This window comes from uncultured Albimonas sp. (assembly GCF_963977235.1).
GTDB lineage: Bacteria > Pseudomonadota > Alphaproteobacteria > Rhodobacterales > Rhodobacteraceae > Albimonas.
Genome location: NZ_CAXBOD010000002.1, coordinates 1 through 115,343 on the forward strand (window position 1 = coordinate 1; position 115,343 = coordinate 115,343).

Annotated in this window: 88 protein-coding genes and 2 riboswitches (1 of these 90 running past the window's edge); of the genes, 47 read left to right on the top strand and 41 right to left on the bottom strand. The window is 72.8% G+C overall.

Translation table 11 applies throughout. The features are described from left to right. Positions 1-57: 57 nt before the first annotated feature. From AAC134_RS02365 to AAC134_RS02375, 3 genes are all read right to left on the bottom strand, one after another. Positions 58-1,083 carry an ABC transporter substrate-binding protein gene (locus AAC134_RS02365; RefSeq protein ID WP_339947444.1) on the bottom strand — a complete coding sequence of 342 codons (1,026 nt, stop codon included), beginning with the start codon at positions 1,081-1,083 and terminating at the stop codon, positions 58-60. Then, complete coding sequence (locus AAC134_RS02370) at positions 1,080-2,072, bottom strand: LacI family DNA-binding transcriptional regulator (protein WP_339947445.1); 993 nt, start codon at positions 2,070-2,072, stop codon at positions 1,080-1,082. Before AAC134_RS02370 ends, AAC134_RS02365 begins: the two co-directional genes overlap by 4 nt. A 403-nt stretch (positions 2,073-2,475) precedes the next feature. Further along, complete coding sequence (locus AAC134_RS02375; protein ID WP_339947446.1) at positions 2,476-4,362, bottom strand: glycosyltransferase; 1,887 nt, start codon at positions 4,360-4,362, stop codon at positions 2,476-2,478. A gap of 317 nt (positions 4,363-4,679) precedes the next feature. Here AAC134_RS02375 and AAC134_RS02380 point away from each other — a divergent pair, with 317 nt between their 5' ends. Both AAC134_RS02380 and AAC134_RS02385 read left to right on the top strand, forming a co-directional pair. Beyond that, positions 4,680-5,780: a hypothetical protein gene (locus tag AAC134_RS02380; RefSeq protein ID WP_339947447.1), complete on the top strand. Its 1,101-nt coding sequence runs from the start codon at positions 4,680-4,682 to the stop codon at positions 5,778-5,780. Positions 5,781-5,860: 80 nt separating this feature from the next. Next, positions 5,861-6,970 carry a hypothetical protein gene (locus AAC134_RS02385; protein ID WP_339947448.1) on the top strand — a complete coding sequence of 370 codons (1,110 nt, stop codon included), beginning with the start codon at positions 5,861-5,863 and terminating at the stop codon, positions 6,968-6,970. A 29-nt stretch (positions 6,971-6,999) separates the two neighbouring features. On the opposite strand, the gene AAC134_RS02390 is transcribed toward AAC134_RS02385, so the two are convergent. The 4 genes from AAC134_RS02390 to AAC134_RS02405 form a co-directional block, all read right to left on the bottom strand. Further along, positions 7,000-7,266, bottom strand: coding sequence for a hypothetical protein (locus AAC134_RS02390; RefSeq protein ID WP_339947449.1), 267 nt, complete (start codon positions 7,264-7,266; stop codon positions 7,000-7,002). 157 nt (positions 7,267-7,423) lie between these two features. Then, positions 7,424-8,410 (bottom strand): NAD-dependent epimerase/dehydratase family protein, encoded by a 987-nt coding sequence (locus AAC134_RS02395; protein WP_339947450.1) that lies wholly within the window; start codon positions 8,408-8,410, stop codon positions 7,424-7,426. 294 nt (positions 8,411-8,704) lie between these two features. Further along, entirely contained in the window at positions 8,705-10,099 is a 1,395-nt protein-coding gene (locus AAC134_RS02400) for a nucleobase:cation symporter-2 family protein (protein ID WP_339947689.1), read from the bottom strand. Between the two features lie 311 nt (positions 10,100-10,410). After that, positions 10,411-10,695 (bottom strand): putative quinol monooxygenase, encoded by a 285-nt coding sequence (locus AAC134_RS02405; RefSeq protein WP_339947451.1) that lies wholly within the window; start codon positions 10,693-10,695, stop codon positions 10,411-10,413. Between the two features lie 308 nt (positions 10,696-11,003). Between AAC134_RS02405 and AAC134_RS02410 the strand changes: the two genes are divergently transcribed. The 10 genes from AAC134_RS02410 (at position 11,004) to AAC134_RS02455 (ending at position 24,581) form a co-directional block, all read left to right on the top strand. Next, positions 11,004-12,737, top strand: coding sequence for an AMP-binding protein (locus AAC134_RS02410; RefSeq protein ID WP_339947452.1), 1,734 nt, complete (start codon positions 11,004-11,006; stop codon positions 12,735-12,737). A 143-nt stretch (positions 12,738-12,880) separates the two neighbouring features. After that, positions 12,881-14,014 (top strand): C4-dicarboxylate TRAP transporter substrate-binding protein, encoded by a 1,134-nt coding sequence (locus AAC134_RS02415; RefSeq protein ID WP_339947453.1) that lies wholly within the window; start codon positions 12,881-12,883, stop codon positions 14,012-14,014. A 25-nt stretch (positions 14,015-14,039) separates the two neighbouring features. Further along, positions 14,040-14,600: a TRAP transporter small permease gene (locus AAC134_RS02420; protein WP_339947454.1), complete on the top strand. Its 561-nt coding sequence runs from the start codon at positions 14,040-14,042 to the stop codon at positions 14,598-14,600. A gap of 6 nt (positions 14,601-14,606) precedes the next feature. Then, positions 14,607-15,914 (top strand): TRAP transporter large permease subunit, encoded by a 1,308-nt coding sequence (locus tag AAC134_RS02425; RefSeq protein WP_339947455.1) that lies wholly within the window; start codon positions 14,607-14,609, stop codon positions 15,912-15,914. A gap of 34 nt (positions 15,915-15,948) precedes the next feature. After that, positions 15,949-17,556 carry an AMP-binding protein gene (locus AAC134_RS02430; RefSeq protein WP_339947456.1) on the top strand — a complete coding sequence of 536 codons (1,608 nt, stop codon included), beginning with the start codon at positions 15,949-15,951 and terminating at the stop codon, positions 17,554-17,556. Positions 17,557-17,606: 50 nt separating this feature from the next. After that, positions 17,607-18,272, top strand: a complete 666-nt coding sequence (locus AAC134_RS02435; RefSeq protein WP_339947457.1) for a TetR family transcriptional regulator C-terminal domain-containing protein — start codon at positions 17,607-17,609, stop codon at positions 18,270-18,272. 55 nt (positions 18,273-18,327) lie between these two features. Next, the gene (locus tag AAC134_RS02440) at positions 18,328-18,549 is read left to right on the top strand and encodes an acetyl-CoA carboxylase biotin carboxyl carrier protein subunit (protein ID WP_339947458.1); all 222 of its coding nucleotides are present in this window, start codon (positions 18,328-18,330) and stop codon (positions 18,547-18,549) included. After that, positions 18,546-20,144 (top strand): carboxyl transferase domain-containing protein, encoded by a 1,599-nt coding sequence (locus AAC134_RS02445; protein WP_339947459.1) that lies wholly within the window; start codon positions 18,546-18,548, stop codon positions 20,142-20,144. The genes AAC134_RS02440 and AAC134_RS02445 overlap by 4 nt, the downstream gene beginning before the upstream one ends. A 28-nt stretch (positions 20,145-20,172) precedes the next feature. Then, a complete protein-coding gene (locus AAC134_RS02450; protein ID WP_339947460.1) occupies positions 20,173-21,276 on the top strand; it encodes a CaiB/BaiF CoA-transferase family protein in 1,104 nt (367 codons plus the stop codon). Positions 21,277-21,293: 17 nt separating this feature from the next. After that, on the top strand, positions 21,294-24,581 hold the full coding sequence (locus AAC134_RS02455) for a carboxyl transferase domain-containing protein (RefSeq protein ID WP_339947461.1): 3,288 nt from the start codon (positions 21,294-21,296) through the stop codon (positions 24,579-24,581). 31 nt (positions 24,582-24,612) lie between these two features. Here the strand turns inward: AAC134_RS02455 and AAC134_RS02460 are convergent, their stop codons facing one another. The 6 genes from AAC134_RS02460 to AAC134_RS02485 form a co-directional block, all read right to left on the bottom strand. Continuing rightward, complete coding sequence (locus tag AAC134_RS02460) at positions 24,613-25,422, bottom strand: IclR family transcriptional regulator (protein ID WP_339947462.1); 810 nt, start codon at positions 25,420-25,422, stop codon at positions 24,613-24,615. 14 nt (positions 25,423-25,436) lie between these two features. Beyond that, on the bottom strand, positions 25,437-26,633 hold the full coding sequence (locus AAC134_RS02465; RefSeq protein WP_339947463.1) for a CoA transferase: 1,197 nt from the start codon (positions 26,631-26,633) through the stop codon (positions 25,437-25,439). A gap of 33 nt (positions 26,634-26,666) precedes the next feature. Then, positions 26,667-27,905, bottom strand: coding sequence for an acyl-CoA dehydrogenase family protein (locus AAC134_RS02470; RefSeq protein ID WP_339947464.1), 1,239 nt, complete (start codon positions 27,903-27,905; stop codon positions 26,667-26,669). Then, positions 27,902-29,056, bottom strand: a complete 1,155-nt coding sequence (locus AAC134_RS02475) for an acyl-CoA dehydrogenase family protein (protein ID WP_339947465.1) — start codon at positions 29,054-29,056, stop codon at positions 27,902-27,904. Before AAC134_RS02475 ends, AAC134_RS02470 begins: the two co-directional genes overlap by 4 nt. A gap of 175 nt (positions 29,057-29,231) precedes the next feature. Next, a complete protein-coding gene (locus tag AAC134_RS02480; RefSeq protein WP_339947466.1) occupies positions 29,232-30,452 on the bottom strand; it encodes an aminopeptidase P family protein in 1,221 nt (406 codons plus the stop codon). A gap of 218 nt (positions 30,453-30,670) precedes the next feature. Continuing rightward, a complete protein-coding gene (locus AAC134_RS02485; protein WP_339947467.1) occupies positions 30,671-31,072 on the bottom strand; it encodes a MarR family transcriptional regulator in 402 nt (133 codons plus the stop codon). A 132-nt stretch (positions 31,073-31,204) separates the two neighbouring features. On the opposite strand from AAC134_RS02485, the gene AAC134_RS02490 reads away from it, so the two are divergent. The 8 genes from AAC134_RS02490 to AAC134_RS02525 all read left to right on the top strand — a co-directional run bounded on the left by AAC134_RS02490 (position 31,205) and on the right by AAC134_RS02525 (position 47,907). Next, positions 31,205-32,374 carry an HPP family protein gene (locus tag AAC134_RS02490; protein WP_339947468.1) on the top strand — a complete coding sequence of 390 codons (1,170 nt, stop codon included), beginning with the start codon at positions 31,205-31,207 and terminating at the stop codon, positions 32,372-32,374. A gap of 243 nt (positions 32,375-32,617) precedes the next feature. Further along, positions 32,618-32,851: a hypothetical protein gene (locus AAC134_RS02495; RefSeq protein ID WP_339947469.1), complete on the top strand. Its 234-nt coding sequence runs from the start codon at positions 32,618-32,620 to the stop codon at positions 32,849-32,851. 28 nt (positions 32,852-32,879) lie between these two features. Then, positions 32,880-33,161: a DUF6522 family protein gene (locus tag AAC134_RS02500; RefSeq protein ID WP_339947470.1), complete on the top strand. Its 282-nt coding sequence runs from the start codon at positions 32,880-32,882 to the stop codon at positions 33,159-33,161. 353 nt (positions 33,162-33,514) lie between these two features. After that, the gene (locus tag AAC134_RS02505; RefSeq protein ID WP_339947471.1) at positions 33,515-43,426 is read left to right on the top strand and encodes an autotransporter outer membrane beta-barrel domain-containing protein; all 9,912 of its coding nucleotides are present in this window, start codon (positions 33,515-33,517) and stop codon (positions 43,424-43,426) included. A gap of 79 nt (positions 43,427-43,505) precedes the next feature. After that, positions 43,506-43,712 (top strand): hypothetical protein, encoded by a 207-nt coding sequence (locus tag AAC134_RS02510; RefSeq protein WP_339947472.1) that lies wholly within the window; start codon positions 43,506-43,508, stop codon positions 43,710-43,712. A 51-nt stretch (positions 43,713-43,763) separates the two neighbouring features. After that, positions 43,764-45,419 carry an acetolactate synthase large subunit gene (locus AAC134_RS02515; RefSeq protein WP_339947473.1) on the top strand — a complete coding sequence of 552 codons (1,656 nt, stop codon included), beginning with the start codon at positions 43,764-43,766 and terminating at the stop codon, positions 45,417-45,419. Between the two features lie 317 nt (positions 45,420-45,736). After that, on the top strand, positions 45,737-46,357 hold the full coding sequence (locus AAC134_RS02520) for a glutathione S-transferase family protein (RefSeq protein ID WP_339947474.1): 621 nt from the start codon (positions 45,737-45,739) through the stop codon (positions 46,355-46,357). A gap of 17 nt (positions 46,358-46,374) precedes the next feature. Beyond that, complete coding sequence (locus tag AAC134_RS02525) at positions 46,375-47,907, top strand: VOC family protein (RefSeq protein WP_339947475.1); 1,533 nt, start codon at positions 46,375-46,377, stop codon at positions 47,905-47,907. A gap of 144 nt (positions 47,908-48,051) precedes the next feature. Here the strand turns inward: AAC134_RS02525 and AAC134_RS02530 are convergent, their stop codons facing one another. Next, positions 48,052-48,423, bottom strand: coding sequence for a YchJ family metal-binding protein (locus AAC134_RS02530; protein ID WP_339947476.1), 372 nt, complete (start codon positions 48,421-48,423; stop codon positions 48,052-48,054). A gap of 263 nt (positions 48,424-48,686) precedes the next feature. On the opposite strand from AAC134_RS02530, the gene AAC134_RS02535 reads away from it, so the two are divergent. From AAC134_RS02535 to AAC134_RS02545, 3 genes are read left to right on the top strand one after another with little or no spacing between them, the layout of a single operon-like run. Continuing rightward, the gene (locus tag AAC134_RS02535; RefSeq protein WP_339947477.1) at positions 48,687-49,634 is read left to right on the top strand and encodes an aminotransferase class IV; all 948 of its coding nucleotides are present in this window, start codon (positions 48,687-48,689) and stop codon (positions 49,632-49,634) included. Continuing rightward, the gene (locus AAC134_RS02540) at positions 49,634-50,353 is read left to right on the top strand and encodes an HAD family hydrolase (RefSeq protein WP_339947478.1); all 720 of its coding nucleotides are present in this window, start codon (positions 49,634-49,636) and stop codon (positions 50,351-50,353) included. Before AAC134_RS02535 ends, AAC134_RS02540 begins: the two co-directional genes overlap by 1 nt. Positions 50,354-50,371: 18 nt before the next feature. Further along, positions 50,372-50,902 carry a hypothetical protein gene (locus AAC134_RS02545; protein WP_339947479.1) on the top strand — a complete coding sequence of 177 codons (531 nt, stop codon included), beginning with the start codon at positions 50,372-50,374 and terminating at the stop codon, positions 50,900-50,902. Positions 50,903-51,407: 505 nt separating this feature from the next. On the opposite strand, the gene AAC134_RS02550 is transcribed toward AAC134_RS02545, so the two are convergent. From AAC134_RS02550 to AAC134_RS02600, 11 genes are all read right to left on the bottom strand, one after another. Next, positions 51,408-52,475, bottom strand: coding sequence for a hypothetical protein (locus tag AAC134_RS02550; RefSeq protein WP_339947480.1), 1,068 nt, complete (start codon positions 52,473-52,475; stop codon positions 51,408-51,410). After that, positions 52,472-53,155, bottom strand: a complete 684-nt coding sequence (locus AAC134_RS02555; protein ID WP_339947481.1) for an adenosylcobinamide amidohydrolase — start codon at positions 53,153-53,155, stop codon at positions 52,472-52,474. Before AAC134_RS02555 ends, AAC134_RS02550 begins: the two co-directional genes overlap by 4 nt. Further along, positions 53,152-53,910: an ABC transporter ATP-binding protein gene (locus AAC134_RS02560; protein ID WP_339947482.1), complete on the bottom strand. Its 759-nt coding sequence runs from the start codon at positions 53,908-53,910 to the stop codon at positions 53,152-53,154. Before AAC134_RS02560 ends, AAC134_RS02555 begins: the two co-directional genes overlap by 4 nt. Next, the gene (locus AAC134_RS02565) at positions 53,907-54,902 is read right to left on the bottom strand and encodes an iron ABC transporter permease (protein ID WP_339947483.1); all 996 of its coding nucleotides are present in this window, start codon (positions 54,900-54,902) and stop codon (positions 53,907-53,909) included. Before AAC134_RS02565 ends, AAC134_RS02560 begins: the two co-directional genes overlap by 4 nt. Continuing rightward, positions 54,899-55,906 (bottom strand): ABC transporter substrate-binding protein, encoded by a 1,008-nt coding sequence (locus tag AAC134_RS02570; RefSeq protein WP_339947484.1) that lies wholly within the window; start codon positions 55,904-55,906, stop codon positions 54,899-54,901. The genes AAC134_RS02565 and AAC134_RS02570 overlap by 4 nt, the downstream gene beginning before the upstream one ends. Beyond that, positions 55,906-57,861 (bottom strand): TonB-dependent receptor, encoded by a 1,956-nt coding sequence (locus AAC134_RS02575; RefSeq protein WP_339947485.1) that lies wholly within the window; start codon positions 57,859-57,861, stop codon positions 55,906-55,908. Before AAC134_RS02575 ends, AAC134_RS02570 begins: the two co-directional genes overlap by 1 nt. A gap of 193 nt (positions 57,862-58,054) precedes the next feature. Beyond that, a riboswitch (cobalamin riboswitch) is annotated at positions 58,055-58,303 on the bottom strand. Positions 58,304-58,358: 55 nt separating this feature from the next. Next, positions 58,359-58,988, bottom strand: coding sequence for an ATP-binding cassette domain-containing protein (locus tag AAC134_RS02580; RefSeq protein ID WP_339947486.1), 630 nt, complete (start codon positions 58,986-58,988; stop codon positions 58,359-58,361). After that, positions 58,982-59,710: an ATP-binding cassette domain-containing protein gene (locus AAC134_RS02585; protein WP_339947487.1), complete on the bottom strand. Its 729-nt coding sequence runs from the start codon at positions 59,708-59,710 to the stop codon at positions 58,982-58,984. Before AAC134_RS02585 ends, AAC134_RS02580 begins: the two co-directional genes overlap by 7 nt. After that, complete coding sequence (locus AAC134_RS02590; RefSeq protein ID WP_339947488.1) at positions 59,707-60,570, bottom strand: ABC transporter permease; 864 nt, start codon at positions 60,568-60,570, stop codon at positions 59,707-59,709. The genes AAC134_RS02585 and AAC134_RS02590 overlap by 4 nt, the downstream gene beginning before the upstream one ends. Next, complete coding sequence (locus AAC134_RS02595; protein WP_339947489.1) at positions 60,567-61,550, bottom strand: ABC transporter permease; 984 nt, start codon at positions 61,548-61,550, stop codon at positions 60,567-60,569. Before AAC134_RS02595 ends, AAC134_RS02590 begins: the two co-directional genes overlap by 4 nt. Then, a complete protein-coding gene (locus AAC134_RS02600; protein WP_339947490.1) occupies positions 61,547-63,112 on the bottom strand; it encodes an ABC transporter substrate-binding protein in 1,566 nt (521 codons plus the stop codon). The genes AAC134_RS02595 and AAC134_RS02600 overlap by 4 nt, the downstream gene beginning before the upstream one ends. 129 nt (positions 63,113-63,241) lie before the next feature. On the opposite strand from AAC134_RS02600, the gene nikR reads away from it, so the two are divergent. Further along, positions 63,242-63,709 carry a nickel-responsive transcriptional regulator NikR gene (gene nikR, locus AAC134_RS02605; protein WP_339947491.1) on the top strand — a complete coding sequence of 156 codons (468 nt, stop codon included), beginning with the start codon at positions 63,242-63,244 and terminating at the stop codon, positions 63,707-63,709. 9 nt (positions 63,710-63,718) lie between these two features. Here the strand turns inward: nikR and AAC134_RS02610 are convergent, their stop codons facing one another. Next, positions 63,719-64,219 carry a pyocin activator PrtN family protein gene (locus AAC134_RS02610; RefSeq protein WP_339947492.1) on the bottom strand — a complete coding sequence of 167 codons (501 nt, stop codon included), beginning with the start codon at positions 64,217-64,219 and terminating at the stop codon, positions 63,719-63,721. Positions 64,220-65,206: 987 nt separating this feature from the next. On the opposite strand from AAC134_RS02610, the gene dusA reads away from it, so the two are divergent. Then, positions 65,207-66,208 carry a tRNA dihydrouridine(20/20a) synthase DusA gene (gene dusA, locus AAC134_RS02615; RefSeq protein ID WP_339947493.1) on the top strand — a complete coding sequence of 334 codons (1,002 nt, stop codon included), beginning with the start codon at positions 65,207-65,209 and terminating at the stop codon, positions 66,206-66,208. Positions 66,209-66,406: 198 nt separating this feature from the next. Here dusA and AAC134_RS02620 read toward each other — a convergent pair whose 3' ends face one another. Genes AAC134_RS02620 through ccmI form a run of 3 tightly spaced genes read right to left on the bottom strand, consistent with a single transcriptional unit; the run spans position 66,407 to position 68,459 of the window. After that, complete coding sequence (locus AAC134_RS02620) at positions 66,407-66,676, bottom strand: DUF1289 domain-containing protein (protein WP_339947494.1); 270 nt, start codon at positions 66,674-66,676, stop codon at positions 66,407-66,409. Beyond that, the gene (gene ruvX / locus AAC134_RS02625) at positions 66,673-67,128 is read right to left on the bottom strand and encodes a Holliday junction resolvase RuvX (RefSeq protein WP_339947690.1); all 456 of its coding nucleotides are present in this window, start codon (positions 67,126-67,128) and stop codon (positions 66,673-66,675) included. The genes AAC134_RS02620 and ruvX overlap by 4 nt, the downstream gene beginning before the upstream one ends. 56 nt (positions 67,129-67,184) lie before the next feature. Next, entirely contained in the window at positions 67,185-68,459 is a 1,275-nt protein-coding gene (gene ccmI / locus AAC134_RS02630; RefSeq protein ID WP_339947495.1) for a c-type cytochrome biogenesis protein CcmI, read from the bottom strand. A gap of 279 nt (positions 68,460-68,738) precedes the next feature. Between ccmI and AAC134_RS02635 the strand changes: the two genes are divergently transcribed. Then, entirely contained in the window at positions 68,739-69,983 is a 1,245-nt protein-coding gene (locus AAC134_RS02635) for a sarcosine oxidase subunit beta family protein (protein ID WP_339947496.1), read from the top strand. 5 nt (positions 69,984-69,988) lie between these two features. Here AAC134_RS02635 and AAC134_RS02640 read toward each other — a convergent pair whose 3' ends face one another. Then, positions 69,989-70,240, bottom strand: a complete 252-nt coding sequence (locus tag AAC134_RS02640) for a hypothetical protein (protein WP_339947497.1) — start codon at positions 70,238-70,240, stop codon at positions 69,989-69,991. Between the two features lie 218 nt (positions 70,241-70,458). Between AAC134_RS02640 and AAC134_RS02645 the strand changes: the two genes are divergently transcribed. From AAC134_RS02645 to AAC134_RS02685, 9 genes are all read left to right on the top strand, one after another. Then, positions 70,459-70,638, top strand: coding sequence for a hypothetical protein (locus AAC134_RS02645; protein ID WP_339947498.1), 180 nt, complete (start codon positions 70,459-70,461; stop codon positions 70,636-70,638). 60 nt (positions 70,639-70,698) lie between these two features. After that, complete coding sequence (locus AAC134_RS02650) at positions 70,699-71,031, top strand: sarcosine oxidase subunit delta (protein WP_339947499.1); 333 nt, start codon at positions 70,699-70,701, stop codon at positions 71,029-71,031. Beyond that, complete coding sequence (locus AAC134_RS02655) at positions 71,031-74,054, top strand: sarcosine oxidase subunit alpha family protein (RefSeq protein WP_339947500.1); 3,024 nt, start codon at positions 71,031-71,033, stop codon at positions 74,052-74,054. Before AAC134_RS02650 ends, AAC134_RS02655 begins: the two co-directional genes overlap by 1 nt. Continuing rightward, the gene (locus AAC134_RS02660) at positions 74,047-74,586 is read left to right on the top strand and encodes a sarcosine oxidase subunit gamma family protein (RefSeq protein ID WP_339947501.1); all 540 of its coding nucleotides are present in this window, start codon (positions 74,047-74,049) and stop codon (positions 74,584-74,586) included. Before AAC134_RS02655 ends, AAC134_RS02660 begins: the two co-directional genes overlap by 8 nt. A 528-nt stretch (positions 74,587-75,114) precedes the next feature. After that, the gene (locus tag AAC134_RS02665; protein WP_339947502.1) at positions 75,115-75,270 is read left to right on the top strand and encodes a hypothetical protein; all 156 of its coding nucleotides are present in this window, start codon (positions 75,115-75,117) and stop codon (positions 75,268-75,270) included. A gap of 886 nt (positions 75,271-76,156) precedes the next feature. Beyond that, positions 76,157-77,641: a SulP family inorganic anion transporter gene (locus tag AAC134_RS02670; protein WP_339947503.1), complete on the top strand. Its 1,485-nt coding sequence runs from the start codon at positions 76,157-76,159 to the stop codon at positions 77,639-77,641. 28 nt (positions 77,642-77,669) lie between these two features. After that, the gene (locus tag AAC134_RS02675; RefSeq protein ID WP_339947504.1) at positions 77,670-78,518 is read left to right on the top strand and encodes a universal stress protein; all 849 of its coding nucleotides are present in this window, start codon (positions 77,670-77,672) and stop codon (positions 78,516-78,518) included. A gap of 52 nt (positions 78,519-78,570) precedes the next feature. Next, entirely contained in the window at positions 78,571-78,729 is a 159-nt protein-coding gene (locus tag AAC134_RS02680; RefSeq protein ID WP_339947505.1) for a hypothetical protein, read from the top strand. A gap of 16 nt (positions 78,730-78,745) precedes the next feature. Then, a complete protein-coding gene (locus AAC134_RS02685; protein ID WP_339947506.1) occupies positions 78,746-79,753 on the top strand; it encodes a glycosyltransferase family 4 protein in 1,008 nt (335 codons plus the stop codon). A 32-nt stretch (positions 79,754-79,785) separates the two neighbouring features. Here AAC134_RS02685 and uvrB read toward each other — a convergent pair whose 3' ends face one another. Then, positions 79,786-81,966, bottom strand: a complete 2,181-nt coding sequence (uvrB, locus tag AAC134_RS02690) for an excinuclease ABC subunit UvrB (RefSeq protein ID WP_339947507.1) — start codon at positions 81,964-81,966, stop codon at positions 79,786-79,788. A 1,661-nt stretch (positions 81,967-83,627) separates the two neighbouring features. Between uvrB and AAC134_RS02695 the strand changes: the two genes are divergently transcribed. Further along, the gene (locus AAC134_RS02695) at positions 83,628-83,939 is read left to right on the top strand and encodes an ETC complex I subunit (protein WP_339947508.1); all 312 of its coding nucleotides are present in this window, start codon (positions 83,628-83,630) and stop codon (positions 83,937-83,939) included. A gap of 96 nt (positions 83,940-84,035) precedes the next feature. Here AAC134_RS02695 and mnmA read toward each other — a convergent pair whose 3' ends face one another. Beyond that, entirely contained in the window at positions 84,036-85,184 is a 1,149-nt protein-coding gene (gene mnmA, locus AAC134_RS02700; protein WP_339947509.1) for a tRNA 2-thiouridine(34) synthase MnmA, read from the bottom strand. A gap of 144 nt (positions 85,185-85,328) precedes the next feature. Here mnmA and AAC134_RS02705 point away from each other — a divergent pair, with 144 nt between their 5' ends. The 4 genes from AAC134_RS02705 to AAC134_RS02720 all read left to right on the top strand — a co-directional run bounded on the left by AAC134_RS02705 (position 85,329) and on the right by AAC134_RS02720 (position 90,775). Further along, a complete protein-coding gene (locus AAC134_RS02705) occupies positions 85,329-85,613 on the top strand; it encodes a DUF1153 domain-containing protein (protein WP_339947510.1) in 285 nt (94 codons plus the stop codon). A gap of 107 nt (positions 85,614-85,720) precedes the next feature. Next, positions 85,721-86,434 (top strand): response regulator transcription factor, encoded by a 714-nt coding sequence (locus AAC134_RS02710; protein ID WP_339947511.1) that lies wholly within the window; start codon positions 85,721-85,723, stop codon positions 86,432-86,434. A gap of 116 nt (positions 86,435-86,550) precedes the next feature. Then, positions 86,551-89,151, top strand: coding sequence for an NAD-dependent DNA ligase LigA (gene ligA, locus AAC134_RS02715; protein WP_339947512.1), 2,601 nt, complete (start codon positions 86,551-86,553; stop codon positions 89,149-89,151). Positions 89,152-89,221: 70 nt separating this feature from the next. Further along, complete coding sequence (locus AAC134_RS02720; protein WP_339947513.1) at positions 89,222-90,775, top strand: CHAD domain-containing protein; 1,554 nt, start codon at positions 89,222-89,224, stop codon at positions 90,773-90,775. Positions 90,776-90,797: 22 nt separating this feature from the next. On the opposite strand, the gene AAC134_RS02725 is transcribed toward AAC134_RS02720, so the two are convergent. Then, a complete protein-coding gene (locus AAC134_RS02725; RefSeq protein WP_339947514.1) occupies positions 90,798-91,262 on the bottom strand; it encodes a PaaI family thioesterase in 465 nt (154 codons plus the stop codon). Between the two features lie 344 nt (positions 91,263-91,606). Between AAC134_RS02725 and AAC134_RS02730 the strand changes: the two genes are divergently transcribed. Next, on the top strand, positions 91,607-93,316 hold the full coding sequence (locus tag AAC134_RS02730; protein ID WP_339947515.1) for an AMP-binding protein: 1,710 nt from the start codon (positions 91,607-91,609) through the stop codon (positions 93,314-93,316). Here the strand turns inward: AAC134_RS02730 and AAC134_RS02735 are convergent. Beyond that, on the bottom strand, positions 93,298-94,392 hold the full coding sequence (locus AAC134_RS02735) for a glycosyltransferase family 4 protein (RefSeq protein ID WP_339947516.1): 1,095 nt from the start codon (positions 94,390-94,392) through the stop codon (positions 93,298-93,300). The two genes, AAC134_RS02730 and AAC134_RS02735, sit on opposite strands and share 19 nt — an antisense overlap. Before the next feature lie 268 nt (positions 94,393-94,660). Between AAC134_RS02735 and AAC134_RS02740 the strand changes: the two genes are divergently transcribed. The 4 genes from AAC134_RS02740 to AAC134_RS02755 all read left to right on the top strand — a co-directional run bounded on the left by AAC134_RS02740 (position 94,661) and on the right by AAC134_RS02755 (position 101,148). After that, complete coding sequence (locus AAC134_RS02740) at positions 94,661-95,746, top strand: twin-arginine translocation signal domain-containing protein (RefSeq protein WP_339947517.1); 1,086 nt, start codon at positions 94,661-94,663, stop codon at positions 95,744-95,746. 516 nt (positions 95,747-96,262) lie between these two features. Continuing rightward, the gene (locus tag AAC134_RS02745) at positions 96,263-97,348 is read left to right on the top strand and encodes a TRAP transporter substrate-binding protein (protein ID WP_339947518.1); all 1,086 of its coding nucleotides are present in this window, start codon (positions 96,263-96,265) and stop codon (positions 97,346-97,348) included. A 112-nt stretch (positions 97,349-97,460) separates the two neighbouring features. Beyond that, positions 97,461-98,471 carry a TRAP transporter small permease subunit gene (locus AAC134_RS02750; RefSeq protein ID WP_339947519.1) on the top strand — a complete coding sequence of 337 codons (1,011 nt, stop codon included), beginning with the start codon at positions 97,461-97,463 and terminating at the stop codon, positions 98,469-98,471. A gap of 25 nt (positions 98,472-98,496) precedes the next feature. Beyond that, positions 98,497-101,148 (top strand): SLC13 family permease, encoded by a 2,652-nt coding sequence (locus tag AAC134_RS02755; protein ID WP_339947520.1) that lies wholly within the window; start codon positions 98,497-98,499, stop codon positions 101,146-101,148. A 328-nt stretch (positions 101,149-101,476) separates the two neighbouring features. Here the strand turns inward: AAC134_RS02755 and mdoH are convergent, their stop codons facing one another. From mdoH to AAC134_RS02790, 7 genes are all read right to left on the bottom strand, one after another. After that, positions 101,477-103,585, bottom strand: coding sequence for a glucans biosynthesis glucosyltransferase MdoH (mdoH, locus tag AAC134_RS02760; protein ID WP_339947521.1), 2,109 nt, complete (start codon positions 103,583-103,585; stop codon positions 101,477-101,479). Positions 103,586-103,698: 113 nt separating this feature from the next. Then, the gene (locus AAC134_RS02765) at positions 103,699-105,297 is read right to left on the bottom strand and encodes a glucan biosynthesis protein (RefSeq protein ID WP_339947522.1); all 1,599 of its coding nucleotides are present in this window, start codon (positions 105,295-105,297) and stop codon (positions 103,699-103,701) included. A gap of 638 nt (positions 105,298-105,935) precedes the next feature. Continuing rightward, positions 105,936-107,951 carry a DNA polymerase Y family protein gene (locus AAC134_RS02770; RefSeq protein WP_339947523.1) on the bottom strand — a complete coding sequence of 672 codons (2,016 nt, stop codon included), beginning with the start codon at positions 107,949-107,951 and terminating at the stop codon, positions 105,936-105,938. A gap of 282 nt (positions 107,952-108,233) precedes the next feature. Beyond that, positions 108,234-109,253, bottom strand: coding sequence for an NADPH:quinone oxidoreductase family protein (locus AAC134_RS02775; protein ID WP_339947524.1), 1,020 nt, complete (start codon positions 109,251-109,253; stop codon positions 108,234-108,236). A gap of 143 nt (positions 109,254-109,396) precedes the next feature. Further along, positions 109,397-110,137, bottom strand: a complete 741-nt coding sequence (locus AAC134_RS02780) for an ABC transporter permease (protein WP_339947691.1) — start codon at positions 110,135-110,137, stop codon at positions 109,397-109,399. 100 nt (positions 110,138-110,237) lie between these two features. Beyond that, positions 110,238-111,005, bottom strand: coding sequence for an ABC transporter ATP-binding protein (locus AAC134_RS02785; protein WP_339947525.1), 768 nt, complete (start codon positions 111,003-111,005; stop codon positions 110,238-110,240). Positions 111,006-111,058: 53 nt separating this feature from the next. Next, the gene (locus AAC134_RS02790) at positions 111,059-112,108 is read right to left on the bottom strand and encodes an ABC transporter substrate-binding protein (protein ID WP_339947526.1); all 1,050 of its coding nucleotides are present in this window, start codon (positions 112,106-112,108) and stop codon (positions 111,059-111,061) included. Between the two features lie 456 nt (positions 112,109-112,564). Between AAC134_RS02790 and AAC134_RS02795 the strand changes: the two genes are divergently transcribed. Then, the gene (locus AAC134_RS02795; protein WP_339947527.1) at positions 112,565-114,433 is read left to right on the top strand and encodes an ATP-binding cassette domain-containing protein; all 1,869 of its coding nucleotides are present in this window, start codon (positions 112,565-112,567) and stop codon (positions 114,431-114,433) included. A gap of 357 nt (positions 114,434-114,790) precedes the next feature. Continuing rightward, positions 114,791-114,906: riboswitch (glycine riboswitch) on the top strand. A gap of 138 nt (positions 114,907-115,044) precedes the next feature. Beyond that, positions 115,045-115,343, top strand: the 5' portion of a protein-coding gene (gcvT, locus tag AAC134_RS02800) for a glycine cleavage system aminomethyltransferase GcvT (RefSeq protein ID WP_339947528.1). 847 nt of this gene lie beyond the right edge of the window; only the first 299 of its 1,146 coding nucleotides appear in the window; it begins with the start codon at positions 115,045-115,047; its stop codon lies off the right edge, out of view.

The following is a 115,343-nucleotide window of genomic DNA, read 5'->3' on the forward strand; positions in this document are numbered from 1 at the left end:
AATGCGCCATCCCCGGGCGGGATCCGGGCGCCGCCAGGGACGCCCGGGGTCAGGCGCCTACTGCGCGACCTTCGCGTTCCACTGCTCGAGCCAGCTTTCGCGGTTGTCGAGCATCACGGCCGGCGAGATCAGGTCGAGCGACTCCACCGTCTCGGCCCCGTAGGTCAGGTTCTCGGCGACCTCGTCGGTCACCTCCACCTCGGCGTTGGCGGGGCTGTCGACGAGCGCGTCGGCGAGCGCCTGCTGGACGGGCGTGGACAGCCAGAAATCCATGAACTGCAGGGCCAGCTCCTCGTTGCCGTTGCCCTTGGTCAGGATCATCACGTTGACGCCGCCGGTCTGGCCCTCCTTCGGGGTGGCCCAGGCCATCGGCAGGCCGTTGTCCTTGAACCGGCCCCAGGCGAAGCGGCCCACGGGGGCGGCCCAGATCTCCTCCTGCTGCATCAGCTGCGCGAGCTGGGAGGAGCGGACGTAGAAGGTCACGATCTCGTCCTTGTGCTCGCCCACCGCCTCGATCGGGGCGCTCAGCGAGGGGTCCTGGTCGCCCATCGCCTTGCCGATCATGTGCAGCGCCGGCGGGCCCTGGTTGGTGGTCACGTCGGGCAGGGCGACGTTGCCGGCGAGCTCGGGCCCCAGCAGGTCGGCCCAGCTCTCGACCGTCACCTTGTCCGAGCGGTAGACGATCGAGGTCGCGTAGAACGTGTAGCCCACCGCCATGTTGTCCCCCAGCGGGTCCTTGGCGATGTCGTAGAGCTTGTCGTAGTTCGCCAGGCTCCCGACCGGGATCGGGGCCAGCAGGTCCTTGCGCGCCAGCGACAGCGCGTCGTGCGCGGACAGCACCGCCATGTCGATCACGGGGGCCGCGGCGTTGGCCTCGATCTTGGACATCCGCTCGACCGAGTTTCCGGTCTCGACCACCAGCTCGCAGCCGCAGATCTTCTCGAACGGGTCGTAGACGATCTCCTTGAACTCGTCCTGGGCGAATGCGTAGACCGAGATGGTCAGCGTCTTGTCCTGCGCCTCTGCGCCGGAGGCGAGCGCCAGCGCCGAGGCGCCGGCGAGGATGGCTGCGGTCGTCTTCATCGGATGTCTCCCTGTCCGAGAACGGTGGTTGGGGGGGCGCCGGGCGCGGGACCGGTGGACTCGCGCTCGACAAGGGTCATGGGCACGGTCGCCTCGGGCGGCGGCGCGCGGTCCGCGATCCGCGCGGCGAGGGCGACGACCGCCCCCTCCGCCACGGCGTCGACGTCCTGGGCCATGGTGGTCAGCGAGGGCGAGACCGCGGCCGAGAAGGCCAGATCGTCGAATCCCGCCACGCTGGCCCGCCCGGGCACCGCGAGGCCCGCGCGCTGCAGCGCGGTCAGCACGGTCAGCGCGTGCAGGTCGGAGGTGGCGAGAAAGGCGGTGACCCCGGCGCGGGCGAGCGCGGAGAAGTCGGGCGCGGGCGCGTCCTCGAGCCAGACCACGCGGCCCTCGGCCCCGGCGGCGACAAGCGCCGCGCTAATCCCGCCGATCCGCTCGCGTTGAACGTTGGAATCGCGGTTGGCCCCGATCAGCGCCAGCCGCCGGTGCCCCAGCGCCAGCATCCGGGAGGCCAGCGCCGCCCCGCCGCCGCGGTGGTCGGCGCACACGGTGTTGCCCGGCGTCGAGGGCGCGTCGATCACCGCCAGCGGCACGTCGAGCTCGAGCACCCGGGTGCCGCGGCGGGGGACCACCACGATGCCGTCCGCGCCCCGGCGCACCAGGCGCTGCAGGGCGGCGGTCTGGGCGTTCACGTCGCCATGGGAATCCGCGATCAGCACGCCGTAGCCGGCCCGCTCGGCCGCCGCGTCCACGGCTCGCGCGAAGCGGGGGAACAGGGGGTTGGACAGGTCGGCCAGCACCAGCCCGATGACGCCGGTGCGCCCGGTGCGCAGGGCGCGGGCGGGGGGCGAGGGCGCATAGCCCATCTCCTGCGCCCGCTCGCGGATGCGCTGGGCAAGCTCGGCCGAGACGCGCCCCTTGCCCGACAGCGCGTTCGAGACGGTGGCCGACGAAACCCCGAACTCCTCGGCGATGGTCTGGAGGTTCATCCCCTGCCCCGTTGCGGCTCCGAGCCTGCGGTTAAACGTTTAACCAGCGTGCCGGTCCCGGCGGCCGTCGTCAAGGCGGGAGTGTGCGATGCAGCGCGTGAATCCGGCGCGAATTCGGGCAGGGCGTGTGGATGCGCCCGGAGATCGGGCAGGGGTGGCGCGACGATGGGCGCCGCGCTCGCCATCGCCCGACCCGGGCCGCGTGTCGCGCGACGCAGACCCATGGGCCACACGCGCTCCGCCGGCCATGCGCCGCGGGCGGGCGGTCGCCACGGGCGCGACGCCTGACGCGGCGCCTCCGGCGCGAGGTGCGAGGTCGCCCCCCTGGCGCGAGGCCTGGAGCGTCGCCATGGGCGCATGGAGGGGCCGGGGAGACGCCGCGCGGCCCTCGCCGCGCGGCGGGTCAGATGCCCAGGCGCTTGCGCCAGGCTTCCTCGGTAATCTGGGGGACCTTGTCGGCCTTGTAGGCCTTGCGCAGCTCGGGGAGCTTGGCGACCAGCTGCTTGAAGGCGGTGTCGAAGCGGCGGCGGTTCTCGAAGAACCGCTTGGGGTCGCGCTTGAGCCGGTAGCCGACGCCGCTCTGCGCGTCGACCACCAGGCAGGTCTCGCGCAGGAACACCTGGTTGGGGCGTGCGCGGGTGTCCATGTCGAAGCGGCCGGTTTTGGCGTAGAAATAGCGCCTGGGGATCCAGCGGTGACCGTTGCAGGTCAGGTGGCGCAGGATCTGGAACGGCTTCGAGGTGTGCTTGGCCGGCGCCACCCCGGTGTTGCCCGCGCGCCGCCACTTCAGCTTGCGCAGGTTCGCCTCCTCGCCCCCGATCTCCTTGATGCGGGCGCGCTTGGCCGACATCTCGGGGTCCTCGTCAAAGAAGGCGGGGCCCTTGCAGACGTCCTCGATCGCCTCGATCACCGCGGCGGCCGAGCCGTAGTGATAGCTCTCGTTCCACTGCCGATAGAGGAAGGTCAGCTGGTCCTTGAACGTCGCCTCGTCCGTCGGCAGCCCGTCGTGGGCCAGCATCTGGATGATGTGATAGCGCGCGTCGAGATAGGCCGTCAGCGGGCTGCGCTTGGAGACGAAGTCGTCCTGGTGCGAGCACACCCCCAACACCGTGCGGATGTCGAAGTCGTTGGCCAGCGAGAACCACACGTCGTCGCCGCGCACGAAGAAGGGGAAGGCCAGACGTTTGACGTGGCTGAGCGGGAAGCAGAAATACCACCACCCCGCATAGCGCCCCTGCACCCCGGTCAGCGGGCGGGCGAGCTCGAGCACGTTCTCGAACTTGCGCAGGTTCAGGCCCTGCAGGATCGGGCGGCACAGCTTGTCGAAGATCGCCGTGTTCTCCCACACCTGCCAGCGCTTGGAGGCGGGGATCATGGTGCCGGCGACGGCGGCGTTCTTCGCGCGCGCCAGGCGCAGCGTCGCCAGCGTGCGGCGCAGGTTCTCGGGGAAGAACTCGGCGTCGTCGTCCATGAACAGGACATGGGTGACGTCCGGGTCCTCGCGATGCTCGAGCAGGCCGCGGGTGAAGCCGCCGGCGCCGCCGAGGTTGCGGTTCTTGATCACCCGCGCGCCGGGGGCGGCGTCGGTGTCGCCGCCGTTGTCGACCACCAGCAGCGACAGCCGGTCGGCGATGTCCTCGTTCTCAGCCATGTATTCGGCCAGCCGCGCGGTCGAGGCCTGCACCGCGTCGTTGCGCTTGAAGGTGGTGATCACCGCGCCGATCTTGACGTGGCGCGCGCGGGGCGCCTGCACCAGCCAGTCGGTGCGGGTCAGGTTCAGCCGGGTGCGGGCGTTGAAGCGCAGGTGGATCACGCCCGCGTCGCGCACCGGGGGCAGGGTCAGGTCCAGCGGCCGGCCGAGCTTCAGCGTCACCACGCTCGAGAGCAGCGTCTCGTCGCTGCGCAGCGGCCGGGCCATCTGCACCTTGACCAGCGCCTCGCCCTCGCCCTCCAGCCGCAGCACCACCGCGTCGTCGGGGCCGATGTCCATCGCCGAGGCGTGGAAGCAGTTGAAATAGCTGTCGAGCTTCAGGCGCCCGCCGGGCCGCGCGAAATACGCCTTGCGCCCCGCGTCGTGCCCCGCGCCGCGCACGCCGTGGCAGAACAGCCGGATGCGGGAGTTCACGGCCGGGTCGGGAAAGACCAGCCGCTGGGCCAGGATCCAGCCGGTTTCCGGGCCAGTCTGGGGGCCAGTCTGGGGGCCAGTCTGGGGGCCGGTCCGGGCGGGGACCTCTTCCGTCGACGTCTCCCGCTCGGGGGAGGGCGTCGCGGCGGTGGGTGTCGCGTCCATGTGCTCGCCTGTCTCGGGCCTGAATGGGCCGTGCGGAAAGGGGGCGTCTGCTCGGGTTCGTCTGGTAGACCGCCCGCCAAGGGCCCGGCAAGCCCCCCCGACCCCCCGGCGCGCCCTCGCGGCCGCGGCATGCCGCCCCGTTCGGCGCCCGCGCCACGCCCCACGCGCGGCGGGCCGCCCCCCCTCTCGCACGCGCAGGCCGCGCCTCACGCGCGCGCCTGACGCGCGGCGGGTTGAGCCTTTCGCGCGCATCGCTTAGCTGTCGGGCGACCGCGCCCCATCGCGCCCCTTCGCGCGCCCGCCATGCGAGGACGACCGTGACCGACAGACTGCTGATCCACCTGGGCGACTGCAAGACCGGGACGACGGCGATCCAGAACGTCCTCAAGCAGGGCGCCTGGTCCTCGGACGCGATCAGCTGGACCTACCCCACCGACCCCGAGCGGCTGCACAACTGCAACCTCGCCTCGTGCCTCTACAAACCCAAGATGAAGAAGTTCCGCGGGCCGCGGTGGAAGAAGGTGAACCGCAGGCTGACCCGCTCGGACGCCGATCTGGGCATCCTCTCGGGCGAGTGGTTCGAGTTCGTGGACCCCGCCCTGCTCGACCGCATCCTGCGCCGCTGGGTCCCCGACTTCGCCGAGGACGCGCGGCTGATCGCCTATGTCCGCCCCCACGCCGAGCGGGTGCTGTCGAGCTTCCAGGAGCGGACCAAGCTCGGCCAGTACAACGGCACGCTGGCCGAGTTCCACGAGCGGGTCCTCGATCACGGCCGCTTCGTCTACGCCGCGCGCCTGCGCAAGTGGCGCGAGGTGTTCGGCGATCGCTATGAGGTCCGCCCGATGGTCCGCGACCGGCTCAAGGACGGCGACGTGGTGCGCGATTTCCTCGATTTCGCCACGCAGGGCCGCCCGTTCGAGCTCGACGAGACCGCCGCCGCGGGCAAGAGCGCGAACGAGAGCCTGTCGGTCCAGGACCTCGCCTGGCTGCGGGCGCTGCACCGCGCCCGCACGCTGCCCCCGCAGGTCGGCCGCCGCGCCGCCCGCGCCCTGCAGGCGGGCGGGCCGAAGGGCGACAAGCTGCGCATGGACTCGGCCCTGCTCGAGACGGTGCGCAAGGCGTATCTGAAGGACGCGAAGGCGCTCGACGCCGAGTTCTTCGGGGGCGAGGCGACCGGACCGATGGTCGCCGCCTTCGACCGCGCCGCCGAGAGCGCGGTCGACGCGCCCCCGGACCTGACGCCCGAAAGCTGGTACGGCGAGGACGAGCTGCGCCGGGTCGAGGCCCTCGCCGAGGCCTTCGAGGCCGGCGCCGAGGAGCTGCGCCGCGTCAAGAAACAGCTTCGCAAGGCCAGCGGCGGCGTCGACACCGGCGAGGAGGACGGTCTGGGCTCCGAGGCGGACGAGACCGAGGACTGATCGGCCGCGCGGCACGCGGGCCGGGACTGAGCGGCCGCGCAGAACGCGGCGCAGGCGACGCCGACATTCGGGGGAAGAACTTGGACCTCGTCATCTTCATGGGCCACCACAAGGTGGGCTCGAGCTCGCTGCAGAGCTGGCTGTCGACCAACTGGCTGGCGCTGGCGCGGGCGGGCATCCTGTACCCGGCCGTCGAGATGCAGGGGCTGGCGACCAACCTCGCCACCGCGCTCCGCGGCGAGGCCGATCCCGGCGCCACCAACCCGATCAACGTGCGCGAGGCGCATAACGCGCTGGCCTTCAAGATGATGGCCGAGAGCGCCGAGAAGCGCGAGGTGCCGCCCTGGCACCAGAAGCTGCCGCCCTCGGGCCAGATGATCCGGGCGATTCGCCAGCAGGCGGTGATGATGCAGCCCAAGGCCGTGGTGCTGTGCTCGGAGGTCTTCGCGAACTTCGGGCCGATGCCGCCGCGGCTCCTCAAGCGCCTCAAGACCCTGTTCCCCAAGGCCAGCGTTCGCATCGTGTGCACCCTGCGCCGGCCCGACAGCTACGTCACCTCCTGGCACGGGCAGCGGCTGAAGTTCGGCCACCACCTGCGCGCCCTGCGCGAGGACGGGCTGGAGGAGCACTTCGGCTCGATCCACTTCAACTACCGCCGGATGCTGGCCCGCTGGGTCGAGGTCTTCCCCAAGGCCGAGTTCGTGTTCCGCGACTATTCGGAGGTGCTGGCCTCGGGCGGGTCGGTCCCCGACTTCATGACCGCCTCGGGGCTGGAGTGGCCCGAGACGCTGGTCGAGGTCGAGAACTCCAACCCCTCGCTGCCGCTGGCGGCGATGGAGATCGCGCGGCGCGGCAACCTCGAGCTGCCCGGCGGCGCGGCCAAGGCCCTGCGCGAGCATCTGATCGCCTCGGGCAAGCGGCTGGACTACGCGCCCAACGCCGAGGTGGAGATGTTCGGCGAGGCCAACCGCGCCCTGTTGCTGGAGCGGTTCGCCCCGATCGACGCCTGGCTGGCCCAGGTGGTGGGCCGCGAGCGCTTCTTCGCCGACCTCGACGAGGCCGGGCAGGCGCGGCCGGTCCCCGAGATGGAGGCCGCGCGCGCCGGTCTCGCGCTGGTGCGCGCCGACGGGTCCTTCGGCGAGCTGCGCCGCGACGCCCGCGGCTTCGTCAAGAAGCTGTCGTTCGAATAGGGGGCGGGAAGGGGCGCGAGGCCGGGCGCTCAGCCGTGGCTGAAGTGCCGGCGCACGGCGGCGACCAGCAGCAGGTTCGCCAGCGGCGCGGTCATCGCCACCCAGCGCGCCTCGGCCGGGGGAACGTCGTCGAGCAGCAGCGTCCAGGGCAGGCCCAGCGGCATCAGGAACACGCCCGCGAGGGGATCGCGCTCCTGCCCGAACAGGCCGAAAGTCCCGATCGCCAGCAGCGCCAGCGCCCCGATATAGAGCGCCACATAGGCCCAGACGGCGACCTGGTAGAATCTCAGACCCATCGGGGTCTCCCTGCTGCGCGGCGCCGATCGGTCGAGCCGGCGCTGTGGACATAAGGGGCGCGGGCCCCTGCGTCCATGGGCGGCGGACAATCAACCATGAGTTGCGACCCCGTGCAAGCCGCCGGGGACAACGCGGATCGGGCGTGGCGGCGGGGGCTCAATTCGCTTCCCCTGCAAGGAAATCCGCGATCACCGCGTCGAAATCCGGGTCGGCGGCGAGGGGCGGCGACAGCGCCGCCCGGGACACGAAGCGCCGCGGCCAGCCCGCCACCACGGCCCGGATCGCGGGGTCGGGCGCGTAGGCGATCCGGCCCGCGGTCTCGGGCCCCGCGACCCGGGCCAGCGCCTCGGCGATCCCGGCGGGCGTCACGGTCAGCCCCGGCTGGTTCAGCGCGCGCGAGGCGCCAAGGGCGCTCGCGGGGAGGTCGTGCAGTCGCAGGAGGTTGGCCGCCACCCGCCCGACCGAGGCCACGGGAAAGGCGTCCTCGGGGGCGAAGGGCGAGACGACGTCGCGCCCGCGCAGCGGCTCGCGCGCCAGCGCGGCGACGCGGTCCGAGACGGCGGCGCTCGGCGCGCCGGGGCGGGTCAGCACGATGGGCAGGCGCAGGGCGCGCCCGTCGACGAAGCCGTGGCGGGAATAGTCGTTGATCAGCAGCTCGACCATCGACTTGGCGGTGCCGTAGGAGGTCGCGGGGGTCTGCGCCTGGTCCTCGCCGACCTCCTCTGGCAGCGCGCCGCCGAAGGCCGCGATCGAGGAGGCGTAGATCAGCCGCGGCGGCGCCCCGCCGGCCTCGACATGGGCGCGCGCGGCCTCGAGCAGGCGCAGGGGGAGTTGGAGGTTCACCTCCCAGCCGCGGGCGAGTTCGCGCTCGGCCTCCACGGTCAGGGTGGCGGCGAGGTGGAAGATCGCCTGGGGAAACGGCGTCAGCGCCGCCGCGAGGGCGTCCGGGTCGGAGAGGTCGGCGCCCGCCGTCTCCACCGCGAAGGGCGCCTCGGGGGCGGGCGGCGCCGAGAGGTCGACCAGCCGCAGGGCGGAGATGGCGCGCGGCGCGCCGTCCGGCCCGGCCAGCGCTCCCGCGGCGCACAGCGCCCGGGTCAGCGCGCGGCCGATAAAGCCGCCGGCGCCGGTGATCAGGATGCGCATCTCCGGGGTTGTCCTCCCTGCCGGCCGGTCGATTTTCGGAGCAGGCTACCCGGCCCGCGCCTCCCCCGTCCAGCCCTGCGCGCCCGGTCGGGGACGGAGGCGCCGCGACGGCTGTCACGCGCGTGGCGGCCTCCGGCTCGCGGCGCGGGCGCGACGGGGACGCCGGTCGCGAGGTCTCCCGACGGGCGACGGGAGGGCCGGGCGTCCCCGGCCGCAATGCGCCGCGGGCGCGCCAACGGCAAAGGGCGCCGCAGGTGTCGCGGCGCCCCCTTCCGTTCGCGCGAGGCGCCCGCCTCAGTCGCGCGCGTGACCGGCCATGCCGCCCGAGAGCTCCTCGGTCTGGTCCTCGGTCAGCGGCGACGGCAGCACCAGGTTCAGCACGATCGCCAGCCCCGCCGCGGGCAGCAGGCCCGAGGTCAGCAGGATCCGCGGCGTCTCGGGCAGGTGCTGGAGCGCCGCCGGCTCCAGCTGCAGGCCCAGCCCCACCGAGAGCGACACGCCGAAGATCACCATCGCCCGCCGGTCCCAGTCGACGTCGGCCAGCATCGACACGCCCGAGGCGCAGACCATCCCGAACATCACGATCACGCCGCCGCCCAGCACCTCGATCGGCACGGTCGAGATCACCGCCCCCACTTTCGGCACAAGCCCGCACAGGATCAGGAACAGCGCCCCGATGGTCACCACGTGGCGGCTCATCACCCCGGTGATCGCGATCAGCCCGACGTTCTGGCTGAACGAGGTGTTGGGCAGCGCCCCGAACACGCCCGCCAGCGCCGAGCCGAAGCCGTCGGCATAGGTGGCGCCGGTGATCTCGCGCGTGTCCGCCTCGCGCCCCGCGCCGCCCTTGCAGATGCCCGAGACGTCGCCCACCGTCTCGATCGCCGAGATCACCCCCATCAGGCAGAAGCCCAGCACCGCCGAGACGGTGAAGTCGAGGCCGAAGTGGAACGGCTCGGGGATCATGACCCAGCCGGCGGCGCCGACGTTGGCGAAGCTGACCATGCCCATCGCCAGCGCCGCCAGGTAGCCCACGATCAGTCCGATCAGCACGGCGCCCAGCGACAGCAGCCCGTGGGTGAAGAACTTCAGCCCCAGCGTGACGACGACCACCACCAGCGCCACGAACCAGTTCTGCAAGGAGCCATACTCCGGCGTGCCGATCGCCGGCACGCCGCCGGCCGCGTACTGGATGCCGACCTTGACCAGCGCCAGCCCGATCATCAGCACCACCAGCCCGGTCACCAGCGGCGGCAGCGCGAAGCGCAGCTTGCCGATGAAGGTGGCGAGCACCGCGTGGAACAGGCCGCCCGCCAGAACGCCCCCCGTCACCACCGCCATCGCGTCCACGCCCTTGCCCGCGACCAGCGGGATCATCACCGGCAGGAAGGCGAACGAGGTGCCCTGCACGATCGGCAGCCGCGCCCCCACCGGCCCGATGCCGATGGTCTGCAACAGCGTCGCGACCCCCGCGAACAGCATCGACATCTGGATCATGTAGACCAGCTCGCCGACGCCCGGCGTGCCGAAGCCGAAGCCCGCCGCGCCGGCCACGATGATCGCCGGCGTGACGTTCGAGACGAACATCGACAGCACGTGCTGCACGCCCAGCGGAACCGCCCTGGCCAGCGGCGGAAAGTAGTCCGGATCCTTCAGCTGGGCCTCTGTGCCCAATCCCGCCATCGCCATGTCGCGCCCCTCCGGCCCCTCATGCTGCATCTGCTAACATTCCGGAGCGGCGCCGCGACGGCTGTCAAGCGAGAAGCGCAGAGGGGCGGCCCGTCAGTCACGGACCGCCCCTCGGGTGAGCGTTGCTTGGGCAGGGCGCCGCGCGGACGGGCAGGGCGCAGGCCGCCGCGCGCGTCGCGGGCTCGATCCGGGACCTCGCGCGGGGCCAGGCGGATGGCGTCAGGCGGCCGCTCGGGCGCGCGTCTCCGCTGCGACGCTGGAGGCCCCGGCTCAAGGCCGGGGCGCGCGCCCCCACCCGGCGCCTGCGGGCCTCAGGCTTCCTGCAGGCGCAGGATCGAGGGCGGGCCGTCCATGAAGGCGCCCATCTTGCGGCCCAGCGTCTTGAAGTGATCCGAGCCGCGGTGCGCCTCGACGGCGGCGGCGTCGCGATACTGCTCGACGAAATAGTAGGTGTCGGCCTCGTCGCCCTTGCACAGCTGGTAGAGCGAGCAGCCCTCCTCGTTGGCGTTGACGGCGGCTTCGAGCTCCTTGGCGGCGGCCTCGAAATCGGCCCCCTGGCCGGACTTCACCTTGATGGTCGCGACGATGACGGGCATGGGCTCTCCTCCTGGTCTTGTTTTCACCGGCCGACAGGCAGGTCGGCCGTCCGGCGGGCAGGGGACATGACCCGGCGCGGCTTGGCAAGCGGGGAATTCATCGCGCGATGAAGCCACCCGCGCCAGCGCCCGCCGAGCCCCTGCGATTCCATTTTGACTAATCGGCTGATTAGCGATATTCCGAATCTCGTCGACGCCCACAAGACAACGAGGAGCGGCCGGTCGACCGAAGGGCTCGCGCGGCCCGACCCGGCGCAAGACGGGCGGGCAGGGGCCTCGGCGGCGCGCTCCCAAGCAGGGAAACGCCCATGGCCATCGCCGCAGACGCCGGCTCCGGGAGCCAGGCCGACGAGTCCGCCTATCTCGACGCCCACCGCAAGCTGATCGACGCCCGCTGGCCTGAGGGCCTCCCGCGCGAGCCGGTCTATCCGTTCGGCGAGATCCCGCTGACCGACTATCTGCGCCGCTGGGCCGAGGCCGCGCCCGACCGGGTGGCGGTGGATTTCTACGGCCACGCGACGACCTATGCCGAGCTCGACGCCCAGGCCGACCGCTTCGCGGCCCTGCTCCAGCAGTCGGACGCCGCGCCGGGGACGCGGGTGGCGCTGTTCATGGGCAACTGCCCGCAGTTCATCGTGGCCTTCCTCGGGATCCTGCGCGCCGGCTGCGTGCATGTCCCCGTCAACCCGATGTTCCGCGAGCACGAGCTGGAATACGAGCTCAACGACGCCGGCGCCGAGCTGATCGTCGCCCAGGACCTGCTGGTCCCGCTGGTCGAGACGGTGCGTCCCAGGACCTCGCTGCGGAAAGTGTGGTCCACCGGCATGGCCGACCTGGTTCCCGCCACGCCCGCCTGGCCGGTCCCCGCGAGCATCGTCTCCGACCGCGCCGCGGCGGGCGAGACCGAGGACCTGGTCGAGGCGATGGGCAAGGCCCCCGCCACGCCGAGCCCGGTCGCGGTCGACCTCGATGCGCTGTGCAAGCTGAACTACACCGGCGGCACCACCGGCATGCCCAAGGGCTGCGTGCACACCCAGCGCGACATGATCTACACCGCCGCCACTGTGCAGGCCTGCGGCAACCGCCTGCAGCCGGGCGAGGCGATGCTGTGCTTCTACCCGCTGTTCTGGATGGCGGGCGAGGACGTGGGGCTGATTTTCCCCATTTTCTCCGGCGCCACCTGCATCCTGCTCGGCCGCTGGGATCCCGTCTCGTTCATGGGCGCGGTCCAGGCCCGAAAAGTCACCGCGGTGAAGCTGCTGGTCGACAACGCGGTGGAGCTGATGGACCACCCGCGCGTGGGCGAGTTCGACCTGACCTCGATCGAGAAGACCCAGGTCTCGAGCTTCGTGAAGAAGCTCAACGGCGACTTCCGCGCCCGCTGGAAGGCGTTGACCGGCTCGGTGATGGCCGAGGCCGCCTGGGGCATGACCGAGACCCAGACCTGCGACACCTTCACGACCGGCTTCCAGGACGACGACTATGACCTGAGCCTGCAGCCGATCTTCGTGGGCCTGCCGATGCCGGGGACGCAGTTCAAGATCTGCGATTTCGACACCGGCGCACTGGTCCCCTTCGGCGCGGAGGGCGAGATCTGCATCCGCTCCCCCTCGATCTTGAAGGAATACTGGAACAAGCCCGAGGCGACCGCCCACGCGATCAAGGGCGGCTTCCTGCACACCGGCGACATCGGGGTGATCGACGAGCTGGGCTTCCTGCACTTCCTCGGCCGGCGCAAGGAGATGCTCAAGGTCCGCGGCATGTCCGTGTTTCCCGCCGAGATCGAGGCGATGCTGGGCCGCCACCCCGCGATCCTCGGCTCGGGCGTCATCGGGCGCGAGGATCCCGACAGGGGGCAGGTCCCGGTGGCCTTCGTGGTGCTCGACAAGGCCAGGGCCGCGGACCTCGACGCCAGGGCGATCGAGCGCTGGTGCGGCGAGGCGATGGCCACCTACAAGCGCCCCGAAGTGCGCCTCGTGGACAGCCTGCCGATGACCGCCACCGGCAAGGTCAAGAAGGACGAACTCGCCAAGCTTCTGTGAAGGCGTGAGAAATTCGCACGCGACGGGCTTGGCCCGCCGCGCCACAAGTGCGGCGAAATGGTTTGCTGGTTGACCACTAACCCATTACCCTGCCGCAACGAGAACCGGTCGAATCAAGACCGGACCAGGGAGGAGACGCCACCATGATCACCCGCCATTCCGCGGGCCGCCTCTGCGCGGCCGCCGTTTGCGCCCTTGGCGCGCTGGGCGCGCTCGCCGCGGCGCCCGCTTCGGCCAAGGAGCTGCGCATCGTCATCGGCGCGCCGGGCGAGAGCTCGTTGCAGCTCGCCATGCGGATGTTCGCCGAGAAGATCGAGGAGAACACCGGAGGCGAGTACACCGGCAAGACCTACGAGGGCACGCTGCTGTCCTATGCCGAGTCCACCGCCGGCGTGCGCGACGGCATCGCCGACGTGGCCTACACCGTGCCCGCCTACACGCGCGCCGAGTTCCCCAACACCAACCTTGTCGTCGACATGGCCACCGCCTCGGACGACCCGGTGGTGATGGCCGCCGCCTCGACCGAGTTCATGTACACCTGCGCCCCCTGCATGAAGGAATACCAGGACCAGAACACGGTCTTCATGGGCTTCGCGGTGATCGGGCCCTACTACCTGATGTCGGTCGACAAGATCACCGAGATGTCGGACTTCCAGGGCAAGACCCTGCGCGGCTTCGGGCCCTTCGGGCGCTGGGTCGACGCGATGGGCTCGACCTCGGTCGTGATCGGCGCCACCGACATCTTCGAGTCGATGAGCCAGGGCCAGCTCGACGGCAACACCCACACGCTCGACACGCTGAAATCGCTGTCGATCGGCGAGGTCGCCGACTACATCCTCGACGCGCCGATCGGCCTGTATCTCGGCAACGCCATGTTCAACACCAACCGCGACCTGTGGGAGGAGCTGACGCCCGAGCAGAAGAAGGGCTTCCTGATGGCGGCCTCGGACTCCATCGCCTGGGCCACGGTCGATTACTTCAAGGTCAACGCCAGCTACCTCGAGAACCCCGAGTCGGTGGGCGTCGAGGTGGTCCAGCCCTCGGCCGAGGTCGCCGAGGCGACCGCGAAGTTCCGCAAGGAGGACCTCGAGACGGTCGCTCAGCTCAACATCGACAAGTACGGCATCGCCGACGCCCAGGAGCAGGTCGAGCGGATGAAGGGCCTGGTCAAGAAGTGGGCCGAGATCTTCGCCGACGTGGACACCACCGATCCGGCCGCGGTGCAGGCGGTCTTCGCCGAGCAGCTGTTCGGCCAGGTCGATCCGTCCGCGATCTGATCCCCCGGACCGGAGGCGAAACGACATGCAGGCCATCGGCCGCGTGCTGAACTGGATCTCCCACGGCGCCGCCCTCGTCGGCGCCGTGGCGGTGGTCCTGATGATGCTCCAGATCGTTCTGGACGTCTTCATGCGCAACATCTTCCAGACCCCGCTGCCGATGACCACCACGGTGGTGGCCAAGTGGTACATGGTCGCCTGCGCCTTTCTTCCGCTGGCGATGAGCGAGATCGTCAACCGCCACATCGCGGTCGAGGTCGTGTTCTCGGGCCTGTCGCGCCGGCGCAAGAGGCTGGTGGGGGGCTTTGCGTGCCTCGTGGCCTTCGCGGTGGCCGCGGCGATGGTGCGCCCGTTCTGGTTCGAGGCGGTCAAGAAGTTCGAGGTCGGCGCCTTCCTCGTCGAGAACGGCCGCCAGCTTCCCGTCTGGCAGACCTATTTCTTCCTGCCCATCGGCTTTGCGCTGTTCGCGGCCGTGCTGCTCTACCGGGTGGTCCTGCTGTGGACCAACGCGCAGAGCGGACTGGGCGAAACCCCCATCGACGCCGATCCCCAGCGGGATGCGGATCCGGCCGCGGAAGGGGTCTGAGCGCTCATGGCAAGCGAATACGTCGGCCTGATCGGCCTCGGCATCCTGGTGTTCCTGCTGCTGGCGCGCGTGCCCATCGGCCTGAGCCTGGTGCTGGTCTCCTTCGGCGGCATCTACGCCCTGATCGGCGCCCGGCCGGCCTGGGGGATGCTGGCCTCGATGCCCTACGACTTCACCTCCAAGTGGACGCTGAGCTCGGTGCCCATGTTCCTGCTGATGGGGTTCGTGTGCTATCACGCGGGCCTCACGCGGGGGCTGTTCGACGCGGCGCGAAGCTGGCTCGCGCGCTTGCCCGGGGGCCTTGCGGTCGCCTCGGTCTGCGGCTCGGCCGGGTTCGCGGCGGTGACGGGATCCTCGATCGCCTGCTGCGCGGCAATGGGCCGGATCGCCATCCCCGAGATGATGCGCGCGCGCTACGACCCCGCGCTCGCCACCGGCGCGATCGCGGCGGCCGGCACGCTGGGGGCGCTGATCCCGCCCTCGATCCTGCTGATCCTGTTCGGGGTCTTCGCCGAGGCGCCGATCTCCAAGCTGTTCATCGGCGGCATCGGGGCGGGCGTGGTCACCGCGCTGCTCTACATCGGCATGATCATGATCCGCGCGAGCCTGAACCCCGCGCTGGCCCCGCGTCTCGACACCCTGCCGCCGATGTCCGAGCGCCTGCGCCACCTGCGCGAGACCTGGCCGGTCATGGCCCTGCTGGTCGTGGTGATCGGGGGCATGTTCGTGGGCCTGTTCACCGCCACCGAGGCGGGGGCCGTGGGCGCGCTCGCGGCCATCGTCATCGCGCTCGCCAAGGGCTCGCTGACGCTGGGCGGGGTGTGGGAGTCGCTCAAAGAGACGCTGATCACCACCTCCTCGCTGTTCGTGATCGCCATCGGCGCCAACCTGCTGACCCGGTTCCTGGCGCTGTCGGGGGCGGGGGACTTCATCGCCGATGGGATCATCTCGATCCAGGCCGACCGGCTGACGCTGCTGATCGGCGTGTCGCTGATGTACCTGGTGCTGGGCATGTTCCTCGACCCGCTGGGGGCGATGCTGCTGACGCTGCCGGTGATGCTGCCGGTGCTCGACCAGGCCAACATCGACATCATCTGGTTCGGCGTGTTCCTGGCCAAGTTCCTCGAGATCGGGATGATCACGCCCCCCATCGGGCTGAACGTCTTCGTCATCAAGGGGGTGGTGGGGGACAAGGTCCCGCTGACCACGATCTTCCGCGGCATCGGCTGGTTCCTGGCCGCGGACTTCGTGGCGGTGGTCCTGTTCATCGCCTTCCCCGAGATCATCACCTGGCTGCCGCAGTTCATGGATTGAGCCGCGGCGGCTCCCCCCAGCTTGGGAGACGCGCATGACCTATCACCTCGACCCGCGGATGCCGGCGCCCGAGCAGATCATCATCCGCGACCTGATCGATCAGCATGCGATCGCGCAGCCCGACAAGACCTATGCGGTCTTCCCCGACCTGTCGGAGTGGTCCTACGGGCGGATGAAGGACCTGGTGGTGCAGACCGCCATCGGCCTGCAGCGGCTGGGGGTGAAGCAGGGCGACCACGTGCTGGTCTGGCTGCCCAACGGGCCCGACATCCTGCGCATCTGGTACGCGCTGAACTACATCGGCGCGGTCAACGTGCCGATCAACACCGCCTACAAGGGCAAGCTGCTCGAGCATGTGGTCGAGAACTCGGACGCCGAGCTGATCGTGGCCCACGCCCAGCTCGCCCCGCGGCTGGCCGACATCGACCGCGCGAAGCTGAAACGCGCGGTGATCCTCGAGGGGCCGCCCGATGCGGCGGCCGACCTCGAGATGCACCCCGCCGAGGCGATCTCGCCCGAGGGCGGCGAGCTTGCGCCGCTCGAGCGGCCGATCACGCCCTGGGACACGATGTCGATCATCTACACCTCGGGCACCACCGGACCCTCGAAGGGGGTGCTGAGCAGCTACATGCACCTCTACGCCTCCTCGACGGTGGCGGAGGTCGAGACCACCGACCGGCAGATGGTCAACCTGCCGATGTTCCATGTCGGGGGCACCTTCCCCTGCTACCGGATGCTGCAGAAGGGCGCCTCGCTCTCGATGATCGAGAGCTTCAAGACCGAGGAGTTCTGGGACGTCGTGCGCGCCACCGGCACCACCTACGTGATCCTGCTGGGCGTGATGGCGCAGTTCCTGGCCAAGCAGCCGCCCAAGCCCGACGACGCCGACAATCCCCTGCGCCGCGTGCTGATCATCCCCTACGACTTCGACACCCGCCCCTTTGCCGAGCGCTTCGGGGTCGAGACCTACACCATGTTCAACATGACCGAGATCAGCTGTCCGCTGGTCTCGGAGATCAACTCCACCGTGCTGCACGCCGCCGGCCGTCCCCGCGCGGGCGTCGAGGCCCGGGTGGTCGACGAGAACGACTGCGAGCTGCCGCCGGGCGAGGTCGGCGAGCTGGTGCTGCGCGCCGACTGCCCGTGGACGATGACCCACGGCTACTACAAGAACCCGGAGGCGACCGCGAAAGCCTGGCGCAACGGCTGGTTCCACACCGGCGACGGGTTCCGCACGGATGCCGAGGGCAACTTCTACTTCGTCGACCGGATCAAGGACGCGATCCGCCGGCGGGGGGAGAACATCTCCTCCTACGAGGTCGAGACCGAGGTGCTGGCCCATCCCGACGTCGGCGAATGCGCCGTGGTCGCCGTGCGCTCGGACGTGTCGGAGGACGAGGTGCTCGCCGTCGTCGCCCCCGTGCCCGGAAAGACGCTGAAACCCGAGGACCTGCTGCATTTCCTCCTGCCCCGCATGGCGCATTTCATGGTCCCGCGCTACGTTCGGATCGTGACGGAACTGCCGCGCACCCCCACGGCCAAGGTCCGCAAGATCGAGCTGAGGGAGGCCGGCGTCACTCCCGACACCTGGGACCGGGAAGCCGCGGGCATCCGCGTGCGGCGGGAGAAGATCGGTGCGTGAGGATGCCCGGTCCGGCGCATGCGCCGGCGCGAAGGAGGCGGGACCGAAAGATGGAGGATCACAGCCCCCCGACGGCCCCCGGCCAGACCCCGGAGTCGACGCCCGTGGTGCTCGGCCCCAAGGACGAGCGACGCGAGAAGTCCGACCGCCACATGCTGCGCGCGGCGATCGCGCTGATCTCCAAGCACGGATCGGTGGGGGCGAGCCTCGCCCAGATCGGCCTCGACGCCGGCTATTCCCGGGGCCTGCCCGCCCAGCGCTTCGGCACCAAGCTCAAGCTGCTCGAGACGGTGGCCGACGCGACGGCGGAGCGCTTCGACCAGCTGGTGGCCGAACGCACGGCGGGCAAACGCGGCTGCGAGGCGCTGGCCGCCCGCATCCGCGCCCAGATGGAGGCGGTGCGCGATGCGCCCGAGGCCGCGACTGCGGTCTATCATCTGATGGTCGACGCCATCGGCTCGGTCCCCGAGCTGAAGCCCCGCGTCGCCGCCCTGCACGAGGGCTATCGCCGCTCGATCCGCAAGCACGTGCTGGAGGCCCGCCAGATGGGCGAGCTGCAGGAGGGCGTGGACGTCGAGGAGACGGTGCGCGCCATCCAGGGCGTGATTTCGGGCCTGTGCCTGCAGGCCCTGATCGCGGGCGACACCGCCCGGCTGACGCGCGACGCCGAGGTGGCCGCGAACCTGTTGATCGGAAGCATTCGCAAGACGAGCTGACCGCCGCGCTCCGGATTTCCCGGGCGCGGACGGCCGCCATGGGAGGAGACCTGGAATGAGCGAAATCGAGCTGGAGTCCGAAGTGGCCGGCGTGGTCCTGAGCGTGACCGCCGCCGCCGGCGCCACGGTCGCCGAGGGCGACGAGATCATGGTCATCGAGTCCATGAAGATGGAGATCCCGGTATTGGCGACCGGCCCCGGCGTGCTGGCCTCGCTGGCGGTCGAGGAGGGCGAGGCCGTCTCCGAGGGCCAGGTCCTGGCGAGGATCCGCCCATGAGCGACCGCAGGCCCCCCGGCGAAGCGGCGGCGCGTCCGGAGATGGACGCGCTGCTCGAGAGGCTGGCCGCCGATCGCGCCGCGACGCTCGACGCCGCGCGTCCCGCGGCGGTGGCCAAGCAACGCAAGCGCGCCGGCATGACCGCGCGCGAGCGCATCGCCCACCTGGTCGACCCCGGATCCTTCCGCGAGACCGGGCAGCTCGCGCGCGAGGCCGACGCCGAACCCGGAGACCGCCCCGCCGACGGCATCGTCACCGGCTCTGCGATGATCGAGGGACGGCCGGCGGTGCTGGTGGCGCAGGATTTCATGACCATGGGCGGCTCCTCGGGGGAGCTGGGCGGCAAGAAGCTGCACACCGCCGTGCGCCGTTCGATCCGCGAGGGGGCGCCGCTGGTGATGCTCCTCGACGGGGGCGGGCACCGCATCCAGATCGGGCAGAGCTCGCGCCGCTACGCCCCCTCGACCACCACCTTTCAGGAGTTCGCGAGGCTCTCGGGCTGGGCGCCGATGGCGGCCGCGATGCTGGGGGCGGGCTTCGCCGCGCCGACCAACTTCGCGGGGCTGGCGGATTTCATCTCCATGGTCCGCGGGCAGTCCACGATGGGTCTCGCGGGGCCCGCGCTGGTCAAGGCCGGCACCGGCGAGGATGTCGACAAGTTCGAGCTGGGCGGCGCCCAGGCCCAGGTCGACCGCAACGGCATCGCGGATCTGGGGACGCAGGACGAGGCGGGCGCGCTCGACAGCCTGAAGACCTTCCTCGGCTACCTTCCCTCGAACGCCCGCGCGCCGATGCCGATGCGCCCCGCCCCGGCCGAGGATCCCGCCCGCGCGCAGGCGCTTCGCGGGCTGGTGCCGGCCAACACCCGCAAGGCCTACGACGTGCGCCGGGTGGTCGATCTGGTGATGGACGAAGGCTCGGTCTTCGAAGTGAAGCCGACCTACGCGAAGAACGCCGTGACCGCGCTGGCGCGGCTCGCGGGGCGCCCGGTGGGGGTGATCGCCAACCAGGCGATGTCGATGGGCGGCATGCTCACCGGCCCCGCTTGCGACAAGGTCGCCCATTTCGTGGCGCTCTGCGACGCGTTCGGGCTGCCGCTGGTGTATTTCATCGACGTGCCGGGGTTCTCGATCGGCTCGCCGGCCGAGAAGGCCCAGCTCGGCCGCCGCTCGGCCAAGCTGATCTACGAGCTGGGGCACGCCACGGTCCCCCGCGTCTCGGTCGTGCTGCGCAAGGGCTACGGGCTCGGCTATGTCGCCATGGCCGGCGGGCGCAGCTTCGAGGCGGACGCGGCGCTGGCCTGGCCCACGGCCGAGATCTGCGCGATGTCGATCGAGGGCGCCGTCGACGTGGTCAACGCCCGCCGCTTCGCCGAGATGGCCGCGGCCGGCGAGGATCCCGCGCCGGAGCGCGCCCGCCTGATCGCGCAGATGCGCGCCGAGGTGACCCCCTTCGGCGGCGCCGAGTCCTTCGGCCTCGACGACATGATCGACCCCGCCGACACCCGCCCCCGCATCCTCGAGGCGCTGGACCGGGCCCCCGCCCGCCGCGACCTCGCCATGCCCCCCAAGTTCCGCTCGATCTGCCCGATCTGAGCCCCGATCCGAACGACGAGGACACCCCATGACCAACCCCGGCCGCAACGGGCCGCTCGCCGGCCTGCGCGTCGTCGAGATGGCCGCCATCGGTCCCGTGCCGTTCGCGGGCACGATGCTCGCCTCGATGGGCGCCGAGATCCTGCGCATCGAGCGTCCCGGCAAGACCTTCTCGGACGCCGACGTCACCGCCCAGGGGCGCGAGTTCGTGACGCTCGACCTCAAGGACCCCGCCGACCAGGCCCGCGCGCTGGACCTGATCGCGGCCGCCGACCTGCTGCTGGAGGGATTTCGCCCCGGGGTGATGGAGCGGTTGGGCCTCGGGCCCGAGAAGGCCCACGCCCGCAACCCGGGCCTGGTCTACTGCCGGATGACCGGCTGGGGGCAGGAGGGGCCGCTGGCCTCGGCGCCCGGGCATGACATCAACTACATCGCCATCACCGGCGCCCTGCACGCGATCGGCACCGCCGCGCAGCCGGTGCAGCCGCTGAACCTGGTGGGCGACTACGGGGGCGGGGCGCTGTACCTCGTCGTCGGCGCGCTGGCGGCGTTGCGCGAGGCGGCCGCCACCGGCCGGGGCCAGGTGGTTGACGCGGCCATGTGCGACGGCGCCCTGAACCTGATGCTGCCCTATGCGGCGGGGCGCAATTCCGGCGGCTGGGTGGGCGAGCGGGAGAAGAACGTCCTCGACGGCGGCGCGCATTTCTACGGCGTCTTCGAATGCGCCGACGGCAGGTTCTTCTCGCTGGGCGCGATCGAGCCGCAGTTCTACGCCGAGCTGCGCCGCCTCTGCGGTCTGGACGGCCCCGAGTGGGACGCCCAGCTCGACAAGTCGGCCTGGCCCGGACTGCGCGAGAAACTGCGCGCGGTGATGAAGACGAAGACGCGGGACGAGTGGACCGCGATCCTCGAGGGCTCGGACGTCTGTGCGGCCCCGGTGCTCGAGTTCGACGAGGCCAAGACGCATCCCCATCTCGTCGCCCGCGGCGCCTTCGTGGACGGCCCGGGGGGCCCGCAGCCCGCCGCCGCGCCGCGCTTTTCGGCCCACAAGCGTCACACCCCTGCACGACCGCCCGCCGCGCCGCTGGCCGTTGACGACGCGGTCGCGCGCTGGACGGATGCCAAGAAATGACCAAGGGAGACCTCTGAATGACGATCCGCCGCCTGCTGATTGCGAACCGTGGCGAGATCGCCGTCCGCATCGCCCGCACCGCCGCCGAGATGCGCATCGAAACCGTCGCCGTCTTCCCCGAGGACGACGCGAAGACCCTGCACGTGCGCGCCTGCGATCACGCGGAGCCCATCCCCGGCCGCGGCGCGCGCGCCTATCTCGACCCTGACGCGCTGGTCGAGGCCGCCAAACGCGCCGGCGCCGACGCGGTGCATCCGGGCTACGGGTTCCTGTCCGAATCCGTCGCCTTCGCGCGCGCCTGCGAACATGCGGGCCTGACCTGGGTGGGGCCGACGCCGGCCTCGCTGGCGCTGTTCGGCGACAAGGTCGAGGCGCGGGCCCATGCGGCGCGCCACGACGTGCCCACCATCCCCGGCTCTCCCGGCCCGGTGGACGCCGCGGGGGCCGAGGCGGTCTTCGACCAGCTCCCCGAGGGCGCGTCCCTGGTGATCAAGGCCGTCGCCGGCGGCGGCGGCCGGGGGATGCGCGTGGTCCATGCGCGCGAGGAGATCGCCGAGGCCCACGCCCGCTGCACGTCCGAGGCCAAGGCCGCCTTCGGCGACGGCGCCGTCTACGCCGAGCGCTTTCTCCCCGCCGCCCGCCACATCGAGGTGCAGGTGCTGGGCGACGGAACCGGCGAATGCCTCCACCTGCTCGAGCGCGACTGCACCCTGCAGCGCCGCCACCAGAAGGTGCTCGAGATCGCGCCGGCGCCGGACCTCTCCGCGCCCGCGCGGGAGGCGCTGCTCTCCCACGCGCTGAAGCTGGCGCGGGCGGGGGACTACCGCAGTCTCGGCACCTTCGAGTTCCTGGCCCTTCCCGACGCCTCCGAGGTGTTCTTCATCGAGGCCAACCCCCGTATCCAGGTCGAACACACGGTGACCGAGGAGATTCTCGGCCTCGACCTCGTGCGGCTGCAGCTGCAGATCGCCTCGGGCCGCACGCTGGCCGATCTGGGGCTGTCGCAGGCGAGCCTGCCGCAGCCCTCGGGCTACGCCATCCAGGCGCGCGTGAACGCCGAGCGGATGGACGCCAAGGGCCAGGCCCGCCCCTCGGTCGGCACGCTGAGCAAGTGGGAGCCGCCCTTCGGCCCCGGCGTGCGCATCGACACGCTGGCCTATTCCGGCTGGGGGAACTCGCCGGCCTATGACAGCCTGATCGCCAAGGTGATCGTGCACTCCCGCTCGCCCGAGTTCGGCGACGCGCTGCGCAAGATCGACCGGGCGCTGGGCGAGCTGAAATGCGTGGGCATCGAGACCAACGCCCGCTGGCTGCGCGCGCTGTCCCAACGCCCGGAGGTGGCCGACTACGCCGTCACCACCCGCTTCATCGAGAGCGTGGCGGGCGAGCTCGCGGCCGCCGCCGCCGCCCTGCCGGACCCCGCCGCCGAGGAGGCGGGCGCCGAGGTCGCCGCCGCAGCCGTCGCAGAGGCGCTGCCCGATGGCGCGATCCCCCTCTCGGCCCCCACCATCGGCACCGTGACCCGGGTGCCGGAGGCCGGCGCCCGCCTGCGCCGGGGCGAGGTGGCGGTGCTGATGGAATCCATGAAGATGGAGCACGCCGTGACCTCGCCGGTTTCGGGCGAGGTCCTGAAGGTGCTGGCGGCGCCCGGCGACACGCTCGACGAGGGCGCCCCGATCCTCGCCCTGATGCCCGACGCCGAGCAGGACGAGACCGAGGACGCCGCCGCCGCCGTCGACCTCGACCACATCCGCGCCGACCTGCAGGAGGTGCGGGACCGCCTCTACGCCGGCCAGGACGAGAGCAAGCCCGAGAAGGTCGCCAAGCGCCACGGCCGCGGCCAGCGCACGGCGCGCGAGAACCTATCCAGCCTCGCCGACGAGGGCTCGTTCCAGGAATACGGCGGGCTGGTGATCGCGGCGCAGGCGGCGCGACGCTCCGAGGAGGATCTGGTCAGGAACACCACCGGCGACGGGGTGGTGACCGGGATCGGCACGATCAACGCCGACAGGTTCGGGACCGAGAAGGGGCGCTGCGCCTTCACCATCTACGACTACATGGTGCTGGCCGGCACCCAGGGGCAGCGGCATCACCGCAAGCTCGACCGGATCTTCTCCCTGGCGGGCGAATGCCGCATGCCGATGATCGTGCTGGCCGAGGGCGGCGGCGGACGGCCGGGCGAGACGGAACGACGCTCGGTGGCGGGTCTCGACGGGCCGTCGTTCGCGCGGTTCGCGGCGCTCTCGGGCAAGGCGCCGCTGGTGGGCGTGGTCTCGGGCCGCTGCTTTGCGGGCAACGCGGCCCTGCTGGGCTGCTGCGACGTGATCATCGCCGACGAGTCCTCCAACATCGGCATGGCCGGCCCCGCGATGATCGAGGGCGGGGGCCTGGGCAAGTTCGCCCCCGAGGAGGTCGGCCCCATCGACGTGCAGTCGAAGAACGGCGTCGTCGACATCCGCGTGAAGGACGAGGTCGAGGCCTGCGCGGCGGCGAAGAAATACATCTCCTACTTCCAGGGCGACGAGGCCGAGTGGACCGCCCCCGACCAGCGCCTGCTGCGCCACGCGATCCCCGAGAACCGCCTGCGCGCCCATGACGTGCGCCACGTGATCGAGACCATGGCCGACGACGGCTCGGTCCTCGAGCTGCGGCGGGAATTCGGCCTCGGCATCGTCACCGCGCTGGTGCGGATCGAGGGCAAGCCCTTCGGCCTGATGGCCAACGACAGCCGCTATCTGGGCGGCGCCATCGACGCGCCGGCCGCGGACAAGGCGGCGCGCTTCCTGCAGATCTGCGACACCTTCGGGCTGCCGGTGATCTCCCTTGTCGACACGCCCGGCTTCATGGTCGGGCCGGAGGCCGAGAAGACCGCGCTGGTCCGCCACGTCAGCCGCATGTTCGTGGCCGCCGCCGGCATCACCGTGCCGATCTTCGCGGTGGTCCTGCGCAAGGGCTACGGGCTGGGCGCCATGGCGATGACCGGCGGCGCCTTCCACGAGAGCCTGTTCACCATCTCCTGGCCCACGGGCGAGTTCGGCGGCATGGGGCTGGAGGGCGCCGTGCACCTCGGCTTCCGCAAGGAACTGGAGGCCAAGACCGACCCCAGGGAGAAGCAGGCCCTGTTCGACGAGCTGCTGGCCAAGATGTACGCCTCGGGCAAGGCGATCCAGGCCGCGATCACGGCCGAGCTCGATGCGGTGATCGACCCGGTGGAGACGCGCCAGTGGATCCTCGCCGGTCTGCGCTCGGTTCCCGCCGAGCGTCTGACGGGAGGCAAGGGGCGGACCTACATCGACGCCTGGTGAGGTCCAGACGCCCCGGCCGCGCGCCGGGGCGTCAGAGCCCCTCGAAGGCCGCGCGCAGGGCCTCGGCCGTGTCGTGGACCTTGGGGGCGAGGTCGGAGCGGAACTCGGATTCCGAGACCGTGTGCGCCGGCACCCCGCAGTTCACCGCCAGGCACATGCCGCCGGCCATGCGCCGGACCGGCGCGCCGGCGCCGTAGTGGCCCGGGCGCCAGTCGCCCACCACCACGGTCCAGCCCCGCTCCCGGCACTCGTCCAGGCTGCGGGCGATGTCGGCGGCGCGCGCGTCCCACAGGCCGGGGTAGGCGGTCTCGACCGCGCGGCGGGTCCCGGCCAGCTCGTCCTCGTCCAGCATCGACAGCAGCGCCCGCCCGACGGCCGAGCGGGGCAGGGGGCCGGTCATGCCGATCTCGGGCAGGTGGGGCATCTGCTCGGAGGGGCGCACGGTCTGCACATAGATCAGGTCCGCCCCGTGGATCGCGGCCAGCGACACCGCCCCGCCGGTCAGCCGCGCATAGCCCCGCATCGGTCCCAGCGCCCGCTGGCGGAAGCTCATCGAGGCGAGCACCGGATAGGCCAGCTCCAGCACCCCCAGCCCCAGCCGGAAGGAGCCGGTCTTCACCCGCTCGAGGTAGCCCGCGTGGGCCAGCGAGTTGGTCAGGCGCGAGATCGTGGGCCGGGTCATCTCCAGCCGGCGGGCCAGCTCCCCGTTCGAGAGCACCTCCTGCACGCCCCGAAAGGCCGAGAGGACCCGAAGCCCCCGCACCAGGGTCAGGGACATGGCGCTGGCCTCGACCTCGGGCCGGGCGTCCGCCTGCCGCTCCGCGCTGCGCGCCTCGCTCAAGCCGCGTCCTCCGTTCAGGGTTCGCGCGCAGGATCGGGCGCCGGCGCATAGGGGCGCAAGACCGCCTCGGTGTCGCGGCCGAGCCGCCCCGCGGCCCGGCCGGGCCGCGTGGGGCTGCGCGAGAAGCGGGGCACCACCGCCTGCATCCTCACCTCGCCGAAGTCGTCGTCGGGGACCGCGACGATGGCCTCGCGGGCCTGGAACTGGGGGTCCTCGAAGATCTGGTCAATGCTCAGGATCGGGGCGAGCGTGCCGCCGGCCTCGCGGAAGCGGGCGATCGCCTCGTCCTGGGAGTGGGCGGCGAACCAGGCGCGGAAGATCGCGTCGATGGCCTCCACGTTCTCGACCCGCTGGGCGTTGCCCGAGAAGCGGGGATCGTCGTTCAGGTCCTCGCGCCCGATCGCGCGCAGGTTGGCGCGGAACGTCGCCTGGGTGCTGCCGGCGAGCGAGATGAACCGCCCGTCCGCCGTGGGGTAGACGTCCGCGGGCGCCGAGTACTGGTTGCGGTTGCCGGTCCGCTCGATCACCCGCCCGAGCTGGTCGTAGCCGATGGTCTGGAAATCGAGCAGACGGAACATCGCCTCGGTCAGCGACAGGTCGATCACCTGGCCGCGCCGCTGGGGATCCGAGCGCACCGAGAGCAGCGCGGTGGTCACCGACAGCGCCCCGAAGACGCCGCCGATGGAGTCGCCCATCGGGTGGCCCGCGTGCATCGGCGCGCCGTCGGGCTCTCCGGTCATGTGGGTCAGGCCGGACATCGCCTCGAACAGGCGGGCGAAGCCGGGGCGGTTCGCGGCGGGGCCGTCCTGGCCGAAGCCCGTCACCCGCAGCAGCACCAGCGAGGGGTTCAACCCCATCAGCACGTCGGGGCCCAGGCCCCAGCGCTCGAGCGTGCCGGGGCGGAAATTCTCGATCACCACGTCGAAGTCGGGGATCATCCGGGCGAACAGGTCCGCGCCCTCAGGCGTGCGCAGGTCCAGCTCGACAAAGCGCTTGCCGCGGTTGGCGACCTTCCACCACAGCGACTTGCCGTCCTTGAAGGGCGGGAAGCTGCGCAGGCCGTCGCCCTCGCCCGGAAGCTCGGCCTTGACCACGTCGGCGCCGTAGTCCGCGAGCAGGGTCGCGGCGAAGGGCGCGGCCACCACCGTCGAGATGTCCAGCACGCGCAGGCCCGCCAGCGGGCCCTGGCCGGAGGGGTCGGCGTCGGTCATCGGGGATCTCCCTTGCGGTTGCCGGCGATGGGCTCAGGCGAGCGGCGGAGCGGCGTATCCGCTCTGCGCCAGCGCGCCGTCGGGCGCGGGCTCGCTGCGCCAGATCTGGCGCAGGTGCACCTCGTCGGGGCCGTCGGCGATGCGGAACATGCGGGCGTAGACGAACGCGTGGTGGATCGGCAGGTCGTCCGAGCCGCCCGCCGCCCCGAACACCTGGATCGCCCGGTCGGCGATCTGCTGGAGCATCCGCGGCACGCTCACCTTGACCATCGAGATCTCCCGCCAGGCCGCATCGAACCCGGCTTCGTCCAGGCGGGCGGCGGCGCGATGCACGAAATGGCGGTGCATCTCGACGTCGATCCGCGCCTCGGCGATCCAGCTCGCCACCGTGTCGAACTCGGCCAGCGCGCGCCCGAAGGCCCGACGCTCATGCGCGCGGCGCTTCATCAGGTCGATCAGCATTTCGGCCAGCCCGATGCAGCGCATGGCGTGGTGCAGCCGGGCGGGGCCGAGGCGGGTCTGCGCGGCGGCGAAACCGCGGCCCCGCTCGCCCAGCAGGTTGCCGGCGGGAACGCGGACGCCCTCGAACACGATCTCGCCGATGGGGGCGGCGCGGTCCTCCCATCCCAGGAAGCGCAGGGGGCGGACGACGCGGACGCCGGGCGTGTCGGCGGGGACCAGGATGCAGGAATGGCGGGCGGTGCGGGCGGCCTCTGGGTCGGAGACGCCCATCACGATATGGAAGTCCAGCTCCGGCGCGGCCCCGCCGGTGATGTACCACTTGCGCCCGTCGATCACCCACTCGTCGCCCTCGCGCCGGATCGTCGTGGCGATGTTGGTGGCGTCGGCGGAGGCCACCGCCGGCTCGGTCATCGCGAAGGCCGAAGTCGCGCGGCCCTCGAGCAGCGGATCGAGGAACCGCGCCCGCTGGGCCGGCGTCGCCAGCGCCGCCAGCATCACCATGTTGGGCAGGTCCGGCGCGTGGCAGTTGAACACCAGCGGCGCCCAGGGCAGGCGGCCGGTCAGCTCGGCGAGGGGGGCGAAGTCGAGATGCGAGAGCGGCGTGCCCTCCGCCCCCTCGGGCAGGGCGGTCAGTCCGAGGTTCCACAGGCCCTGCGCCCGCGCCTCGGCCCTCAGCTCCTCGATGAAGGAGGGCGGCGGGGCGCCCTCGGCCTGGCCGGCGGCCCACTCGGCCTGGCGGGGCAGGATGCGGGCCTCGAAGAACGCCTGCGCGCGGGCGAGGATCTGCGCGCCGCCGGCGGTCGCGGTCATCGCGCGGCCTCGCGCTCGAAGGTGCGTCTGGCGATATGCACCTGGTGGATCTGGCTGGTGCCTTCGTAGAGGCGGAACAGACGCGCGTCGCGGTAGAGCCGCTCGATGCACGAATAGTCGCCCACATAGCCCGAGCCGCCGAAGACCTGCACCGCGCGGTCCGCCACCCGCCCGGCGGCCTCGGAGGCCATCAGCTTGCAGATCGAGGCCTCCATGGTCACGTCCTCGCCCGCGTCGCGGCGGCGCGCGGTCTCCAGCACCAGGGCGCGGGCGGCGTGCACGTCGACCTGGCTGTCGGCGATCATCGCCTGAACCAGCTGGAACTCGGCGATGGGGCGGCCGAACTGGCGGCGCGCCATCGCGTGGCGGATCGACTCGTCCAGCATCCGGATCGCCGAGCCGGTGCACAACGCGGCCAGGTTGATGCGCTGCTTGTTTAGCGCCTTCATCACGGTGCCGAAGCCGCGCCCCTCCTCCCCCCCGATCAGGTTCTCGGCCGGGACCCGGCAGCCCTCGAAGACGATCTCGGAGACGGGCGAGCCCTCCTGCCCCATCTTGCGATAGGCCGGGCCGGGGGTCAGGCCGGGGGTCGAGCGTTCGACGATGAAGGCGCTCAGCCCCCGGGCGCCTTTCGAGCCGGGGTCGGTGCGCGCGATGACGGTGTAGAGGTCGGCGATCGGCGCGTTGGTGATGAAGGCCTTGCGCCCGTCGAGCACGTAGTGGTCGCCCTCGCGCCGGGCGAAGGTCGAGACGTTGGTCGCCTCGGACCCCGCCTCGGGCTCGGTCAGCGCGAGGCAGGAGGTCAGCTCGCCGCTCGCGAGCCGCGGAAGCCAGCGCGTCTTCTGCGCGGGCGTGCCGTCCTGGACCAGTCCCTCGGCGCCGATGCCGGTGTTGGTGCCGGCGCGGGCGCGGAAGGTGGTGGCGGCCTGGGCGATCTCGATGTTCATGCGGGCGAGCTGCTCGGTCGCAAGCCCCGCGCCGCCGTAGTCGGTGGGGATCGACCAGCCGAAAAAGCCGCGCGCGCGCATGTCCGCGACAAGCGCGGGCGGGATCTCGTCGTCGCGCGCGACCGTCTCCTCTGCGGGGATCGCGACCTCGCGCACCCACGCGCGCAGCTCGGCCAACGCCTGCTCGAAGGGTTCGTGGTCCACCGGAGTCCTCCCTGATTCCGACGGCAGGATAGCAATCGTTTCATTAAATGGAAATGAGATAAGGCCGTGTTCCGAATTTCGGATCGCGTCGGTGGTGGCGGTGGCGGTGGCGCGCGCCTCGCCGGCCAGCGGCGTCGCGGGGTCGGGGGCGGCGTGCGGCCCCCGACCGGAGGGATCAGGCGCCGATCACGTTCGCCTCGGGGCCATAGGGAAAGCCGGTGATGTTCTCGGCCCCGTCCGCGCCGACCACGAGGATGTCGTGCTCGCGGTAGCCCCCGGCGCCGGGGCGCCCCTCGGGGATCCACAGCATCGGCTCCATCGAGACGACCATGCCGGGCTCCAGCACCGTGTCCACGTCCTCGCGCAGCTCGAGCCCCGCCTCGCGGCCGTAGTGGTGGCTCAGGATGCCGAAGGAATGGCCGTAGCCGAAGGAGCGGAACTCGAGCAGCCCCGCCTCGGCGAGGAAGGCGTTGAGCCCCTCGCAGATCTGCGCGCAGGAGACGCCGGGCCGGATCAGCGACAGGCCCAGCTCGTGCGCCGCCGCGTTGGCGCGCCACAGGCGCAGGGTTTCGGCGTCTGGCTCGCCGAGGAACAGGGTCCGCTCGAGCGCGGTGTAGTAGCCCGAGATCATCGGGAAGGCGTTCAGGCTCAGCAGGTCGCCCCGACGCAGGGCGCGGGTGGTGACGGGGTTGTGAGCGCCGTCGGTGTTCAGGCCGGACTGGAACCACACCCAGGTGTCGCGCAGTTCGGAATCGGGATGGGCGCGGGCGATCTCCCGCTCCATCGCGTCGCGCCCGGCGATCGCCACGTCGATCTCGCGCGCGCCCTCCGCGATGGCCTCGCGGATCGCGGCGCCGCCGAGATCGGCGATGCGCGCGCCCTCGCGGATCAGGGCGATCTCCTCCTCGGACTTGATCATGCGGGCCTGCATGGCGGGTTCGGCCACGTCGGCGAGCCGGACGCCCGGCGCGGCCTCGGACAGCGCCTCGAGGGCGGCGAAGGTCAGGTGGTCGCGCTCGATCCCCACCTCGCGGGCGGCGCCCAGCAGGTCGGCCGCCGCGCGCCAGAAGTTCCCGCGCCGCCAGTCGGTGTAGATCACGTTCTCGCACCAGCTGCGCCGCCGGGGCTGGCCGCCGTCGATGTTGGCGCTCAGCGTCGTGCAGGCCTGCGCGGTGACCACGCAGCCGTAGGGCCGCCCGAACGCGCAGTAGAGGAACCCGGTGTAGTAGGCGATGTTGTGCATCGAGGTGAGCAGCACGGCCTCGAGGCCCCGGTCGGCCATGATCGCGCGCAGGCTTGCCAGGCGGCGGGCGTATTCGGCCTGCGAAAAGGGCAGGGGCGCGCGCGGGCCGTTGGGGCGCACGAAGCTTTCGGGACGGTTCTGAAGGACGGACATGGCGTCTACCTCATCCAGTCGCCGGACGGGGACGCGCCGCGCCCGACGGATCATCCGGGCGTGCAGGACAGGAGAGGCCGGGACGCGGGCGCCGCGGCTGCGCGCCGTGGGATCCGCGTCGACGCCATCGCCGCGGAGCGCGCCTGTCCCGGATAATCCCCCGCGACCCGGCGGGCAAGACCGGCGGCGCCCCCGCGGAAAGGCCCGGGGCCGCGGGCTCAGAGATCGCCGAGCAGGCCGATCAGCAGCGGTCGGATGCGGCGCAGCTCCTCGCGATGCGCCTCCGAGAGGGCCAGCAGCAGCGCCTCGGCCCGCTCGGTGGGGGCAAGCACCCGGCGGCGGCCGTCGCCCGCGTCGTCGCTCCGCCGCACCAGGCCCAGGGTCTCGAGCCGTGTGGCGAGCTCGCTGGCGCTGTGGTGGCGCAGCATCAGCGCGTCGGCCAGCTCGCCCACCGACAGGGCGCGGCCCTCGGCCGCCCGGATCGCCAGCAGCGCCTGGTGCTGCTGGGGCGTCAGGCCCTCGCCCGCGGCCGCGGCCTCGCTGAAATGGAGGAAGCCGCGCAGCTGCCGGCGGAAGGCGGCCAGCGTGCGGATGTCGGCGTCTGAGATCGGGTCGCTCATGCTCGGGTCCGCAGGGGTCGGGGGGCCGCCTGTGCCATCGGCGCCGGTCCGGGGCAAGCGCCGGCGTCTTGAGGTGCATCGTGATCCGATATAACTCCGCCGCAGCCGCCGGCCACAAGGGGGATGCGCGCCATGCGCGAGACGGAGGAGACGCGCCTGCGGGCCCTGCTGAGGGGGTTTGCGCCCGCCATCGGCGCGACGCCGCTGCACGAGGCGCTGCGCGCCGGGCTTGGCGCCTTCGCCGGGCTGCTGGCGGCGGGACTGCTGGCGCTGTCGCCGGCGGTTGACCTCACGCTGGGGCTGTATCTGGTGGCGCCGTTCGGGGCGACCTCGGTGCTGCTGTTCGCCGTGCCCAACAGCCCGCTGGCGCAGCCCTGGTCGGCGGTGGCGGGCAATGTTTCGGCGGCGGTCGCGGGGGTGGCGTGCTGCCTGCTGATCCCCGATCCGACGCTGCGCATCGCGGTGGCGGTGGGGGCGGCGATCGCGGTCATGGCCCTCCTGCGCGCGATGCACCCGCCCGGCGGCGCCGTGGCGATGACGGCGGCGATGAGCCCCGAGGCGATCCGCGAGCTGGGCTTTGGCTTCGCGCTGGCGCCGGTGGGGCTGGGGACGGTCCTGCTGGTCCTCGCGGCGATGCTCTACGGGCGGGCGACCGGCCGTCGCTACCCGTTCCGCCAGTTCGGCGAGGCGAACGCCCATGGCACCGCGGACGCGCCCGCCGCCGAGCGCCTGGGCCTGTCGGGCGACGAGCTGACCGCGATCCTGCACCGCTACCGCCAGTCGCTGAACCTCGGGGTCGAGGACCTGGCCCGCCTGATCGCCGCCGCCGAGATCCAGGCCGCCGGCCACCGCATCGGCCCGAGGACGGCCGAGCAGATCATGTCGCGCGACCTCGTCACGGTCGGCCCGGAGACGCCGCTGGAAACCGTCGCGGACCTCTTCGACCGGCACGGCTTCGCCTCGCTGCCGGTGGCCGCGGCGGACGGCGCGTTCCTGGGGGTGATCTTCCAGCTGCACCTGATCCGGCGCGCCGTCGCGGACCGGCTGCGCCTGGGGCGCGGCTTCCCCGCGGCGCTGTCGCGGCTGCTCGGCCGGGGCTGGCGGACGCCGGCGCGGGCGGGGGACGTGATGTCGGTCGCCGTGCCGCGCGCCACGACCTCGACCCCCGTGGCCGCGCTGCTGCCGATGCTGGCGGAGGGCGAGACCGACGCCGTCCCGATCCTGCATGGCGCTCGCCTGGTGGGCATCGTCACCCGCACCGATCTGGTCGCGGCGCTGGCCCGGGGGGCGTTGCGGGACTGAGGAGCGCTCGGTCCCGCTCGGCGTCCCGGGGGCTGGCGGTCTCGCGCGCGAGCGGCGGGAAGGCGTCGAGCCACTGTCGCTTCACGTTCGGCGGCCGCCGCCGGAGCGCAAGCTCCGCCGGCGAAAAAGACGCACTTAGGATTCGCCTTTCGGGCGCCATATCCGCCTCGACCGAAGGAGGCCCCGCAAGCCCCGGCGACCCCGCCCCGGGCGGCGTTCCCGGTCCTGTCGAAAGGATGCGCCATGCTTGCCGCCGTGTTCCTTGCCAAGATCGCCGGACTCGCCACCCTGCTGATCCTCGCCTGGTTCGTCGTGAAGATCGTCCGCGGCGGGCCGGCCGATCCCGCCGCCCCCGACGAGGGGTCGGTCTCCGACCCGATCGGCGCGACGATCCTGCGCGGCTTCACCTGGATGCTGACGATCGGCGTCGGCGCCGCCTTCGCGATCAGCTTCGTCGAGGTCCTCGACGCGCTGTGAGCCCACCTGTCCCGGAGGAGGACGCCCGATGACCCAGATTCCCGAGCGGCTGGAGCGTGACGCCGACGGCTTCGTCATCAAGGCCGAGCGTCTGGCCGCGCTCCTCCGCCTGCCTTCCGAGCAGGTGCGCGCCGAGATGCGCGACGGGCGCATCCTCACCCGCGTGGAGAGGGGCGAGGACGCGGACGCCGGCACCTGGCGTCTGACCTTCCAGCGCGGCGCCGACCGCGTACGCCTGGTGGTCGATGCCGAGGGCCGCGAACTGCGCCGCAGCCGCGTCTCCGCCTCGCCCCCGCCTCGGGCGAGCTGAGGGCGCGCCGGCGCCCGCGGATCGGTCCCTAGGGCGGCGCGCTGCGAAGACGCGGGGGGCTCGACTGAACGCGGGCAAGGTCTCGGGGCAGTCGCCAGACGTAATTTCATGTCGGAATGCAACCTGTGGAAGTCGAAGCCCTGCCGACTTCTTGCGCATTGCCGAATCGTCGACCGATCTGAACTGTATGCGCCAGGCGCATCTCGAGTATCCGGGGGGAGGTCGAGAGTCGGGAGGACGCGCGCAGGTCCGCCAGGGCAGGCGGGCGTTCAGGGCGAATGTGGGGAAAACAGCTGATGCGATCCAATCATCCGGGCGCCGGCCGCGGCGCGCAGGCGTCGTCGATTCGCAATATGCTGTTGGGGAGCTGCGCGGCCCCGGCGCTGGCGCTGGCCGGCGCGCCGGCGATGGCGCAGCAGTACGCGGAATACGCCTGCACCCCGATCAGCAGCGGCGGGGTCAGCTGCACCATTCCCGACACCGCCTCGATCTCTGGCTTCCAGGAGCTCTACACCGGGCCCGACGGCGACAACGATCCCTCGCCCGACGCGCCCGACGCCGCGGGCTATGCGCTGACCAACAACGCCACGATCAACCAGTCCGCCGGCCAGTTCGCCGTGCTCGGCGTCCGCTCGCGCGGGGGGCAGGGCAGCACGGAGCCTGACGACGCGGGCCAGAGCGGCGCTGGCGGCGCGGTGACGATCACCAACGCGGCCGGGGGCGTCGTCTCGGTCGGGGACCTGAGCTTCAACGCCGCGGCGGGCGACGGTCTTTCGGTCGGCCTTTGGGACGACGGCGGGGTGATCTACGGCCTCTACGCCGCCAGCATCGGCGGCAACGGCATCGACGCGCGGCCGCAGACCATCGGCGGCGGCGACGGCGGCAAGGGCGGCGGCGGCGGCGTGGCGACGGCGGTCAACCACGGTTTCGTGGAGGTCGCGCCCTTCGGCTCGGTCGCCGATGGCGCGAGCCGGGTCGGCGCGGTGGCGATGATGGCCACCAGCGCCTCGGGCAGCGGCGGCGATCGCGACGGCACCGACGGCGAGGACCCGCAGGGCGGCGGCGCCGGCGACGCCAAGGACGTCTACGCGACCAACACCGGCATCCTCCAGGTCTGCAGCCCGGCGGGGTGCGAGGGCCGGCCTTCGGGCGCCGCGCTCTCGACGCTGGCGGCGGGCATCTATGCCGAGAGCATCTCGGGCCACGGCGCCGACCCCACCTCCAGCGGCGGCAACGGGGGGCTGGTCAGCGTCACCAACTCCGGCGAGATCGACGTGGTGGTTCCGGTCGACCCCGGCGGGGCGGCCTGGGGCATCTACGCGGCCAGCCACGCGGGCTATGCGGCGATCGATTCCAGGTCGATCACCGTGCCTGGCGGGCCGGGCGGCAGCTCCAAGTTCGTCGCCGTCGACCACAGCGGCGCGATCACCCTCGACGCCGGGGACTTCGACGCCCCCGTCGCCGACCAGATCGAGCGGGTCTGCGCGGACGGCTCCACCTGCTTGGTGGACGAGACCCCGGCGCTGGCCAACCAGTCGGCGGGCATCCTGGCGGTGTCGCTGGGCGCCTGGGGGGGCGCGGGAAAGCTGGGCGTGGCCGGCGAGGACGGCGGCGACGGCGGCGACGCCAGCACCAATGCGGGCAGCTCGGCGCTGCAGACCACCACCGTTCGGCTTCGGGCCGGCTCGAGCGTCGAGGTGACCGGCGACAACGTGCTGGGCGTGGGCGTGCTGCTGCAGGGCGGCGGCGGCGGGCGCAGCGAGGCCAACGACACCTCCGGCGGCGACGGCGGCGACACGGCGGCGATCGACATCACCCTCGGCGCGGGCGGCGCGATCTCCACCGAGGGCGACGGCGGCATCGGCCTGATCGCCCGCACCAAGGGCGGCGCCGGCGGTCCGGCGAGCAATCCCAGCGGCATCGTCGACTTCTCCAACGACGCCGCCGGCCAGGGCGGCGACGCGGGCGACGTGTCCCTGTCCGGGTCCGCCTCGGGCGCCGAGCAGTTCACCATAACCACCCGCGGCGACCGCGCCATCGGTGTGGCGCTGCAGAGCCTGTCGGGCAGCGGCGGCGGCGGGTCCGAGGGCTATTCCATCATCTCGACCGGAGAGCTCGACGGCGGGCGCGGCGGCGCGGCCGGCCGGGTCAGCTTCACCAACTCGATCACCCTCGACACCGACGGGCGGGGCGCCCACGGCATGGTGCTGCAGTCCATCGCTGGCGGCGGGGGCGACCTGAGCGACCAGGGGGGCCTGATCGCGGTCGCAGGGTCCGGCGGCGCCGGCGAGCCCGGCGGCGCCGTCGAGTTCGCCGGCTACGACAGCCATATCTCCACGGCCGGCGACGCTTCGGCCGGGCTGGTGGCGCAGTCCATCGGGGGCGGGGGCGGCGACGTGGTCGGCAGCCTCGCGGGGGACGGCAACCAGGGGGCGTCCTTCGGGGTCTATTCGGTCGGCGGCCAGGGCGGCGACGGCGGCATGGGCGGCGCGGTGCTCGCGCAGCTCAACGCCGGGGCCTCGATCTACACCGGAGGCCGCTACGCCTACGGCGCGCTGTTGCAGTCGGTCGGCGGCGGCGGCGGCAACGGCGGCGACGTGTTCGCCCTCGCCTCGCGGCTGCCGGTGGTGGCGGTCGGCGGCGACGGATCGGTGGCGGGCAATGGCGGGGCGGTGACGTTCCGGTCCGGCAACGACGGCGGGGGGACGCAGACGCTCTCCACGGCGGGCGACAACGCGCACGGGCTGCTGGCCCAGTCGATCGGCGGCGGCGGCGGCGCGGGAGGCGACGCGCGGGCGGACGCCTTCGGGCTGGGCGCGCTGAGTGCGGTGGCCATGGCCGGCGGGGGCGACAGCGGCGGCGCCGGGGGCACGGTCACGGTCGACGCGACCAACCTCGCCATCGTCACGACGGGGATGCAGGCCAAGGGGCTGGTCGCCCATTCCATCGGCGGCGGCGGCGGGGCGGCCGGCTCGGCCAGCGCGGTGGACGTCAGCTTCGGGCTGGCCACCTCGGTCGGCATCGGCGGCCAGGGCGGCGACGGCGGCGCCGGCGGCACGGTCAACTTCAGCCTCGCGCGGACGACCATCGCCACCGGCGTGGCGGACGACCCCGACGCCTCGGTCAATGCCCACGGGCTGGTCGCCCAGTCCATCGGCGGCGGCGGCGGCGTGGGCGGCTCGGGCGCGGCGCTGTCCTATGCGGCGGACCTGCCGATCCCCGAGGCGGACGCCAACATCGCCATCGCCGGCGCCGCGGGCGTGGGCGGCCAGGGCGGCGGCGGCGGGGCGGGGGGCGAGGTCGATCTCACGCTCGGCGACGCCGTCGTCACCACCCACGGCTACGGCGCGCACGGCATCCTGGTCCATTCCGTGGGCGGGGGCGGCGGCGACGGCGGCGACGGGTCGTCGATGGCCGCGGCCTCGCTGCTGCTCGACAAGATCAAGGAGGCCATCGGCGGCGTCCTGCCCGACGACGGCGAGGGCGGCGAGGGCGGCGAGGAGGAGGCGGGCGGCGTCAGCATCAACGCCTCGGTCTCGGTCTCGGTCGGCGGCACGGGCGGCAATGGCGGCAACGGCGGGGCGGTCGACCTCTCCCTGAACGCGGGAACCCGGGTCGAGACTTTCGGCCCCAGCGCCAACGCGGTGGCGGGCCAGTCGATCGGCGGGGGCGGCGGCAACGGCGGCATCGCCTCGCCCAGCACCAAGAAGTTCGGCGAGGGCGCGGGCGTGGTGACCTCGATCGCCGTCGGCGGCAGAGGCGCCACGCTGGGGGCCTTCGGCGGCGCGCTGCGCGCCGAGCTCGCCGCGGACGCGATGCTGCTGACCCATGGCGAGGGCTCCCGCGGGCTGTTCCTGCAGACCATCGGCGGGGGCGGGGGAACCTCGCAGACCACCTCGGTGTCCTTCACCTCGAAGCTGACCGACGCAATCGTGGCCAAGCTCGGCGGGCTCAAGGCTCCGCGTCTGAAAGTGGGCGTGGGCATGACCGGGGGCGAGGGCGGCTCGGGCGGCGTGGTTCGCCAGGTCGACGTGGAAGGCGCCATCGCCACCTTCGGCGCCGACGCCGACGCCGTGCTGGTGCAGACCATCGGCGGCGGCGGCGGGCTCGGCGGCTCCTTCGGCGGCAACGGCGTCGAGGAGGAGAGCGGCGAGCGCACGCCGCTGGAATTCGGCCTCGAGCTGCAGGAGATCAAGGAGCAGATCGCCCGGCCCTGGGCGCTGAACGTCAATGTCGGAGGAACCGGCGGGACCGGCGGTCCGGGCGGCAACTTCGCCGTCGCCTCCACCGAGACCGACGACCTGAAGATGCCGACCGTCGCCGGTTCGATCCACACCCGCGGCGATTTCTCCGACGGGGTGGTGCTGCAGTCCATCGGCGGGGGCGGCGGCGCGGGCGGCGCGGCGGTTCCCCACGATTCCATCGGCGTTCTCGACCTGTCGATGCGCATCGGCGGAACCGGCGGGACCGGCGGGGTCGGGGGCGCCGTGGGGATCCGGCTGGAGGAGACCGCCAGCCTCGCCACCGACGGGTTCGGCGCGCATGGCGTGGTGCTGCAGTCCATCGGCGGCGGCGGCGGGATGGGCGGCTCGGGATCGCGGCTGATCGCCAACCTCGGCATCGACGCCGAGCCCGAGCAGCCGGCGCCCGAGAACGCCGACGGCGTCACCGGCGCGGTCCCGACCAACGAGAACGCGGGCTTCGATCTGCTGGACCCCGGCGAGCTCTACGGGGACGCGAACAACGCCCTCCCCGCCGCGGTGGTGCGGCTGGGCATCGGCTCGAGCGGGGCCGGGGGCGCCGGCGCCAACGCCGCGCGGGCCGAGGCCAACGGCGTGGCCGGGAACCGCATCCGCACCCAGGGCTTCAACGCCTTCGGGCTGAGCGTGCAGTCCATCGGCGGCGGCGGCGGCATGGGCGGCATCGGCACGGCGCCGCTGACCGCGGCCGAGGTCGGGCTCGAGACCCTCGACCCCGACGACCGCCAGGTCTTCGCCGACGACTTCAACGCGCTGTTCCGCGGCGCGCATCTCGACTTCATCGCCGGCGGCGACGGGGGGCGGGGCGGCGACGGCGGACCGGCGGTGGCGCAGGGCGTGTTCGACGTCGCCACGCTGGGCCCGCGCAGCCTCGGGCTGCTGGTGCAGTCGGTGGGCGGCGGCGGCGGGGCCGCGGGCATCGAGGGCGCGCGCCTGCTGCGCCAGGGCTCCGAGGGGACCAACGGCTCGGGCGGGCCGGCGCGCCTGACGCTCGACGCGGGCAGCGCGGTGTCGACCGCGGGCATCGGCTCGCACGGGGCGATCGTGCAGTCGGTGGCCGGCGGCGGCGGCGCGACCATGGCCTCGCTCGCCTATGGCTCGGCCGTGCGCCGGTTCGACGCCGACCTGCCGCCGACCGAGGCGCTGGGGCTGGCCTTTGACCTTGCTCTCGGCTCCGGCGGCGTCGCGGGCACGGGGCGGGCGGGGACTGTCACGCTCGACCTCAACGCGGCGATCTTCACGACCGGCGACTACGCCTACGGCGCCATCGCCCAGTCGATCGGCGCGGGCGGGGGCGTGGCGTCCCTGACCCCGGCCGAGATCGACCGCACGACCACCACCGCGGTCTCCTCGGGCAGTGTCACGCTGGGCACTGCCACCGGCTGCGCGGACCTCTCGGACTGCTCGGGCGCGGGCCTGATCGCGGCCACCGTCCGCGGCGGCGCGCAGATCACCACCACCGGCGCGGGATCCCGCGGCGTGGTGGTCCAGACGGTGCAGAGCGGCGGCGGCGTCGCCTCGGGGTTCGAGACGCTGCAGCGCCCCAGCGCGGGCGAGGGCGACGCGGTCTCGCTGTCGCTGCGGGTCGAGGGCGGGTTCCCGTTCCTGCACACCGACGACGTCTCGACCCTGACCCATTCGGGCGCCGTGACCACGCTGGGCGCGGACGCCGACGGCGTCGTGTTCCAGATGATCGGCGGCGGCGGCGGCGTGCTCGGCTCGGCCGGCGGCGGGGGCGCGACCCTGGAGGGCCAGGACATCGTGACCACGCGGGCGCCGGTGGAGGTCGTCGCCGACGCGGCGAGCTACGAGATGACCGTCTCGCTGGGCCACGCGGGCGCGGCCGGCGGGGCGCAGAACAACGATCTGCTGGCGACGCTGGGCGGCGAGATCACGACCTACGGCGACTTCGCCGAGGCCGCGATCGTGCAGTCGATCAGCGGCGGCGGCGGCGTGGCGGGCCTGTCGCATGACGCGACCTCGGCCGCCCAGGCCAATCTCTCGATCCGGGTCGGCGGCGACGGTGTCACCGACGGCGTCAACGCCCTCGCGCAGGACGTGGTCGACAACACATCGGTCAACCGGGACCTGGAGGACGACATCCCCGGCGGCGAGCTGACCGCCGCGATCTCGGGCGCGACCTACGCCACCGCGGGCTACGCCGCCAACGGCGTGGTCATCCAGCAGATCCAGGGCGGCGGCGGCGTCGCGGCCAGCGGCAGCCGCAGCCTGCGCGCGGTGAAGGAGACGCTGGGCAACGGCGACGAACGGCTCGGCCTGACCGTGGGCGGCAACTACGGCGGGACCGACGGCGGCGCCGCCATGACGGTGAGCGTGGGCGAGGGCTCGACCGTCGCCACCTCGGGCGCCGCGTCCCACGCGGTGCTGGCGCAGAACATCGTGGGCGGCGGCGGCCTCGGCGCCGTCGGCTCCTTCGTGCGGGATTCGAGCGGCGCGCTCGGCGACAACCTGATCGACGTGGCGGTGGGCGGGTCCAACACCACGGGCGTTTCCAACATCGAGATCTTCGACGCCGGCAAGCCGGACGAGGACGTCACGACGCCCGAGGTCGGCGACCTGACCCTGACCTTCGCCAACGCTTCGGTGGTCACCTCCGGCAACCTCTCGACCGGCGTGCTGGCGCAGTCCATCGCCGGCGGCGGCGGCGTGGCCGCGGCCCCCTCCGCCGGGCTGCGCAGCCTGTCGCTGGGCGCCACCGGCGGCCAGGCCGGCAACGGCGGCCTGGTCGAGTTCACGCTGGGCGGCGACGCGCAGAACCCGACCTCGGTCGCGACCTATGGCTTCGCCTCCCGCGCCTTCGTGATGCAGTCGATCTCGGGGGGCGGCGGGCTTTTCGCCGGCGCCTCGGCCGGCGAGGACTACACGGTCTCGGCCGCCCCGATCCGCCTTGGCGCGACCGGCTACTCCCAGGGGAAGGGGCGGCCGGTGAGCGGGACCTTCGCGGCCGCGGCGGCCACCTCGGGCGACTTCGCCGACGGCGTGGCGATCCAGTCGATCGGCGGCGGCGGCGGCATCGCCGACATCGCCGCCGCCGGGCGCGCGCCGGCGGGCGTGGACCTGGCGCTCGGCCAGACCCTGGGGCAGGGGAACGCCGGCGGCGTGCAGGCGACACCGGCCGCGACCGGCCAGGCCACCGGCATCGACACCGCCGGCGTCGGCGCCTACGGGCTGGTGGTCCAGTCCATCGGCGGGGGCGGCGGCATCGCCAGCCACCAGGCGGCGGCGGCCTCGACGACCCTGACGCTCGGGGCCGCCTCCTCCACCGGGCCGCAGAACGCCGACCTCGCCGCGATCCGCTTCAACCTCGTCAGCTTGCGGCCTCTGGTCGCCGACAGCATCGACCACGTGATCACGCGCGGCGACGACGCGCACGCCATCGTCGCCCAGTCGATCGGCGGCGGCGGCGGCATCGCCCGCACCCTGGGCGCGGGGGACGCGGGCGAGGCCGTGCTGACGCTGGGCGGCAACGCCCAGGGCCAGGAAGCCAGGGGCGGCGCCGCGGTGGTCGAGACCTTCGCCCGCGTGCTCACCGGCGGCGACCGGGCCGTCGGCATCGTCGCCCAATCGATCGGCGGCGGCGGCGGCATCGCGTCGGCGGGCGACATCGCAGGCGTCAGGAGCGCGTCGCTGGGAGCCAACGCCGAGGGCGACGGCTCGCTCGACGCAAACGACGTGCTGGTGGAGATCGTCACCGACGGCGCCTGCGCCGCCGACTCCCTGGACAAGTGCAGCGGCACCGTGGGCGAGGGCGCGCATGGCATCGTCGCACAGTCCATCGGCGGCGGCGGCGGCATGGCCGGCGACATCTCGCTGGCCGACGGCATCCGGCTGGAGACCTACGACCCCGCCTCCTTCGCCGACGTGTTCGGCGGCAGGAACGGGCGCGGCGCCTCGGGCGAGGTCGACGTCGAGATCGGCACGATCCTGACCACGCAGGGCGCCGGCGCCTACGGCGTCATCGCCCAGTCCATCGCCGGCGGCGGCGGGCTGGCGGGCTTCGGCCAGGCCGCCTATGCCGGCAGGTCCGGCGGCGGCGACCCCGACCGGAACAAGGCCGGCAAGGTCTCGGTCGACGTCTACAAGGGCGGGGGGGTCATCGCGTCGGGCGAGAACTCGGCCGGGATCTTCGTCCAGAGCCTGGGCGACGACATCGCCACCCAGAGCCTCGACATCTACATCGAAGGCACGGTGGCCGGGGGAACCGGCGAGTTCGGCGTGGGCCTGCTGGCCCATGGCGGCAACGCCTCGAACCGGCTGGAGCTGACCAGGACGGGCGTGCTGACCGCCGCCTCGGGGACCGCGATCCGCTACCAGGGGGCGACGAGCGACGCCGACAGCCGCTTCACGCTGGTCAACGACGGCGTCATCGACGGCTCGGTCGAGGCGACCTACGCCAACGGCGAGGCGTATTTCTCGGCCGAGGGCTCGACCCTGTCGCGGGTCGCGGCCCCGACCGCCGCCGCCGCGTCCGCGGGCCGGCTCAGCGCGCCGGCGGCGCGGCTGATCAACCGGCGCGGGGGCCTTGCCACCGGCGCGCGGGTCTACGAGGCCGACGTGACCAACCGCGGCACGATGCAGGTCGGCGAGACGGACGGCTTCAGCCGTCTGGCCATCGCCGGCCACCTCGAGCAGGGCGCGCGGGGCGTGATCCTGGCCGACATCAAGCCGCTCGCGGGGAAGGGCGACGTGCTCGCGGTGGCGGGCGACGCGCGGCTAGACGGCAAGCTCCTGGTCGCGTTCGACGCGCTGACCGGGGGGGCGGAGCACCGCGTCCTCGAGGTCGAGGGCGAGGTGACCGGCCGCTTCGAGCGCGTGGCCTCGAACCTGTTCACCTTCGCGCAGAGCGTGGACGCCGAGGGTCTGGTCCTGCGCGCGGACCGGGCGCGGATCGCCGGCCGCGACGGGCTCGGCGAGGCCGAGATCGCCGCCGCCCGCTACCTCGAGCGGCTGTTCGTGGCCGGCGACGAAAGCTTCGGGCGGTTCTTCGGCAAGCTCGACGCCGCCGCGGGCGCGGGCGCGCTGGGGCCGGTGCTGACCGGGATGACGCTGGGCGCCTCGCTCGCCGGCGAGGCCGCGACGTTCGAGCTCGCCCGCGACCGCTTCGACGCGCTGCTGGGCTGCGACGCGCCGGGGTCGCGCACGGTGGGCGACGGGCAGAGCTGCCTGCGGATGCTGGCCTCGAGCCGCAGCCTCGAGCAGGACGCCGACGGCGGCGCGGCGGGCTACCAGGGCGAGGTCCAAACCACCGGCTTGGCGGCCGAGCGGCGGATCTCGCCCCAGTGGTCGCTCAGCGGCGCGGTGGGCTATGAGCGCACCAACCTCGGCTCGGGCGTCGGGCGCGGCTCGGTCGACGGCGGGGCGGGCTTCCTCGGCCTTGCGGCGACGCGGGAGCTGGGGGGCTTCGCGTTCAGCGCCGGGGCGATGCTGGGCTATGCGGAGTTCGACACCGACCGCGTCGCCGGCCCGTTCTCGCCCGGCGCGGCCAAGGCCGAGCATTCGGCGCTGAGCCTCGGCGGGCGGTTGCGCGCGGCCTGGACGCAGGACTTCGGCGGCGGCTACCTGCGCCCGACGCTCGACCTCGACCTGATCCACGTCAGCGCCGAGGGCTACACCGAGACCGGCGCCCGCCGGCAGTCCCTGCGGGTGGCGGGAAGCGAGGCCACGGCCTTGGTGGTCACGCCCTCGCTCGAGGCCGGGGCGACGCAGGCGCTCGACGAGGGGCTGGGCCTGCGCGCCTGGGCGCGGGTGGGCGCGAGCCTGTCCTCGCTCGACGCCTACGACGCCACGGCGCGCTTCGCCACGGACCTGACGGGGGTCACCAGCTTTTCGAACGGCGTGGCGACCGCGCAGGCGGTGGGCCGGATCGGCGCCGGGGTGTCGCTGCTCAACGGCGACACGCTCGACGTCGGCCTGCGCTACGAGGGCGCCTTCGCCGACGGCTACTCGGGCCACACCGGCTCGATCAACATCGCGGTCCGCTTCTGACCGCCGGCCCGCCCCGCCCTCGATGGCGGGGCGGGCCGGATCGCCGACGTCCGTTGGCGAGACTCTCCGCCTGCCCGCGATGGCGATCTCCCTCGTCGACATGCCGCTCGGCGGCAACGGCACGATCAAGGCCGAGACCGGCGCCATCGCCCGAACCTCTCCGGCGAGCCCCGGGCGGAGCCTCACGCCGTCGGTCGCGCATGGCCCCGCGTTCCGCGCCGCGACCGTCAATCCAACGGTCGCGACCGCGCGGGCGGCTGGCGGAGACGCCGCCGTCGGGCGATGATGGCGAACGGGCGCCCGGTCGCGGCCGCCCGCCCGAACAAGGAGTCAGACCATGCCCAAGGGCTCGGACCTGTTTGTCGCCGCCCTGGAGAACGAGGGCGTGGAGCGCGTCTTCGGCGTGCCCGGCGAAGAGAACCTCGATCTGCTGGAGTCGCTGCGGAACTCGACCATCCAACTGGTGCTGACGCGGCACGAACAGGCCGCCGCGTTCATGGCCGCGACGCACGGGCGGCTTACCGGCAAGCCGGGCGTCTGCCTCGCGACGCTCGGTCCGGGGGCGCTCAATCTCGCGACCGGCGCGGCCTATGCGCATCTCGGCGCGATGCCGATGATCCTGATCACCGGCCAGAAGCCGGTGATGAGCGCCAAGCAGGCGCGCTTCCAGATCGTCGACATCGTCGCCTCGATGAAGCCGCTGACCAAGATGACGCGCCAGATCCTGGGCGCCGCCGGCATCCCCGCGACCGTGCGCGACGCCTTCAGGGTGGCGATGGAGGAACGTCCGGGCCCGGTGCATCTGGAGCTGCCCGAGGACGTCGCGGCCGAGGAGGTCGGGGCCGCCCCGGTCATCCCGCGCCACGCGCTCGAGCGTCCGGTCGCCGGCGCCGCCGCGCTCGAGCGCGCGGTCGAGACGATCCTTTCCGCCCGCCGGCCGCTGGTGATGATCGGCGCGGCGGGCAACCGGCCTTCGCTGGTCGAGCCGCTGTCGGCCTTCGTGGCGCGCACCCGGCTGCCGTTCTTCAACACGCAGATGGGCAAGGGCGCGGTCACCGGCGGCTCGAACCTCTACATGGGGACCGCCGCGCTTTCGGAGGGCGACTATGTCCATGAGGCCGTCGAGCGCGCCGACCTGATCCTCGCCATCGGCCACGACACCATCGAGAAGCCGCCCTTCCTGATGAAGAGCGCGGGGGGGCCGAAGGTCATCCATCTCGGCTACCAGTCGGCCACCGTCGAGCAGGTCTACCACCCCGATCTCGAGGTGATCGGCGACATCGGCGCCTCGGTCGAGGCGCTGGGCGCGCGGCTGGAGGGGCGGCTGTCGCCGGACGACGGCATGTTCGACCTGCGGGGCCGGATTCTCGCCCATCTCAACGACCGCGCCGAGGAGGACCGCTTCCCGGTCACCCCGCAGCGCCTGGTCCACGATGTCCGCAAGGTGATGCCCGAGGACGGGATCGTCTGTCTCGACAACGGCATGTACAAGATCTGGTTCGCGCGCAACTACCGCACCCATGTCGCCAACACGCTGCTGCTCGACAACGCCCTCGCCACGATGGGGGCGGGGCTGCCCTCGGCGATGATGGCCGCGATGCTGCACCGCGACCGGCGCGTGATGGCGGTCTGCGGCGACGGCGGCTTCATGATGAACTCGCAGGAGATGGAGACGGCGGTGCGGCTGGGCCTGAACCTCGTCGTGGTCGTGCTCAACGACGGCGCCTACGGCATGATCCGCTGGAAGCAGGCGGTGGACGGGTTCGAGGATTTCGGCATGCGCTTCGGCAACCCCGATTTCGTGCGCTATGCCGAGGCCTACGGGGCGAAGGGATCGCGCGTGGGCGCGGTGGAGGATCTCGCGCCGACGCTCGAGGCGGCCTTCGCCGGCGGCGGGGTCCACCTGGTCGACGTGCCGATCGACTATTCCGAGAACACCCGCGTGCTGGTCGACGAATTGCGCAATCGCTCGCCCGGCGTCGAATGCGCATGACCGGAGCGGCGGCGCGAGGCGACTGACCTCCCCGCGCACCCGGCCGCAGGATCGGCCCCCTCGCCGCAAGGCCCGCGCCGCCGGCGCCCCCGAAACCGGTCAAGTCAGGGGGCGAGGGCGAGCGCGCGGTCTCGTCGGCGGAAATGACCCGCACCCGGCTGGCGGACCCGCGCCCGTCGGGAGGCGGAGGAGGGTCAATGGGCGCAGGCAGACCCCGCGACCGGGGCGCCTGTCGGCGCGCCCTCCGCCCCCCGCTGTCGTTTCGAGCCGGCGTCGCGCCGCCGCGACCCTCCTGAGCGGAACATCGGAGCGCAATGATGCCCACCCTCTACTACGCCGTCGGCGCCTGCTCGCTGGCCCCCCATATCGTGCTGGAATGGATCGGCGAGCCCTACGAGGCGGTGCGGGTCGACTACGGCTCGCCCGAGCTTCTGGCGGTGAACCCGGCCGGCGCCGTGCCGACCCTGCGCGAAGACGACGGCTGGCTGCTGTCCCAATGCGGGGCCATCCTCGACTACCTGGCCCACAAGCACCCTCAAGCCGGGCTCGCGGGCGGGGACAGCCTGCGCGCGAAGGCCGAGGCGCATCGCTGGTCGGCGTTCTTCACCTCGGACGTTCACGCGTCCTTCTGGCCGATCTTCATGCCGTTCCGCTACACGACCGACAAGGGCGCGCCAGCGCGCGAGGCGGTGGTCGAGGCGGGCCACAGGCTGGCGCGCCGGCAGTTCGACCACCTCGAGCGTCATCTCGCGGGACGCGAGCATATCCTCGAGGGCGGGCGCTCGGTGATCGACGCCTACGCCTTCCCGATGCTCGGGTGGGCGAAGAAGCTGTTGCCGGGCGGCCTGGCCGACTATCCCAATGCGCAGGCGCTGCATGAGCGGCTGGCCGCCGATCCGGCCGTCCGCAGGGTGCTCGCGCGCGAAACGGGCGAATGATCTCCGAGGATCAAGGCATGACGAGCGGAATTCACCACGTTACCGGCATCACCGCCGACGTTCAGGCGAACGTCGACTTCTATGCCGGTTTCCTGGGCTTGCGGCTCGTCAAGCAGACAGGCGGTTTCGCGGATGCCGAGCAGCTGCATCTCGTCTACGGAGACGGGCTCGGCAGCCCCGGCTCGCTGTTGACCTTCCTCGTCTGGGAGACGGCGGGCCGGGGGCGCACCGGGATCGGGCAGGTCTCGGAAGTGGCGCTCGCCGTGCCGCCGGCCTCGCTTGGCGACTGGCTGACCCGGGCGCTCGCCGCCGGCATCCGCACCGAGAGCCCCTCGCGGGAGTTCGGGGAGCCGGTCCTCCGCCTGAAGGATCCCGACGGGTTGATCGTGAAGCTGGCGGGGGTGGACATGCCCATCCCCGCGCCTCGGGCGAACGCCCCCACCCGGCTGCGAGGCGTCACCCTGCTGACCGACATGGGCGAGGAGACTTCCCGCTTCCTGACCCGGTTCGGCTACAGGCCGGGCGCGCGCGAGGGCGCGACGCAGCGCATGGCGTCCGACACCGACATCGTGGACGTGAGGGAGGCGTCGGGGTTCGTGCCCTCGGTCCCCGGCGCCGGCGTGCCCGACCACGTGGCCTTCAGGGCGCGGGACGCCGAGGCGGTCCGCGCGATGCGGATCTCGCTGAAGGACCACGGGCCGACAGAGGTCCACGACCGCAAGTATTTCCTGTCGCTCTATGTCCGCGATCCCGCCGGCCTGCTTCTGGAATATGCCACCGACGGGCCCGGGATGACCGTTGACGAAGCGCCCGACGCCCTCGGACGGACACTGTTCACGCCCCCCCGCGAGGCCGAGCGCGCCGAGGACCTCAAGGCGATGCTGCCCCAGTTCGCGCTGCCCGGAGAGGAGCGGTTCCCCGTCCGCGCGCTTCCCTTCGTCCACCGCTTCAACCGGCCCGAGACCCCGGATGGCGCGACCCTCGTGCTGCTGCACGGCACGGGCGGCGACGAGGCCGACCTGATGCCGATCGCGCGTCGCATCGCGCCGCGCTCGACGCTGCTCGGGGTGCGGGGGCGGGCCACCGAAGAGGGCTCCAACCGCTGGTTCCGCCGGGTCGCGGCAGACAGGTTCGATCAGGCCGACATCCGTGACGAGGCCGAGGCGTTCGCGGCGTTCGTCGAAGGCGCGAGGACCGGCTACGGGCTCGATCCGGACCGGCTCGTCTTCCTGGGCTATTCCAATGGCGCGAGCATGCTGGCGGCCGTCATCCAGCTCCATCCCGGCCTCGTGCGCCGGGCAATCCTGCTGCGCGGCGTCCAGCCGCTCGAGACCGCGCCGAGGGTCGACCTGTCCGGGACCCGCGTGCTGGCGCTCGAGGGCCGCGACGACCCCCTTGCGCGGGACGCCGCGGGCCTGACGGAGGCGCTTCTCGCGGGCGGAGCGGACGTCGAGCTTCAGTCGCTCCCAGCCAGCCATGACCTGACGCCCGCGGACGTCGCGGCCTCATCCCGATGGATCCAGCAGAATCTCACGGTGTCCGGGCCCTGACGGACGCCGCAGGCCACGGTCCCCCACATCCATGCCCGCCTGCGCCTGGCCTCGCCCCGGGGTGGCGTTCGGCGCTTGAGCCCCTCGGAGGGCGCCGGGCTCGATTCGCCGCCCCCCGCGCGAAGCCGCGCGGGGGGCTTCGCCTCACTCCGGATCGCCGTCGACGTAGACCCAGCCCGGCCCCTCGCGGCGAAAGCGGCTGGTTTCAGTCAGGCGGCCCTTCCGGGAGCCCTTGCGCCAGGTCGCGGTGAAACGGACCTGCGCGGTGTCCGGCCCGGTGGCCTCGCGGCGCAGGATCGCAAGGCCGGTCCAGACCTGCGCAGGATCCAGGGCCAGGGTCGAGGGGCGCGTCTCCACGGCCCAGCTCCGGCGAAGATAGGCTTCGTCGCCGCGGCTGAAGGCGCAGTATCTGGAGCGCATCAGCTCCTCGGCGTCGCGCGCCGGGGCGCCCAGGTGCAGCCGGCCGCAGCACCCCGCATAGGTCTTCCCGCTTCCGCACTCGCACGGATGAAACATGCGCATCCCTCCTGCGTTCGACGCCCCGGACCGACCGCCGGCAGCCTGGCCGACATGACCCGCCTGAATGCAAGGCGGCGACTCGCGGCGGGCCAACCAGACCGTACAGATGCGCCCATCGCTGCGCGGATAACAGACCGCCCTGCGACCGGAGCGGTCGCAGGCGGCGTCCGGCCCGCGCCTCGGCCTCTTGCGCCGCGCCGCGCCGCCGGCCGATCATGCGGGCGCAGCCCCGCCGCACATGCCAAGGGAGTCCAGGGCCGATGCCAGACGTCCAGACCGCCGGAACAGGCGGCGCCGCTCATGCCGCCGAGGTCGACGCGCGCAACGAGGAGATCCTGATCTGGGTCGACGGCGACCTGCGCCCGAAAGCGCAGGCGAGCGTGTCGGTCTACGACTCCGGCTTCCTTCTCGGCGACGGGGTGTGGGAGGGCCTGCGGCTGCACAACGGCCGCTGGGCCTTTCTCGACGACCACCTCGACCGCCTGTTCGAGGCGGCGCGCGCCATTGACCTGGACCTTGGCCGTGATCGCGCCGGCTTCGTCGCCGCGCTGGAGGAGGTGCGGACCGTCAACGGCATGCAAGACGACGCCCACGCCCGGCTGATGGTCACCCGGGGCGTGAAGACCCGGCCCTTCCAGCACCCCTCGCTCAGCCGCTCCGGCCCCACAACGGTGATCATCGCCGAGCATTCGCTGCCGGCGACGGCGGGGAGAGGCCTGCGCCTGGCCACCGTCCCCCAGGTGCGTGGCCTGCCGATGAGCCAGGACCCCAAGTTGAACTCCCACTCCAAGCTGAACTGCGTGCTGGCCGCCGTGCAGGCCGAGAAGGCGGGCGCCGACGAGGGGTTGATGCTGGACCCCCATGGCTTCGTGAACACCACGAACTCCTGCAACCTCTTCATCGTCCGGAAGGGGGAGCTCTGGACCTCGACCGGCGATTACTGCATGAACGGCATCACCCGGGCGAAGACGCTGCAGCTCGCGCAGGAGGCCGGGATCCCCGCGTTCGAGAAGAACTTCTCCCTCGTCGAGACCTACGGGGCCGACGAGGTCTTCGTCACCGGCACCTTCGGCGGCCAGACCCCGGTTGCGGAACTGGACGGGCGGCGCTTTGGCGACGGGACGGCAGGGCCGGTGACGCGGAAACTGCAGACGCTCTATCGGGCGCTGGTCCGGCGGGACGTCGGACTCGATGCGGGGCTCGCCTGATGCGGGTGGTGATGTGGTCGGGGCCGCGCAGCCTCAGCTCGGCGATGATGCGCAGCTTCGGAAACCGGGCGGCGACGGATGTGGTCGACGAGCCGTTCTACGCCGCCTACCTGGCCGCAACCGGGCTGGATCATCCGATGCGCGACGCGGTGATCGCCTCGCAGCCCAGCGACTGGCGCGAGGCGGCGCGCGCGCTGGCGGCGCCCCCGCCCCCGGGGCGCGTCCGCTATGAGAAGCACATGGTCCAGCACATGCTGCCGGGCATGGACTTCGACTGGATGGAGGGGGCGGCCGTCGCCTTCCTGATCCGCGACCCGCGCGAGGTGGCGGCCAGCTTCGGCGCAAAGCGGTCGGGGCGCCTCGCGTCCGAGCTTGGCTTCGCCCGCCAGCAGGACATCTTCGATCTGGTCTCCGCGCGGCTTGGGCGTCCGCCTCCGGTGGTGGACGCCGCCGACATCCGCCGCGATCCCCGGCAGACGCTGTCGGCGCTGTGCGCCGCGCTGGGCCTGCCGTTCGAGGAGGCGATGCTGGACTGGGCGCCGGGCCTGCGCCCCTCGGACGGGGTCTGGGCGGCGCACTGGTACGGGGCGCTGGCGGACTCGACCGGCTTTGCGCCGTCCTCCGACGCGCCCACGCCTCGGCTCGACCCGGCCGCCGAGCGCGAGCTGCGGCCGGCGATGGAGAGCTGGCGGCGGCTGTCGGCCCTCGCGTTGCGCTGAGCTCGACCGGACGGCCCCGTGATCGAAGCGCGGAGCACGGCCCTGACCCATCATCCGCACGGCATTCCGGGCCGCGGCGCAGTCCAGCTCCGCTTGCCCCATGTCCCCGTGCGCCGTGCGGTCGGCAGTTCAATGCCGTCCGAGGAACCGCGACAGCCGCCGCCGCTGGTGAGCTGCCGCCTCGCCGCCCTCGCGGCGTTCCTGGGGGCCGGGCGCATGTCGTGCAGGCTGCTGATGCTGTCGCGCCCAACTTCTGGCTGCTCCGCCGCCAGGGGGCAGGTTCTGCTCGTCGCCACTCGGTTGGTCCCGAGGGCTCTCCACAAGAAGGCCCAACAGGCGAATCTCACCGATGAGGATCGCGAAGCTCCGCTTCCGGGAGCTTCGCTGCGCTGGTTCGGTCCGCGTATGCGGGACCTCAACCGGTTCTCGAACGGTTCCACGGTGGTCGCCGGCCGCAGGCCGCCGCCGGTCGAGGAGATCGAGGCGAGCGGACGGGGGGTGTTCGCCGATGCCCGCGAGCCGCCACCGTCCAGATCCATCCCGGTCTGAAATTCGCTCGGTCCTCCGACTGATGCGAGCGGAGACCGCGCGCCAGGGCCGCGCCAGCCTCCGCCTCAGCTCGCCTTACCCAGCGACGCGCGTGGGTCTCGGGGCGCCCCGGCCCTCGATGACCTGCCCGTCGACGGGATCGCCTGTATCGAGACCCTCGCCGCGTGCATCGAAGGGAGGGAGACCGGCCGGAATGTCGCCGGACGGCGTCGCCTCGAGACTGCGCTGCGCCGCCCAGACGGGCCTCGCGCACCGGGCTTCGGGTTGACCTCGGCAGGGCTTGCCGAAGACCTGCCGGCCCTGCACCTCGGTCGAGATGGTCGTCCCCGGGGGGAAGGCCATCCGACGCCGGCTGTCGCGTTCGCCCCCCTGTTCGGGCCCTTTCCCACGCGGGGCGGCTCTGGCCGGGCCCTGAGGGCAACTTGATCCCGGCTCCCTGCGCTTGACCCGAGTGGTCGAGTGGACGGCCCCTCGGGTCGACGCAGCGTCGCTTCGCCGGGCCGGTTCAGGCGTGCTCCTCGACCTCGTCCTCGCCGGCGGTCTCGCGGCCCGCGCCCTGCGCGTCGAAGGCGGCGAGCCAGGCGCCGAGACCCTCGGGCGCCGGCGGGCCGGCCTCGGCGACCCGGGCGCTCTGGCGGAGCGCGTTGCGCAGGGCGGCGCGGGGGAGGCGGCCCGAGGGCGCGGCGAAGGCCCCGGGCGCCTCGCCGGCCGCCAGCGCCGCCCAGACGCGGGCCTTGGTCTCGACATAGACGGGCGGGCCCCAGGCGGCGAGCAGCGCCTGGAAGGCGGCGAAGCGGGCGGGCTCGAAGGGGATGTCTTCGCCCATCGGCCCCGACACCGGGCTCGCGGGATGCAGCATGGCGCAGGGGACGAGGCCCGCAGGGATCGGCGTGTTGGCCGAGTGGGTGCGCCCGGCGGCCAGCAGGCGCGGCAGCAGGTGAGTGTGGGGGCCCGGCGGCGAGACCCCGCCCGTCTCCGGCCCGCCGATCTTCTGGAACACCTCGCAGCGGCCCAGCGGAGTGATCGCGATCCGGTGGGGGTGGGCCGCGAGGATCGCCGGCATCGCCGGGTTTCCGGCCTCGAACAGCGAGCGGCCCACGGTCTCGCGCAGGGTCGCGATCAACGCCGGATCGGCGCTGCGCACGCAGAACTCCACCTGCGGCTGGTCGAGGCCCATGTCGAAGAGGATCGCCTGACGGTCGGCGGGACGGATCGCGTCCGCGTCGGGGCCGAGCTCGGTCAGGACCTTGCGTCGCGGGCGCCCCGCGGCGGCCTCGGGCAGGCACAGCGCCAGGCCCTGGCTCCAGCGGTGGGGGCGGGGGGAGACGGTCTCCCAGGCCAGCGGGACCATGTCGTCGCGCCGCTCCAGCCGGATCGCGCCGCGGGCGGTGGCGCGGATCAGGGGACCCTCGACCGTGGCCGCCTCGCCGGGGTCCTGGCGGAACTCTGCGATGGCGCCGAAGGAGCCCAGGCTCCACCCCGCGCCGGGGTCGCGCAGGGCGGCCTCGGCCAGGGCCCAGGGGTCGGGCGGGGCCGCGGGGGCTGTGAGGTCGGCGGGAACGGTGGGGGTCATCGGGATCTCCCGTAGGTTTGCATCCAGTCGCGGGCGCCCTCGGCGACCGCAGCGTGGACGGCGCGGCCGAGGGCTTCGCCGGCCGCGGTGTGCAGGCCGGCATGGCGCAGGGCGTCGGGGCCGGCCGGGGCGGCCACCACCACGCAGTCGGTGCCGGTGCCGGTGGCCGGGCCTCCGGCGGGGTGCGGCAGGCGGCGGCCGCTTTCGATCACCGCGCGGGTGCGGGCCTGAACGGCGATCGACAGGGCCTCGATCAACGCCGTCTCGCTCAGCGGGGCGTCGAGGATGGCGACGAGGTTGATGGTGCCGTGACCGGCGGGCGCGGCGGCGGACCGGCGCGGGGCGCCCGCCCGCTCGGCGTTGCCAAGGCCGACGGTGGCGAGGCAGGCGGCGCACAGGCCCTCGACCTCGGCCCGGGCCTCGGTGCGGCTGGAGACGTCGCGCGAGGTCAGCAGGCCGACGGCGTCCGAGAGGGTCTCGCGCGCCATCTCCTCGGCCAGCCACGCCTCGGCGTCGAGCTTCGGCGTCAGGTCCGCGTCGCGCACCTCGCGCCAGGCGACGCGGTGGGTCTCGACCGGACCGGGGCGGTGCGGGGCCCAACTGAGCGCCCGGAGGGGACGACCGAAGTCGACGACCAGCCAGGGCCGCGCGAGGCGCTGGATGAGCGGCGGGCCGGTCACCGGGACCGCGCCAGCGGCTGCACGATCAGGACGCCGTCGGCCTGGGCGAGGAAGCTCTCGATCCCGTAGACCTCGCGCAGACGCTCGGCGGTCAGCACCTGCGCCGGCGGACCGTCGGCGACCACCCGGCCCTGGTCGAGCATCACCAGCCGGGTGCAGAAGCGGGCCGCCAGGCCGAGATCGTGAAGCGAGACCACCGCCGCGCGCCCCTCGCCCGCAAGCGCCGCGAACGCCTCCATGGCGGCGAGCTGGTGGGCGGGGTCGAGGCCGGCGGTCGGCTCGTCGGCGAGCGTCAGGGGAGCGGCCTGGGCCAGCGCCCGCGCGATGAGGACGCGGGCCTGCTCGCCGCCCGAGAGCTCGGTCGCGGGGCGGTCGCGGAAGCGGAGGACGTCGACGCCGGCCATGGCGGCCTCCAGGGCCTCCCGATCGGCGGCGGAGAGGGGGGCGCCGGGCGCCCGGTGCGGCAGGCGGCCGAGCGCGACCAGCGTCTCGACCGAGACCGGCCAGGCGATCTCGCGCGACTGGGGCAGCCAGGCGGCGGCGCGGGCGCGTTCGGCCGCGGGGAGCGCCGTGAGGCTGCTGCGCCCCTCCGCCCGCGCCAGGCCGAGGGCGCCGCGCATCAGGCTCGACTTGCCGGCGCCGTTGGGGCCGACGAGGCCCACCAGTTCCCCCGCCTCGACCCGCAGGGAGACGGCGTCGACCGCGATCCGGCGGCCGAGGCGGACGGTCAGGGTCTCGAGCGAGAGCAGGGTCATGCGAGCCTCCGTCGCGTCGCGAAGACCAGGCGCAGGAAGAACGGCGCGCCGACCAGCGCAGTGAGCACCCCCAGCTTCAGGTCCCGCTCGGGCGCGATCAGGCGCACGGCGATGTCGGCCGCGAGCAGCAGCGCCGCGCCTCCCAGCGCCGCCGCCGGCAGCAGGCGGGCGGGCCGCGCGCCCACCGCCCCGCGCAGCAGGTGGGGCGCGACCAGGCCGACGAAGCCGATGCCGCCCGCGACCGCGGTGGCCGCCCCCACCGAGGCGGCGGTCCCCAGCACCACGGCGAGGCGCAGGCGGTCGAGGCGCAGGCCGAGGCTCGCGGCCGCATCCTCGCCCAGCGTCAGCGCATCGAGCCCGCGGCCCGCGACCGCCAGCGCCGCCCAGCCCGCCAGCATGAAGGGGGCGGCGAGCTGCACATGCAGCCAGGAGCGGTCGGAGAGCGAACCCATCATCCAGAACATGATCTCGGTCGCGGCGAAGGGATTGGGCGAGAGGTTCAGCGCCAGCGCGGTCAGCGCCCCGCACAGCGCCGAGAGCGCCACGCCCGCCAGGATCAGCGTCAGCGCCCCGCCCCGCGCGCCGGCGAGCCCCAGCAGCATCGCCGCCGCCGTCCCCGCCCCGACCAGCGCCAGCAGCGGCAGCGCCAGCGGGACCAGCGCCGAGAGCCCGGTGTAGATCGCCGCCACCGCCCCCAGCGAGGCCGCGCCGGTGACGCCCAGCAGGCCCGGCTCGGCCAGCGGATTGCGCAGATAGCCCTGCATCGCGGCGCCCGAGAGGCCCAGCGTCGCCCCGATCATCAGCGCCAGCACGGCGCGGGGCGCGCGGATCTCGCGCATCACCAGCGTCTCGGCCTCGCCGCGGCCGGCGAGCAGGGCGGCGAGACTGTCGGACAGCCCCAACCCCGCGGGGCCGATCAGCAGCGAGGCGCAGAAGAGCACGCCCGTCAGCAGGCCCAGGGACGCCAGCAGCCAGGGGTAGGGGAGCTTCATCGCGCGAACTCCCGCAGCCCGGCGACCGAGGCCGCCGGGTCGGAGGGCAGGGACGCGCGGTCGACGCCGGTCAGCGCGCGGCGCGCCCTGGCCAGCGCCTCGACCGCGCCGGCGGTGAAGGGGGCGCCGCAGACCCAGCGGCTGTCGGAGATGGCGGCCCCCGCCGCCCGGCTCAGCAGGGGGTCGATCGCGGGGTGGCGCACGGTCTGCTCGGCGAGCGAGGGGGGCGAGAACGGGCGGCCGGTGATCAGCAGCTCCGGCGCGCCCATCACCAGCCGCTCCAGCGGCAGGCGGGCCATGCCCGCGAGATCCAGCTCCGCGGCGAGGTTGCGCAGGCCGGCTGCCGAGACGATCTCATGGGCGAGCGTGCCCGCCCCGGAGGACCAGGAGCCGGCATAGCGCAGGGCGGCGAGCGGGCGCGCCTCCGCCGGCGCGGCGCGGGCGGCCTCGAGGCGCGCGTCCAGCTCGGCGACCAGCGCCTCGGCCTGCGGCGCCCGGTCCAGCAGGGCGCCCATGCGGCGCAGGTTGGCGCGGATGTCGGCGAAGGTCGCCTCGGGCGCGAACTCCTCGACGCGGAAACCCAGGCGGCGCAGCATCGCGACGGTCTCGCGGGTGGTGTAGGTTCCCGCGATCACCAGGTCGGGACGCATCAGGAAGATCTCCTCCGCCCGCCCGTGGTTCGCCTCATAGGCCCCGGCCCGCGCATGCAGGACCGAGGCGCGCGGGTCCGCCGCCATGTAGGACACCGAATGCAGCTGCCCCGGCGCGGCCAGCAGCATCGCGAGCTGGTCCGTGCACAGGTTCATCGAGACGACCCGCTGCGGGGCCGTCTCCTCCCGCGTTCCGAGCGGCGCCGGCCCGGCCGCCGCCTCCGCCGTCTCCGGGGCAGGGCCGGAGCGCGGCGCGGCCGGCAGGGCGGCGAACGTCCCTGCAAGCGCCGCCGCCCCCGCCAGGATCGTGGCGAGGCGCGGGGCGCGGCCGGGGCGGGCGGGCGGGCGCGGCATCAGAACCTCACCCGCAGGCCCGCGTAGGCGGCGATGCCCTGAGTCGCGAAGCCGTGCACCTCCTCATAGTCGGCGTCGAGCGCGTTGGTCACCCGACCGTAGATCTCGGCCTGCTCGGTCATCGCCCAGGAGGCCGCCACATTCACCACCACGTAGTCGTCCAGCGCCACCCGGGCGCCGGGCGCGTAGGGCGCGCGATAGTCCAGATCCCGGTTGCCGGCGACATAGCGCCCGTCCAGCGTCACCCGCGCCCGGTCGTCGAGGAAGGAGAACGTCACGTAGCCGCCCAGCTCATGCTCCGGCCGGCGCACTTCGACAAGGCCCGTGGACTCCTCGGCGTCGAGCCAGGTGTAGCTCAGGCCCAGCGTCATCCAGTCGGTGGCGTAGAGGGTGGAGGCGACCTCGATCCCCTGCCGCTCGGAGGTTCCGGGCTGGTTGACGGGCGTGCCGACCGTGAAGGCGGGGGCGAGGTAGACCGTGCCGATCTCGTTCTTCAGGTCCTGGTTGAACCAGGTCACGTCGACCACCAGCCGGTCGTCCCAGAGGCGCTGCTCGACGCCCACGTCCCAGCCGAAGCTCTCCTCCGGCTCCAGGTTCGGGTTGCCCTGCCACTGGCCGGGGGTGAAGCCGAACTGCTCGAACATCGTGGGGTTCTGCACCGCGGTCCCGGCGGAGGCGTGCAGCCGCGTGCCGGTCGCGGCGATCCGGTAGGAGGCGCCCGCGCTCCAGGTCGTGGCGTCCTCGAAGGCGTCGTTGATGTCGTGGCGCAGGCCCAGCTGAAGATCCAGCGCCTCGAGGAAGGTGCCCCGATACTCCGCGGCGAGGCCGTAGAGCCCGCGGGTCTGTTCGTCGAGCTGGGAGGGGTCGAAGACCAGGGCGGGGTCGTTGGCCACGAAGCTCTCGCGTTCGTATTCCACCTTGCCCGTCAGGCTGTGATCGGCGGCCGCGAGGCTGGCCGCATCCAGCCCCACCGTCGCCTGCGCCGAAAGCTGAAGGCGGGTCGAGCTGGTGTCGGTCGTCTTCACGCCGTTGAGCGTGTTGGAGTCGTCCGCATGCAGGTAGGCCGCGCGAAGCTCCGATCGCAGGCGCCCCAGCTCGGCGATGGCGTAGAGGGAGCCGAGCGCTTCGGTCCGGTCATGGGCGGAGGCGTCGTCGTAGACCAGCGCCGCCTCGGTGGGCGCCGCGAAGAGCGAACCGTCGAGGTCCGAATGCCGGTCCGTGACGCGCAGCGTCGCCCCCAGCGTCAGCCAGTCGGCCGCGAAGATCTCGCCCCGGCCGTTGAAGGTCAGGTTGCGGTCGCCGTCTGCCTCGCCGCCGGGCGTGCCGGAGACGTCGAAGCCCTCGGTTTCCCGCCGGGCCAGCGACAGCGAGAACGAGCCCGTCTCGCCCAGACCCCGCACCGCCGCCTGCACGGCCCCGGTCCCGTCGGTCCCGACCTCGCCCTCGCCGGACCAGCGCAGCCCCGGCTCCCGCGCGCGCCGGGTGGTGATCGAGATCACGCCCCCCAGCGCGTTGGCGCCGTAGAGCGCCGACTGCGGCCCGCGCAGCACCTCGATGCGCTCGATGTCGGCCGCCAGCAGGCCGCCGAAGTCGAACTCGCCCTGCTCGGGGGCCGAGACCTCGACCCCGTCGATCAGCACCAGCGTGTGGTTGCCCTCGGCGCCGCGCAATCGCACCTGGGTCAGGCCGCCGAAGCCGCCGGTGCGCGAGACCTCGACGCCGGGCAGGGCGCGCAGGGCGTCCACGGCGTAGGTGGTCTGCCGGTCCTCCAGGTCCTGGGCGGTGACGACGGAATAGGCTCGGCCGTATTTCTCGGCGGCGATCGGCGTCAGGCCGCCGGAGACGACGATGGGCTCCAGCGCCACCGGCTCCTGCGCGTGCAGGGCGTGCGGGCACAAGGCCAGCGAAGAGGCGGCGAGCAGCGCGCGGGCGGGCGCGGGATGGGTGCGGGACATGCGTTCCCCCTTGGTCGCCGGCGCGCGTGCGGCCGGCGGGAAAGCGCCGCTCGAGCCCTGCGGACCCGGCGGCGCGGAGATGACGCCGAAGGGTTCGGGGGCGCTTCATGGGGGAAGGACCTCGACCCGTCAGACGACGACTGCGAAGTCACCGCTGCGGATCGAACCGCTCCTTCGCGCGCCCCGCACGGAGGAAGGATGACGAGGTTCCGGCAGGTCTCCTGGCTCGCGGGTCTGCACCGGTCCCTCGCCTTCCCGGCCCGGTCCCCTGAGGCATGCTCGGGGGGCGTGGGCCAGTGGCGTATCGAGGGTCGGCTCGCCGCTCACAGTTGCGGGGGCAGCCGCGGAGTCGGTCCCCGCATTGGGTCGACCTCACCGCGTTCCCTTTTGCTCCCGGCCGGGGGCGAACCCCCGGCGCGGAACCGGAACGGCGCGAAGATGACCTGCCGGCCGGGCGGCGTCAAGCGCTCCCGCAGCGGCAGGAGCGTCGCGGCGCCTCAGCTGGCGGGCGTTGCGTTCAGGCGCCCGTCGGCAAGTGTCAGATCCCGGTCGCAGAAGCGCCGTCGCAGGCCCGCGCCATGGGAGATCAGCAGCAGGCCGATCCCGCGATCGCGGGCGAGTGCGGTCAGCGCGCGCAGGACCCCGTCCTGCTCCAGCGCGTCAAGCTGGCTCGAGACCTCGTCGCAGACCAGGTGGCGCAGGCCGGGATGGAAGAGGCGCGCCAGCGAGACCCGCGCCAGCTCGCCGCCCGACAGCTCCGAGGGCCGGCGCGAGGCCCAGGCTTCGCGCACGCCCAGGGCCGCGACCGCCTCGGCGTCGGGCGGGCCGGCGTTGGCGAGGATCCGGGCGACGCTCCAGCGGGGATCGACGGCGAGCTCAGCCGACTGGGGCGCGTATTGCACCGGCGCCGGGCGGCCGGGGCGGGCGGGGGAGCGCGGGAGGCCGTCCAGGGTCACCTGGCCCGCATCGGCCTCGAGACGGCCGGCGAGGATCCGGCCCAGCGTCGACTTGCCCGCGCCCGACGGGCCGCCCAAACCGACTACCTCGCCCGGACCGAGGCTGAGCGCGACATCAGTCAGCACCGCGCGCCCGGCGAAGGCGAGGGCGAGGCCGGCGGCGCTCAGCACGCGGCGTCCTCGGGGATCTGGGCCCGCCACAGCGCCCGGGAGAACGGGTCGCGAAGCGCCGCGCCCTCGCCCGCGAAGGCGGCGGCGGGCGCGGTCTCGACCTGGCGGCCCTCGCGCAGCACCACGATGCGGGCGGCGACGCGGGCGAGCCGGGGCAGGTCGTGGGAGACGACGACGAGGCCCCGCCCCGTCCCCGCCAGCCGCGCCAGCAGCGCCGTCGCCCGGTCGGCGGCGGCAGGGTCGAGGCCCACGGTCGGCTCGTCGGCCACGATCCACGCGGCCCCGGTGGAGAGCGCGGCCGCCAGCAGCACCCGGCGCGCCATGCCGCCGGAAAGCTGGTGAGGGAAGCGCGCCGCCGTCTCGGCCGGAAGCCCCGCCTCGGCCAGCGTCGCGGGCACGTCGGCGCGCCGGCCAGCGAGGCGGGCGAAACGCTCGATCTGGCGTCCGACGCGCGCCAGCGGGTCGAGCGCGTCGAGCCGCTGGGGCGCCAGCGCCACCGCGCCGCGGGGCAGGGGGGCGCCGTCGAGGGTGATCCGCCCCCGCCGCTCGGCCCCCGGAGGCAGCAGGCCCGCCAGCGCCTCGGCCGCAAGGCTCTTGCCCGCGCCGGAGCTGCCGGTCAGGCCCACGAGCTCGCCCCGCGCCACGGCGAAGCAGACGCCCTCGAGCGCCGCCGGGCGGGGGGCGGGGAAGGCGACGCCCAGATCCTCGATCCGCAGGGTCATGTCGCCAGACCCTCGCGATCGCCGAGGCGGCGCAGGGCCTCGCCGAAGCGCTCGAAGATCAGGGCGACCAGCATCAGGCCGAGGCCCGGCGCCGCGGCGACCCACCAGCGGCCGGCCATGATCTCGCGCAGGGACTCGGCCAGCATCACGCCGATCGAGGGCAGGTGCGGCTCGATGCCCAGGCCGATGAAGCTGAGCCCCGCCTCGTGCAGCACCGCGTGGGGGAAGATCATCACGAACCCCGCCACGATCTGCCCCACGAGCGGCGGCGCCAGGTGATGGCGCGCGATCCACAGGCGCGAGCGCCCGAGCGCGCGGGAGACCTCGACGGCCTCCGAGGCGGCCAGCGTCTGCGCCTCGTGGCGCAGCACGCGCGCCAGACGGGGCCAGTGGGTGAAGGCCACCGCCACGATCACGCCCGCGGCGCCGCCGCCGGCGGCGAAGGCGATCATGATCAGCAGCACGAAATGCGGCAGGCCCAGCGCCAGCTCGGTCAGCACCCCCACCGCCTGGTCCGCCGCCCGCCCCAGGGTGGCGGCCAGCCCCAGCCCCACCGCGATCAGCGTCGAGCAGGCGGCGGCGAGCAGCCCCACCTGCACGCTCAGCGCCAGCGCCGCGAGGCTGCGCGCGGCCACGTCGCGCCCCAGCATGTCGGTCCCGAACGGATGCGCCGGCAGCGGGGGGAGGGCGCGCGCGCTCACGTCCACCCCCAGCGCCGAGGGCGGCAGCAGCGCGGCCCCCGCCAGCACCCCTCCCAGCGCCAGCAGGGCCAGCGCGCCGCGGCGGAGCGCCCGGCCCCGGGCGTCGCCGGGGGCCGCGGGGGGCGCCGCGCGGGCCAGGGGCTCGGCCGCCAGCGTCACGCCCGTCCCCGCAGCCGCGGATCGGCGAGCCGGGCGGCGATGTCGGCCGCAAGATTGCCCGCGAAGACGAAGAGCAGCGTCGCCAGCCCGATCCCCATCAGCAGCGGCGCGTCCGCTCCCGTCGCCGCGCGCACCGTGGCCTGGCCGAGGCCCGGCCACGCGAACACCGCCTCGGCCAGGACCGAGCCCCCGAAAAGCTCCCCCGCCCCCGCCAGGTGCAGCGTCAGCGCCACCCCCACGGCATGGCGTAGCCCCGGCCCGAAGGCGAGCCGCAGGGGCGAGGCGCCATGCGCGCCCAGGTGACGGGCCGCGGGGCTTTCGAGAAAGGCGATCAGGCTCTGGCGCGTATGCAGGATCAGCGGCCCGATCCCCACCACCGAGAGCGTGGCGACCGGCAGGATCATGTGCCGCCAGCGCTCGGCCGCCGAGACTTCGTCCGCGAGCCGCCCGGGCGGCGCCGCGCAGCAGGCCGGCAGCCAGCCCAGCCCCACCGCGAAGACCGCTATCAGGAGGATCGCGACCCAGAACCCCGGGCTCGCCGACAGCACGACCGCGGCGGCGCGGATCGCCCGATCCGGCCAGCGCCCGCGGGTCGCGCCCGCAATCAGCCCCAGCGCCGAGCCGAGCGCGAAAGACAGGACGAAGGCCGCCCCGATCAGCGCCAGCGAGGCGGGAAACCGCCGCGCGATCACCTCGGCCACCGGCGCGTTGTAGCTGATCGAGCGGCCGAGGTCGCCCTGCGCCGCGCCCGCCAGCCAGCTCGCGAAGCGCTCGACCGCAGGGCGGTCGAGGCCCCAGGCGGCGGCGATCGCCTCGCGCTGCTCGGGCCCGATCTGGGAGGTGCGCCCGCCAACATAGGCCTGCACCGGGTCGATCGGGGCCAGCGAGACCAGCCAGAACAGCCCGACCGCGGCCAGCGGCAACAGCCAGGCGAGCCGGATCAGCCGCCCGGCCAGCAGCGCCGGCAGCCAGCCGCTCACTCGCAGGTCCAGCGCCAGGCGGCGATGTCGTGAGTGATCGGGAAGCCGTGGCCGTGCGGATGGATCTGCGCCGGCCCGAGGTCGAGGCACTCCGACGCCCAGTAGGCGTGCTCGAGGTTGACCATCCACGCCCAGGCCGCGTCGCCGCGCGGACCGTAGCCCGTCTCCCCGTCCCAGGCGGCGGCGCGCCATTCGGCGAGCGAGGCCTCGAAGCTCGGCGCGGCCTCGGCCGCTTCCAGATGCGCGTCAACGGTCGGGTTCGCGTAGTGGCCGGGGTTGTAGTAGTCGACGCCGGCGTAGGCGCTGTGGTGCAGGTAACAGATCTCGGACGGATCGTGCGCCCCCCAGCCCAGGACCACCGCCTGGGCGTGCATCAGGCCCCCGATCTCGTCCCAGCTGCGTCCCGCCGGCTCGGCCGCGACGCCGATGCCGCGAAGCTGGTCGGCCGCGCCCAGCGCCAGCGCCTGGCGGGTGGAATCGCTGGCGGGATAGACGATCTGGAAGGCGGCGCGCAGGCCGTCCTTCTCGCGCACCCCGTCGCCGTCGGCGTCGGTCCAGCCGGCGGCCTCCAGCGTGGCGCGGGCGGCCTCGGGGTCTGCGCCGGGGATCGCGGCCTCCGGGTTGTCCCAGGGCAGCCCGTCGGCGGGGCCGTAGGCGGGCCGGCCGTGGCCGTCGAGCGCCAGCGCCACGAGCGCCTCGCGGTCCAGCGCCTGGTTGATCGCGACGCGGATGGCGCGGTCGGCGGTGACGTCGTTGCCGATGGGGGCGCCGGCCTCGGTCGTGCGGCCCTCGTCCGGGACCATCGGGAAGGCGAGGCCGCGGTTGTCCACCGTCTCGCGGTGCAGGACCCGCATGCCGGTGGGCGCCGCGTCGGCCATGGCGGGGGGCGCCGCCACGACGTCGGCCGCGCCGGTGCGGGCGAGCGCCACGCCCGCCTCCTCCGAGCCGAACACGAAGCTGACCCGCTCGAAGGCGATCTCGCCGCCGTGCCAGTGGGGGTTGGGCTCGACCACCAGCTGCTCGCCCTCGCGCCACTCGATCAGGCGGAACGGGCCGGAGCCGACGGGCGCGCGGGCGTAGCCCGGCCCGTAGCTCGCCGCCGGCACGATGCCCAGCGTGGCGAGGCGGGAGACGAAGGTGATCCGCGGCGCGGTCAGCTCCAGCTCCACCGCGCGGTCGTCCAGCGCCCGCGCCTCCTTCAGCGCGCTGAGGTCCGCAAGCCCCCCGGCGTCACGCGCGGCGTTGTAGGTGAAGACCACATCCTGAGCCGTGAGCGCCGTGCCGTCGGAGAAGCGCGCGTCCTCGCGCAGCGTCACGCGCCAGATCCGCCCGTCCCCGGACAGCGACCACTCAGTCGCCAGGTCGCCGATCAGGTTCAGCTCCGCGTCCCGGCGCAGCAGCGTGGACTGGAACAGGGGGCTGCCGTAGTGCCCCCAGCCCATGATCGGGTCGAAGCCGGCGTCCGGCTCCCCCCCCACCGCCAGCACCAGCGGGCGGGCCCCGGCGGCGGGGGCCAGAAGGCAGGAGGCGACCAGCGCGGCGGCAAGAGCGCGGAGGATCATCGGAGGCCCTCATCGTGTGAAATCCAGGCCCTCACTTCATACTCGCGTCGCGCCCCATGTAAACCGGCCGCCTCGCTTGCGCCTGCGGCGTGGGGAAGCGATGCTCGGCGCGGTTGAAGAGAGGGCGCCATGCAGCGGATCACCATCGCCATCGAGGACGACCTGCTCGACGAGCTCGACCGCCACATGCAGCGGTCAGGCGCCACCAACCGCTCCGAGGCGGTGCGCGACCTGCTGCGCCGGGCGCTGCGGCGCGACACGGCCCGGGGGGCGGACTGCATCGGAATGGTCAGCTACACGCTGGATCTCTCGATGCGCGACCTCGGGCGCCGGGTGCCGCAGGCCCGCCACTCGCGTCACGACCTGGCGATCGCGGCGCTGTCGGTGCCGCTGGACCATTCGGCGGCGGTGGAGGTGACGGTGATGCGCGGCAAGGTCGGCGACGTCGAGGACTACGCCCACGGCCTCTTCGCCGAGCGCGGCGTGCGCCATGGCCAGCTGTCGCTTGTCCCGGTCGAGGACGTTGAGGAGACGCACCCGCACGGCAGCGGCGAAGCGCAGCCGCACAGTCACCTGACGCTCAAGGACGGGTTCTGAGCCGAGGGGCTAAAGGACGGGTTCTGACCCGAGGGGAAGCGGCGGTCGCTCGCTCGAGAGCCGCTGAGTGCGGCGATCCTTGTCAGGCGATCGAACGAAGGCGGGCGTCCGTCGGTTCTTCGGACCCTCGAGCATTGCCGGAACGCCGGCTGGCGCCGATCGCCATGGGACTATGCGCCAAGGGCCAGTCCGGCCGAGAATGGCGTCATGGGGCTTCGCGACCGCCAGTTCCGTGAGATCCGAAAACGCGACCAGAAGAACAGCCGTCTGGCTGTTTTCGAGCCGTAAGCACGGCAACGTCAGGTCCCCCGCGTCGATCTTCCGGACGGGCGGTTCGGGCGTGAGGTTGAAGGCGCTCGGCGCCTGGTCGAGGGAGACCGCGGGCATCCCGCCGAAGCCGGTCCACAGCATCGCGAAAGGGTTCATGCCCGTCTGCTCTTCTGTCGCGGGCAGCAGATGTCGCCGATGTTTGAGCGCCGGAAGAAGAACGTGCAGTCGAATGAAAGCCATTGCCGGACGTCGTCATGGCGGCCTGCGACGCGCCATGCCCGGCCTGTTTCGCCTGGCGCGCGATCGCCGACGGCACGTCGCTCAGCGACGAGTCGCCGGGGCTCCAGTCGGTCCAGAGCCGGCCCTTCGACGTGATTGCGCGCGCGCCAGGGCCAGTCCGCGAACGTGTCGCCGACCTTTGCGACAGGCTCGCAGCGCTCGAGCGCGCTGGCGGCGCTGGGCTCCGAACGTGGGGCGACGGCGCCGTCGAACCCGTCTCGAACAGCCGGCTCACGCTCGCGTGGCCAAGATCGTGGAAGCGGAGATCGTCGATCCCGTCCCGTTCGCGGTGGCGTCGGAGGGCCGCCCCGATGGACTTCGGCCTGGACGGCAAGACCAGTTTTCCCGTCTTCGGCGTTGCCGGGATGATCGCAAGCCTCTCTTCGGGCAGGTCGCGCCGCAGGGTGTTGCCGAGCTTTCTTCTGCGACGCGTCTCGTCGCGAAGCGGGATCATCCTGTCGCCCACCCGCAGGTCGTATCGGCGCAGACGGACAATCTCGCCAAGGCGGCGGCAGGAGCGATCGCGAAGACCATCGCCATCCCCTTTTGCGCATCGTCTCCTCGCCGGACGTCGCGGCAGAGGGGACGGGAGCGGCGCTCGTGGCCTGCCGCGAGTTCTCGATCCGGCTTGCACCAACAGGCGCCAGGGCTGCGCGGACGAGGGTCGGCGCGGCAGGGGCGAGGGTCATCTCGGTCGGGACCCCCGCGGCGGCTGCGGCGGGCGGAAAAGGGAGTCAGTTCAAGAAACCACGAATGACGAAGCGGCAGCTCAGGCGCGCGCCGCCGGCCGGAGGCGGCGGCTTCCCTGCCGGGGCAGGGCGGGACAGATCTGTTGGAGCATGCTACAGCGTAGCGCAACGGAGGCGAAAACCCTCACCCCCCCGAAAATCGTGGATAGGCAACAGGTTGTCGGGGTGGATAATGGTCCATGCAAGCGGTTGAAACGCAATGAGAAAACCCGATCGACGCCTCTCCGTCGCCCCGATGATGGACTGGACCGACCGGCATTGCCGGGTGCTGCATCGCAAGCTGTCGGGGCGGGCGCTGCTCTATACCGAGATGGTGGTCGGCTCGGCGATCGTGCGGGGGGACGCCGACCGGTTGCTGCGCTTCCGGCCCGAGCTCGAAGGCGCGGTGGCGCTGCAGCTGGGGGGCTCGGACCCCGCCACGCTCGCCGAGGCGGTGCGGCGGGCCTGCGCCTATCCCTATGTCGAGATCAACCTCAACGTCGGCTGCCCCTCGGACAAGGTGCAGACCGGGGCGTTCGGCGCCTGCCTGATGCGCGAGCCCGAGACGGTCGCCGCCTGCGTCGAGGCGATGATCGCGGCCTCCGCGGCCGAGGACGGGCCCGAGATCACCGTCAAGTGCCGCATCGGCGTCGACGATCAGGCGCCCGAGCAGGTCCTGCCCGCCTTCCTCGACCGCATCGCGGACGCGGGCGTTCGCAGCTTCGCGGTTCACGCCCGCAAGGCCTGGCTGCAGGGCCTCAGCCCCAAGGAGAACCGCGAGATCCCGCCGCTCGACCACGACCTGGTCGCCGCCCAGAAGGCGCGCCGGCCGGATCTCGAGATCGCGGCGAACGGCGGGCTGGCGGACCTGGAGGCGGCCGAGGATCGCCTCGCGGCCGGGCTCGACGGCGCGATGATCGGGCGGGCGGCCTATCACGAGCCGACCCGGATGCTCGCAGCCGCCGACCGGCGCATCTTCGGCGCGCCGGGGCCGGACGCGGATCCGGTCGCGGTGGCGCGGGCGATGATGGACTATATCGACGACGAGATGGCGAAGGGCGAGCGCCTGCACCGCATCGCCCGCCACATGCTGGGTCTGTTCCACGGTCTGCCCGGGGCCCGGCGCTTCCGGCGCACGATCTCCGAGGCGGCCCACCGCGAGGGCGCTGACGCCCGCCTGATCGAGGACGCCCTGCAGGAAGTGATCCCGGCCGCCGCCTGAAGCGATCCGCGAGGGCTCGCCGAGGCGCCCGGGGCGCACGGTCTCCGGGAGGGAGCCGACCTCCGAGGCCCGCGCATGGGGCCTGATCCGGGGTCGGGACTGCGCCTCGAAGCCGGCGCCGCGAGGGCGAGTCGACGCCGTATCGCGCCGCCAGAGGCCAGGGCTCCGCCAGAGGCCGGGGGTCGGCGGGTCCGGCGTTCAGCCGCGGCGGGCGCGGCGGCGGGCGGAGGGGCGGTTCTCGGGGGCGCGCAGGGCGGGTTCGCGCGCGGGCAGGTCGGCCATGATCTCGCGACGACGCTCGGGCGTCATCCGCGACCAGCCGGCGATCTCGTCGCCCGTTCGGAAGCAGCCCACGCAGATCCTCGCCTGGGGATGCAGCACGCAGACGTTGACGCAGGGGCTCTCGACCTCGGCGCGGCGCCAGACGGCGGCGGCCTGGTCGTGCCCGGGATCGGGGCCGTCGGTCATTCGTCCTCCCTCGTAAGCGCGGCGAGCCGGTCCAGCGCGCCCTGAAGGATATAGGCCGCCGCGACGCTGTCGATAACCTCGGCGCGACGGCGGCGCGAGGCGTCGGCCTCGAGCAGCGCGCGCTCGGCGGCGACGGTGGACAGACGCTCGTCCCACAGCAGGATCGGGGCGGCGGTCAGCCGGGCGAAGTTGCGGGCGAAGGTGCGGGTGGACTGGCAGCGCGGGCCCTCGTCCCCGGCCATGTTCACCGGCAGACCCAGCACCCAGCCGCCGACGGTCCGCCCCTCGAGCGCCTCGAGCATCCGCTCGACGTCGGCGCGGAACTTCTTGCGCCGCACCGTGGTCAGCGGCGAGGCGATGCGCCGCCGCCCGTCCGAGACCGCCAGCCCGATGGTCCGGTCGCCGAGATCGAGCCCGACCAGCTGCGCGTCCCGCGGGAGCTGCGCCAGCATCTCGGCGGCCTGGGAGGATTCCAGGATCGGGGCGAAGCTCGGTCGCGGGGCGTCGGTCATTGCGGGACTCCGGCGTCTGCGGCGGCCTGCGCCAGCGCGGCCTGCGCGGCGTCGTCGCCGGCCAGCGCCTCGCGCGCCCGGGCGAAGGCGGCCGCAGCGTCCTCGTCGCGGTCCAGCACGCCGTAGGCGCGGATCAGGCGCGCCCATTCCTGCGCCGAGCCGCCCTCGGCCTGCAGCCGTTCGGCGAGTCCCGCGACCATGCCCTCGATCATCGCGGCGCGGTCCTGGGCGGTCATCTCGCCGGCGGCCTCGACCTGCTCGCGGTCGGGGCCGGGCAGGGCGGCGGGGGGCGGCGCGGGCTCTCCGGCCTCCGCCAGCTGGCCGGCCCGGGCGGCGGCCTGCTCGAGGTCGGGGAGCTGGGCGCGGATCGGGGCGATCCAGGGGGCGTCCGCGGGCCCCTCGGCCAGCAGCGCCCGCCAGAAGCGCAGCGCGAGGCCGTAGCGGCCGGTCTGGGCCAGCGCCAGGCCGGCATAGTAGCGCCCGACCGAGTTGGCCGGATCGGCCCGCAGCGCGCGGCCGAGCTGGGTCTCGGCCTCGGGCGAGACATAGCCGCCGGCCGACAGGATCATCGCCTCGGCGAGCGCCACGCGGTCCTCGGCCGGGGCGGCCTCGCCCTGCTGCTCCACCGCCTCGTGGATCGCGGCCTGGGCGCCCTGCATGTCGCCCAGCCGCATCAGGCTGTCGGCCAGCAGCCGCCGGCCGCGCACGTCGTCGGGCCGGTCGGCGAGCGCCGTGCGCAGCTGGGCCACCAGGTCGCGCATCCGCGCCTCCTCCGAGCCAGGCGCGGGTTCGGGCGCCGCGGGCGTCCCGGCCTCGGCCATCCGCGCCTCGGCCTCCGCCTGGGAGGGACGCTGCGCCTGGGCGGAACGAACCTCCTCGAGGCGGGCCTGGAGCGGGCGATCCGGCGCGCCCGCCGCGCCGAGCCAGAGGTAGAGCCCCCCGCCCCCCGCGAAGACGGCCAGCGCCAGCCCGGCGGCCATCGCGCGCGAGGCGGAGCGCGGCGCGGGGCGGGCGGGGGCCTGGCGCTCGGCCTGCGCGGCCGCGGCCAGCAGGCGGCGGGAGATCTCGGCGCGCGAGCCCTCGGCGTCGGCCTCGGCCAGCACGCCCCGCTCGATGTCGCGGTCGAGCGTGCGCAGCTGGTCGCGGAACACCTGCACGTCGCGCGCGGCCTCCGGCTCGGCCGGGGCGGCGCCGGCGGCGCTCAGCAACGGGCGCGCCAGCCAGGCGGCGGCGAGCAGGGCGACGACGAGGGCGGCGATCCAGAATTCCATGCGGCTCCCCTAGCCTCGCGCGCGCGTTCCGTCCACCGACGCGCGCGTGAGCGGGCCCGCCGCGTCGTCATGTCCCGAGCGTCGATGGCCCGCGAGACCGCCCCCGACGCGGCCCCGTCGCCGCCCGCGACCCTGCCGGGGGTTGCGACGCGCGGCCGCTGTCGCTTTCCTTGGCCGAGACGGCGTTTCCGCGCTCCCGGTCGCCGGTGGCTTCCGGCAGAAGGGGCCGGCGCGCATCGACCGCGTTCCGCCTGCGCATCTCCCGGAGGTCCCCCGCCCATGGCCCGTTATTCGGTCTTCGCCATCGCCCGGCACGCCGCCTCCTGGCACCAGGGGTGGGAGAAAGCCTGGCGCTCGCCCGAGCCGAAATCCGAGTACGACGTGATCGTCATCGGCGGCGGCGGCCACGGGCTGGCCACGGCCTACTATCTGGCGAAGAACCACGGGATCCGGAACGTGGCGGTGCTCGAGAAATCCTGGCTCGGCGGCGGCAACACCGGGCGCAACACCACCATCATCCGCTCGAACTACCTGCGCGACCCCTCGGCGGCGATCTACGAGCTGGCCCGCGGCCTTTATGAAAACCTGAGTCAGGAGCTGAACTTCAACATCATGTTCAGCCCGCGCGGCGTGCTGATGCTGGCCCAGACCGAGCACGAGCTGCGCGCCTACAAGCGCACCGAATCCGCCAACCGCGCCCAGGGGATCGAGACCGAGATCGTCTCGCCCAAGCGCTGCCGGGAGATCGTGCCGATCCTCAACGTGGAGGGCGAGCGCTATCCGGTTCTCGGCGGCCTCTGGCAGGCCCGCGGCGGCACCGCGCGCCACGATGCGGTGGCCTGGGGCTATGCGCGGGCGGCCTCGGATCTGGGCGTCGACATCCTCCAGGGCTGCGAGGTGACGGGCATCGACCGCGACGCCAATGGCGTCACCGGCGTGCAGACCACCCGCGGGGCGATCCGCACGAAGAAGCTGTGCATCGTGGTCGCCGGTCATTCGGGCGTGCTGGCCGAGATGGCGGGGTTCCGCCTGCCGGTCGAATCCGTGGCCCTGCAGGCGCTGGTCTCCGAGCCGATCAAGCCGGTGATCGACTGCGTGGTGATGGCCAACACCGTGCACGGCTACATGAGCCAGTCCGACAAGGGCGAGCTGGTGATCGGCGGCGGCGCGGACGGGTTCAACAACTACACCCAGCGCGGCTCCTTCCAGCATGTCGAGGAGACCGTGCGCGCGCTGGTCGAGACGTTCCCGATCATCACCCGCCTGCGGATGCTGCGGCAGTGGGGCGGGATCGTGGACATGACCGGCGACCGCTCGCCGATCATCGGGCCGACCCCGGTGCCGGGAATCTGGATGAACTGCGGCTGGGGCACGGGCGGGTTCAAGGCGATCCCCGGCTCGGGCTGGGCGACCGCCTCGATGATCGCGAACGGCGAGGACCCGGTGGCCGGCCCCTTCGGCCTCGAGCGCTTCCGCGAGGGACGGATGATCGACGAGTCGGTCGCCGCCGCGGTGGCCCATTGACCGCCTCAGTCCTTGCCCCCATCCCCGCCGTCTCCGCCCGGAGCGCCGTCGGAGGGTCCGCCGGCGTTGTCCTGGCCGCGATGGCGCCGGCGCAGGCCGGCCTCGACCGCGGCGCGGGCGGCGGCCTGCGTGGTGCGGTCGGCGCGCCTTTCGGGGCGGCGTCGGCGGCGCAGCAGGATCCACACGAACACCGCGCCGATCAGCGCGAACGGCGCCCACTGCATCAGGGCCGCGGCCTCGGTCGTTTTCTCGCCCATGCGCTTGCCTCCCCGGATCGCGCGGCGTCTCGCCGCGATTCTGCCTTGATTTCGGACCGCTTTGCGTCCGCTTCGCCCAGAAACGGCCTGAATAGGTGTCAGTCCGTTCCCGAAAACCGTTGTAAAGGGTGCAACACCGCCATGAACAGTGGTTGGACTCCTGCCGAACGCCCCTATCTCCTGTCTCGGAACCATACCCGAAACGAGGAGACAACGTCATGGCTGACGGCAACCGCAACGGCACGAACCCGCTTCTGGCCTTCATCGTCGGCGCCCTTCTGGTCGTCGCTGTCGGCGGCGGCATCCTCGCCTACACCGGCAACCTGCCCTTCGGCGCGCAGGACGAGGGCCCCTCGGTCACCCTCAAGCTGCCCGACGTGGACGTCGAGAAGAACTGATCCCGCCGCGCGTCCCTCTCGGCGCGCGCGCGCAGACCTCGCGTCGGGAGGGGCCCGCTGATGCTCCTCCTGACCTGCCCCCATTGCGGCGTCTCCGCCGAGGAGACCGAGTTCCACCCCGGCGGCGAGGCGCACCTGACGCGCGTCGGCCCCGAAGGCGACGACGCGTCCTTCGCCGGCTACATGTTCGAGCGCAGGAACCCCCGCGGCGTGCATTTCGAGCGCTGGCGCCATGTCTTCGGCTGCGGGAAGTGGTTCCACGTCGCCCGCTGCACCGTGACGCTGGAGATCTTCGGCGCCTATCGCGCCGACGTCTCCGCGCCCCCCGCCGAAATCATCGAGAAGATCCAGGCCCGCCGCCCCGGCTGGACGCCTGAAGGGGAGGACGCCTGATGGCTCGCCGTCTGCCGCAGGGCGGTCGCCTGATCGACCGTTTCCGCCCGCTGCCCTTCGACTGGAACGGCAAGCGCCTCGAGGGCGTGGCCGGCGACACGCTCGCCTCGGCGCTGCTGGCCAACGACCGCGTGCTGATGGGCCGCTCGTTCAAGTATCACCGCCCGCGCGGCGCGGTGGGCGCCTCGTCCGAGGAGCCCAACGCGCTGGTCTCGGTCGGCGCCGGCGCCCGCCGCACCCCGAACCTGCGCGCCACCACCACCCAGCTGAAGGTCGGCATGCAGGTCGAGAGCCAGAACCACTGGCCGAGCCTCGAGGCCGACGTGGGCGAGCTGAACGCGCTCGCCGCGCCGTTCTTCCCCGCGGGCTTCTACTACAAGACCTTCATCCATCCCCGCCGGGCGTGGAAGCACCTGTTCGAGCCGGTGATCCGCCAGGCCGCGGGCCTGGGCAAGGCGCCGACCGCGGCCGACCCCGACTCCTATGAGCACTTCCACTACGAGACCGACGTGCTGGTGGTCGGCGGCGGCGTCTCGGGCCTCGCCGCCGCGCGGGCCGCGGCCGGCGCCGGCGCGCGGGTGCTGCTGGTCGAGCAGGGCGCCCACTGGGGCGGCCGGGCCCCCGCCGACGGGATCGAGATCGACGGCGCCCCCGCGCCCGAGTGGATCGAGGGCCAGCTCGCGGCGCTGGCCGAGGCCGGCGCCGTCCTGCGCCTGAACACCCAGGCCGCGGGCGTCTACGACCACGGCTACGTGCTGGCCTCCGAGCGGCTGGAGGAGGCGCCCGAGGGCGGCCCCGCCCTGCGCGAACGTCTGTGGCGGATCCGGGCGAAGCGCGTGGTGCTGGCCTCGGGCGCCATCGAGCGGCCCGTCGCCTTCGCGGGCAACGACCGGCCGGGCGTGATGCTGGCGGGCGCCGTGCGCGACTTCCTCGACCTCTACGGCGTCGCGGTCGGCGAGCGGGTGGTGCTCGCGACCAACAACGACGACGCCTACCGCACTGCGCTGGCCCTGCACGCCGCCGGCCTCCAGGTCCCCGCCATCCTCGACGCCCGCGAGACCCCGATGGGTCCGTTGGTCGAGGCGGCGCGCGCGGCTGGCCTCGACGTGCGCGGGGGCTTCGGGCCGATCCGCGCCGAGGGGCACGCCCGCGTCACCGGCCTCGCCGTCGGTCGGGTGGACGGCAACGGCGTGGCGGTCGAGTCGATCCCGTGCGACGCAGTCGCCGTCTCGGGCGGCTGGTCCCCCGCGGTGCATCTGTGGAGCCACTGCGGCGGCAAGCTGACCTGGGACGAGACGAACCTCCAGTTCCGCCCGGACGCTTCGCGCCCGCCCACCGGCGTCGACGGGCAGGGGTTCGTCTCCTGCGCGGGCACGGCGAACGGCGAGCTGCATGCCGTCGCCTCGCTGGCCGACGCCGCCTGCGCGGGCGCGAAAGCCGCCGCGGAGGCCGGCGCGACCGGCGAGGCCCCCGCCGCCCCCGCCGCCTCGGCGCCCGAGGAAGGGCCGATTGTCCCGCTGTGGACCAGCCCTGCGAAGATGCCGCCGAAGCTGGCGGCCAAGGCCTTCCTCGACTTCCAGAACGACGTGAAGGTCTCCGACGTGCAGCTCGCCTCCCGCGAGGGCTATGTCTCGGTCGAACATGCCAAGCGCTACACCACGCTGGGCATGGCGACCGACCAGGGGAAGCTGTCGAACATCCCCGGCCTCGCGGTGCTGGCGGAATCCCGCGGCGCCCCGATCCCCGAGGTCGGCACCACCACCTTCCGCCCGCCCTACACGCCCCTGACCTTCGGGGCGATCACGGGCTCGGCCAAGGACGAACTGTTCAAGGCCACGCGCCGCACCCCCCTCGACGCCTGGCTCGAGCGCCACGGCGCCCAGTGGGAGCCGGTCGGCGACTGGCGGCGCCCCTACGCGATCCGCAGGCAGGGCGAGAGCACCGAAGACGCCGTCCACCGGGAGATCCTGGGCGTGCGCAACTCGGTCGGCATCCTCGACGCCTCGACGCTCGGCAAGCTGCTGGTGAAGGGGCCGGACGCGGCCGAGTTCCTCGACCGGCTCTACACCAACATGATGTCCACGCTGAAGCCCGGCCGCTGCCGCTACGGGCTGATGTGCACCGAGCAGGGGTTCCTGTTCGACGACGGCGTCGCCGCGCGGCTCACGGAGGACAGCTTCCTCGTCCACACCACCACCGGCGGGGCCGACCGGGTCCATGCGTGGATGGAGGAGTGGCTGCAGACCGAGTGGTGGGATCTCAAGGTCTACGTCGCCAACGTCACCGAGCAGTGGGCCCAGATCGCCGTCGCCGGCCCCAACGCCCGCAAGGTCCTGCAGGCGCTGAACGACAAGGCCGGCGGGGGCATGGACGTCTCGAAGGAGGCGCTGCCGTTCCTCGCCTGGGCCGAGGGCAAGCTCGGCGGGTTCGACGCGCGGGTCTACCGAATCTCGTTCTCGGGCGAGCTGAGCTACGAGATCGCCGTCCCCGCCGCCCAGGGCCAGGCCCTGTGGAACGCGCTGCTCGAAGCCGGCGCCCCGTTCGACGTCCAGCCCTACGGGACCGAGGCCCTGCACGTGCTGCGCGCCGAGAAAGGCTTCATCATGATCGGCGACGAGACCGACGGGACGGTGACCCCGCTCGATCTCAACCTCGGCTGGGCGGTGTCGAAGAAGAAGCCCGACTTCATCGGCAAACGCGGGATGATGCGCGCCGACCTCGCCCGCTCCGACCGGCTGCGCCTGGTGGGGCTGGAGACCGAGGACCCCAAGGCGGTGCTGCCCGACGGCGCCCACGCGGTCGAGGGCACGCTGCCCGACGGGCGCGAGCGGACCATCGGCCACGTCACTTCGACCTACTGGTCGCCGACGCTCGACCGCTCGATCGCCATGGCCCTCGTCCGCAACGGTCCCGAGCGGATGGGCGAGGTCCTGAGCTTCCCCTTGGCCAAGGGCGAGCCGATCCGGGCGAAGGTCGTCTCGCCGGTGTTCTTCGACCCCGAGGGGGAGCGCAACGATGTCTGATCCCGCCGTCTCCTGGTCCCGCATCCGCGACCGCGGGATGATCGGGCTGCGCGCCGACCTTTCGGTCGGGGTGGTCTGCAAGGCCCTGCAGAAGGCCTGCGGCGCCCCCGTGCCCGAGACGCGCCGCCTGTCGATCAAGGCCGACCGGACGCTGGCCTGGATGAGCCCGGACGAGCTGCTCCTGACCCTGCCGCACGCCGCGGTCCCCGCGACTCTCGCGGCCCTGGCCGAGGCGATGGAGGGCCGCCACCACCTTGCCGTCGACCTCTCCGACGCCCGGGCCCTGTTCCGGGTCGAGGGGCCGGGCGCGCGCGAGGTGCTGGCCAAGGGCGCTCCGGTGGACTTTTCCCGCGCCGCCTTCGGGCCGGGGGACTTCCGCCGCTCGCGCCTCGGGCAGCTCGCCGCGGCCTTCGGCCAGGTCTCCGAGGATCCCGAGGCGTTCGAGATGGTCTGCTTCCGCTCGGTCTCCGCCCATGTCGAGCGGTGGCTCGACGTGTCCTCCCGCGCGGGGAGCCTTCCGGGCGTGTTCTGAGGCGGGCGGGCCCCGGCCCGGGCCAGGGCCTGCGCGCGGAGATCCGCCCCGCCGACCTGTCGTGATTCCCGGCCCGCCGCGCGCCCCGCGGCGGGCTATGCGTTTGCGGTATTGCTGCGTTGCAGCGAGCGCGACGCTGAGTGGCGACGGCCGTCGGCGCCGGAAGCGTCCGATACCCGTCGAGCGGGCGATGGCCGCTCTGATTTCACGCGCAGGACGCCCGCCAAGCCCTTCTGTCGCAACGGCATGAACAGAGCTTCAGGGCGAATTTCCCCCTTCGATCAAGGCCTTGCCAAGGGCGGTCCTGACGTTCGCGTCACGCTGGCCCGAGGGTTTCATTAGGGTCAACGCTACTGACCCAGCCATGCGCGCAGTGCAGGGCGGCTATCGAAATTACTGCACTGCACAAAACATTAAGGAGTGCCGATTATAACAGCCAAGCAAGCAACACACGACGCCCCGCATGACGCGGACCTCGGGACGGAAACGAGACCAGCGCCTGGGCGACCCAGAGACCGGAGCAGACACATGACCAAGACCGTGACCCACGCCGACATCCTGAAGGTCGAAGCCGACGCCCGCCGCCTCCGCGCCGTCGCCATGCGCGACATGGCCCACGGCCTCGGCGCCTGGCTGCGGGGCCTCTTCGGCGGCCACGCCGGCGCCGGCGCCCACCGCGCCTGAACGGCCCCGCGGGCCGCATGGCGGCCCGGCGGCCCTGAAAGCCGCATGACCGCGGACGCTTCCGTCCGCACGACACGCGCCGCGGCCCCGTGGGCCGCCTGACGAACACCGCGACCCCCGCCGCCAAGGGACCTCCCTCCTCAGGCTGCGGTGGAACAGGGACGAAGGGTCCTCCCTCCCGACGCCCCTGCGAGACCTCCGGGCCCCAGCCGCTCTCCTCCCTGCGGCCGGCCCGGACGGTCCTACAGCCCCGACCGGTCCTCCCTCCGGTCGGGGCCTTTCAATCCCGCGGCCAGGGGACCTCCCTCCCCGGCGGCGGCAAGACAGGGGCGAAGGGTCCTCCCTCCCGACGCTTCTGAGAGACCTCCGGGCTTCAGCCGCTCTCCTCCCTGCGGTCGGCCTGGACGGTCCAATAGCCCCGACCGGTCCTCCCTCCGGTCGGGGCCTTTCAATCCCGCGGCCAGGGGACCTCCCTCCCCGGCGGCGGCGAGACAGGGGCGAAGGGTCCTCCCTCCCGACGCCCCTGCGAGACCTCCGGGCTTCAGCCGCTCTCCTCCCTGCGGCCGGCCCGGACGGTCCCAGAGCCCCGACCGGTCCTCCCTCCGGTCGGGGCTTTTTCTTTTGCGCCGGGGCGCGCGAGCCCTCCGTCGGCGTTGATGCGACGGAAACCCGCGCGCGGCTCTGTTGCGCCGCAGCAGCGGCTTCTGTAGCGAACGTTCGGGCAGGTCCGGGCTCCTCGCCCGCGCCGGCCCTTGCTTTCCGCGGCGCCAGCCGCCCCGCCGCCGCCATTTCCCGGCCCCGCCGGAGCCGTCCCTGTCCGCGCCGCGCCCAGAACCCGGGCGCCCCCAGGAAGGCCGCCGCCAAGGCCCCCCAACCCGGAGCGCCCATGACCTCCTTCGCCGACTATCGCGACTCCTGGATCGGCACGCCCCGCGCCGACCTTCTCTCCGGCCTCGTGGTGGCCCTGGCGCTGATCCCCGAGGCGATCGCCTTCTCGATCATCGCCGGCGTCGATCCCAAGGTCGGGCTCTACGCCTCGTTCTCGATCGCGCTCCTGACCGCGATCACCGGGGGGCGGCCGGGGATGATCTCGGCGGCGACCGCCGCGACCGCGGTGCTGATGGTCACGCTGGTGCGCGATCACGGGCTGGAATACCTGCTGGCGGCCACCGTGCTGGCCGGCGTGCTGCAGGTGCTGGCCGGCGCCGCGCGGCTGGGCAAGCTGATGAAGTTCGTCTCCCGCTCGGTGATGACGGGCTTTGTGAACGCGCTGGCGATCCTGATCTTCATGGCCCAGCTTCCCGAGCTGACCGGCGTCACCTGGATCACCTACGTGATGGTCGCCGCGGGGCTGGGGGTGATCTACCTGTTCCCGATGGTCACCAAGGCGATCCCTTCGCCGCTGGTGTGCATCGTGCTGCTGACCGTCGTGTCGCTGAGCTTCGGGCTCGACGTGCGCACCGTCTCGGACATGGGCGACCTGCCCACGACCTTCCCGGCCTTTGCGCTGCCCGACGTGCCCTTCACGCTGGAGACGCTGCAGATCATCCTGCCCTATTCGCTGGCCGTGGCCGCGGTGGGGCTGCTGGAAAGCCTGATGACCGCCAACCTGGTGGACGAGCTGACCGACACCCCCTCCTCGCGCACGCAGGAGTGCATCGGCCAGGGCGTGGCCAACTTCGCCACCGGCTTCATCGGCGGCATGGCGGGCTGCGCGATGATCGGCCAGTCGATGATCAACGTGAAGTCCGGCGGCCGCGGGCGGCTGAGCTGCGCCTTCGCGGGCGTGATGCTGCTGATCATGTGCGTGGTGCTGGGCGACTGGGTCGGCGTGATCCCGATGCCGGCGCTGGTGGCGATCATGATCATGGTCTCGATCGGCACCTTCTCGTGGTCCTCGATCAAGGACCTGCGCACGCATCCGCGATCGTCCTCGGTGGTGATGCTCGCGACCGTGGCGGTGGTGGTCTACACCCACAACCTGGCGCTGGGGGTGCTGACGGGGGTGCTGCTGTCGGGGATCTTCTTTGCGGGCAAGATCGCCCAGATCTTCCGGGTGACCTCGGCGCTGTCGGCGGACGGCCGCCACCGCACCTACACGGTCGAGGGGCAGGTGTTCTTCGCCTCCTCCGAGCGGTTCGCCGCCAGCTTCGATTTCCGCGAGGCGCTGGAGAAAGTGACCATCGACGTCAGCGCCGCGCATATCTGGGACATCTCCTCTGTGGCCGCGCTCGACATGATCGTGTTGAAGTTCCGCCGGGAGGGGGCCGAGGTGGAGATCCTCGGCCTGAACGAGGCCAGCTCGACCATCGTCGACCGCCTGGCCGAGCACGACAAGCCGGGCGCGCTCGACCGCCTGGCCGGACACTGAGCGCGAAACGCGCCGGGAGGAGGGGAACATGAGCGGCAAGCTGGTCGCCCTGGTCGACGGGTCCGAGTATTCGCGCAGCGTCTGCGAGCACGCCGCCTGGCTGTCCGCGCGCAGCGGCCGCTCGGTCGAGCTGCTGCATGTCATCGGCCGCAGGCACGCGGCCACGGGCGACTTCTCGGGCGCCATCGCGCTGGGCGCGCGCACGGCCCTGCTCGAGGAGCTCTCGGAGCTGGACGCCCGCATGGGGCGCCTTGCCCAGAACCGCGGCCGCGCGATCCTCGAGGACGCCGAGGCGATCCTGAAAGGGCAGGGAATCGAGGTCTCCTCCCGCCTGCGCATCGGCGATCTGCTGGTCGAGCTGCAGGAGGCCGCGGCCGACGCCGACATGGTGGTGATCGGCAAGCGCGGCGAGGCGGCGGACTTCGCCAAGGGTCACCTCGGCTCGAATCTCGAGCGGGTGGCGCGGGCGGCCGACCGTCCGGTGTTCGTGGCCTCGCGCGCGTTCAAGCCGATCGCCAAGGTGCTGGTGGCCTTCGACGCCGGCGCCTCGGCGCTCAAGGCGGTGGACCACATGTCCCGTTCCCCTACCGCCGAGGGCCTGAGCTTCCGCCTGGTCTTCGCCGGCGCCGAGACCGACGAGAGCCGCCGCGCGCTGGAAGGCGCCGCCGCGATCCTCGAGGGCGCGGGCCTGGCGGTGGAAACCGCGATCCTGTCCGGCGCTCCCGCCTCGAGCGTGGTCGAGGACGCCGAGCGCTGGGGGGCGGACATGATGGTGATGGGCGCCTACGGCCACTCCCGCATCCGCTCGATGATCATCGGCTCGGTCACCGAGGAGCTGCTGCGCGGCTGCCGCCTGCCGGTGTTCCTGTTCCGCTGAGCCGGGGACGTGTCCGGTCTCGCCAGCCGCAGCCCAGGGGGCCAGGAACGACATGAGACTTCTGATTGTGCAGGCGGGCGACTATGCGTCCGCCTGGCGGCGGTTCCAGCAGGGTCTGCCGTCGACCTATCGGGACCAGAAGGCCTCTGTCGACTATGTCGCGAGCCTGGCGCCCCGACATCAAGTGTGCACGGTCGCCTTGGAGCGGTGATCGTCACGAGTGCGAGTTGGCGCCCGGCCTGACGTCGATCGGGGCGTCCGCCGCGGAGCTCGACTCCGCCTACATCGATCGGCTGTTCGAACGCTTCAAGCCCGACGCGGTCATCTCCCGCCTTCCCCATCCGGCGACGCTCGAGATGGCGCGGAAGCGCGAGATCCCGGCCCTGCCGGCCTTCGTTCACCTGTTCGAGCGCCGCTTCCTGCGGGAATGGCGCTTTCGTCGCCGCCTGGCCCACGCCATCGGCGGCGCCAACGTGCCGTGCGTGGCCAACCACAGCCTGAACGCCTCGCGGTCCGTCGTGAACGCGCTGGGCGTCTCGGCGGAGAAGGTCGTGCCCTGGGACTGGTCCCGCATTCCGGTGCAGGCGGTCGCGAAGCCGGGCCCGGTCGATCCGGCTGCGCCGACGGCCTTCTACGCCGGGGCGCTCAGCGAGGAAAAGGGCGTCGGCGACTGCCTCGAAGCCATGGCGCGGCTCGACGGGACGTCCGGGCCTCGTCTGACGATGACCTTCGCCGGCCCCGGGGATCTCGAGCGGTGGCGTCAGACCGCCGATCGGCTCGGCCTCGCCGATCGGGCGATGTTCCTCGGCTCAGTGCCCAACGACGAGGTGCGCCAGCTGATGGCCGCCGCCGACATGGTCGTGGTTCCCTCGCGCCATGCCTACGCCGAAGGTCTTCCGAACACGATCTACGAGGGCCTCGCCTCGCGCTCGGCCCTGCTGATCTCGGATCACCCGGCGTTCAAGGGGCGCTTGCAGCCCGACCGCGATTGTCTGGAGTTCCGCTCGAGCGATCCTGCGTCGCTCGCCGCCGCCGTCCGCCGTCTGTGCGCCGAAGCGGAACTCTATGCGACCCTCTCGGGCCATGCGCCGTCGGCGCTCGGGTCCCTGTATGTGGGTCTGCCGTGGACGGACCTGATCGAGCGGTTCGTCCAGGACCCGACCGGAGCCACCGGCTGGGTCGGCCGCCATTCGCTGGCCTCGATCGAGGCCGAGCGAGCCCCCCGCGCGTCCTGAGGCGGGCGCGCGGGGGCGCGGGGGCGCTGTCGTCAGCGCGTCTTGCTGCTTGCGCCGCGGCGAGTGCGGGTGCCGGGCTTGCCTGCGGTGGAGCGGCCGCTGGCCTTGACCGCGGCCTCGGAGGCCTCCTCCACCGCGGACTGGCGGGCGAGCGGGTCGTCGGCGATGGCGAGCTCGACCGCCTCGAGGCGCTTGATCTCGTCGCGCATGCGGGCGGCTTCCTCGAACTCCAGGTTCTCGGCGGCCTTGAGCATCTCCTTGCGCATCTGCTCGAGATGGGCCTGCAGGTTCGCGCCCGGCTTGGGGCCCTTGTCCACCTTCGCCGTGATCCGGCTGAGATCGGTGTCGCCCTTCCAGACGCCCTCGAGCACGTCCTCGACGTTCTTGCGGATGGTCTGGGGGGTGATGCCGTGGGCGACGTTGTAGGCGGCCTGCTTCTCGCGCCGGCGGTCGGTCTCGCGCATCGCCCGCTCCATCGAGCCGGTGATGCGGTCGGCGTACATGATCACCTTGCCCTCGGCGTTGCGCGCGGCGCGCCCGATGGTCTGAATCAGCGAGGTCTCCGAACGCAGGAACCCCTCCTTGTCGGCGTCGAGAATGGCCACCAGCCGGCACTCGGGGATGTCGAGCCCCTCGCGCAGCAGGTTGATGCCGATCAGGATGTCGAAGGCGCCGAGCCGCAGGTCGCGGATGATCTCGATCCGCTCGATCGTGTCGATGTCCGAGTGCATGTAGCGCACCCGCACGCCCTGCTCATGGAGGTATTCGGTCAGGTCCTCGGCCATGCGCTTGGTCAGGGTGGTGCACAGGACCCGGCCGCCCTCCTGGGCGACGCGTCTGACCTCGTCGAGCAGGTCGTCGACCTGGGTCTCGACGGGGCGGATCTCGACGGGGGGATCGAGAAGGCCGGTGGGGCGGATCACCTGCTCGGTGAACACGCCGCCCGTCTGCTCCAGCTCCCAGGCGCTGGGGGTGGCCGAGACGAACACCGTCTGCGGGCGCATCGCGTCCCATTCCTCGAACTTCAGGGGGCGGTTGTCCATGCAGCTGGGCAGGCGGAAGCCGTGCTCGGCGAGCGTGAACTTGCGCCGGTAGTCGCCCCGGTACATGCCGCCGAGCTGGGGGACGGTGACGTGGCTCTCGTCGGCGAAGACCAGCGCGTTGTCGGGGATGTATTCGAACAGCGTGGGCGGCGGCTCGCCGGGCGCGCGGCCGGTGAGGTAGCGCGAGTAGTTCTCGATGCCGGCGCACAGCCCGGTCGCCTCGAGCATCTCGACGTCGTGGTTGGTGCGCTGCTCGAGGCGCTGGGCCTCCAGCAGGCGGCCCTCCTTGACCAGCTGGTCGAGGCGGACCCGCAGCTCGGCTTTGATGCCCTTGATCGCCTGATGCATCGTCGGGCGCGGGGTCACGTGGTGCGAGTTGGCGTAGACGCGCACCTTCTGCAGCTCGGACACCCGCTCGCCGGTGAGGGGATCGAACTCGACGATCGATTCGAGCTCCTCGCCGAAGAAGGAGAATCGCCAGGCGCGGTCGTCGAGGTGGGCGGGCCAGATCTCGAGGGAATCGCCGCGGACCCGGAATGCGCCGCGCGCGAAGGCCGCGTCGTTGCGCTTGTATTGCTGGGCGGTCAGCTCGCGCATGACGTCCCTAAGATTGTATTCATTTCCCGCGACCAGATCCTGGGTCATCGCGCCGTAGGTTTCGACCGCGCCGATGCCGTAGATGCAGCTGACCGAAGCCACGATGATCACGTCGTCCCGCTCGAGCAGCGAGCGGGTGGCGGCGTGGCGCATCCGGTCGATCTGCTCGTTGATCTGGGATTCCTTGGCGATGTAGGTGTCCGACCGGGCCACATACGCCTCGGGCTGATAATAGTCGTAATACGAGACGAAATACTCGACAGCGTTGTTCGGAAAGAACCTCTTGAACTCTCCATAAAGTTGTGCGGCGAGCGTCTTGTTCGGCGCAAGGATGAGGGCGGGACGCTGCGTCTGTTCGATCACCTTGGCCATGGTGAAGGTCTTGCCGGTGCCGGTGGCGCCCAGCAGGACCTGGTCGCGCTCGCCGGTCTCGATGGCTTCGGCGATCTCGGCGATGGCGGTGGGCTGGTCGCCGGCTGCGTCGTACTCGGTGACCATCTCCAGGCGCACCCCGCCCTCGAGCTTCTCGCGCTTGCGCGGCTCGGGAATGGTAACCAAGGAATCCACCGACATCCTTAACCCTCTCTTCACCGTTTTAACCGATGTTGACCTTGTCGCGGGGTTAATCAAGCGCCCGCCGCAAAAACGGAGGGTCAGGCGAACATCCCAGGCGACACACGCAAAGGTTGAAATTCTTGTTGTCCACACGTCCGCAAGGGACGTAAGGTTCAAGTGGCTCAACAAGAACGATCGCCGGCCGGGCGCGGCACCACCCACCCCACCCCTCGCTCCCAAGCGTTCGGTCGGCGATCACCCTATACCGCGGAGGACCTCCTCCCTGGACCTTGCGAAAAGGACGCGGCCACAGGTCTGCGTCCGGGCCGGTCTCCCGAAAGGGCGACCGGCCTTTTCTGTTGGCCCGGGCTGGAGGGCCGGGGCCTGCGCCAGGGGCGGCGCGGGCGTTGGCGCCGCCCCTGGCGTCAACGCCCGCGTGGGCGCTGGAACCCCGGGCCCGGGATCAGGACCGCGACGGAGCCTCGGTCAATGCCGATTCCATGCCGTCAGCGCAGGCTCCAGCGGCTCGGTTCGGGAGCGGCGCCGCCTGCCCGGGATCCAGATCGCCCGCGGAATGCGCACATCGCCCCTGGATCGCCCGTAGCCGGGATGCTGCGCCCCTTCGAGGCGCCGCCGCACGCTCCAGACCGACACGCGGCTCGCCTGTCAGGCCGTCTGGACCTCGGCAACCTGTCAACGGAAGCCCGAAGCGGCCGCAGCGACCGGGGCGCAGTCCACAGCCTGAGAGGCTCGTGTCAGGGCGCCGGGATCGTGCCGTGAGGCGTCAAGGCCGGGGGCTGCAGCCCTCGCCGCGCGCAGGGCAAGAGCATGACTCCCGGTGGCCCGGGTCATCGGCCGCCAGGTCTCGGGTCCCGCCCTGTGCGTCCGGAACTGTCCGCCTCCGCGCAGGGCGGCGGTTCGCGCCCCGCGCGCCGCCGGCCGCCCCAGGGGGCGCGCCGGCGGCGCCGCGGGTCCGTCGCGCAGACGGGGTTCAGGCGTCCGCCACGGCGGCGCGCGCCCGGCCTGCTTGCCGGTGATCGGAGCCTTGCGGCCCGGGCGCGTCCTTCGCGGCCCGACCCCTTCGCGGGAATGGGTCCCGCATCGAGGGTGGGGCGAGGCGTCCGGCTCTCGCCGGCGTCGCCTCCCGTCCGATCCGCTTTCGTTGGCGGAGCCACAAGGGCGCGCGCCGCCGAGACCTGCGCCGCCCCAGGCTGCAAGGCCGGGCGGCGCCGTCGACCGCGACCCCCCGGCCGCGGCGTTCCTGCGAATGTCGGACGTCGTCCGGACTTCGATCCGGGCGGCCGCTCGCCGGGCGTTCAGCCCTCGGTGCGGCCCATCATCCATCTGTCCCTCGCCGTCGCGGTCCTGCGGCCATCCACCTCCGGTTGGCCTTTTGTTCCGCGGTCCGGCGACGCTCCTGCGCCTGGGACCCTCGTCTCTCGGAAGCCGGCGCCTCCGTCACCCAAGGACGCCTTATGAGGTGATTCCCTTTCCCAAGCCTTGCCGATCATGCCGTTTCGCCCAAATTCTAGGTATTGCAACGCGTTGCGCTCGTTGCATTTCGGGACTGGCCGCACGCCGGTCAGCCCCGCCCGTCCGCCCCCGCGCGCCTTCGTCCGCTTGCCCTTCGCCACGCGCCGCGGCATATCGGGCCGAGAGGTTTCAGGAGGGCGTCCGACATGCTCGCGCGAATCTACCGTCCCGCGAAGACCGCCATGCAGTCCGGCGTGGCCCGCACGCACGCCTGGGTGCTCGAGTTTGCGCCCGAGCAGGCCCAGCGCATCGACCCGCTGATGGGCTGGACCGGCGGCGGCAGCACCCAGAACCAGGTGCGCATCGACTTCCCGACCAAGGAGGCCGCGTTGGACTACGCCCAGCGCCACGGCATCCCCGCCCAGGTGCAGGAGCCCAAGAGCCGCAAACTCAACGTTCGCGCCAAGGGCTACGGCTCCAACTTCGCCTTCGACCGCCGGGGCGCCTGGACGCACTGAGTCGCTCGGTCCCGCGTCGACCCCCCGCATGAAAAAGGCCGCGTCCGATGCCGGGCGCGGCCTTTTTCTGCGCTGCGCGACCGAGCCGCCTGCGCTTCAGCCCCGCGCGATCCAGCCGCCGCCCAGCACGCGCGTGCCCTCGGTCGCATAGAACACGCAGGCCTGGCCCGGCGCGACGCCCTGTTCGGCTGCGGCGAGCTCGACCTCGGCCCCGCCGCCGGGCAGGGGGCGCAGGCGCGCAGGCGTTGGCGGGCGGGTCGAGCGGACGCGCGCCTCGATCTCCCAACCGCCCTCGGGCGCGGCCTCCAGCGGCGCGTCGCCCAGCCAGTTGACCTCTTTCAGCGGGATCCGGCGCACGCCAAGCGCCTCGCGCGGGCCCACGATCACGCGACGGGTCTCCGGGTCGAGGCGAATCACGTGCAGCGGCTCTCCCGCGGCGATTCCCAGCCCCCGGCGCTGGCCGATGGTGAAGCGGATCAGCCCCGCATGCTCGCCCAGCACCCGGCCGTCGAGATGCACGATCTCGCCCGGCTCGGCCGCCCCCGGGCGCAGTTTCTCGATCACCGAGGCGTAGTCGCCGTTGGGCACGAAGCAGATGTCCTGCGAATCGGGCTTGTCGGCGACGCCCAGACCGAACTCGGCGGCCAGCGCCCGGGTCTGGGCCTTGGAGCCGAAGCCGCCGAGCGGGAAGCGCAGGTAGTCCAGCTGCTCGCGGGTGGTGGCGAAAAGGAAATACGACTGGTCGCGGGCGGGATCGGCGCCGCGGTGCAGCTCGGGACCGTTCGGCCCGTCGATCCGCTGCACGTAGTGGCCGGTCGCCAGGCAGTCGGCGTCGAGCTCGCGGGCGGTCTCGAGCAGGTCGCGGAACTTCACCCGCTCGTTGCAGCGCACGCAGGGGATCGGCGTGGCGCCGGCGAGGTAGCTGTCGGCGAAATCGTCGATCACCGCCTCGCGGAAGCGCGATTCGTAGTCGAGGACGTAGTGCGGGAAGCCCATCGCCTCGGCGACCCGCCGGGCGTCGTGGATGTCGCGGCCCGCGCAGCAGGCCCCCTTCTTCGCCAGCGCCGCGCCGTGGTCGTAGAGCTGCAGCGTCACGCCGACCACGTCGTAGCCCTCGCGCGCGAGCATCGCCGCCACGACCGAGCTGTCGACCCCGCCCGACATCGCCGCGACCACGCGCACTTGCGCCGCCGGCCGGTCGAAACCGAGCGGATCGGAGGCGGAAACGGGGGCGTGCAGGGTCATCGGAGGTCTCCTCAACAAGGCCCGCAGATACGCGCGGCGGCCGATAGGAACAACCCGAACAATAGAGTTTCGCCAGTTTACCTTCGTGAAATCGGCTCCCGCTAGCTTCGGTCCTGGGTGAGTGAACAGTTGTGGAGCGAGACCATGCGTATCGAAGCGAACGTCCGTCCGGATTCCGTCGTCGGCCCTGATGGCATGCGTATCACGCGCGCCGATCTGCCGAGCCCGTCGACCCGTCGCTGGGTGGCGCGGCGCAAGGCGGCGGTGGTGGCCGCGGTGAAGGGCGGCCTGATCACGGCCGAGGAGGCGCGCAGCACCTGGCAGCTGTCCGAGGAAGAGCTCGACGGCTGGCTGGAGGCGGTGTCCCGGCACGGGATCAACGCGCTGCGGACCACCGCGCTGCAGCGCTATCGGTCAACCAAGGGGTGAGTCACATGCTGACAATCCCGCTTAACTCGCGTTAAGGTGGTAACGGACCGTTTACCTTTCTAACGCAGGGTCAGAGTACGCACTCATTCCTGCACGGAGGAGCGTATATGCGCGTGCTACTGATCGAAGACGATCCGGCGACGGCGCAGAGCATCGAACTGATGCTCCGCAACGCCAATCTGAACGTCTATGCCACGGATCTTGGCGAAGAAGGCATCGACCTCGCCAAGCTCTACGACTACGACCTGATCCTGCTGGATCTGAATCTTCCGGACATGACCGGGTACGACGTGTTGAAGAAACTTCGCCTGGCGAAGATCGACACGCCGATCCTGATCCTGACGGGGTTCGACGACACCGAGCACAAGATCAAGGGCTTCGGCTTTGGCGCCGACGATTACCTGACCAAGCCCTTCAACCGGGACGAGCTGATTGCGCGAATTCACGCGATCGTGCGCCGGTCCAAGGGGCATGCCCAATCGATCATCGAGACGGGCAAGATCAAGGTGAATCTCGACGGCAAGACCGTGGAGGTCGACGGACACCCCGTTCACCTCACCGGGAAGGAGTACCAGATCCTTGAGCTCCTCAGCCTGCGCAAGGGCACCACGCTGACCAAGGAGATGTTCCTCAATCATCTCTACGGCGGCATGGACGAGCCCGAGCTGAAGATCATCGACGTCTTCATCTGCAAGCTGCGCAAGAAACTGTCCGGCGCCACCGGCGGAGAGAACTATATCGAGACGGTCTGGGGACGCGGCTACGTGCTGCGCGACCCGACTCCCATGGCCGAGCCGCTGGCCGCGGCCGAGGTCGGCTGAGGCCGATCGCGGACGACCCGACGTCGGCCTCGGGGGGAGAAGCCCCTCGACCCGGCGGAGCTTGACGGGCGGTTGGCCGGCCTACATGACGAGACTTCCAGAGCCGGGAGGATCGCATGTCGGCCGAAAACGTGCAGGATGCCGAACCCAACCCGAAGCCCCGCACCGACACGGGCGCTGAATCCGGCGCCGGCCCCATGGCCGGCGCCGATCCCGTTCCCGCGGGCGAGGCTTCCAACGAGGGGGCCGAGGACGCGGCCCCCGGACGCGACCGGGGCGAGGGGATCGATCTCGACGCCGGCGCCCATGGCGACGCGCCCGTCGACGACCTCGACGAGACCGCCGCGCGGGCCGAGCTTGCGCGCCTCGCCGACCTGCTCGGCCGATTCGATTCGGCCTATCACCAGGACGACGCGCCGCTGGTCGACGACGCGGACTACGACGCCCTCAAACGCCGCAACCGCGCGATCGAGGCTCGATTCCCCGGACTGAAACGCGACGATTCCCCCTCCGACCGCGTGGGCGCCGCTCCGGCGGAGGGCTTTGGCAAGATCCGCCACCGCGTGCGGATGATGAGCCTTTCCAACGCCTTCGACGACGCCGACGCCCTCGAGTTCGAGGGCCAGGTCCGCCGCTTCCTGGGGCTGAGCTCCGACGAGCCCGTGGCGATCGTCGCCGAGCCCAAGATCGACGGCCTCTCCCTCTCGTTGCGCTACGAACACGGCGCGCTGGTCGAGGCCGCCACCCGCGGCGACGGCGAGACCGGCGAGAACGTCACCGCCAACGCCCGCACGCTGGCCGACATCCCCGAGACGCTGGAGGCTGCGCCCGAGATCCTCGAGGTTCGCGGCGAGGTCTACATGTCCCACGCCGACTTCGCCGCGTTGAACGAGCGCCAGGCCGGGCAGGGCGCCAAGACCTTCGCCAATCCGCGCAACGCGGCCGCGGGCTCGCTGCGCCAGCTCGACAGCTCGATCACCGCCGCCCGGCCCCTGCGCTTCTTCGCCTATTCGTGGGGGGAGCTTTCGGCCCCCCTCGCCGACACCCAAGCCGGCGCCCTCAAGCGCCTCGAAAGCCTCGGGTTCCAGGTGAACCCGCTGGCCATGCGCGCGGAGACGATGGCCGAGGCGCTGGCCCACTACCGCACGATCGAGAAGGATCGCGCCGATCTCGGCTATGACATCGACGGCGTGGTCTACAAGGTCGACCGGCTGGACTGGCAGCAGCGGCTGGGCTTCCGCTCGGCCACCCCGCGCTGGGCCATCGCCCACAAGTTCCCGGCCGAACTGGCGACCACCGTGCTCGAGGACATCGAGATCCAGGTCGGCCGCACCGGCGCCCTGTCGCCCGTCGCGCGCCTGCGCCCGGTGACGGTGGGGGGCGTCGTGGTCTCGAACGCCACCCTGCACAACGAGGACTACATCGCCGGTCTCGGCGCCAAGGGCGAGCGGATCCGCGAGGCGGACCTGCAGGTGGGCGACACCGTCACCGTCTACCGCGCCGGCGACGTGATCCCCAAGGTGCTGGACGTGGACCTCTCGCGCCGCCCCGAAGACGCGCAGCCCTGGACCCCGCCCGAGACCTGCCCCGCCTGCGGCTCGCCCGCCGTGCGCGAGCCCGGCGAGGCGGTGCGCCGCTGCACCGGCGGCCTGGTCTGCCCCGCCCAGCAGGTCGAGCGCCTGCGCCACTTCGTGTCCCGCAACGCGCTGGACATCGAGGGGCTGGGCGCCAAGCAGGTGGAGCTGTTCCACGCCCTGAACTGGATCGCCGAGCCGGCCGACATCTTCACGCTGGAATCCCGCGACGCCTCCGGCAAGCTGCTCTCGCCCCCTGCCGCGGCCTTCCTCGACAGCCTCGCCGACCTCGAGCGGCGCGACCAGCTCGCCGCCGACTACCGCGCCCTGCTGGCCCCGCTGGGGCTCGAGATCCCGCAGGGGGAGACCGACGCCGCCCTCTCCGCCGCGGCCGAGGCGCTGGAGACGCTGTCCCCGACCCCGCTCGCCGAGATCAAGGGCTTCGGCGCCACCTCGGCCCGCAACCTCTTCGTCTCGATCGAGGCGCGGCGCGAGATCGACCTGAACCGCCTGATCTTCGGCCTGGGGATCCGCCACGTCGGCGAGGTGGCGGCGATGGACCTCGCCCGCCTCTACGGCGGCTGGGACGAGATGACGAGCGCGCTCGACCAGGCCCGCCCCGGCGCGCTCGCCCACCGCGCGGCCGACGCCGCCGAGGCGCAGGAGCGCCGCGCCGCGCAGGAGGAGGGCCGCCGCGCCGCCCCCGCCAAGCTGCGCAAGGCCGCCTGGGACGCGGCCGAGGTCCCGCCCGAGGCCGAGGCCGCCTGGCGCCGCCTGGTCGACGCCGACGGCATCGGCCCGACGCTGGCGCTGTCGCTTTCGGACGGGTTTTCGGGCGCCGAGGAGCGCGCGGCCATCGACCGGCTCGCCGCCCACCTGACCCCGGTCCCGCCCGAGGCGCAGGCCGCCGACAGCCCCGTCGCCGACCAGACGCTGGTGTTCACCGGCACGCTCGAGAAGATGACCCGCGCCGAGGCCAAGGCCCGGGCCGAGGCGCTGGGCGCCAAGGTCGCGGGCTCGGTCTCGGCCAGGACCGACCTGGTGATCGCGGGCCCCGGCGCCGGCTCCAAGCTGAAGAAGGCCGAGGAGCTGGGGGTCAAGGTGATCTCGGAGGAAGACTGGATCGCGATGGTTGGCGGTTGAGACGACTTTCCGCAGCCCCCGGCTCGACAGCCCGTTGTCCTGTCAATCCCCCTCGTCCTAGAAGCGTGGAATGACCGAGATCGAACTGAAGTTCCTGCTGGACGAGGCCGGAGAGCGGGCGCTGCGCGCCTCGCCTGCGCTCAAGCGCCTGTCGCAGGGCCCGCAACGCCGGCGGAAGCTGCGCTCGATCTACTTCGACACGCCCGAGGGCGACCTGCGCGCGGGCGGCTTTGCGCTGCGGTTGCGCAAGGTCGGGCGGGGTTGGGTGCAGACGGTGAAGGCGGGCAGCCACGCCTCGGGCGCGGGCCTGTTCTCGATGCGCGAGGCGGAGGCCCCGGCGCCCGGCGGGCGGCTCGACCTCGATCTCGTGTCCGACCCAGGGTTGCGCGAGGCGGTGCGCAGCCTGGTCGGCGACGCCCCCCTGAACCCGATCTTCGAGACGCTGATCGACCGGACCGAGCGGCGCCTGGTCGTCCCGCTGGGCGAGGTGGAGCTTGCCATCGACATCGGCGAGGTGGTGGCCGGCGAGGCCCGCGTCGCCTTCCGCGAGGCGGAGCTGGAGCTGAAGTCCGGCGCCCCCGCCGCGATCTACGACATCGCGCGCGCCCTGTTCGACACCGTCCCCGCCCGCTTCTCGGAGATGTCCAAGGCCGGCCGCGGCCATGCGCTGAACGCCGGCCGGCCCGCCCTGCCGCTCGCCGAGCCGCGCCGGGCGGTCCGGCCCGAGCTCGACCCACAGGCGACGACCGAGGCCGCCGCCGCCCGGGTGCTGCGCGAGTGCCTGTCCCAGATCGACGCCAACGCCGCGCTGTGCCTGGTGGACGACACGCCCTCGGGTCCCCACCAGCTTCGCGTCGGCCTGCGCCGCGCCCGCTCGGCCCTGTCGCTGTTCGGCCCGGCGCTGCAGGGCCCGCAGGCCGAGGCGCTGAACGCCGCCGCCCGCGATCTCGCGGCCACGGCGGGGGAGCTGCGCGACCTCGATGTGCTGAGCGCCGAGATCCTGGGCCCGGCCGCGGCCCTGGTCCCGGCCGACGCCGCCGGCCACGCGGCGCTGGCAGAGGCCGTCGCCGCCCGCCAGCTCGCCGCCCGCGCCGCCCTGCGCGAGGCGCTGGCCGGCCCCGCGGCCCGGCGCCTGCTGATCGACCTCTCGGCCTTTGTCGAGCTGCGCGGCTGGCTGCGGCCGACCGATCACGCCCAGACCGGCCAGCTCGCCCGCCCCGTCGGCGAGACCGCCGCCGCGGCGCTGGCCAGGCGCTGGAAGAAGGTGCGCAGATGCGCGCGCGAGCTGGAGAGCCTCGACATCGAGGCCCGGCACGACCTGCGCAAGCAGCTCAAGAAACTGCGCTACGGCGTGGATTTCTTCGGCCCGATGTGGCCGGAGGAGCGCGTCGCCCCCTACGCCAGGGCGCTGAGAAAACTACAGAATGTCTTCGGCAGCCTGAATGACGCGGCCATGGCCGAGGCCCGCCTCACGGGCCCCGGCGCCCCCTGCGCCGAGGATCCCGCCGCCCAGCGCGCCGTCGGCCGCCTGATGGGCCGGATGGAGATGCAGGCCGAGGCCGACTGGACCAGAGCCCTTGCGCGGTGGGAGGCGCTTTCGTCCCTGAAGCCCTTCTGGAAGTAGCCGCGACGACCGCGGGCGGGGCTCAGACCGGGTCGCCCTCGATCGAGCCGGAGTTGCCGCGAAAGCGCATCGAGGCGGTGGCCGTGGCGATCAGCGCGCCCTGGTCGTCGGTCAGCCGCGCCTCGGCGAAATAGCTCTTGCGCCCGCCGCCGGTGACGCGGCCCTCGGCGATCAGGCGGGTTCCGCCCGGTCGGCCGATGTAGTTCACCGTCAGCGACAGCGTCATCACCTTGCGCGCCCGACCGGGATAGGGACACCAGGACCCCGCAAAGCCCATGGCCGTGTCGAGCAGGGTGGCGTGGACGCCGCCGTGGGGCAGGCCCTGGCGGTTCTCGTGCCGCGTCTCGAGCGGCATCTCCACCCGGCAGAAGTCCTTCTCCCAGGCCGCGATCTCGTAGCCCAGAAGCTCCTGGTAGGGATACGGCGCCTCGGCGGCGATGGGGTCGTAGTCGTGCGGCGGCTCGCCAAGCATTTCGGCGGTCTTCATGCGGGCGAAGCTCCGTGGTTCGGGGGGGCGTCAGGCGCGATCCGCCGACCGGGCGGCAGGTCGAGCGGGTCTGGCGCCAATGTCCGTCGCGGGACGGCGCCGGTCAACCCGCCCGCGCCGCGGCACGACGCCTCGCAGGTGCAGCATGGAATCCGGGCCGGCAAGCGGCGCGCCGCGATCCCGATGCGCCCGGCGCCCCGATCCCGATACGATCCCCATACCAGATCCTCGAAACCCGGCCCCCCCCGGACGCCGCGACGTTGCAGCCGCGCCGACCCGGGCATTGAAAACCGTCCGGCGCGCTTCTAGCGTCAGGATCTTCCGCGCCGCCCCGGAGAACCGAAATGACCGACGCCGCCGACGCCCGCACTCCCCACCCGTGGGAGGCGCACTACCCGGCCGGCGCCGCCTGGCGCATCCCCGTCCCGGACCTCACCGTCCCGCAGCTTCTGCGCGACGCCGCCCGCAATCACCCCGAGCGCGCCGCGATCCTGCACCGCGAGGCGACGCTGAGCTGGTCGGGCCTCGCCGCCCGCGCCTGGCAGGTCGCCAACGCGCTGGGCCGCGAGGGGATGGGGCGGGGCGACGCGCTGGCGATCTACCTGCCCAACACCGCCTTCCACCCGATCTGCTTCTTCGGCGCGCTGGCCGCCGACTTGCGGGTGACGCTGCTCAGCCCCCTCGACCCCTTGCGGGTGCTGGCCCACAAGATCGAGGATTCGGGCGCCCGGACCCTCGTCACCCTGAACCTGCCGCAGATGGTCGAGATGGCCGTCCGCCTGCTGGACGAGGGCGCCTGCGAGCGGGTGATCCTGTGCGACGAGGACGAGTGGGGCCCCTTCGAGGCGCCGCTGGCCGAGACCCCGGGCCGGCCGGACGTGATCCGCTTCGCCGACTGGCTCGCCGGCGCGCCCGAGACCCAGCCCGACCTCGACGGGGACCCGGCCGACGTGGCGCTGCTGCAATACACCGGCGGCACCACGGGCCTGCCCAAGGGCGCGATGCTCAGCCACCGCAACCTGGTCGCGGCCACCGCGGCGATGCGCGAATGGTCGGACGCGACCTATGGCGCCGCCGATCGCCAGGTCACGCTGTGCCTGCTGCCGCTGTTCCATATCTACGCGCTGATCGTGATCCTTCTGTCCTCGGCCCGGCTGGGCGGGACCATGGTGCTGCGGATGCGCTTTGACGCCGGTCAGGCGCTGGCCGACATCGAGCGCCACCGCGTCACCTACCTGCCCGGCGTGCCGACCATGTGGATCGCCATGGCCCAGCACCCGGAGATGGAGACGCGCGACATCTCCTCGCTGCGCAACTGCGGCTCGGGCGGCGCGCCGCTGCCCGTCGAGGTGCAGATGAAATACGAGCGCGTGACCGGCCTGCCGATCCTCGGCGGCTGGGGGATGACGGAAACCGCGGCCGCCGGCACCTCGATCCCCCGCGGCGCCCAGCATGAGCGCCCCGGCACCATCGGCGTGCCGCTGCCCAACGTCGAGCTGAAGGTGGTCGACGCCGAGGACCCCGCCCGCGACCTGCCCCCCGGCGAGGTCGGCGAGATCGCCGTGCGCGGCCCCAACATCGCCTCGGGCTACTGGAACCGCCACGACGCCACCGCCGAGAGCCGGGCCCCCGACGGCTGGTTCCTGACCGGCGACGTGGGGCGGATGGACGCCGACGGGTTCTTCTGGCTGGTCGACCGCAAGAAGGACCTGATCCTCTCGGGCGGCTTCAACGTCTATCCCCAGATGATCGAGCAAGCGATCTACGAGCACCCCTCGGTGGCCGAGTGCCTGGTGATCGGCCGCCCCGACGCCTACCGTGGCGAGAGTGCGGCCGCCTACGTCACCCTCCAGCCCGGCCACGACGCCTTCAGCCTTGAGAGCCTGCAGGCCTTCCTGAAGGACCGGCTCGGGCGCCACGAGATCCCCCGCCATCTCGCCTTCCGCCCGGCGCTGCCGCGCACCCCGGTCGGCAAGCTCTCGCGCAAGGATCTGCGCGACGAGATCGAGACGGAAGAGGGCGCCGCGCCCGCGGGTCAGGCCGCCGCGTCGTAGAGCGCGCGGTAGCGTCGGGCCATTCGCTCGGGCGCGAACCGCTCCAGCACGCGGGTCTGCAGCGGGCCCGCGAGCGCGGCGCGGGCCGGGTCGTCGGCCAGGATCTCGCCGATCCGGGCGGCCAGCGCGGCGGGATCCGAGGCGGTCAGCAGGGCGTCGCCGTCGGGCTCGACCACGCCCCGCAGCGGCGGGATATCGTAGCCCATCACCAGCGCGCCGGCCATGGCGGCCTCGATCGCCACCGTCGGCAGCCCCTCCCAGCGCGAGGTCATCGCCAGCACCTTGGCGCGGCCCATCATCGCCAGCGTCTCCGGCGAGGCGAGCCCGTCGTGGCGGGTGAAGGCCTCGAGCCCCGCGGCTTTGGCCAGCGCGTCGACCTCCTGGGCCATCTCGCCGGCGCCGATCATCACCACCTTCGGCGCGCGGCCCGCAACGGGGGGCAGGGCGGCGACGGTCTCGACGAAGGCCTGGGGCCATTTCTGGTAGACCAGCCGGCCGACGAACAGCACGTCGATGTCGCGCTCGGCTTCGGGGGCCGGGGCGGGCACCCGCATGCCGTTCTCGATCACCTCGGCCGGGCCGCGGTGGCGCAGGCCGTGGCGCGCGGCCAGCGCCTGGTCGGCGTGGCTGACGAAGGCGGCGCCGTCGACCCGTCGGGCCAAGAGGTGCTCGATCCGCTTGCGCACGCCCATCGGGCCGGGCTGGGCCAGGCCGTGGAAGCCGTGCACCGTGTAGATCACCTTCAGCTTCGGGCGCACCAGCTTGGCCAGGCTCGCGGCCATCGCCGCCCGGCTGCCGTGGGCGTGGGCGACGTCGCCGGGCTTCGCGTGGCGCAGGATGTCGGCGGCCATCGTCACCGGCGAGCCGCGCCCGGGGAAGGCGCCGATGGTGTGGGGCAGGCCGGCGAAGACCTCGCGCATCCGCGCGTCGGCGTTGGCGGGCAGCAGCGCCTCGTGGCGGCCCGCCTCGCCGATCTCGTCGAAGGCCTGCAGAAGCCGCGCGATCATCACGCCGCCGCCGCCCAGCTCGTGATCCGGCATGATGTGCCACACGCCCATCTCGGTCCCCCGATCCATCCGTTCGTTCCGAAGGGGTAGCCTGCGCGCGGCCCGCGCGCCATGGGCGCGACGCCGCGGCGGGCGTTGGGTCAATCGCGCCCGGGCGCGCGGATTCCAATACGGCCCGCGTTCAGGATCGGCGACATACCCGCAAGAAGGTGCTGAAAATGGCCAAAAAGCGGCTGAATGGCGATTGTCGGCGCGGTCCCCCTCTGGTTTAGTCCCTGCATCGCCGGCCAGGGGAAGGGAGCCCCGTACGTCGGCGTCGACATACAGGGAGGATCTCATGGAGAGACGCCAGTTTCTCAAGGGCGCCGCGCTCGGGGGCGTGGCTGCGTCCACGCTGGCCGCGCCGGCCATCGCTCAGGAACGCAAGGAGATGATCATCGTCTCCACTTGGCCGCGGGATTTCCCCGGCCTGGGCACCTCGGCGCAGCGCCTGGCCGAGCGCATCACCCAGCTGACCGAGGGGCGGATCGTCACCCAGTACTTCGCCGCCGGCGAGCGTGTGGGCGCCTTCGACAGCTTCGACGAAGTCGCCTCGGGGAACGCGCAGGCCTACATCGGCGCGGACTACTACTGGACCGGCAAGCATCCGGGCTGGGCCTACTTCACCTCGGTGCCGTTCGGCATGACCAACACCGAGTGGAACGCCTGGATCAAGTACAAGAACGGCCAGGCCCTGTGGGACGAACTGGGCGGCGAGTTCGGCCTCAAGTGCCTGCCCTGCGGCGCCACCGGCACCCAGGCCGGCGGCTGGTTCAACAAGCTGATCGAGACGCCCGACGACCTGCGCGGGCTGAAGATGCGCATTCCCGGCCTCGGCGGCTCGGTGATGTCCAAGCTGGGCGTCTCCACCGTCTCGCTGCCCGGCGGCCAGATCTATGAGAACCTGGTCTCCGGCGCCATCGAGGCGACCGAGTGGGTGGGGCCCTACAACGACTACTTCATGAAGCTCTACGAGGCCGCCAAGTACTACTACACCGGCGGCATGCATGAGCCGGGCGGCGGTCTGTCGCTGGGCATGAACGCGTCGTGGTGGGGCACGCTGTCCGACTGGGAGAAGGCGATGATCACCGCCTGCGCCTACGAGGAGCTCGGCAACCAGGCCGAGGAGGCGATCGCCAACAATGGCGCCTACCTCACCCGGATGGTCAACGACCACGGCGTGCAGGTGGAGTCGTTCTCCGACGAGGTCTGGGACTCCTTCGGCGAAGCCTCCGAGGAGGTCTTCGATGAGACCGCCGACCACTCGCCGCTGGCCAAGAAGATCAACGACGACTTCCAGGCCGCCCTGCGCGAGGAAGGCACGTTCATGAAGAACTTCGAGATCACCTTCGTGAACCAGCGCAACCGCGTGCTCGGCCTCTGAGCCCGGGCTGAATCGCCGGCGCCGCCCCCGGGCGGCGTCGTCCGCGGCGGACGTCCGTGGCGCCTGGCCGCGTCGTCCGCCGTTCCGGTTTCACGGCGCCCCTCCCGTCCGCCGCGCGGGGGGAGGGGCGCCGTCTTCGAACCCGGCCGCTCCCCTCCCCGCCGGTCCTCCGGGCGGGGAGGCGAGCTGCCGGGGATCGCGATCACCAGCATGGGGCGACAGACAGCGCGATGCGCGAGAGTCAGGCCAACTCGAGCCGCAGGGACGCCCGCGACGGGCGGTCCCGGTGCGGCGGCGACTCGCCCTCTCGCGCGGCGCGGCTCGCGACCTCGCTCCTGACGCTGCGTCAGGCGCCTTGCAACCCCATGACGTTGCGACAGATGTCGCCGAATCGTGCGGTTCCCTTAGAAAATGTCGCGCCGGCGCATTGCGACGAAACGGCCGCGACGGTAACTCCGCCTCGACCCTCGGATCGGGGCCTGTCCCCGACCCGTCCTTCGACCGCAGGAGTTCCCGATGGACCGTCGTCTGTTCCTGAAGGGCGCCGCGCTGGGCGGCGTCGCCGTCCCGGCGCTTGCCGCCCCCGCCCTCGCCCAGTCGCGCAAGGAGATGATCATCGTCTCCACCTGGCCGCGCGACTTCCCCGGCGTGGGCATGTCGGCCCAGCGCGTGGCCGAGAACATCACCCGGATCTCCGGCGGCAAGATCCAGACCCAGTATTTCGCGGCCGGGGAGCGCGTGGGCGCCTTCGACAGCTTCGACGAGGTCGCCTCGGGCAACGCCCAGGCCTACTCGGCGGCCGAGTACTACTGGGCCGGCAAGCATCCCGGCTTCTCCTACTTCTCCTCCGTGCCCTTCGGCATGACCAACCCCGAGTGGGCGGCCTGGCTGAAGTTCCGCGGCGGTCAGGAGCTGTGGGACGAGCTGTCGGGCGGCTTCGGGATCAAGGCGCTGCCCGCCGGCTCGACCGGCGCCCAGGCCGGCGGCTGGTTCAACAAGGAGATCGAGTCGGTCGACGACCTGCGCGGGCTGAAGATGCGCATTCCGGGCCTCGGCGGCTCGGTGATGACCAAGCTCGGCGTCTCGGTGGTCTCGCTGCCGGGCGGCCAGATCTACGAGAACCTGGTCTCGGGCGCCATCGACGCCACCGAGTGGGTCGGCCCCTACAACGACTACTTCATGAAGTTCTTCGACGCGGCGAAGTACTACTACACCGGCGGCATGCACGAGCCGGGCGGCGGCATGTGCATGGGCTTCAACGCCCAGTGGTGGGCCGACCTCTCCGAGGAGGAGAAGGCCATCGTCACCGCGGCCACCGAGCAGGAGTTCGCCAACTCCTACAACGAGGCGACGGCGCTGAACGGCGAGTATCTCTCGCGCATGGTCAACGACAACGGCGTGGAGCTGCGCAGCTTCTCGGACGACGCCTGGGAGGGCTTCGGGGAAGCGGCCGAGGAGGTCTTCGAGGAGACCGCCGACCACTCGGACCTGGCCGCGCGGATCAACTCCGGCTTCCAGGAGAACCTTCGCAGCCTCGCCGGCTACATGAAGGACTTCGAGCTGAACTTCGTGAACCAGCGCAACCGCGTGCTGGGTCTCTGACCGATCTGCATCGCCGCGCGGTCGTCTTGACCGCCGGCAAGCGCATGCGCTTGACTTCGCACGCGGACGGGGGTTTTCCCCCGTCCGCGATTTTCATTCCAGGGAGGCGCGGATGATCGCGGCCGACGATCCCACCCGGCGCATCGGGCGCGCGGGCGGCAACGATGGCGTGGACCGGCTGTTCCGGTGTCTCGCCTGGGCGAACCTTGCGGTGCTCGCCACCTTCGTGATCCAGGTCTGGCTGGTCCAGATCGTGGGCATCCCCGGACCGGGCGAGGCGCTGGCCGGCGGCGGCGACCTGCGCGGCTGGCTGCTGGTGCTGATGTATCCGCTCGCCGCCCTGGTCGGCTGCGGTCTGGTCCTGCGCACCCCGGTCATCGGCCTGCGCGAGGACGCCGACCGGATCACCGCCTTCAACTTCTGGCTGATCCGCGGCGCCTTCTTCGCGGTGCTCTACGTCGGGCTGGTCGACGCCGCGATCTCGTTCTTCCGGGTCGAGGGGATGCTCGGCGAGCTTGTCGGCGCCGCGCTCGAGACCGAGCTGGGCCGCCCGCAGTTCCGCGGCGTCCACGTGCACCTGCCGCTGATCGCGCTGGGCTTTCTCACCGCCTTCTTCACCCGCACGCTGGGCTTCACCTGGCTCGCGCTGATGATCGTGGTGTCCGAGCTGCTGATCGTGATCACCCGCTTCATCTTCTCCTACGAGCAGTCGTTCATGGGCGACCTGGTGCGGTTCTGGTACGCGGCGCTGTTCCTGTTCGCCTCGGCCTACACGCTGCTCGAGGAAGGTCACGTGCGGGTGGACGTGTTCTACGCGACCTTCGGGATCAAGCTGCGCGGGCTGGTGAACGCGGTGGGCGCGATCGCGCTCGGGACCACGCTGTGCTGGACGATCCTGGTGCTGGGCATGGGCTCGCGCACCTCGATCATCATGGCGCCGCTGCTGAACTTCGAGGTCACGCAGACCAACTTCGGCATGTACGTCAAATACCTGATGGCAGGGTTCCTGGGCATCTTCGCGATCTCGATGATGATCCAGTTCACCGCGATGATGCTGGACGCCGTCGCCGACCGGCGCGGCGATCCGGGCCACAAGGAACACGAAGGCGCGGCCATCTCCTGAGGCGCGACGAGGGACCAACGAGACCATGGAAATCTTCTTCATCTGCGTTCTGGTCGCGCTGATGGCCGTCGCGCTGGGCTCCGGCTTTCCGGTCGCCTTCGCGCTGCCCGGCTCCGCGATCCTGACCATCGCGCTGGCCGCGCTGACGGGCTATCTGCTCGACGGCTCGCCCGACGCCTATTTCGAGGTCGGAGGCCCGTCCCAGTGGCTCTCGGCGGGGGTCACCAACCTCCGAGGGGTCTACTGGGAGGTCGAACGCGACACGCTGATCGCGATTCCGCTGTTCATCTTCATGGGCATCATGCTCCAGCGCTCCAAGATCGCCGAGGATCTGTTGGTCGCCATGGCCCAGCTGTTCGGGCCGGTCCCGGGCGGCCTGGGGATCTCGGTCGTGTTCGTGGGCGCGCTGCTGGCGGCCACCACCGGCATCGTGGGCGCCACCGTGGTCGCCATGGGCCTGATCTCGCTGCCCGCGATGATGCGCAACGGCTATTCCAAGCCGCTGGCCACCGGCACCATCGCGGCCTCGGGCACGCTGGGGCAGATCATCCCGCCCTCGATCGTGCTGATCATCCTGGCCGACCAGCTGGCCTCGGCCACCGACCAGGCCTCCAACGCCCGCAAGGCGCTGCACAAGGCCGCCACAGGCGAGATCTCGATGCCTTCCGAGCTCGACGTCTCGGGCACTTCGGCGGGCGAGATGTTTCTCGGCGCCTTCGTGCCGGGCATGCTGCTGGTGGGCCTCTACATGGCCTTCATCCTGGTCTTCGCGCTGCTCAAGCCCAAGCTCGCTCCGGCGGTGTCCTACGAGGGCGAGCGGAACCTGAAGTTCTGGGGCAAGATGCTCCTGATCCTGGTGCCGCCGCTGGCGCTGATCTTCCTGGTGCTGGGCTCGATCATCGCGGGCGTGGCGACCGTCAACCAGGCCGGCGCCATCGGCGCGGCCGGCGCGCTGATCATGGCCTCCTACCGCCTCAAGGAGGATGAGCCGGGCGCCTACTGGCCCGCGCTGATCGCCATCGGCTCGCTGATCGCGCTCTATGTCATCGGCACGATCTGGCCGCTGAACATCAAGGCCATCGGGCCCGACGACGACCAGACCGGCCTCTATCTCGCGCTGTTCGCCGCGGCCGCGCTGCTCGCCTCGCTGGCCTGGGCCGGCATCCGGGTGATGAACATCGAGAACACGCTCAAGGGCGTGATGACCGAGACGGCCAAGACCACCTCGCTGGTGTTCATCATCCTGATGGGCGCCGCGGTGCTGACGGCCGCGTTCCGGGCCTTCGGCGGCGAGGAGCTGGTGCGCCACTTCCTGCAGGGCCTGCCCGGCGGGTTCTGGTCGCAGTTCGTCATCGTCATGGCGGTGATCTTCATCCTCGGCTTCTTCCTCGACTTCATCGAGATCGCGGTCGTCGTGGTGCCGATCGTGGCCCCGATCCTGCTCGCCGACCCCACCGCCAACATCACCGCGGTGTGGCTGGGGGTGATGATCGGTCTGAACATCCAGACCTCGTTCCTGACGCCGCCCTTCGGCTTCGCGCTGTTCTACCTGCGCGGCGTGGCGCCGAGCTCGGTGAAGACGACCGAGATCTACAAGGGGGTGATCGCCTTCATCGCCCTGCAGCTCTCGGCGCTGGCCATCGTGGGGCTGTATCCGCCGCTGGTGAACTACCTGCCGCTGCGGGTGAACCTGACGGCAGAGACCGCGCCCCCGCCCCGCAACCCGCGCCTGCAGGCCTGCCTCGAGGACTACACCTCCGAGCTGGTGCGCACCGAGGGCGACGCGATCCGGCGGGTGATCTCCGACGGTCGCGCGCTGGAGATGAGCTACCTGCCCGAGGACTACGCCGACGACCTGCGCGAGGGGTTCGACAACGCCGAGACGGCGCTCGCGACCCTTCCCCAGGCCGACGAGGCCGGCCAGGCCGTCGCGCGCGCGGCGGTGGAGTATCGTCCGCTCCACGACGAGGTCCGCCGGCTCGAGCGGGACATCCTGCGCGAGGAGGTCGAGATCGAGGCGCTGGAGCGGATGCTGCGCCTCAACCCCGGCAGCGAGGCCGAGCAGGCCGAGGCCCGGGCCGAGCTCGCCGAGCATCAGGCCCGGATCGAGACCCTCAAGGCCCAGATCCCCGATCGCTGGGAGGCCGCCTACGAGACCTTCGCCGCCCTCAACAAGACCGAGCAGGACCTGCGGCGCGACTACCGCCGGGCCGGCGAGGGCGCGGCCGAGGCGGCGATCGAGCTCGAGGCGGTGCTGGCCGCGACCGAGGCCCTGCGCGAGATCCGCCCCGAGCTCGAGGCCTTCCGCGCCCGCATCGGCCAGGAGCCGGCCGCCGATCTGGTGGACCCGGTCAGCGACCTGCGCAGCCGCGTGGGCGAGATCGAGGGCGCCTCGGACGTGCGCTCGGGCGTCAACGACGCCCGCGGGGCGTTGCGCGGCGACAATCCCGACGAGGCCGAGGCCCTGGCGGGGATGGATGCGGCGTTGGCCGCCCTCGACGCCGAGCTCGCCTGGCGCGACCGCGCCCGCGAGGAGCTGGCGCCGGGCCTGCAGGCCTATGTCGACGGGATCACGCGCTCGGTCGGCGCGCGCGCGCTGCAGCGGATGCCCTCCGAGATGGCCCTGTCGATCGCGGCCTGCGAGGCCAACCACCGCGACCTGTCGCTGAACTTCTGATCCCAGCCGTCAGCGCGGATCACGCCGGGCCGCCCCCTCAGGGGGCGGCCCGTTCGCCTTTCGGCGCCCCGCAGCGCCCCCGCGTTCCCTCCGCGAGCCGCGGGCATCCTTGCGCTTTGGGGGGCAGCCCGTCCTGTCGGCGGCCCCACGCTTCCTCGCGCCTGCCGTCCGTCGCACGGGCGCCCCGGGCCTGACCCGGGGCCTCCTGCGCAACGCCCGCCCACGCGCCGCCCGCTGCGCCGGCGCTCGGCCCCCGCCAACGCAAAAGGCCCGGCGAACCGCCGGGCCTTCCGATCTTTTCAACCGCGGGCGCCTGGGCCCGCCGCGCCTACTCCGCGGCCTTGGCGGCGGGGTCGGGCGCGTCGCCGCAGGCCCGCCAGGCCTCCAGCAGGTCGCGGCGACCGGCGAGCGCCGTGCGCTCTTCCTTCGACATCCAGCGCAGCGCCTCTGCGGGCGAGCTCGCCGCCTGGATCTTCGCCGCCGCCGTCACCCGCGCAAGCTGGCGGGACTCGGTGTCGGCCTCGGCCTCGAGCTCGGCGTCCACGCCGGCGGCGTGCTCGTCGAAGCGGTCGGGCCGCGCCAGCAGCGCGGTCAGGCTGTCGGCGACGCCGTCGCGGATCCGCGTCTCGGCAGCCTGCGCCGTCACCGCGGCGGGGAACGCGCGCAGGTCGCCGGCCGTGTCCAGCAGCCGCATCCGGCGCAGCGCCGCGCCCACCTTCGGGTCCCCGCTGATCCGCGAGATCAGCGGCGACAGCGCCAGCCCCACCAGGACCGGAGACAGCCAGATCAGCACCTCGGGCTGGGTCAGCCACAGCGCGATCGCCAGCAGCACGCCGATCGAGACATGCCCCCAGTGCGCCGCGATCGCCATCCGCCAGGGCAGGGCCGCGCCCTCACGCTCCTGCGGGACCCAGCCCGCGTCGCGGCCCATCAGGATGTCGAAGACGTGCCGGCTCTGCATCATCATCATCGCCGGGGCGACCAGCGCCGAAAGCAGGATCTCGGCGCTCGCCCCCCACAGGATGCGAAGCGCCCCGCCCATCGAGCGGCGGCGCTCGCCGACCAGGATGGCGTTGAGGATGCCGATGATCTTGGGCGTCATCAGCAGACCCATCGAGACCAGGAACAGCGTCAGCATCCGCTCGGAGTCAAACCGCGGCCAGGTCGGGAACAGCTGGAAGCCCGAGGGGAAGTACTCCGGCCGGAACCAGATCGCCTGGGCGGTCAGCGCGAGGCCCACGCAGATCATGATCAGCCAGATCGGCGACATCAGGTAGCTGCCGATGCCGATGGCGAAATGCACCCGGTTGGGCCAGCGCAGGCCGCGCGCGCCGATGATCTTGGCGTGCTGCAGGTTGCCCTGCGCCCAGCGCCGGTCCCGCACGGACGCGGCCAGCAGCGAGGGCGGCGAGCCCTCCCAGCTGCCGCCCAGGTCGGGATCCATGCGCACCTCCCAGCCGGCGCGGCGCAGCAGGGCGGCCTCGACGAAATCGTGGGAAAGGACATGGCCGCCGAAGGGCTTGCGCCCCGACAGCTCGGGCAGGCCGGCCGAGGCCGCGAAAGCCCGGGTGCGGATCACCGCGTTATGGCCCCAGAAGTTGCCGTCGGTGCCCTGCCAGGCCGCGACGCCGCGGGCGACGACCGGGCCGTAGAGCGCGCCGGCGAACTGCTGGAGCCGCGCGAACGGCGTCGAGCCGAAGGCCAGCGCCGGGTTCGACTGCAACAGGCCCAGGCGCGGGCGCGCCTCCATCCGGCGAACCATCTCGGCGATGGTCGCGCCCTCCATCAGGCTGTCGGCGTCCAGCGCCAGAAAGAAATCGTAGCGCCCGCCCCATTTCTCGACGAAGTCCTGCACGTTGCCGGACTTGCGCGCGGTGTTGAACGGGCGGCGCCGGTACCAGACCGGCATCACGCCCTCAAGCTCGCGGCGCAGCGCCTCGACGGCGGTGGTCTCCTCCACCCACACGTCGGGGTCGCGGCTGTCGGAGATCACGAAGATCTCGAAGTGGCGCGCGTGGCCCAGCGCCTCGAGCCCGCGCGCCATCGCGGTCAGCGCGGCGCAGGAGGCGGCGGCGTCCTCGTTGTAGACCGGCATCACGATCGCGGTGCGCGAGCGCAGCGGCGCCGAGGCGTCGGTCCTGGGCGCCCGCGGCGCGAAGATCAGCCCGGCCAGCGCCGCGCAGGCCGACAGCGCGATCCACCCGAAGGTGACCACGAACAGGGCCCGCAGCGCGATCTGAAGCCCGTTGACCGCGTCGGGATCGAAGGCGCGCAGCATCTGGTCGGCGCCCAGGATGGTCAGCGCCAGCGCGCCGCCGAAGGTCAGGATCCGCGCGCCGACGGTCCGCCAGGACTGCGGGCGGAACTTCGCGGGCGGCGAGCGGCGCAGGTTCTGCGCCGGCATCTCGAGGGGCGCGCGCGGCGGCGTGGGGCCCATGGCGCGCGCCTTCAAAGAGGCGAGGCTGCGAGGCTCTGAGGATTGCGCCTCGATGCCGGCCGGGGGCGTCGCGGCCCGGCCGTGGGGCGCGCCCGGAAAGGGCGAGGGAGCGGTCATGACGGGGTCCACCGGTAAAGCCAGGTCTCGGAAACGGGATCGCTGCTCGTGGCGTCGAAAAGCTGCAGCCGGAACTCGGCGCCCGGGCCCGTGGGGGGGACGAAGCGCATCACCACGCGGGCGCGGCTGCCGCCCGGGATGCCGTAGAAGTGCACGTTCTCCATCGTCGCGCCCGAGACCTCGACCCGCGGTTCGAGCCCGGTCATGCCGCGGTCGCCCAGCTCGAAGTCCACCGCCAGCAGGCGGCTGTTCTCGGCGTGGATCGAGCGCCCGCCCCGGGTCGAGACCACGCGCGCGGTCGGCGCGTCGTCGGGCGGCAGCCCGCACCAGTACAGGCGATAGTCGAAGCCGTAGGTCTTGCCGGCCTCCATCGTCGCGGCCGGGCGCCAGAAACTGACGATGTTGTCGTTGAACTCCGACTGGGTCGGGATCTCGACCAGCATCGAGCCGCCCTTGCCCCAGCCCTGCGCCGGCGCGACCCAGGCCGAGGGGCGCTTTTCGTAGCGCGCTTCGGCGTCGGAATAGGAGGCGAAGTCGCGCTGGCGCTGCACCAGGCCGAAGCCCTTGGGATTCTCGTCCTGAAAGAACGACATCTGCAGCGTGGCGGGGTTCTGCACCGGGCGCCACAGACGCTCGCCGGCGCCGGTCATCATCTGCAGGCCCGAGCTGTCGTGCACCGCGTCGCGATAGTCGTCGACGCGCCCGCGCTCCTTGGCTCCGAAGTAGTACATCGAGGTCAGGGGGGCGACGCCGATCTCCTGGATGTCCTCGCGCGGGATCAGGACCGAGCGGATGTCCATCGTGGTCTCGGCGCCCGGGCGGACCAGGAATTCGTAGGCGCCCGCGACCGAGGGGCTGTCGAGCAGCGCGTGGACCAGGATCTCGGCCGCGGCCTCGTCGGGGCGGTGGACCCAGAACTGAGTGAACACGGGGAACTCCTCGCCCCCCGGCGCGCCGGTCTTGATCGCCAGCGCGCGCGCCGAGAGCCCGAAGATCTGGTTGCGCGCGACGCCGCGGAAGTAGCTCGCGCCCTGGAAGACGGCGACCTCGTCCATCGCCTCGGGGCGGTTGAGCGGAAAGCGGATCCTGAAGCCGGTCCAGCTCAGCCCGTCGCCCGCGCCCTCGGGCGCGCGGCCCTCGGGCAGGTCGAAGCGCTCGGGGTCGAAGTGCAGGGCCTGGGCGTCGAAGGGCAGCGGCCGGGGCGCGCCGTTCTCGATCACCGAGACGTTGACCCGGTCGGTGTAGATCGAGCCCGGCGGCATCAGGTCGAGCTCGAAGCCGCGGTTCTCCCCGCGCCAGATCCGCGCCTCGGGCCGGTAGCGGATCGAGCGGTACTTGTCGTAGCCGAGATCGGCGAACGGCCCGCCGGGGGTCTGCCTGCTGGACGAATAGCTCTTGGCCGCCAGCGCGCGCGCCTGGTCGATCACGTCCTCGAAGTCGAAGACGCTCGGCTCGGCCTCCTGGGCCTGGGCGGCGCCCGCGGGCGTGGTCGAGCCCGCCGGGGCGGCGGCCATCAGCGTCGCTGCGCCGGCCCCCGCGATGAAGCGGCGTCGGTCGAGCGACCAGGTGGCGGCGTGAAACACGTCCCGATTCATGAGCTGGCGAAGTCCCCTCGAAGGTCGGAAAGGCCGGGACGGTCCCCGCCCGCCGCGTCCCGCGCCCGGCGCGCGCACGACGCGCCACGGCGTCCGGCGAGGTCGGGCGTCGGGAGGGCGGGCTCGGCGCTGGGGATTCGGCGGCGGCTGTTCATGGCGAGCAGCAAAGCCGTCCGAAACGGCCGCGTCGGGGCGCGTATCCGGCGAAATAATGGCTCTGGCCAACGGCCTGCCGCATTGCGGCGCCCGCAGCGGTCGTCATGGCGCAGTCTATCGCCTTCAGACGACGGCGAGAACGGCCCGACGCGCGGGGGCGCGACGCGGGCGGTTCGCCTTGGGCGGCGCATCTGTCTGCACGTGGGGTTTCACGCGGGTGGACGCCAGCTCCGTCGCGATCCGCGTCGCGAATGTCCGGGCGCGGGGCCGCAGCGGAGCCTGCCCCGGCCTGCGGGGCCGGGCGCGGGCGCCGTCCGGGGCGTCCGCCGGCAGGCGTGGAGGCCGGAAGTTCTGGGGGAGGTTCCGGGGAAGGGGGGGCATTGCAGGCGACTCCTCACGCCCTGTCCCGGCCTGGCCGATTCGTCCCCCGAATCGGCCGCCGAGACGGTTTCCATACGCCATTCCGCAGCGCAGCGCGCGGCCTATGCGAAGACCCCCTGAACGAACCAGGTCCACTGTTCTCCCTTCGCCACGGCGGCTTTGCCGACGGTCTGGAACAGCCATAGCCGGTCGCCGCGCGCGGTCTCGATCCGCCAGTAGTCGCGCGGGCCGGCGCGCCAGTCGGGGTCGTCGAGCCACCACTCCGGCGCGATTCGCTCGGGTCCCTCGGCGAAGGCGATCCGCCGTTCCAGCCGCCGCCAGCGGAACACCGGGGGCGGGCGTCCGGGCGTCAGGATGGTCAGCTGCTCGGGGCGCAGCATCAGCACCGGGCGGGGGCCCGGCGGAGGCGGCCAGGCCGCGCTCGGCGCCGCGGCGTAGGCGGCGGGAACCAGGCGGGCGGTCTTCTCGGGGATATGGGTGTCGGCCGCCTCGAAGCGCAGCAGCCGGTCGAGCCCGATGCGCGAGCCGAGCCGCCCCAGAAGGTCCGCGAAATCGTCCCCGCCGCCGGGTTTGCGCCGCGCCTCGGCCTCGGCCCGCGCCTCGAAATGGCCGCGGCGCTGAACCATGTGCAACGGTTCGACCACGGTGGCCTGCAGCCGCACGGCGTCGATTCCATAGCCCGCCTCGAAGTCGTCGAGCGCCTGGTCGAACAGCCGGGCCAGCCGCTCGGGGTCGCGGCCGGGGCGCGCCAGCCCCAGCTCGCGCGCCTGCTCGGTCCCGTCCACCCGGCGGATCGCCAGGCGCAGGCGGCGCGCGCCCAGCCCCTCCGCCTCCAGCCGCTCGGAGAGCCGGGCCAGCAGCCGGCCCAGCGCCGCCTCCAGGTCGCCGCGCAGGCCGATGGGCTCGGGCAGGGTCAGGCGCACGGCATGGGGGCGGGGCGGACGCACCGGCGAGACCGGCTCGGGCGCCTGGGCCAGCGCCTGGTCGAGCCGGGCCGAGAGCTCGATCCCGAAGCGCCGCGCCAAGGTGGCGCGCGGGATCCCGTAAAGGTCCCCGATCCGACGCAGCCCCAGCCGGACCAGCGCCGCCGAGGTCGCCGGCGGCAGACGCAGCGCAGCCACCGGCAGGCCCGCCAGCGCCGCGCGCGCGCCGCCTGGCGGGGCGATCGCCACCGGCCCGCGCGCCGTCGCGGACAGCTCCGCCGCCTCGCCCCCCGGCCGCCGAGCCCCGCCGCGCGGACGCGCCCAGCCGCCCTTTGGCCCCCCGCGGGAGGGGGCTTCTTCGCGCGCGCCCGCGCGATCGGGGGCTTCTTCGCGCGGGCCCGCGCGATCGAATCCACTGTTCCGCGCGCCCGCGCGATCGGAGGGGGGGGCGGCCGGCCCCGCGCCTGAGGGCAGGATTTCTCGCGGCGCCGCCTGGAAGGGCGCGGTTCGGCGGGGGCCGGCGCGGGAGGGCGAGCGCACCCGCGTGGCGGGGGCGTCCTGACGGATCGCGTCGCCGTCGCGGCCGGGCAGGGGGGCGTCGGCGGGATCGTCACGGGCCCCGCCCGGCGCCAGCCCGCAGCGGGCCAGCGCCCAGGCCGCGCCGCGGCTGTCGGCGACGCCGGCCTGCGCGGTCAGGCCCAGCTCGGCCAGCTCCTCCACCATCCGCGCAGCCATCGGGCCCTCGCCCCCGAACAGGTGCGCGCAGCCCGAGACGTCCAGCGCGAGCCCCCCCTCGCCCGCCAGTTCCGGCGTGTCGGGGGGCGCCTCGGGCGCCGCCCAGGGCGAGAACCGCCCGGCCCAGCGCAGCAGCCCCTCGCGGAACCGCGCCTCGCCCAGCCGGTCGCGCATCCGGGTGGCGAGCGCGGGGTGGATGGCGCGCGCGTCCGCCAGCCCCATCCCCGGCGCCAGGCCCGCCGCCTCGGCGACCGCGTTGCATGAGACCAGACGCAGGCCCGAGGGACCGTCCTCGGCCACCGCGAACGCCTCCTCCGCCTCGCCCGTGCCCAGAAGATGCGCCGAGCCGGGGCGCCGCAGCTCCCGCTCCGCCGCCAGCCGGGGCAGCCACAGGCACAGGATCCGCCGCCCCTCGGCAGGACGCGGCGCGGCGGCGGGCTTGGAGGACGGCGCAGGCATGGCGAGCCCCGATGGTTGCAGGCGGGCGGCGTGTCGGTCGTCGGGTCCCCCCCCGTCGGGGCTCCGACGCGCCCCGTCCCCGGGCCGCGCGCACGCCTGCGCAGGGGGCGGAGGCCGCAGCCCTCCGCCGCGACGCCGGGGCGACTCGGTCAGGTTTGTTCCCGTTATGTTCCGATTGTCGGCCGCCCGCCGCCGCCTGTCGAGTCCCCGCCCCCGCCTGCCGCGGCGGAGCCTGTCAGGAACTGTCGGGCCCGCCCGCGCCGGACGGGCCCGGGGGCGCGGTCAGCCGCCCATCGTCACCGCGATCTTGCCCACCACGCCGCGATCCTCGAGCGCGCGCAGCGCGTCGGCGGCCTGGTCGAGCGGGTAGAGCCGCGAGACATGCGGGTCGAGCTTGCCCTGGGCGTGCCACTCGCCCATCCGCTTCCAGGCCGCCTGCAGCTTCTCGGGGTGGCGGCGGCCGAACTGGCCGGCGCGCACGCCCACGATCTCGATCTCCTTGATCAGCACGATGTTGGAGGGCGCGGGCCGGATCGCCGACTTGTCGCTCTCGGACCCCGCGCCGGCGAAGCCGATCACCGCGAGCCGCCCCTCCGGGCGCAGGACGCGCAGGCCGAGGTCGAACATCTCGCCGTTCACCGGGTCATAGACCAGATCCACGCCGCCGCCGCCGATCTCCTTGATGGTCTCGCGCAGGGCCGGATCGGCGGGGTCGAGCACATGCTCCACCCCCTCGGCGCGCAGCATCTCGCGCTTGGCCTCGGACGAGGCGGTGGCGATCACCCGCGCCCCCAGCGCCAGCCCGATCTGCACCGCCCCCAGCCCCACGCCGCCGGCCGCGCCGAAGACGACCATGGTCTCGTGGGGTTGCAGGCGGCCGCGGTCCACCACCCCGACATAGCCCGTGTAGTGCCCCACGTAGAGCGAGGCGGCGGCGGCGTCCGACATCCCCTCGGGCGTCGGCAGCAGGGCGGAGGCGTTGATCGTGGTCTCCTCGGCGAAGCCTGCGCCGGCGGCGCCGACCATGGCCACGGCGCGGTCGCCCGGAGCCCAGCCGGTGACGCCCTCGCCCACGTCCAGGACGACGCCGGCGGCCTCCAGCCCGGGGACGAAGGGCGGCGCCTCGCGGAACTGGTAGAGGCCGCGGGTCATCAGCAGGTCGGGATAGTTGGCCGAGGAGGCGGCCAGCCGCAGCCGCACCTCGCCCGGACCGGGCGCGCGGCTGGGCCAGTCCTGCACGCGCACGGAGTCGGGGCCGGTCAGCGCGGTGCAGACGGCGGCGCGCACGGTTCTGTCGGTCAAGCGGGGATCCTCCTTCGGGGCCGTCTCGCGCGGCCGCTCGCGGGCAGGCGGGGGCCGCCCGATCCGGAGGGTCAACCGGCCGGCCGGCAGGGGTCAAGCCCCCGCGGCCTGCCGACAGGGCGCAATCCGGGCCGCCGCGCGGATTACCGCCAGCGCAGCACCCGCTTCTCGAGCCGTCCGATCAGCCAGCTGACCGTGAGGCCGAGGATCGAGAGCATCGCGACGCCCGCCACCAGCTGGTCGGTCGCCATCAGGTTGCCGGCGAGCAGCACATAGGCGCCGATGCCGTATTCCGCGCCGATCATCTCGGCGGCCACCAGCAGGATGATCGCGATCGAGGCCGAGATCCGGAACCCCGACAGGATCGCCGGCATCGCGCCGGGCAGGACGATCTTGCGGATGATCGACCAGCGCGAGAGGCCGAAGCTCTGCCCCATCCGCACCAGCCCGCGGTCGACGCCGTCGACGCCGCCGTAGACCGCGATCACGGTGGGGAAGAAGGTGCCGAACAGGATCGTGGCGACCTTGGATTCCTCGCCGATCCCGAACCAGATGATGAACAGCGGCAGCAGCGCGATCTTGGGGATCGGGAAGAACGCCGCCACCAGCGGCACGATCCCCGCCCGCGCCAGGCTGAACAGCCCCGCCGCAAAGCCGAAAGCCACCCCCAGGAGCGTGCCGAAGATCCACCCCTGCACCAGACGCGACAGCGAGGCCTGAAGGTGCAGCGCCAGCTGCCCCGACCGGGCGAGGTTCGCGAAGGCCTCCAGCGCCTCGGAGGGGGCGGGAAGCACGATGGGGCTGATCCAGCCGAAGCGCGAGCCGACCTCCCACACCGCGATCAGGACCGCAAAGACCACCGGACCCACCCAGCGCCGCGGCATCGGGCGAAAGCCACCGCCCCGGAACGGCACCGGGCGGATGCGGGAGGGCGAGGCGCCGGCCGGCGCGGCGCCGGCGGCGCCGGCATGGGGGATCGTGGCGTCAGACATCGGCGATCTCCTGGTCGGCGGCCATCGCCTCCTCGCGCATCAGCTCCCACAGGCGTTGCTGGTGGGCCTCGAGCTCCGGCGCGCGGGCCTTGCGTTCCGAGAGCGGCATGTCGATCTCGACCACCTCGCGCACCCGGCCCGGACGCCGCGAGAGGACCACGACGTGGTGGCCGAGCCGCACCGCCTCGGCGAGGTTGTGGGTGACGTAGACGGCGCCGAAGCGCTCCCGCTCCCACAGGCCCTGCAGGTCGTCGAGCAGCAGCTCCCGCGTCTGGCTGTCCAGCGCCGAGAGCGGCTCGTCCATCAACAGGCAGGCGGGGCGGACGGCCAGCGCGCGGGCGATGGCCACCCGCTGCTTCATGCCGCCCGAGAGCTGGCGGGGCAGGGCGTCGGCGAAATCGCTCAGCCCGGTGCGGGCGAGCACGTCGGCCACGATCTCCTCGCGCTCGCGCCGGGACAGGCGATGGTCCTCGAGCGCCAGGCTGACGTTGCCCCGCGCCGAGCGCCAGGGCAGCAGCGCGAAATCCTGGAAGATGTATGTCAGCGGGTTGAGGCAGCCTGGCGGCGGGTCGCCGGCCATCAGCGCCTCGCCCTCGTCGGGCCGCTCCAGCCCGCCGAGGAACCGCAGCAGGGTGGACTTGCCGCAGCCCGAGGGGCCCACCAGGCAGACGATCCGGCCCGAGGGCGCCTCGATGGAGATGTCGCGCAGCACCTCCACCCCGTTGTAGCGGTGCGAGACGTGGGAGAGGGCGAGGTCCATGGCGGGCTCCCGAAAGGCGTCGGGGCCGGCGCGATGGCCGGCCCCGAGGGGTGTCAGTTGGCGGCGGCGTAGCTCGCGTCGACGAGCTCCTGCGTGGTCAGCCCCTCGGGCGCGAGCCCGTGGGCCTGGAACCAGGCGAGCTGCTTCTCGACGTCGGCGACGTCGAGGTCGGTCGACATGTAGACGGCGCCGGCGCGGATCGACTTGGCCGCCTGCTCCAGCGGCTGGTCGGCGTAGACGTACTTGTGGATCAGCTCGACCATCGCGTCGGTCGCGGCGGGATCGGCGTCCTCGGCCAGGAAGGCGGCGGCGTAGTCCTCGACGCCGCGCCGGTAGGCGCGCAGGAAGCGCTCGACCATGTCGCGGTTCTCTTCTGCGTTCTCGGTCGAGGTGAAGACGGTGGTGACCTGGTAGTGGCCCATGTCCTTCAGCCAGCCGATGATGTGGGCGGCGCCGCCGGCGTCGAGCGCGCTGGCGATGTGGGGAACCATGGCGATGGCGTCGACCTGGCCCGACTTCAGCGCGCCGATCATCGAGCCCACCTTCTGCAGGGGCTTGAGGTCCAGATCCTCGACCGTGAAGCCGTTGGCCTCGGCGAAGAGGGCGGCCTGGTAGTGGAAGGACGAGCCCTGCTGGGTCATGCCGAAGCTGTGGCCCTTGAGGTCGGCGGGCGTCTTGAGCCCGGCCTCGAAGGCCTGGTTGGAGGCGAGCAGGGCGGTGCCGTTGGCGCTCGGATCCTCGGCGTAGACGCCTGCGATCACCTTCAGCGCGCCCTTGTCGGCGAGGCTGAAGAAACCGCCGGTCAGCGCGGTGACGCCGAAGTCGATGTCGCCCGAGGCGATGGCCACGGCGACGGGCTGGGCGGCCTGGAAGAACTTCAGCTCGACCTCGAGGCCCTCGTCGGCGAAGTAGCCGCGCTCGACCGCAATGAAGCTGGGCGCATGCGAGGTGAAGCGCAGCGCGCCGACGGTGACCTTGTCGTCGGCCGCGGCGGCCTGGGGCAGGCCAAGCGCGCCGAGCGCGGCGGCGCCCATCGCCGCGGCGCCCGCAAGCCGCATCCAGCCGCGGCGGCTGAGCGCCGCCCAGGTGTCGGTGGTGTTCATGGTCGTCCTCCCTGGCGCCGCCCCTTGTTCCCGCATCCGGGCCGGGCGGCCGTGTTGAACCCCTGCGTTCGTCCCGCCCCCGCCCGCGCCACGGCTCGCGGCGCCCCGGCGGGGCCGGAGGACGGGGATTAGCACCGGCGCCGGGCCTGCGCAAACCTGCCGCAGGGTCGGCCGGGGCGGCGGCGACGTGGTTCGGGGGGCCGCCCGCGCCCCTTGCGCCCGGGCGGCGGCGGCGCGCGGAGGGCGGCGTCCCGCGATCCAGCGGCGCCCGCGTGCCGCGGGCAATCCCCTGCCTCGTCCCGCGCAGGGGCGCGGGCCTCGCGGACGGCGGGCCGGGGGCCCGCCTTCTGCGCTCGGGACCGGAGGCGCGGTCCGGGGGGCCGGGGCCGCGTCCCTTTCTCCCCTCGCGCACGCGCCCGCTTGACGCCCCGCGCGGTGGCCGATACCGCGCGGGGCATGGCCGAACCTCCGATCCTTACGCTCGCCGACATCTCCCTCGGGTTCGGGGGCGATCCGTTGTTCTCCGGGCTCTCCTGCGCCGTGCAGCCCGGCGACCGCATCTGCCTGGTGGGCCGCAACGGCTCGGGCAAGTCGACGCTGATGAAGGTGATGGCGGCCCTGGTCGAAGCCGACGGCGGCGACCGTTTCCTGCGCCCCGGCGCCTCGGTGGGCTACCTGCCCCAGGATCCCGACTTCGCCGGCTTCGCGACGCTGGGCGACTATGTCGCCGAGCCGCTCGACGACGCCGAGCGTTGGCGCGCGGAGATGGCGATGGAGGGGCTGAAGGTCCCCGAGGACCAGGACCCGGCCACCGCCTCGGGCGGCGAGCGCCGTCGCGCCGCGCTCGCGCGCGTGCTGGCGCTGGAGCCGGACCTGCTGCTGCTCGACGAGCCGACCAACCACCTCGACATCGCCGCCATCGCCTGGCTGGAAGAGCGGATGAAGCAGACCCGCGCGGCGTTCGTGCTGGTCTCCCACGACCGGGCCTTCCTGCGCGCGCTGACCCGCCAGATCCTGTGGGTCGATCGCGGCCAGGTTCGCCGGCTGGACCAGGGCTTCACCGCCTTCGAGGACTGGCGCGACAAGATCTTCGAGGAGGAGGCCCAGGCGCGCCACAAGCTCGACCGCCTGATCAAGCAGGAGTCGGTCTGGGCGGTCGAGGGCATCTCGGCCCGGCGCAAGCGCAACATGGGCCGGGTGCGCCGTCTGCACGACATGAAGTCCGAGCGCGCCGGCCAGCGCCAGCGCACGGGCACGGCCGCGATGGCGCTGGAAAGCGCCGCCCCCTCGGGCAAGCGGGTGGTCGAGGCCGAGGAGATCGCCAAGACCTACGGCGACCGGGCGATCATCCGCGAGTTCTCGATCAAGGTGCAGCGCGGCGACCGGGTGGCCTTCGTGGGCCCCAACGGCGCGGGCAAGACCACGCTGATCAAGCTGCTGACCGGGGAGATCGCGCCCGACAGCGGCAAGATCGTGATGGGCACGAACCTGTTGCCGGCGGTGTTCGACCAGGCGCGCAGCGCGCTCGACCCCGAACGGTCGCTGTGGGAGACGCTGACCAACGATCCCGACATGGCGGTCTCGGGCGCCTCGGACCAGGTGATGGTGCGCGGGCGGCCCAAGCATGTGGTGGGCTACCTCAAGGAGTTCCTGTTCGACGACCGCCAGGCCCGCGGGCCGGTGAAGGCGCTGTCGGGGGGCGAGCGGGCGCGGCTGCTGCTGGCGCGGATCATGGCGCGCGAGTCGAACCTGCTGATCCTGGACGAGCCGACCAACGACCTCGACGTCGAGACGCTGGACCTGCTGCAGGAGCTGCTGGACGACTACGACGGCACGGTGCTGCTGGTCAGCCACGACCGCGATTTCCTCGACCGCGCCGCGGGAACCACGGTGGTGATGGAGGGGGACGGGCGGGCGACGGTCTATGCCGGGGGCTGGTCGGACATGGTCTCCCAGCGCGGCGGGCCGCCGATCCACGGTTTGCAGGAAAGCGCGCCAGAGCCGGCGAAGCCCGCCAAGCCCGCCAAGGCTGCGGCGCCCGCGCCTGTGGCGGCCCCTGCGCCGGCGGCGGCGAAGGGCGGGCAGGCGCGCAAGTTGTCGTTCAAGCAGACCCGGCGGCTCGACGATCTTCCGGGCGAGATCGACCAGCTGACGGCCGAGATCGGCAAGCTGGAGGCGCTGCTGGCCGATCCGGAGCTGTTCGCCAAGGCGCCCGACAAGTTCGCCAGGGCGACCGCCGCGCTCGACCAGCGCCAGGCGGCGCTGGCGGCGGCCGAGGACGAGTGGCTGGAGCTCGAGGCCCTGCGCGAGGATGTCGAGGGCTGAGATCAGGGTCGCGCGACCTCTGGCAGGCGCGCGCTCGGGGTTTGCGCCGGGGCCGCCTGCGTCACGGCTGTGAGCGGATACGGGTGGCGTCGCGCCTCCGCGCCCGAGCGGCATCGCGGCGCAGGGGGCGGCGTTCCGCAATCAAACGGCGCCCGCGGGGCGCGGGCATTCCTTCATCTCGACCCGCGCGGGGCGCGGGCCTCGGGACGGCGGGCCGGGGGCCCGCCTTCGGCGTCCGGGGTCGGCCGCGCGCGGCGCTGGCCGCGGCGCGCCTGGCCCTGCCGCGGCCCGGTTCGCGCCCGTTCTGCAATGCAACATCTGCCGCTTGCGTCCTTCCGCGGCCGCGTCTAACCTGAAATCGACCCGTTGGGAGACGCCGGCGACCTGACCCCTCCATCGCGTGGAGCCAGGACGCCGGGGCCGAAGGAGCAACCGCCCCGGAAACTCTCAGGCGAAAGGACCGGCGGGGTCGACGCGAAACGCTGGAGAGAGGCGCCGCACAGGCGCTCGCCGAAGGGATAGCGATCTCAGGCGAAAGGACAGCGGGGGCGCCACGGCCGGCGGAGCCATTCGCCGGCGGCGACGCCGCATCGGTCACTCGGGGGAACTCCATGACGGACGATCACGCGACGGAAGCGCAGCGAACGCCGCTCTTCGCCCTGCACGAGAGCCTGAAGGCGCGCATGGCGCCCTTCGCCGGCTGGGCCCTGCCGATCCAGTATCCCTCTGGCATCCTGCGAGAGCATGCCGCCGCCCGCGAGGGGGCGGCGCTGTTCGACGTCTCCCACATGGGCCAGGCCTTCCTGCGGCCGAAATCCGGCAGGCTGGAAGACGCCATGCTGGCGCTCGAGACGCTGGCCCCGGTCTCGGTCGCGGGGCTGGCCGAGGGGCGCCAGCGCTACGGGCTGTT

Coding starts and splice junctions, on each gene's coding strand:
- AAC134_RS02450 (WP_339947460.1), top strand. CDS start 20,173: ATGACCAACCCCGGCCGCAACGGGCCGCTCGCCGGCCTGCGCGTCGTC.
- AAC134_RS02490 (WP_339947468.1), top strand. CDS start 31,205: ATGCGCGAGACGGAGGAGACGCGCCTGCGGGCCCTGCTGAGGGGGTTT.
- AAC134_RS02480 (WP_339947466.1), bottom strand. CDS start 30,452: ATGTCCGTCCTTCAGAACCGTCCCGAAAGCTTCGTGCGCCCCAACGGC.
- AAC134_RS02395 (WP_339947450.1), bottom strand. CDS start 8,410: ATGCGCATCCTGATCACCGGCGCCGGCGGCTTTATCGGCCGCGCGCTG.
- AAC134_RS02770 (WP_339947523.1), bottom strand. CDS start 107,951: ATGCCTGCGCCGTCCTCCAAGCCCGCCGCCGCGCCGCGTCCTGCCGAG.
- AAC134_RS02575 (WP_339947485.1), bottom strand. CDS start 57,861: ATGTCCCGCACCCATCCCGCGCCCGCCCGCGCGCTGCTCGCCGCCTCT.
- nikR (WP_339947491.1), top strand. CDS start 63,242: ATGCAGCGGATCACCATCGCCATCGAGGACGACCTGCTCGACGAGCTC.
- AAC134_RS02485 (WP_339947467.1), bottom strand. CDS start 31,072: ATGAGCGACCCGATCTCAGACGCCGACATCCGCACGCTGGCCGCCTTC.
- AAC134_RS02675 (WP_339947504.1), top strand. CDS start 77,670: ATGAGCGGCAAGCTGGTCGCCCTGGTCGACGGGTCCGAGTATTCGCGC.
- AAC134_RS02750 (WP_339947519.1), top strand. CDS start 97,461: ATGATCGCGGCCGACGATCCCACCCGGCGCATCGGGCGCGCGGGCGGC.
- AAC134_RS02550 (WP_339947480.1), bottom strand. CDS start 52,475: ATGACCCCCACCGTTCCCGCCGACCTCACAGCCCCCGCGGCCCCGCCC.
- AAC134_RS02790 (WP_339947526.1), bottom strand. CDS start 112,108: ATGAACACCACCGACACCTGGGCGGCGCTCAGCCGCCGCGGCTGGATG.
- AAC134_RS02430 (WP_339947456.1), top strand. CDS start 15,949: ATGACCTATCACCTCGACCCGCGGATGCCGGCGCCCGAGCAGATCATC.
- AAC134_RS02470 (WP_339947464.1), bottom strand. CDS start 27,905: ATGACCGCGACCGCCGGCGGCGCGCAGATCCTCGCCCGCGCGCAGGCG.
- AAC134_RS02600 (WP_339947490.1), bottom strand. CDS start 63,112: ATGATCCTCCGCGCTCTTGCCGCCGCGCTGGTCGCCTCCTGCCTTCTG.
- AAC134_RS02465 (WP_339947463.1), bottom strand. CDS start 26,633: ATGACCGACGCCGACCCCTCCGGCCAGGGCCCGCTGGCGGGCCTGCGC.
- AAC134_RS02505 (WP_339947471.1), top strand. CDS start 33,515: ATGCTGTTGGGGAGCTGCGCGGCCCCGGCGCTGGCGCTGGCCGGCGCG.
- AAC134_RS02400 (WP_339947689.1), bottom strand. CDS start 10,099: ATGGCGATGGCGGGATTGGGCACAGAGGCCCAGCTGAAGGATCCGGAC.
- AAC134_RS02765 (WP_339947522.1), bottom strand. CDS start 105,297: ATGAATCGGGACGTGTTTCACGCCGCCACCTGGTCGCTCGACCGACGC.
- ccmI (WP_339947495.1), bottom strand. CDS start 68,459: ATGGAATTCTGGATCGCCGCCCTCGTCGTCGCCCTGCTCGCCGCCGCC.
- AAC134_RS02730 (WP_339947515.1), top strand. CDS start 91,607: ATGACCGACGCCGCCGACGCCCGCACTCCCCACCCGTGGGAGGCGCAC.
- AAC134_RS02440 (WP_339947458.1), top strand. CDS start 18,328: ATGAGCGAAATCGAGCTGGAGTCCGAAGTGGCCGGCGTGGTCCTGAGC.
- AAC134_RS02755 (WP_339947520.1), top strand. CDS start 98,497: ATGGAAATCTTCTTCATCTGCGTTCTGGTCGCGCTGATGGCCGTCGCG.
- AAC134_RS02670 (WP_339947503.1), top strand. CDS start 76,157: ATGACCTCCTTCGCCGACTATCGCGACTCCTGGATCGGCACGCCCCGC.
- AAC134_RS02535 (WP_339947477.1), top strand. CDS start 48,687: ATGCCAGACGTCCAGACCGCCGGAACAGGCGGCGCCGCTCATGCCGCC.
- AAC134_RS02665 (WP_339947502.1), top strand. CDS start 75,115: ATGACCAAGACCGTGACCCACGCCGACATCCTGAAGGTCGAAGCCGAC.
- AAC134_RS02410 (WP_339947452.1), top strand. CDS start 11,004: ATGGCCATCGCCGCAGACGCCGGCTCCGGGAGCCAGGCCGACGAGTCC.
- AAC134_RS02610 (WP_339947492.1), bottom strand. CDS start 64,219: ATGGCTTTCATTCGACTGCACGTTCTTCTTCCGGCGCTCAAACATCGG.
- AAC134_RS02735 (WP_339947516.1), bottom strand. CDS start 94,392: ATGGATCGGGGGACCGAGATGGGCGTGTGGCACATCATGCCGGATCAC.
- AAC134_RS02585 (WP_339947487.1), bottom strand. CDS start 59,710: ATGACCCTGCGGATCGAGGATCTGGGCGTCGCCTTCCCCGCCCCCCGC.
- AAC134_RS02375 (WP_339947446.1), bottom strand. CDS start 4,362: ATGGACGCGACACCCACCGCCGCGACGCCCTCCCCCGAGCGGGAGACG.
- AAC134_RS02455 (WP_339947461.1), top strand. CDS start 21,294: ATGACGATCCGCCGCCTGCTGATTGCGAACCGTGGCGAGATCGCCGTC.
- AAC134_RS02415 (WP_339947453.1), top strand. CDS start 12,881: ATGATCACCCGCCATTCCGCGGGCCGCCTCTGCGCGGCCGCCGTTTGC.
- AAC134_RS02635 (WP_339947496.1), top strand. CDS start 68,739: ATGGCCCGTTATTCGGTCTTCGCCATCGCCCGGCACGCCGCCTCCTGG.
- AAC134_RS02780 (WP_339947691.1), bottom strand. CDS start 110,137: ATGCCGCGGCGCTGGGTGGGTCCGGTGGTCTTTGCGGTCCTGATCGCG.
- ruvX (WP_339947690.1), bottom strand. CDS start 67,128: ATGCTGGCGCAGCTCCCGCGGGACGCGCAGCTGGTCGGGCTCGATCTC.
- dusA (WP_339947493.1), top strand. CDS start 65,207: ATGAGAAAACCCGATCGACGCCTCTCCGTCGCCCCGATGATGGACTGG.
- AAC134_RS02365 (WP_339947444.1), bottom strand. CDS start 1,083: ATGAAGACGACCGCAGCCATCCTCGCCGGCGCCTCGGCGCTGGCGCTC.
- AAC134_RS02695 (WP_339947508.1), top strand. CDS start 83,628: ATGCTCGCGCGAATCTACCGTCCCGCGAAGACCGCCATGCAGTCCGGC.
- AAC134_RS02525 (WP_339947475.1), top strand. CDS start 46,375: ATGACGAGCGGAATTCACCACGTTACCGGCATCACCGCCGACGTTCAG.
- AAC134_RS02390 (WP_339947449.1), bottom strand. CDS start 7,266: ATGGGTCTGAGATTCTACCAGGTCGCCGTCTGGGCCTATGTGGCGCTC.
- AAC134_RS02650 (WP_339947499.1), top strand. CDS start 70,699: ATGCTCCTCCTGACCTGCCCCCATTGCGGCGTCTCCGCCGAGGAGACC.
- AAC134_RS02530 (WP_339947476.1), bottom strand. CDS start 48,423: ATGTTTCATCCGTGCGAGTGCGGAAGCGGGAAGACCTATGCGGGGTGC.
- AAC134_RS02510 (WP_339947472.1), top strand. CDS start 43,506: ATGGCGATCTCCCTCGTCGACATGCCGCTCGGCGGCAACGGCACGATC.
- AAC134_RS02785 (WP_339947525.1), bottom strand. CDS start 111,005: ATGGACCTCGCCCTCTCCCACGTCTCGCACCGCTACAACGGGGTGGAG.
- AAC134_RS02420 (WP_339947454.1), top strand. CDS start 14,040: ATGCAGGCCATCGGCCGCGTGCTGAACTGGATCTCCCACGGCGCCGCC.
- AAC134_RS02705 (WP_339947510.1), top strand. CDS start 85,329: ATGCGTATCGAAGCGAACGTCCGTCCGGATTCCGTCGTCGGCCCTGAT.
- AAC134_RS02720 (WP_339947513.1), top strand. CDS start 89,222: ATGACCGAGATCGAACTGAAGTTCCTGCTGGACGAGGCCGGAGAGCGG.
- AAC134_RS02500 (WP_339947470.1), top strand. CDS start 32,880: ATGACCCAGATTCCCGAGCGGCTGGAGCGTGACGCCGACGGCTTCGTC.
- AAC134_RS02565 (WP_339947483.1), bottom strand. CDS start 54,902: ATGAAGCTCCCCTACCCCTGGCTGCTGGCGTCCCTGGGCCTGCTGACG.
- uvrB (WP_339947507.1), bottom strand. CDS start 81,966: ATGTCGGTGGATTCCTTGGTTACCATTCCCGAGCCGCGCAAGCGCGAG.
- AAC134_RS02795 (WP_339947527.1), top strand. CDS start 112,565: ATGGCCGAACCTCCGATCCTTACGCTCGCCGACATCTCCCTCGGGTTC.
- AAC134_RS02660 (WP_339947501.1), top strand. CDS start 74,047: ATGTCTGATCCCGCCGTCTCCTGGTCCCGCATCCGCGACCGCGGGATG.
- AAC134_RS02740 (WP_339947517.1), top strand. CDS start 94,661: ATGGAGAGACGCCAGTTTCTCAAGGGCGCCGCGCTCGGGGGCGTGGCT.
- AAC134_RS02570 (WP_339947484.1), bottom strand. CDS start 55,906: ATGCCGCGCCCGCCCGCCCGCCCCGGCCGCGCCCCGCGCCTCGCCACG.
- AAC134_RS02620 (WP_339947494.1), bottom strand. CDS start 66,676: ATGACCGACGGCCCCGATCCCGGGCACGACCAGGCCGCCGCCGTCTGG.
- AAC134_RS02710 (WP_339947511.1), top strand. CDS start 85,721: ATGCGCGTGCTACTGATCGAAGACGATCCGGCGACGGCGCAGAGCATC.
- AAC134_RS02435 (WP_339947457.1), top strand. CDS start 17,607: ATGGAGGATCACAGCCCCCCGACGGCCCCCGGCCAGACCCCGGAGTCG.
- AAC134_RS02445 (WP_339947459.1), top strand. CDS start 18,546: ATGAGCGACCGCAGGCCCCCCGGCGAAGCGGCGGCGCGTCCGGAGATG.
- AAC134_RS02745 (WP_339947518.1), top strand. CDS start 96,263: ATGGACCGTCGTCTGTTCCTGAAGGGCGCCGCGCTGGGCGGCGTCGCC.
- AAC134_RS02405 (WP_339947451.1), bottom strand. CDS start 10,695: ATGCCCGTCATCGTCGCGACCATCAAGGTGAAGTCCGGCCAGGGGGCC.
- mdoH (WP_339947521.1), bottom strand. CDS start 103,585: ATGGGCCCCACGCCGCCGCGCGCGCCCCTCGAGATGCCGGCGCAGAAC.
- AAC134_RS02495 (WP_339947469.1), top strand. CDS start 32,618: ATGCTTGCCGCCGTGTTCCTTGCCAAGATCGCCGGACTCGCCACCCTG.
- ligA (WP_339947512.1), top strand. CDS start 86,551: ATGTCGGCCGAAAACGTGCAGGATGCCGAACCCAACCCGAAGCCCCGC.
- AAC134_RS02640 (WP_339947497.1), bottom strand. CDS start 70,240: ATGGGCGAGAAAACGACCGAGGCCGCGGCCCTGATGCAGTGGGCGCCG.
- AAC134_RS02515 (WP_339947473.1), top strand. CDS start 43,764: ATGCCCAAGGGCTCGGACCTGTTTGTCGCCGCCCTGGAGAACGAGGGC.
- mnmA (WP_339947509.1), bottom strand. CDS start 85,184: ATGACCCTGCACGCCCCCGTTTCCGCCTCCGATCCGCTCGGTTTCGAC.
- AAC134_RS02520 (WP_339947474.1), top strand. CDS start 45,737: ATGCCCACCCTCTACTACGCCGTCGGCGCCTGCTCGCTGGCCCCCCAT.
- AAC134_RS02425 (WP_339947455.1), top strand. CDS start 14,607: ATGGCAAGCGAATACGTCGGCCTGATCGGCCTCGGCATCCTGGTGTTC.
- AAC134_RS02725 (WP_339947514.1), bottom strand. CDS start 91,262: ATGAAGACCGCCGAAATGCTTGGCGAGCCGCCGCACGACTACGACCCC.
- AAC134_RS02645 (WP_339947498.1), top strand. CDS start 70,459: ATGGCTGACGGCAACCGCAACGGCACGAACCCGCTTCTGGCCTTCATC.
- AAC134_RS02560 (WP_339947482.1), bottom strand. CDS start 53,910: ATGACCCTGCTCTCGCTCGAGACCCTGACCGTCCGCCTCGGCCGCCGG.
- AAC134_RS02655 (WP_339947500.1), top strand. CDS start 71,031: ATGGCTCGCCGTCTGCCGCAGGGCGGTCGCCTGATCGACCGTTTCCGC.
- AAC134_RS02680 (WP_339947505.1), top strand. CDS start 78,571: ATGAGACTTCTGATTGTGCAGGCGGGCGACTATGCGTCCGCCTGGCGG.
- AAC134_RS02370 (WP_339947445.1), bottom strand. CDS start 2,072: ATGAACCTCCAGACCATCGCCGAGGAGTTCGGGGTTTCGTCGGCCACC.
- AAC134_RS02540 (WP_339947478.1), top strand. CDS start 49,634: ATGCGGGTGGTGATGTGGTCGGGGCCGCGCAGCCTCAGCTCGGCGATG.